Origin of the sequence: Mesorhizobium sp. M1027 (genome assembly GCF_040318745.1) — a bacterium.
Taxonomy (GTDB): domain Bacteria; phylum Pseudomonadota; class Alphaproteobacteria; order Rhizobiales; family Rhizobiaceae; genus Mesorhizobium.
This window is the reverse complement of the sequence record NZ_JAMYMW010000002.1, coordinates 391,429-502,479: the sequence shown is the minus strand read 5'-3', so window position 1 is coordinate 502,479 and position 111,051 is coordinate 391,429. Positions and strand designations below refer to the sequence as shown.

Below are 111,051 nucleotides of genomic sequence, written 5' to 3'. Positions count from 1 at the left end.
CATAGTCGAACATCTTACCGCCATTGATGTGGCTGAAGCGGTAGCCGACATCGAGTTTGACGCGGTCGGTCAGGCAGTAGGATGCGCCCGCCATGGCAGCATAGGCAAAACGCCAGCCCTTGCCACCGCTATGATCAAATGAACCGTCGCTGTCCACGTTGTGCAGTTCATCCCACTTGACCCAGGCACCGCCGATGCCGGCGCCGACATAAGGCGTGATCCCATGCCAGGTGCCGATGTCGACATAGGCGTTGGCCAAGAGCAGCAGCGCCGAATAGGACGAGGTATCGACGGACGTGCAAGGCGTTTGCTGCGGGCCGCAGAAGCCGTTGGTCGAGCCGCGGAATTTGGACTTGCTCATCCAGTCCAAGGTGAGATCGGTGCGGAAATGCTCGTCGATCTGGTAACCAACACCGCCGCCGGCCGAGAAGGCGCCGTCCAGCTTGCCTGTATCGAACTTGCCGGGATTCTGGGGCGCTACACCGTAGGTGATGTAGTCGCCACCACGAAACTTCGACCAGTGATAGTCGATGTCGCCACGGATATACCAGCCGCCGAATTCGGCCGGCTGCTCGTAGGCAACCGGTGGTGGCGCCTCTTCGACTACGGGCTGCTCGACGAAATCGGCGGCGAATGCCGGCCCGGCGCCGGCAAACAGCGCGGCCAGGAGGGCCATTCTTGCTGTGTTGAACATGCTTATCACCCCTGAGAACCCTCGAACGGCGAACGCGCCCGAAATATGATTGACCTCAGTTGTGGATAATGAATCGGAAAGGTTAAAAGGCGTTTAACCGTATTGATTAACCACGAATCTCTAAAAGTCGAGCAATCGGCCGTTGCTGCAGGCGGAATTGGCGACTCAATAAAAAGCCCGCCGGCAAGGCGGGCTTTGAACCGGTGTTGGAGGGGATCAGGCGGCGCTGCGCGTTTCCGAAATGACCTCGACGATGTCGTTGACGACGGACTCGACAAGTTGTGGGTCGTCGCCTTCCGCCATGACGCGGATGAGCGGCTCCGTGCCGGATGGCCGGATGACCAGGCGCCCGGCCTTGCCGAGGCGATTGCGCGCATCTTCGATCGCTGCCTTGACCGGCGCCTCCTCGAGCGGCTTGCCGCCGGAAATATGCACATTCTTCAACAGCTGCGGCACCGGCTCGAACTTCTTCGACAGTTCGCTCACCGGTCGGTTCTGCCGCTTGATGCAGGCGAGCACCTGCAGCGCCGAGACAAGGCCGTCGCCGGTGGTCGAAAAGTCGGACAGCACGATGTGACCCGACTGTTCGCCGCCGACATTGAGCCCATGGGCACGCATGTGCTCGACGACATAGCGGTCGCCGACCTTGGTGCGATGCAACTGCAGGTTCATGTCGCCGAGGAAGCGTTCGAGGCCGAGATTGGACATTACCGTCGAGACGACACCGCCGCCGGCCAGCCGCCCGCTCTGGTGCCAGGACTCGGCAATCAGCGCCATGATCTGGTCGCCATCGACGATCGCGCCGTTCTCGTCGACGATGACGACGCGGTCGGCATCGCCGTCGAGCGCAATGCCGATATCGGCGCGCACTTCGTGCACCTTCTTTTGCAAGCCGGCTGGATGAGTCGAGCCGCATTCCTTGTTGATGTTGAAGCCGTTGGGCTCGACATTGATGGCAACGACCTCGGCGCCGAGTTCCCATAGCGCGTCGGGCGCCACCTTGTAGGCGGCGCCATTGGCACAATCGACGACGATGCGCAGGCCCGACAGCGACATCGAGCGCGGCAGCGTGCGCTTGGCGAATTCGATATAACGGTCATGCACGCCGTCCACGCGTTTGGCGCGGCCGAGCCCATCGGAATCGGCGAGCGCCAATTCGATATCCTTGTCGAGCATCCCCTCGATACGCTCCTCGATCTCATCGGACAGCTTGTAGCCATCGGGGCCGAACAGCTTGATGCCGTTGTCGTAATAGGGGTTGTGCGAGGCAGAAATCATCACCCCGATATCGGCGCGCAGCGAGCGCACCAGCATGGCAACAGCGGGCGTCGGGATAGGGCCGAGCAGGAAGACATCCATGCCGGCGGCGCACAGGCCGGATACCATCGCGTTCTCGATCATGTAGCCGGAAAGCCTGGTATCCTTGCCGAGCACGACGCGGTGGCGGTGGCTGCCGCGCTGGAAGGAGAGGCCGGCGGCCATGCCGACCCGCATGGCGACCTCCGCCGTCATTGGAAACTTGTTGGCTCGCCCACGAATGCCATCCGTACCGAAATAATGTCCTGCCATGTTCGCCAGCTTCCCGATGGTTCTTTCCGAGCATCTCATGCCATAAAATGGCCCAAGCCCCGTCATCACATTGTATGATTATGGACGACCAATCCTTAGAAAATTGTTGTTTTGTGTGTTTTGCGTCACGCTAGTGTGTTGATTTTCAAGTTCCGAGCCCTTGTTGCGGCAGCAGCATCAGAAATGTCAACTCAAACTCATCTGGATCCTTTGGTCTGTGGCAGTGTGGCCTTGAACCCGAGTCCGCATCGTGCGGCTCCAGACAGCGGTAGGCTCAGGTCCTCCGCACCCGCCGATTTGACTGTCCGTCATGTGACGCAGTGGCCTCGCTGGGAACCAGCCATATGCGCGCTCTCCGTGCAATGCACCCGGACGAATTTGGCTGGGAGACGGTCCCGGCAACGAATTCATCACCTTAAAGAAAAGAATGCACCTCTAAATTTGTCTCTACGCTACTTAGCATCTGGCGCAACCAGCCGTTGAGCGCTATTGCTGCACTGGGACATATCATGAACTGCCACAGGGAGAAAACGCATGCTCATCCACCGACTTGCCACTTTGACGGGTCTTGCCGTCGCGACCTTGTTCCTGGCGGCGCCTGCCAATGCGCTGACCATGGCCGAGTGCAGCACCAAGTATAACGCGGCGAAGGATGCGGGAACGCTTGGCGGGCAGAACTGGAACCAGTTCCGCAAGGCGCAATGCGGCACCGATGCCACCGCCGCTACGACCGACACCGCCCCGGCCAAGGCCACTGACACCACCAAGGCAGCCGCCGGCGACGATGCGGCCCCGGGCCTGACGGCGAAGGAGTGCAGCACCAAGTACCAGGCGGCAAAAGCCGCCGGCACGCTGAACGGCATGAAGTGGAACGATTTCCGCAAGACACAGTGCGCCGCCGACGCGACGGCAGCCGCACAACCCGCCGCCACGACCAAGGCTGCGGCAGCCGCCGACGACGCTGCGCCGGGCCTGACGGCCAAGGAATGCAGCACCAAATACCAGGCCGCCAAGGCTGCCGGCACGCTCAACGGCATGAAATGGAACGACTTCCGCAAGAGTGAATGCGCCGCCGGCGCAACTGCAGCGGCACAGCCTGCCGCGGCACCTGCCGAGGCGGCGACAGCCGCCGCGACCGATTCCGGCAAAGGCCTCAGTATGGCGGATTGCAGCGCCAAATATCAGGCTGCCAAGGCCGGCAACACGCTGAACGGCATGAAGTGGAACGACTTCCGCAAGAGCCAATGCGGCGCCGGCGCAGCCGACGACGACACCCTGCCGGCTCCCGATGCCAAGTATACCGGCGATCCGCAGCCGCCGACCATCACCGCCCCCCAGGGCGTGAAATTCCCGACGGCGATCTCCAAGAAGTATGCAACCGAGACCCCGGCCAAGGGCCGCATGCACACCTGCCTCGACCTCTATTACGCGAACAAGGACGCCAACACGCTGGGCGGCCTCAGGTGGATCCAGAAGGGCGGCGGCTTCTACAGCCTCTGCAACGCCAAGCTGAAGAGCTGACCGGCGCCATCATCATCCGACGATAGGAACCCGCGAGCCGCAAGGTTCGCGGGCTTTTTTGTTATTGCCGAACAAGTGAGAGGGCCTTCCGAGGTCGGACCAACTGTCAGGTCGCGTTCCTTCGCTCCCTCTGTCCGCCGCCGGAAGCAAAAACCCGCCTCGGAGGGCGGGTCGTCGGCGCCGTTGAGCCCTTGCGCCGAACGGCAGGCAATTTGCCCAGGGTCGGCGCCAAGTCTCCCTCATCGTAGGGCGAAAGCCTCGGCTTTCCACCTGCGATAGCCCTGCCCACAAGTAGGGAGACCGGCAGCTTTTGCGCCTCGCGAACATCAAAAGGAAACGCCGCGGTTGGAGCCCGCGGCGTTTCGAAGTCGATCTGTCCTGGGCCGGGGCCTAGCTTGACGGCTGGGGTTCCATGCCACCTTCGGGCTCGGGACCCTTCTTGCGGCGGCCGGACTTTGGTACGGCCGAGCCACGGCTCGGCGGCGTGTCGTCGCCGAGGTCGCGTGCGGGCTTATTGCCGGCGATCAGCTGCTTGATCTCCTCGCCCGACAGCGTCTCGTATTCGAGCAGGCCTTGCGCCAGCGCGATCCATTCCTTCTTTTTCTTAGTCAGGATTGACCTTGCCGTCGAATAGGCCTCGTCGATCAGCCGGCGCACTTCGGCGTCGATGATCTGCGCCGTCTCTTCCGAGATGTTCTGCGTGCGCGCCACCGAATGGCCGAGGAACACCTCCTCCTGGTTGTCGCCATAGGCGACATGGCCGAGCTTGTCGGAGAAGCCCCAGCGCGTCACCATGGCGCGCGCAAGCTTGGTCGCCTGCTCGATATCGGAGGAGGCGCCCGAGGTGATGTTCTCCTTGCCGAACTTGAACTCCTCGGCGACACGGCCGCCCATCATAATGGCAAGGCGCGAGATCATGTATTTGTAGCTCATCGAATAGCGGTCGCCTTCCGGCAGCTGCATGACCATGCCGAGTGCCCGGCCTCGCGGAATGATGGTCGCCTTGTGCAGCGGATCGGCCGACGGCACGTTGAGCGCCAGGATGGCGTGGCCGGCCTCGTGATAGGCGGTCAACTCCTTCTCGGCCTGCGTCATCGCCGACGAGCGGCGCTCGGCGCCCATCATGATCTTGTCCTTGGCGTCCTCGAATTCGGCCATGGTGACGAGGCGCTTGTTACGCCGCGCCGCCATCAGGGCGGACTCGTTGACCAGGTTCATCAGGTCGGCGCCGGAAAAGCCCGGCGTGCCGCGCGCGATCACCTTGAGGTCGACATTGGGCGCCAGCGGCACGTTGCGCACATGCACCTTCAGGATCTTCTCGCGGCCGACGATGTCGGGGTTCGGCACCACCACCTGGCGATCGAAGCGGCCCGGCCTGAGCAGCGCCGGATCGAGCACGTCGGGCCGGTTGGTGGCGGCGATCAGGATGATGCTTTCGTTGGATTCGAAGCCATCCATCTCGACCAGCAGCTGGTTCAGCGTCTGCTCACGTTCGTCATTGCCGCCGCCGAGGCCGGCACCGCGATGGCGGCCGACCGCGTCGATTTCGTCGATGAAGATGATGCAGGGCGCATTCTTCTTGGCCTGGTCGAACATGTCGCGGACGCGGCTTGCGCCGACGCCGACGAACATCTCGACAAAGTCCGAGCCCGAAATGGTGAAGAACGGCACGTTGGCTTCACCGGCGACCGAGCGGGCGAGCAGCGTCTTGCCGGTTCCGGGAGGACCGACGAGCAGCACGCCGCGCGGAATCTTGCCGCCAAGCCGCTGGAATTTCTGCGGGTCGCGCAGGAACTCGACGATCTCTTCCAGATCCTGCTTGGCTTCGTCGACGCCGGCGACGTCCTGGAAGGTGACGCGGCCATGCGCTTCGGTCAAAAGCTTGGCCTTCGATTTACCGAAGCCCATGGCACGGCCGGAACCGGACTGCATCTGGCGCATGAAGAATATCCAGACGCCGAGGATGAGGATCATCGGCAGCCAGGAGATCAGGGTGCCGAACAGCGAATTGGAGCCGTCGGATTCAGGACGCGCATTGATGGTGACGTTCTTGTCCTGCAGACGCGAAACCAGTGACGGGTCCCCAGGCGAATAGGTCTGGAAGCCGTTGGAACTGTCCGTGTAATTGCCGGAGATACGGGCGCCGGCGATGGTCACCGACTTGATCCGTCCCGCCGCGACTTCCTGCAGGAACTGCGAATAGGGGACATCGCTTGAGGCCCCACGCGTCTGCGGCGTCTGGAAAAGATTGAAGAGAGCGATGAGCAGGACCGCTATGATCGCCCAGAGCGCGAGATTGCGATAATTCGGATTCATCAATTGTCCCGTTGGCGCCGCTGGGCGGACACACGTCGTGAGAGGAAACTTGGCCCTAACATAGGGAGAGCGTCTCCCCTTGCCAAGCATAACAGCAGGTCTCGGTTAAGCTTTCGCCCGTGGTAGGCCGGCACTGTGGCCGCCGAATGGCGAGGCTGGAACCGGCGCCGCGCCAAGCAAGGCGGCGACGGCATCGGCCGGCGCCAGATCGAAGGACGGCAGGAAACGGGCGAAGGGCGCGACTGCCGGATATGCGGCGACAGCAGCCGGCATCGGGCCTTCCCCGGGCAAACCCGGGCCTTCCCCAGGCAGACCAAGGCATTCGCCATCCCGCCATAGCGCCGGCTCGGCGGCCAGGGCCGCGCGTACAAGGCTTGCCGGCGTGCCATGCCCGGCAATTGCCCGCTTTGCGGCAAGAGCCGCCCCGAGCGGTGCTACCAACAGCGGCGCGATCAACAATGCACCTGAACTGTCGCCCAATGTGATCCGTCTGCGGCCGTCCCAAAGCGCATTGTCGGAAACCTCGACAGCGGGCGGCAGATCGCGCAATTCGCGATGCAGAAAGATACCGGTACGCCGGGCATCGATCACGGTCCGCGACAATGTGGCACAAAGCGGCCCGGTGCGGAGCCGGCCGAAAAGGGCTTCGCTGCGGGCCTGGTCGGGAAGGAAGGCTGTGCCGCCGGTCGCCGCCAGCAGAATGCGCAGCGCATAAATGGCCGCCCCGCTGTCGCTTTCCGTCGCAAAATCCCGGTTGAGGCGGACTAGGCCGGCGGCTGGCCTGGAGGCCAAGCTGCGGATCAGCATGGCCGCGCGGCGTCCCAGTTGCTCACGCTCGGCCGCCACCTTTCTGGCCAGCGCTATCGCTTCAGCCACGCGTGGCGCACCATCGCCTTCGGCAAGTGCTGCGCGGACGCGCGGCCGCTCGAAAGCGGTGTCGGCATTGGTCGGATCTTCGATCCAGGCAACCTGTTCACGCCGCAGGAATTCGCGCAGTGCCTCACGCCTTACGCCGAGCAGTGGCCGCACGATCCAGTGCCGCCAGTCGTAGAGGGTTGCCGGCGCCATGCCGGCAAGACCCCGCCCTTCCTCGCGCCGCCCGTCGTCGCTTTGCCCTCCGTCACTTGGCCGCTCGTCACTTGGCCGCTCGTCACGTGCCCACTCGTCACGCGCCCACTCGTCCCGCGCCCACTCGTCCCGCGCTTGCCGCATCAGCACGGTCTCGGCCTGGTCGTCGGCGGTGTGGCCAGTCAGGATCAGGCCGATGCCTGCCGCTTCGGCGGCCTCGGCGAGCAGCCGGTATCGGGCTCCGCGCGCGGCGGCGGGCAGGCCGGTCGATGGTTTGTGCCCCGACCAAGCGAGGACGCGATGGGCAATGCCGCGCGCCGCGCACAGCCTGGCCACGGCTTGCGCTTCCGCTGCCGCTTGCGGCCGCAATCGATGATCGATCGTTACCGCCAGCAATTTCGTTGCCGGGGCGTTACGGTCGAGATGGGCTTTGAGGAGGAGGAGAAGGGCGGTCGAGTCGCTGCCGCCGGACACGGCCGCAACAGCGCCGTTGGAAAAGTCGATCCGCGAAAAATCCGAAAGGTCAGGCTCGGTGTCGAGCGTCATGCATGTCGCCCAAGCGTGGGCCCGGTTTTGCGGCAACGACACGCAACGGAAAAACTAGCACGCCGCGAGTGCCCTTTCCTGCTTGACCCGCTCCTTGAGCGCGCCGGAAATATCAGGGTAGCGCTTGCCGATCTCGCTGAAAGTGGCACAGGCCACGTCGCGCTGTTTCAGCCCGACCAGTGAAACGCCGAGCTTCAGCAGCATGTCGGGCGCCTTCTTGGCCTTGGGATAGTCCTTGCTGGCAGCGAGGAAAATCTCGGCCGCATCGCGGTATTTCTGCTGGCCGAGCAGCGATTCACCAAGCCAGTAATGCGCATCCGCCGCTTTGGCGTCCCGGGGAAAACGGGCGATGTGATCGCGGAAACCCTGTTCGGCCGTGCTGTAGTCGCCCGACAGGATGAACTGGTAAGAGTTGCGGTAAAGCTCCTCCGGGTCGTTGGTCGATGGGAGTGCCGCGACCACCGTGTCGTCGGATTTACCGGCCTTGTTGCCGGCCGCGCTGGCGCCGTTGGCTGGGGCCGTATTCTGCGACGGCGCGTTCGCCTGCGCATTGCCATCGGCTTCGACGACATTGCCGTTTTTGTCGACGGTGATGGTGCCGAACGTCTTGGGCGGCGCGCCGGGGATCAGCTTGCCGGGATCGCCGTTGGGCGATTCGATGATGACGTCCTCGACGCTTTTGCCGCCGTCTGCTGCCTTGCCCGCGTCGGCCGGAGCCTGCGTTGCCGGCGCCTCCGCCATGTTACCGTCGCCGTTGGGGCTGTCGCTGCTAGGCGCGGCCTCGGACTTCTTCTGCCCGGCCGGCTGCTGCGCGCCTTGCGGACCGCCTTCCAACTGCTGGAAACGGAATTCGTTGTCTTCCTGCTGCTTGCGGATCTGCTCCTGCATCTGCAGAACCTGGAAATTGAGTTCCTCGATCTTGCCGTTCATCTGCCGGAGCTGTTCCTCCAGCGCCGGCGTGCCGGTGCCATCCTGTTGCGCGAATTGAACCTGATCCGGCTTTTTCTTTTCGCCGAAAATGGCGGGCAGTTTGATCGTCGGCAGATGGAATGAAAAACCGCTTTGCGATGACTGCCCGGTGCCGTTTGCCCCGATACCGTCAGCAAGTGCCGCGATACTTGATACGAGCAGCAGCGCAAGCGTGCCGCTCAAGACCGATCTGAAATGCATGTGCCTCTCGCCGTGAAACCATTGTTGCGCGCCTCTCACTCGAAGTAGACCAGCCAACTGGGGACTGGCCAGACGCTCTCGGCTCTTAACAGGACGTGAGACTTCGGCCAAATTTTGTTTGGAGCGAGCAGATACGAAAAAGGCGGCCCTGCGGCCGCCTTTCGCACCAAGTGTTGCATTTTTGCCGATCAGGAGCCGGCGCCGCTCAGTGTGGTCACGGCGCGGCGGTTCTGCGACCAGCAGGAGATGTCGTCGCAAACCGCGACCGGACGCTCCTTGCCGTAGGAAATAGTCTTCAGGCGCTGTGCCGAAACCCCTTTGGCAACCAGGAAGTCGCGGGTGGCGGCAGCACGGCGGGCTCCGAGCGCCAGATTGTATTCGCGCGTGCCGCGCTCGTCGGCATGGCCTTCGATGACGATGGCATACTGCTTGTACTGGTTCAGCCACTGCGCCTGGCGCGACAGCGTCGTCTGCGCGTCGGCGCGGATCGATGACGAATCGGTGTCGAAGAAGATGCGGTCGCCGATATTGACGGTAAAGTCCTGGGCCGACCCGGGCGTTGCCGCGCCGGCGCCGTTGAGTCCGAGATCGGCGGCGCTGTTCGGCGTCTTCTTCGAGGCGCAACCGGTGATCGCGAGCATCGCGACGAGCGCGATCATGACCGGGTTTGTGGTAAGTGCTGCGATACGGCCCATGCCGCCTCTCCTTCGCAATTCGAGTGATTTCATTGATCGTCCAGTAACCACGTTTGGGTTAACCGACGCTCAAGAAACACGGTTAAAATTTGGTTTCGGCTGCCGTCCGCAACCGTTCTGCCGAGGGCTACTCAAGGGCGACAATGAGCGCGGACCGTAGGCGGAAATGCGGCCAAAACATGAAAAGAGGGAATTGAGGAGTTGAGGAATTGAGGAATTGAGGAAGAGATCACCTCAGCTTCTCTCTGAGATTGACCAGCATTCCATAGACGCGGGCATAGGATTGCAACCAATCGTCGCGTTGCGCCTGTGTGATGTACTCGAGGTCGAACGCATACGAAATCCAGGTCTCCACTTCACTGCACGATCCTATGGCCATCGAAGTGAACCGTGCGAATTCGGGCTTGGAGTGGGTCTGTTTGGCAAAGCCTTCGGCCAAATTGGCGCAGATCGCCTTGCTGGAACGACGTAGTTGATCGGCGAGCGCGTATTGCTCCATTTTCGGAAAGGCAAGCGTGGCTCTGTGTACCCCAAGGGAAACCGCATAGGCACGCTTATAGACTTCTAAATCCCTCGCGTGCTCGATGTGACCTCTGCCTTCTCCATTCTTCAGTTCTTCAACTCTTCAGTTCTTCAACTCGTCAGTTCGTCAGTTCTTCAATTCCTCAATTCCTCTTCCCGCCTATTCCAGCAGCGGCGACCAGGCCGGATCCGAGGCGAAGTTCGCCGTCGGGATCGGCTGTTCGTTGCGGCCGGTGAGATCGACCGAAACAAGTTTTGGTCCGCCATTGGAATCACGGAAGAACATCAGCACCCGGCCGTTGGGTGCCCAGGTCGGCCCTTCCTGCTGAAAGCCGGTAGACAGGATGCGCTCACCCGAACCGTCGGTGCGCATGACGCCGATCTGGAATTCGCCGCCGGTCTGCTTGGTGAAGGCGATGAGATCGCCGCGCGGCGACCATACCGGCGTCGAATAGACGCCGTCGCCGAACGAGATGCGGGTCTGGCCCGAGCCGTCGGCGCCCATCACATAGATCTGCGCGCGGCCGCCGCGATCCGAGGTGAACACCACCTTGCTGCCGTCAGGCGAGTAGGACGGTGAGGTGTCGATGGCGGTCGAGTTGGTAAGCCTGGTCGTCGAGCGGCTTCTCAGGTCCATGGCGAAGATGTTGGAATTGCCGTCATCGCGCAGCAGGCTCATGATCACCTTCTGGCCGTCGGGCGAAAAGCGCGGCGCAAACGTCATGCCGGGGAAATTGCCGACCAGCTCGCGCTGCCCCGTCTCGATCTGCAGCAGGTACACCCGCGGCTGACCGCTTTCATAGGACATGTAGGTGATTTCCTGCCGGTTCGGCGAGAAGCGCGGCGTCAGCACGATCGATTTGCCGTTCGAGAGATAGCGGACGTTGGCGCCGTCCTGGTCCATGATGGCAAGCCGCTTCTTGCGCGCATTCTTGGCACCGGACTCGTCGATGAAGACAACGCGCGTGTCGAAATAGCCCTTCTCGCCGGTCAGCCGCTCGTAGATCGCATCGGCGATGATATGGGCGACGCGCCTGGTATTGGCGTCGTTGGCGAAGAACTGCTCGCCCGACATCTGCTGGCCGGCAAAGGTGTCCCACAGCCGGTACTGGGCGCGGATGCGGCCGTCAGCCTCCTTGCCGACGCTGCCGGTGACCAGCGCCTGCGCATTGATCACCTTCCAGTCTTCGAAGCGCGGCGTGGCATCCGGGCTCGAGATCTTTTCAATGAAAGCGCTTTTGTCGATCGGCGCGAACAGGCCGGAGCGTTTCAGGTCGGCACTGACGATGCCGGAAATCTCGGCGCCGAGCGCATCGCCGCCCTGGAAGTCCGTGATGGCGATCGGCAACGGCTCGACATTGCCCTTATTGACGTTGAGCTCAACGAGCGCCCGCGCCGGCAGGGTGACGGCAACGGTCATACCCAGCGCCATCGCTGCGATCGTCAGGAGCGGCTTGAGGATGGATTTCATGTCTTCTCGCTTCTTTCGCTGATTCTGTGAGCGCCGGGCCTAAAGACCGAGCATCTCCCTGGGGTCGAAAGTGACCCGAACGTCGGACCAGATGTCTTGCTTGCCCGCCGGAACCTGCAGGCCGGCCATGTCGCATTTCTGAACCGCCCGCACTGCACTTTCGTCAAACGGGCGGTTTCCGCTCGATTTTTCGACAGTAGGCCGGCCATCCAGCTTGCCGGAGGCGTCCAGGTTGAACTGGATCACAGCCACGAAATTCTCCGAACCCTCGACCCCTACCGGCAGGGTCCAGCAATTACTAAGCTGGGCCTCCAATGCCCCCTGCTCCGATTTCGAAAGCTTCTGGCCCTGATCCTTGTCGCCGCCGAGCGATGCTTGCTGGGTCGAGCGCTTGGCGCCGCCGCCGGACGGCTTCCGCTTGTCGAGCAGAGCCGAAATCTCGTCGGCGTTGAACTGCTTGTCTTCAGATTTCGGCCTGGACGAGGCTTCCTTGACCGGCTTGTCGGCATCCTTGCGCTCGGGCGCCTTGGCGCTTTCGGCCTGGGCCGGCTGCGGCTTCGGCCGAGCCTCGGGTGCTGGCGCCGAGTCCGGAAGCTGCGCCTCCTCGGTCGGCGGTTGCTTGGCAATCGCCTCGGCGACGGCATCCGGCTTGACCTCGGGCTGCGGATCGATCGCGGCAGTCTTGTCCTGCGGCGGCGTGGGCGTCGGCTCCTTCGCCGGCGTCGGCTTGGGCTCGGTCTGCTTGACCGGTTCGGGCTTGACCTCTTCCTTCGGCTGCGGCACCGGCGCCACCTCCGTAGCGGGAATAGGCTTCGGCTCTTCCTTCGGCTTCGGCACGTCCTCGGGTTTGGGCTTTTCGACCGGCGTCGGCGCTGGTGGCGGAGCCGCCGTCATGTCGACTGGCTGAGGCTTGGGCTCAGGTGTCGGCGGCTTTTCGGTGTCGACGCTATTATCGCCGACTTTCTGGGCATCGGGAACGATGTCGGGACGCTGTGTCGGCAGCGGCGCCGGCTTGTCATGCATCACAGACTTCTTGTCGCCTTGCAGGACCTGTGCCGTCGCTTCCATCGGCACGATCTCGACCGACACCGATTCCGCATCGGACGCAGGCATCGCGGGCGGCGAGGACAAGGTGAACAGCCCGAAGGCAATCGCCACCGCATGCAAGATCACCGATGTGGTGAGGCCGGTCCTCATCTTGCGTCTACTGATCCTGTTCCTGCAGTGAAACCAGGCCGATATTCTTGTAGCCGGCAGCCGAGATGCGGGCCATCACCTTCATGGCCGTGCCGTAATCCGTCGCCTTGTCACCTCTGATGAAAATGCGCTCGTCATAGCCCGTCTTCGAGATCGCCTGCAGCTTCGCCACCAGCTCCTCGATAGGGATCTCGGTTTCCTGGAGGTAAATCTGACCGGCCGGGTTGATGGACACGGTTATAGGCTGCGTATCGGCGTTCATCGCCTTGGCCTGCGTATCCGGCAGGTCGATCGGCACGCCGACCGTCAGCAGCGGCGCCGCGACCATGAAGATGATCAGCAGCACCAGCATCACGTCGACCATCGGCGTGACGTTGATCTCCGATATCAAGGCGTGATGGCGGCCGCGCCGCCGGTGGCCGCGCCCACCGCGTCCTCCGCCACCTGCGCTTACGGACATTCCCATGATCGTTCCTCAGGCCTTCTGCGCGACTTTTTCATCGATTTGGCGCGAGAGTATGGCGGAGAACTCATCCGCGAAGCCTTCCATGCGCACCGCGATCTTGCTCGCGTCCGACGACAGCTTGTTGTAGGCGATGACGGCCGGGATGGCGGCGAGCAGGCCGATGGCTGTCGCCAGCAGCGCTTCGGCGATGCCGGGCGCGACCACCGACAGGCTGGTGTTCTTCGAGGCGGCGATCGCCTGGAACGAGGTCATGATGCCGATCACGGTGCCGAACAGGCCGATGAAGGGCGCCGCCGAGCCGGTGGTGGCGAGAAACCCGAGCCGCCCTTCCAGCTTTTCCATTTCGCGGGTCAACGCCAGATCCATTGCCTTGTCGATGCGGGTCTGCAGGCCGAGCGGCGATTTCGCGCCCTTCTCGAAGCTTTTCTTCCATTCGCGCATGGCGGCGACGAAGATCGCGCTCATGCCGGTCGTCTTGCGGTCGGCGAGCGTGCGGTAAAGCTCTTCCAGCGACTGTCCCGACCAGAACACCTGCTCGAAGCGGTTGAGCGCCAGCCGCATGCGGGCATAGGCGACGAGCTTGTCGACGATGATCGCCCAGGTCCAGATCGAGGCGCAGAGCAAGCCGATCATGACCAGCTTGACCACCCAACCGGCCTGCATGAACAAGGCCCAAATCGATAAATGCGCGCCCGGGTCGGCGAGAGCGATGTTTTCCATGTTACGTCCTTAAAGATTTTCCGGGCGTGGCTGGCGGCTGGCCCATGGGCATCCCTTGTGATCCGTTCGCGTTAAGCTTGCGGAATAACCCCAAATGCACCGTTGGCGGCCTTTTCGGGGCAAATATTGGTGAAAGGAAGGCGCTTGGATTCTCCCAATCTTAACCAATCCCTTCATGGACCGTTATGGTTAAGGATGGGTTATGACGTACAGCGCGGCGCATTGCCGCGCCCCGACGAGCCGCCCGGCGATCCTCGCCCCGATCAGGAGTTCCGGATCGTCCGCCTCTGAGCCCTTATTTGCGCGTTCTGGGCGTGAAGGCTGCGATCCAGTCCTTGGGAAAGCGCCGCGGCCGCCCGTTCTCGCCTACAATCGCCGCTTCGACACGCGCCTCGACCAGCACTTCGCTGCCGCGCTTCAACTGTTGCGCCATGACGATGCGGGCGCCGGAAATCTCGTCGGTGCGCGTATCGATGGTCAGGATGTCGTCCATGCGGGCCGAACCGCGGAAGTCAATCTCCATGCGCCGCACTACCCAGACTATTCTCTCGCCATGCTTGCCGTCGGCAAGCTCGGTGTGGTGGACGCCGGCCAGCCGCAGATAGTCGGAACGGCCGCGCTCGAAGAATTCGAGATAGCGCGCGTGGTAGACGACGCCGGAAAAATCGGTGTCTGCATAATAGACCCGCGCCATCAATCGATGGCCGAATTCCGTCAGCGCGCCGGAAAGCCCGGCGGACAATGCCGATTCACCGTGATCGTCCATTGCGCTGTCCTTTTGGTCCCGACGAGCATCTGTTTTGGCACCACCTGTTTTGCGCATAGACCGGCGATGATCAAGACCTGGAGGGCGGAGCTGTTCTCGCTGGCAGTGTTGCTGTTTCCGGGACTATCGGCAACGAAGCCGCAAGCTAGGGCTCTTCCTGGAACAGGCTGATCTGCTGCTGCGCCAGGTCCTTCGGCGCGTCGAGGCCGAGATGCCGCCAGGCATTGGCCGCCAGCACGCGGCCGCGCGGGGTACGCATGATGAAGCCTTGCTGGATCAGAAAGGGTTCGATGATGTCCTCGATGGCATCGCGTGGCTCGGAAAGCCCGGCTGCGATGGTCTCGATGCCGACCGGCCCGCCGCCGAAATTCCGGGCGATCATCGACAGATAACGGCGGTCGAGCGCGTCGAGGCCGAGCCCGTCGACCTCCAGCCGCGTCAGCGCCTCGTCGGCGACCTTGCGGTCGACATGACCGTCACCGGCAACGCTGGCGAAGTCGCGCACCCGGCGCAACAGCCGGCCGGCGATGCGCGGCGTGCCGCGCGCGCGCCGGGCGATCTCCAAGGCACCGTCGTCGCCGAGCGGCATGGCAAGGATGCGGGCGCCGCGCCGCACGATCTGCTCGAGTTCCTCGACCGAATAGAAATTGAGCCGCACCGGAATCCCGAAACGGTCGCGCAGCGGGTTGGTCAACAGGCCGAGCCGGGTGGTGGCGGCGACGAGCGTGAAGCGGGCCAAGTCGATCTTGACCGAACGCGCCGCTGGTCCCTCGCCGATGATCAGGTCGAGCTGGAAATCCTCCATCGCCGGATAGAGGATTTCCTCGACCGCCGGGTTGAGCCGGTGGATCTCGTCGATGAACAGCACGTCGCGGTCTTCGAGATTGGTGAGCAACGCCGCCAGATCGCCGGCCTTGGCGATGACCGGACCCGAGGTCGAGCGGAAATTGACGCCGAGCTCGCGCGCCATGATCTGCGCCAGCGTCGTCTTGCCGAGGCCGGGCGGGCCGACGAACAGCACATGGTCGAGCGCTTCGCTGCGGCCCTTGGCGGCCTCGATGAAGACTTTGAGATTGGCCCGCACCGCAGCCTGGCCGACGAAGTCGCCGAGCGTCTGCGGCCGCAAGGTCTGCTCGGCGTCCTCGCCGCGTCTGTCGGGAGCAATTAGGCGTGGCGAAAGGCTCATGCGAGCAGTTCCATACCGGGAATGGCCTTGGCAGCGCGCTGATCGAAGGTGACCGTGTGCGAGCAACCTAATTTTCGATTGTGTTCCGCAATCAACGCGTCGGCAAAGTCGACCTGCACTGAATTCGATCGCTCGAGCGCGATGACGATGGCATCGAAGTCTTCGAACTCCAGCGTCTTGATCTTGAGCAGCCTCTGGATCGCGGCCAATACTTGTTCCTTTGGCTGCCTGTAGCGCGAAGCCAACGACCAGCTGAATTCGACCAGCACCATCAAACTCACGAAGCCGGGCATTTTCAAACTAAGGCCGCTGCCGAACGCAAGCGCCTTTGCCCGCTGCTCCGGATCATCATTGAGCACCATGCGAAGCAGAACGTTGGTATCGATGCCGATCGACGTCAAGCGGGACCCTCTTGTCCGTCATTTGATCTATCCCCGACAACATGCCGGCCGACTGCATCCCGCACAGCGGCGTCGATTTCCTCCAGCGTAGCGGGACCGCCAGGCGGATCTCCCAAGAATCCGGCGAGGTCGGCAAATCCGAGGTTGCGCGGCGTTCCGATCAGGTAACCATCCATGACCGTCCAGGCGATCGTATCGCCCGTCTTGAGCGACAAGGCGTCGCGGACGTCCTTTGGAATCGTGAGCTGTCCCTTGGAGGTCAGACTGGCATATGCGCCCATATTCTTACTCCTGGAGAAAATTCTTACCGATCACATAGTAGTTGGAATTTCACTTTCCAGCAACGTCTCACCGTGCGAGCTCCTTCAGCCCGAAGCGGATCAGCTTCGATGCGTCCGCCTCCTCACCTGCCGCCTTCAGCGCCGCTGCGACTGCATTGGCGGCGGTGTCGCGCGAATAGCCGAGATTGACCAGCGCCGAGACGGCGTCGGTGATCGGCGCCGAGGCAACGCCCTCACCGAGCTCCTGCTTCAGGCCGATGGTGCCGGAGGCAGTGCCTGCATAGGCCGGCGCCTTGTTCTTCAACTCGGTGACGATGCGCTCGGCGACCTTCTTGCCGACGCCGGGCGCACGGCTGACCATGGCGATATCGCGCAACGCAATCGCATTGGCGAGATCGGCCGGCGCCAGCGTCGACAGGATTGCCAGCGCCACCTTGGCGCCGACGCCCTGCACATTGTTCATCAACAGCCGGAACCACTCGCGCTCCAGCACCGACTGGAACCCATAGAGCCGCAGCATGTCCTCGCGCACATAGGTCTCGATGAACAGCACGACCGCCTCGCCCGGCCGCGGCAACCCGGCAAGCGTGCGCGCCGAGCAATAGGCGACGTAGCCGACGCCATGCACGTCGACGATGCAGAAATCCTCGTCGATCTCGTCCAGCGTGCCTTTTAGCTTGCCGATCATTTGAGCTTGCCGATCATGCCGGGTGGGTTTCCGGAGAGATGATATCGAGGTCCGGGAAGTAGCCGCGATAGCGCGCGGCATCGCGCGTCAGCAGCCGATGCCCGGCGACAACTGCATGGGCGCCGATAAAGAAATCCGGCGAGGTTCGTTCGCGAATGCCGCCGGCGCGGCGATAGCGCGAGTGCGTGACACCAGCGAGGAAGGCTGCTTCCCACGGCAGGAATTCGCGATCCATCTTGAGCATGTCGGCTGCTTGGCCAAGGGCCTGTTCGGTCGCAATCAACGGCGCGAGTTCGGACCAGACGATTGCATTGATTACGAGTGCGCCGTCGCGCCGGCATGCGGTAATCGCGGATGCCGACCATTTCGTCTCCCGTCCGGCAGGACCCCAAACGTCGATCAGGACATTTGTGTCAATCAATGTCGAGATCTTCACGTGGGCCCCTCAGCCATTCCATATATTCGTCCGCCGTCATGTCTCCCAGATCCAGCGTACCGGCCATACGATCGAGCATCTGGCTGAATCTGCGCGAGGCTTCCTCCTCCGACATGTTTTCGTCGACGGCTATGACACGAGCCCCGTCCTCGGTGGGGACGAACTCCACCTCCGAGCCCGGGCCGATACCCAGATGATCCCGTATTTCCTTCGGGATGGTCACTTGGCCCTTGGTGGTAACGCGCATGGTAATACCTCGTTGGTATTACTTATAGCCCTCTGGAGAACAAGTCAAGAACATACTTATCCGGCCAGCGCCGCCATCCTGTAGGCGATGCTCTGCCGGTGATGCGCGTGACAGATGGCGATAGCCAGCGCGTCGGCGGCGTCATCGCTGTCGAAAGTCGCCTTCGGCATCAGCACCTTGACCATCATGTGGATCTGCTTCTTGTCGCCATGGCCGACGCCGATTACCGCCTTTTTGACGGCGTTTGGCGCATATTCGGCAACGACAAGGCCGGCACGCGCCGGCACCAGCATGGCGATGCCGCGCGCCTGGCCGAGTTTGAGCGTGGCTGCGGCGTCCTTGTTGACGAAAGTTTGCTCGACCGCCGCCTCGTGCGGCATCCCGGCATGCAGGATCTCGGCGAGCCCGTCATGCAATTGGCAAAGACGCAGCGCCAGGGCGGCCTTGTCGTCGGACCGCACCGTGCCGGAAGCGACGAAGCGCAGCGAATTGCCGAGGCTTTCGACGATGCCCCAGCCGGTGCGCCTCAGCCCCGGATCGATGCCGATGATGCGAATCGCTTCCCCCATCCGCCAACTTTACCCCTGGTAGACAGCGATGCCAGCGAAATGTGAACAAACCAGAAACGAGGGCTCGTCATGTCCAGAGAGCCTCTGAAACCGTTTTCGAAAGTCGCCCGGCGAGTCATATCGTGGTGGTTTCGAGAACCGGAGCGCAGCGGACATTTTGGGTCCGTGAGCCCACGCGTGATCCCGAGGGATCATCCGCAATTAAAGTGCTGCAGCGTCCTTTGCGTGTCCAAAAGGACGCGCGGCGCTGCAGGTAAGCGGAGAAGACGCCGCCAGATGGCCGCTGGAGTAGAGTTTCCAAACGGTCTCTCAGCCGCGGGCGAAAGCCGTGTTGAGCAGCGTGATCTGGTCGGACACCGGATTGACGCGACGGCTCGACGGCGGCACCTCGGCGAGGCTGCCATAGATCTCCTCGTCCATGCGGCGCACCAGCGCCTGCAGGCGCAGCGAGCGGTTGACGAGGTCGGTGAAATCGTTCGGCAGTTCGGCCCAGCCGGGCGCCTCCTCATGCGCCGAGGCGGTGTCGAGACGCACCTTGGATTTTTCTGAGGCCACCTGATCGCGGGTCATCTCGCCGGAATTCGCCGCCCGCTGCAAAAGCAGCCACGAGGCGACCTGCATCAGCCTGGTGGTCAGCCGCATCGATTCGGCCGCATAAAGCGTCGCCGCCGGCCTTGACAGCTTCTTGGCCTCGGCGCGGCCCTTGCCGTCGAGATACTCGGCCGCCTGCTCGACCAGGCCCATGCCTTCCTGATAGAGCGGCTTGAAGGATTGGGAGAAAACCCGGCGCTCCGCCAGTTTGATGGTTTTCGCGCCAGCCTTCGAAGGCTCGTTCATTGCTACGCCCCTGCACTTGCCTCAAAGCCGGCCGATTCGGCTCTTGGTCTGCCACATCCGGCAGCCTAAACGACTGAAGCTTGAAAATGCGCTTCGCTGCCGGCGAAGGCAAGCACATGTTTAACAAACGGTTAACGGCCGCATTTAGCCGCTAGACGTCCATTCCTGCGAACAAAAAAAGAGCCGCGGATAAGGCGGCTCTCAGGAGTTTAACAGGGAGGCGTCAAACAAAGTGGCTCCAACCACTCGGTAAGAATCCAGATCACTGGATGGACATAGTAAACGCCTGTAAAGCTTAACGAAGCCTTAACGCAGCGCATAATTTTCGATCAAGGGCCCGGCATCTGTGCCGTAACAGCACAGCTGACCGGCCAGGGCGGCGTTCACACCACTGGCTGGAAGCGGGGGCGACCCGCTTGCGCCATGGTTCTTCCAGATCGTGACCGACATACCGAAACAAAGCGGCACTGCGCGCGACATCGTTCCGAAACAGGCGACGCGCTAAACGCCGCGCTCCTCGCAACGAGGCGGAGCAAACCTTGCGCTCTGGCAATCATGAAAATCTCTCAAGGAGCGAACAATGGACTGGTACTCGGTCGTCAAATTTCTGCACATCGTCTCGGCGATCCTCTGGGTCGGCGGCGGCTTCACGCTGATGCTGCTTGCGGTACGCGCCGACCGTGCCGGAAACGTCGAAGGCATGCTGCAGGCGATGCGCGCCACCGGCGAGCTCGGTAACCGGTTCTTCGCGCCGATGTCGATGCTGACATTGCTCTTCGGCCTCATCATGTGCGGCTTCTGGGTCGGCTTTTCCGATCTGTGGGTGCTGATCGGCCTTGCCGGTTATGCGACGACCTTCTGCATCGGAATGTTCGTCTTCAAGCCGACTGCCGACCGCATGGCAGGCATGATCGCCAAGGATGGCGTGACGCCGGCAGTGCTTGCCCAGGGCCAGCGCGTCCTCAATGCCGCGCGCTTCGACTATTCGGTGATGCTGGTGATCATCGCAGACATGGTGCTGAAGCCGACGCTGCACGACATCACCATTCTGGGCTGCATGGCGTTCGTGCTGGCAACTGGCGTTGCCCTGGCGCTTGGCAGGACGCGGCCGCTGCTGCCGAGTGCCGCCTGAGGTTTAAGGAATCCGGCGGCGGCCGACTGGGGCCGCCGTCTTACAGAAGGCCGGCGATGCCGTCCCACAGAAGCTTGACCGCGACGACCGCTACGGTCGCATAGGTAAAGGGATAGAACAGTTCCGGCTGCATCCGCCGCACCAGCCAGGCGCCGGCGATTGTCGACAGCGGCGCCAGCGGCATCAGCACCGCCGACGCGGTCAAATTGGTGGTGTCGAACTGGCCGAGCGCGAAATAGGGGATGAGCTTCAGCGCATTGGTGACGGCGAAGAAGATCGCCGCGGTGCCCGACAGCACCTTCGGATCGAGCCTGATCGGCAGTGCATAGACCTGAAAAGGCGGGCCGCCGACATGGGCGACGAAGCTGGTGAACCCGGCAACGGTACCCCAGAAGCCGGCGGCGACGCGGTTGGGCTCCGCTGCGTGGCCGGCACCGTGGCGGAGTTGCAAATAGAGCCAGCGCAGCACGAAGATCAAGGCAACCGCGCCGACGATCAGCCGCACCATCTCTTCGGTTACAAGTGCCGCCGTCAGCCAGCCGAGGGCGATGCCGATCACGGCGCCCGGCATCATGTCGGCCAGCATCTTGCGGTCGAAGATGCCCCACCATGTCCACACCGAGACAATGTCCATCAGGCACAGAATTGGCAGAAGGATTGCGGCAGCCTGAACCGGCGGCATGGTCAGCGCCATTAACGGCACGCCGACAAAACCGACGGCGCCGCCGAAGCCGCCTTTCGACAGGCCGACGAGGATGACGGCCGGAATGGCCGCGGCATAGAACCAGGGATCGACGAGCAGGCCTGACATGAGGGAAAGGAGGCTGGAGGGAAAGTGACCTCTGGAATAGACCAGAAATGATCGGACCGCGACCGCAAATATGTGGACCACGGCACCGAAACCCGTCACATGTTTGGCATGTCGAGCGGCGGCGGGCGTCTCCGGATCGGCTGCGCCTTGATGATGGCGGTGCTGGTTTCGGCCTTGTCGGCGATGCGGTCGAGAATCCCGTCGAGCTCGCCGATCGAGCGGACGAACAGCCGGGCAACGAAGCAGTCATCGCCCGTCACCTTGTCGCATTCGCCGAATTCCGGGATTTCCCCGATCAGCTTCTGGACGATGTGCAGCTTGCCCGGCAATGGCCGGATGCGAACGATCGCCTGCAAGGCGTAGCCGAGCGCCTGCGGATCGACGTCGATGGTGAACGCGCGGATAACGCCGCGATCCTCAAGCCGCCGAAGCCGCTCCGAAACGCTTGGCGACGACAACCCGACCTGCAGCGCCAGTTCCTTCAGCGAGGTCCGTGAATCCTTGACCAGGATATCGAGGAGCTTTCTGTCGAGATCGTCCAGCATTTTGCAATTCCAGGGAAAGAGCGATGTTTGCCTAATTTAATGAGGCTTGCCCTGCATATCACCAGCTGCAAGTCATGGAAAGACCCGATCCGCCGTGGGATTATCAAATCGCAACGGGTTTCAGGAGCATCCATGGACAACACGGTACGCGGCACGATCGAAATGACGGCGGCGATGGCGATCCTCGGCACGATCGGCTGGTTCGTCGTCCTTTCCGGCCAGCCCATCATGGACGTGGTGTTCTGGCGCTGTGCTTTCGGGGCGGTAACGCTGCTGATCATCTGCGCGGCGCTGGGACTGCTGCGCGGCAGGCTGTCGCTTCGCATTGTCGCGATCGCGGCTCTCGGCGGTGCTGCCATCGTTATCAACTGGCTGTTGCTGTTCAGCGCGTTTTCCCGCGCGTCGATCTCGATCGCCACGGCTGTCTACAACACGCAGCCCTTCATGCTGGTCGGTTTTGGCGCGCTCTTCTTCTCCGAACGGCTGACGGTGACCAAGCTGACCTGGCTCGGCATCGCCTTTGCCGGCATGCTGCTGATCGTGCAGGCCGCGCCCGATGCAGGCAATCATGGCACGGACTACTTTACCGGCATTGCGATGGCGCTGGCCGCGGCTTTCTTCTGGGCCGTTGCGGCTATCGTCACCAAGAAGCTCAAAGGCACGCCGCCGCACCTGATCGCCCTGATCCAGGTCTGCGTCGGCGTTCTCATGCTGGCACCCTTCGCCGATCTCACCCACCTTCCCGCCGATGCGCGGAGTTGGGTCATGCTGGCGACACTCGGCATCGTCCATACCGGCCTGATGTACATCCTCATGTACGGCGCCATCCAGAAGCTGCCGACGCATCTGCAGGGATCGCTGTCCTTCATCTATCCCGTCGTCGCCATCCTCGTCGACGTGGTCGCTTTCGGCCATCGTCTGCAGCCGGCGCAGATCGTCGGCGCCGCCGCCATCCTGGTCGCCGCCGCCGGCATGAACCTCGGCTGGTCGCTGTGGAAATCGAAAGTGCCAGCCTAGAGCTCGCAAGCGACCCCCTGCCGCCTGTTCAACTCCCGCACTTTGCTCTATGCCGCAATGCAACCATCTTCGCCCGGCATAGGCGATAACCGGGACCGAACACCAATGAATGACGCAACGCCGCCCAACCGCTGCCGTATCGTGCTGATCGCGCCGCCGAACGTGCCCGCCGAGCGCATCGCCGCGGCCTTCGCCGGCGGTGACGTCGCCTCGCTTATCCTGCCGGAAAACGGTATGGACGAGGCCGCCTTCCAGGCCTTTGCCGAGCAGATCGTGCCGGTGGCGCAAGCGGCCGGCATTGCCGTCATCATTGCCGGCGACACCCGCATCGCCGGCCGTGTCCAGGCCGACGGCATCCATGTCGAGGTCGGCAAGGACGAGCTCGCCGAAACGATCGAACACTTCCAGGCCAGGATGATGGTCGGCACCGGCGGCGCCAAGACCCGCGACGATGCGCTGGAACTCGGCGAGGTCAGGCCTGATTACATTTTCTTCGGCCGCTTCGGCTACGACAACAAGCCTGAGCCGCACCCGCGCAACCTGTCGCTCGGGCAATGGTGGGCGGACGTGATCCAGATCCCTTGCATCGTCATGGCCGGATCGGATCTTGCCTCGGTGGAAGCGGTCGCCGCCACCGGCGCTGAATTCGTGGCGCTGTCCAGCGCCGTCTTCGCCGAGGACGTCGATCCGAAGATGGCGGTCGCCGCCGCCAACGCGCTGCTCGACGAAACCGCGCCGCGCTTCGAGGACTGACGTGCTCTCGCGGAAAATCCTTTTCAGCGCCTTTCTCACAACGGCCGTGACGCAGGCGATAGCGGCGGAACCCGTTCCGCTGCCGCAGCCCAGGCCGGATTCCAGAGAACCTGCCGACAAGCCCATCGCCGCACAATTGCCGCAGCCCGCCACCACCACCCCGTTGCCGTCGGCCGACACCATCAACCCCGACCGCTTCGGCGCAAAGCCGTCCGACGCTGCCTACGGCGCCTTTCAACGCGGACTCTACAAGACGGCCTACAACCTTGCGCTCTCCCGTGCTCAAAACGGCGATCCGGCGGCACAGACGCTGGTGGCCGAGATATTGTCGCGCGGCCTCGGCGTGCCGGTCGACGCGGCTGGGGCGGCGAAGTGGTATGCGCTTGCCGCCGAGCAGGGCGTGCCGGAATCGCAATTCCAGTATGCCCTGATGCTGCTCGACGGCCGCTACGTCAAAAAGGACGAGAAGGAAGCCTATGCGCTGATGCAGGCCGCCGCCGAGGCCGGCAACCGCCTGGCGCAGTTCAATTTTGCGCAGCTGATGGTCGAACAGGAGCCCGGCGATGCCGGTATTGCCAAAGCGGTATCCTATTACGAGCGCGCTGCCGCGACCGGGCTTGCCGACGCACAATATGCGATGGCACAGGTCTACGCCAATGGCGCCGGCGGCAAGCCGCGCGACGACGTCCGCGCCCGCGGCCTGCTGGCACAGGCCGCGCGGCAGAACTACGACACCGCACAGATCGATCTCGCCACCTGGATGATCGAGGGGCGCGGCGGTGCCCGCGACCTGAAATCCGGCTTCAACTGGATGAAGCAGGCCGCAGAAGGCGGCAATGTCGCCGCCCAGAACCGTCTCGCCAAGCTCTACATGAACGGCATCGGCACCGATCCGGATCTGATCCTAGCCGGCGCCTGGTATGTTGTCGCCCGCCGCGCCGGGCTCATCGACCAAGAGATGGACGATTTCCTGCAGGGCCTGACCGACGAGCAGACGCAGCAGGCGCTGCAACGGGCCAACCGCCTGCCCTGACCGCGGTCTCGCGACTCATCGCACCGGGCTCGTCAGGCGGGCTCATTGCGTATGATCGAGCACGACCTTGCCGAAGGGCGAGCCGTGTTCAAGGTACCGAAAGGCTTCGGCGGCCCGGCTCCATGGCACGACCCGGTCGATCACCGGTCTCAACCGGTTGACGACAATGGCGCGGTTCATCGCCTCGAAGGATTCGCGTGAGCCCACCGGTATGCCTCGCGCCCGGACCTGCCGGCGGAAGATGTCGAGCGGGTTGATGGCGCCGTCACTGCCACCGAGATAGCCGATGACGTTGATCTGGGCGCCGCGCGCCGCTGCCCTCAGCGATTGTGCAAAACTCTGCGGTCCGCCAACCTCGATGATATGGTCGGCGCCGCGGCCATCCGTCAATCCCAGCACGGCCGATGCCCAGTCGGGGACGCTGCGATAGTTCACGCCATCCTGCGCGCCAAGTTGCTTTGCCCGCGCAAGCTTCTCGTCGCTGCTCGACGTCACGATGACGCGCGCCCCGGCAGCGGCGGCGAACTGCACCGCAAACAGCGAAACGCCGCCGGTGCCGAGGCAAAGCACGGTGTCGCCGGGTTTGACGCTGCCCTCCGTAAACAGCGCGTGCCATGCCGTCACGCCGGCGCATGGCAGCGTCGCTGCTTCGAGTTCGCTCAGATCGGCCGGCGCCAGCACCGCCGCCTGTTCGTCGAGCCGGGCAAATTCGCTGAGCAGCCCGTCGATCGGGCCGCCACGTTGATAGGATGGCTCGGCCATGGCGAAACTGCCGCCGACCCAGCGCTGCCAGAACGTGCCGCAGACCCGGTCGCAGATCTTGAACCGGCTGACCTCGGCGCCGATGGCAACGACTTCGCCGACGCCGTCCGACAGCGGCACCAGCGGCAATGCAAACTTCGTGTGATAGCTGCCGCGAACGATCTCGGCATCGCGGTAGTTCAGCGCCGTCGCCTTGACCTTCACAATCATCTCCTGGCGCCCTGGCTCAGGCATCGGCCGCTCGACCATTTTGAAGTTCTCGAGGCCGCCCGGGCTCTGCAATTCGATCGCCTTCATCGTCGTTCCTTTCCAGCTGGGTCCTGCCAGAGGAAAATCGCTTGCCATCCATCGGATTTCAAATTCATAATGTTCAGGATAATTATGCTTCTCTGACATGTTCGGGTGTGTCGTGCTTGAAGAACTGAAAACACTGGCCCTCTTTGCCGAGGAGGGTTCGATTCAGAAGGTGGCGCAACGCCTGCCATTGACGCAGCCGGCCGTCACCCGCCAGATCCAGCGGCTGGAGGAGATGCTCGGCACGGAATTGCTCGACCGCCGGCTAAAGCCGTCGCGACTGACCCCGGCCGGCGTAGAGGTGCTGGCACGCGGCAAGGAAATTCTCGCCGCCGTCGACGCGCTGAGATCATTCGCCAAGGGCAACGAGCCGGAGGGCCTGCTGCGGCTCGGCCTCGCGCATGGACTTTGCGACAAAGCCGTGGCCGCCGCTATTGCTGATGCCGTGGCGCGGTTTCCGAAGGTTTCGCTGCGTCTGAAGAGCGGCTGGAGTCTTGAGCTGGCCGACCAGCACAAGCGCGGACAGCTCGACCTCGCCTTCATCCTGGACGGCAGCAATTCCAAAGCTGGCGACGGCGTTGTCGGAACCGAGCCCCTCGGCATCATCGCTGCCGAAAACACCAGCCGGCAAGCCGACGTCAAGACCATGCCCTGGGTCCTCAGCCCTGAACCCTGCGACGCGCGCCGGCGGCTGGCGGCTGCCCTGGCCGAGGGCGGCCACACGTTGATGGTCGGCGCCGAGATTCAGGACGGCGCGCTGCAGATCGACTGGGTTCGTCGAGGCCAAGGCCTTGGCCTGCTGCCCAGGCGGCTGCTGCGGGAAAAGCTGCCGCAGGGCATTGCCCTGGTCGACGCTCCCGGCCTCGAGCTGTCGCTGCGAATTGTCGTGCTGCGTTCGCCGCACCTGCATCTTTTGAGAGAGGTCGCCGACGCAGTGACCGAGGCCGTCACCGCGACTGTCAGGGCGGACTGAGGCCGCCACGCCGCACTGCCGGGCCAGCTTCGTTCCCGCTTCACCTGAAAGGCGCTCCTTGCCTCTGCTGGCGATTTGTGGTCTTGGAGGCGCCAAATTGCCCTTTGCGGCGATCATCTCATTTCCGGATCACCTCACCATGGCCAAGATCAATGGCAACGAAATCCGTCCCGGCAACGTCATCGAGCATGATGGCGGACTTTGGGTGGCGGTCAGGACCAACACCGTCAAGCCCGGCAAGGGCGGCGCCTACAACCAGGTCGAGCTCAAGAACCTGATCAACGGCACCAAGCTCAACGAGCGCTTCCGTTCGGCCGAAACGGTCGAGCAGATCCGGCTCGATCTGAAGGATTTTTCTTTCCTCTACGAGCAGGGCGACGCGCTGGTGTTCATGGACACCGAAAGCTATGAGCAGCTCGAACTGCAAAAGGAGTTCGTCGGCGATCGCGCCGCCTTCCTGCAGGACGGCATGATGGTGACGGTCCAGCTCTATGACGAAAGGCCGATCGGCATTTCGCTGCCCGACTATGTCACGTTGACCATCACCGAGGCCGACCCGGTGGTGAAGGGCCAGACGGCAGCCTCGTCCTACAAGCCGGCGATACTCGAAAACGGCATCCGCGTGCTGGTGCCGCCGTTCATCGGCTCGGGCGAGCGCATCATCGTCGATACCAACGAAATCACTTACGTGCGCCGCGCCGACTAAAGCGCGGGCAGCAGGAAGAAACACAATGGCGCGTTCCGCGATCCTCAATGTCATGGTCCAGGCCGCAATGAAGGCCGGCCGCTCCCTGTCGCGTGACTTCGGCGAAGTGCAGAACCTGCAGGTCTCGATGAAGGGGCCAGGCGACTATGTCAGCCAGGCCGACCGCAAGGCCGAAGACATCGTCTTTGCCGAACTGTCGAAGGCGCGGCCCGGCTACGCCTTCCTGATGGAGGAACGCGGCGTGATCGAGGGCGACGACGGCCAGCACCGCTGGATCGTCGACCCGCTCGACGGCACCACCAATTTCCTGCACGGCATTCCGCTCTTTGCCGTTTCGATCGCGCTGGAGCGCCAGGGCCAGATCGTCGCCGGGGTCGTCTACAATCCGGCCATGGATGAACTCTATACCGCCGAGCGCGGCGGCGGCGCTTTCATGAACGACCGCCGGCTGCGCGTCGCCGGCCGCACCAAGCTGGTCGATGCGGTGATCGGCTGCGGCATGCCACATCTCGGGCGTGGCCAGCACGGCAATTTCCTCATCGAGCTCCGCAATGTCATGGCCGAGGTTTCTGGCGTCCGCCGTCTCGGCTCCGCCTCGCTCGATCTCGCCTACGTCGCCGCCGGCCGCATGGACGGGTTCTGGGAAACCGGCCTGTCGGCCTGGGATGTCGCCGCCGGCATCTTGCTGATCCGCGAGGCGGGCGGTTTCGTCTCCGATTTCGCCGGGGGACAGGACGTGCTGAACGCCGGTTCGCTGGTTGCCGGCAACGAACTCATCCAGCGCGCGCTGTTGAAGACCATCAAAAGGCCACTCTCAGCCAACTGATAGAGGCGCGCCGCGCTGAAGCGCCGCAGTCGCAAAACCGCAACCAAAGCTTGAAATACTCGCCCGCGGCCGCCCAGATAAGGCGACGCAGGATCATCGATGACGAACAGCCGGCCCAAATCCCAGAGCGAATTCTCCCAGCTCGACATTCCTTTTATGGGGCGCTGGCATTACTCGCGCGCCGAGATCATCGCCGACGGCGTTGTCCACGCCGTGGGCATCGTGCTGGCGATCGCTGCCGGCTCGACGCTGCTGGCACTGGCCGCCTATCGAACCGGCCCCGGCGAATATGTCGCCGCCGCATTCTATGTGGTCTCGCTGCTCACCGTGCTGTCGATTTCGCTGGCCTATAATGTCTGGCCGGTGTCGTCGCCGGCAAAATGGATATTGCGGCGCTTCGACCATGCCGCGATCTACCTGCTGATCGCTGCCACCTACACGCCTTTCCTGGCCCAGCTCGGCGGCTCGCCGCTGGCCGTTTCGATGATCGTCCTGGTCTGGACCGCCGCGGCGGTCGGCATCGCCATCAAGGTCTTTCTTCCCGGCCGTTTCGACCGGCTGGCGATCGTCTTCTATCTAGCCATCGGCTGGAGCGGTCTCGTTCTGGTGGAGCCGCTCGTGCGGACGCTGCCGGCGACATCGATCGCGCTCATCGTTGCCGGCGGCATCGTCTACTCCTGCGGCGTGATCTTCTTCGCCTGGAGGGGCCTGCGCTTCCACAATGCGCTGTGGCATGGCTTTGTCGTCACCGGCGCCGGCCTGCATCTGGCCGCCATGGTCGACTGCCTGGTCATCAACCGGCTTTGACCTCCGGTCGCGGACAGTGGCAATATTGCCAAGCGCCATTCAATTTCGTCACAATTCCGTTTAGAGTCGCAAACACAAATTGATCGGCGGCGACGGCATCGGAAACGGGGAACGGATGACTCTTCTCAGATCCTTCGGCATGGGCAGGCGCTCCGACGTTCTGATCTACGATCCGCACAAATTGTCGAGCCCGCAGGTGTTTCTGCTGACCATGGTGATCTTTCTGTTCATCGTGGCCTTTATCGCCGCCATCCTGACGCGCCAGATCTCGACCGCCTTCGTCACCAATCCCGGTCTCAACGGCCTGATCATCGGCGTGCTTGCGGTCGGCATCCTGCTAGCCTTCGTCCAGGTCGGCCGGCTGTTCCGCGAGGTGCGCTGGGTCAACTCGTTCCGCGCCGGTTCCGAGACCACCGAACCGGTGCTGCTGGCGCCGATGAAGGCGATGATCGGCCGCTCCTCGACGATTGCCTTCTCGACCAGTTCGATGCGCACCATGCTGGATTCGATCGCCACCCGCCTCGACGAAAGCCGCGACACGTCGCGCTACCTTGTCGGACTGCTGGTGTTCCTCGGCCTGCTCGGCACCTTCTGGGGCCTGCTCAACACGATCGGCTCGATCCGCGAAACCATCGAGTCGCTCGATCCCGGCACCGGCGATGCCGCCGCCGTGCTCGAATCCCTGAAGCAGGGGCTTTCCGCGCCGTTGGCCGGCATGGGCACCGCCTTCTCGTCCTCGCTGTTTGGCCTCTCCGGCTCGCTGGTGCTCGGCTTCCTCGACCTGCAGGCCGGCCGCGCCCAGACGCGCTTCTATACCGAACTCGAAAACTGGCTGTCCTCGGTCACCGACCTGTCCTCCGACATCGTCGTTGCCGACGCGGCGAGGACCGAACCCTCCGAGGAAATCCGGCTGTTGTCGGAAAAACTGCGCACTCTGCAGGAAAATGGCGGCGGCTCCAATCCGCGCGTGGCCACTGCCATGGCCAATCTCGCCGACGGCATTTCCGGCCTGGTCAAGAACATGCGCTCGGAACAGCAGATCATGCGCGACTGGGTCGAGGCCCAGTCCGACGAGCAGAAGGCGATGCGCAACACCCTGGAGAAGATCGCCGACGCCTTGAAGAAGCCCGGAGTGCATTGACGTGGCGTTGGCGCGAGGCCGGCGCTCCGACCGCCGCATCGATTACTGGCCGGGCTTCGTCGATGCGCTGTCGACGCTGCTGTTGGCGATCATGTTCCTGCTCACGGTTTTCGTTTTGGCGCAATTCCTGCTCGGCCGCGAGATCTCCGGCAAGGACACGGTGCTCAACCGCCTCAACTCGCAGATCAATGAGTTGACCCAGCTTCTGGCGCTGGAGCGCTCGACGACACAGGACAAGGAAGACACCCTTGCCAATTTGCAGGCATCGCTATCCGCATCGGAGGCCGAAAAAAGCCGGCTCGAGCAATTGCTGGCGCAAGGCGCCGGTGCCGGCGATGCCGCCAACCAGCGCGCAACGGCCCTTTCCGGCGAACTCGACAGCCAGCGCCAGATCAGCCAGCAGGCGCTAAGCCAGGTCGAGATCCTCAACCAGCAGATTTCGGCGCTGCGCAAGCAGATCGCAGCGCTCGAACAAGCGCTCGACGTGTCCGAAACGCGCGACCGCGAATCCAACACCAAGATCGCCGATCTCGGCCGCCGCCTCAACGTCGCACTGGCGCAACGCGTGCAGGAGCTGAACCGCTACCGGTCCGATTTCTTCGGCCGCTTGCGTGAAATTCTCGCCGATCGCGAGAACATCCGTATCGTCGGCGACCGCTTCGTCTTCCAGTCGGAAGTGCTTTTCCCGACCGGCTCTGAAGTGATCAACGATGCTGGCAAGGTCGAGATGAAGAAGCTTGCCGATGCCATCATCGAATTGCAAAAGGAAATCCCGCCGGAGATCAACTGGGTGCTGCGCGTCGATGGCCACACCGACAACAAGCCGCTCTCCGGCACCGGCCGCTACCGCGACAATTGGGAATTGTCGACGGCGCGCTCGACCTCGGTGGTCAAGTTCCTGATCGAGAACGGCGTGCCGGCCAACCGGCTGGTCGCGGCCGGCTTCGGCGAATTCCAGCCGCTCGACCCCGCCGATACCGAAGAGGCGCGCAACAAGAACCGCCGTATCGAGTTGAAGCTGACCGAGCGGTGATCTGCAAGCCTTTGGCTTATATCATGCGCCAGGGCGAGCCGGCTCAAGTCGGCGGCATTTAGGGCACTGGTGCGGCAGCGGCAAGAGCTGAAAAAATTACCTTTTTTTAATTACATTTTGCCGCCGTGGCCTTTTTGGCCTTGGTCATGGGCCTAGAGCCGCCGGCGTGGAACCGCTGATCGCGACGCGACGGAACCTGACGGCCCGCGGCCGGAAGGCAGCGCCCCCTCCCAACCACCGCCTTCCCCAGTAAAGGAGATGCAACCATGCGCTTCTTCGCTCCCAGGAATCTTGGGACCGCTGCGCTCGCCACACTTCTCCTCGTTCCGTTTGCCGGCGCTTACGCCGGCCCACGCGAGACGGCCTTGATCAATCAGATCCAGAGCGTGGAGACAGCTATCCAGGGCGCCATCCAGGCGAACAAGCTCGAGCCGGGCGAGGCGCGTGACTTGCGCACGCAGGTCGCTCAACTCGACCAGGCCGCCGAGAGGGCCGCACGCGAGGGAACGATGCCGAGCACGCAAGATCAGCAGTTGCTGGCGCAGCTCGACGATGTCAGCCAAAAGCTGCGCGCTGATACCGGCAGTGCCTTCCTCATCGGCAACGGCGCCGATGGCGGATACTATCCGAACGGCTATGGCCCAATCTATCCAGGCGGCTGAAACCGGCCGCAATGCCCGGCGCTGTGGCAATTGATTTTGCGCATGATCCTTGTCCAGCTTTCGGTTCAGGGATCATGCGCTAGCCCAACGCCTGCGCAATCAGCGCCAGCACTGCCGGCACTGTTCGGATGAACAGGATTTTACGGCCCGCCGTTGCCGCGCCGTAAAGGCCGGCGACGGCGACGCAGACCAGGACGAAGGCTTTGAACTGAAAACCGGCCGTTGCGGCCGGCATTCAATGCGTCGGTCGCGGGCGGCTTTCGGGGTTGCCAACAGTTTTGCATTGATATCTTTTCTCGCCGTCAAATCAGCGGAACCCACAATGTCCTTTCAAAAACTCGACGACCTCGGCCACAAACTCGAAGCACTGGAACACGCCCTCGCCATCCTCGGCGCCGATGAAGCGACCCATATGGCGGTCGGCGGCGGCGAGAAGCGCGCGGAGGCAATGTCGGCGCTTGCCGGCATGCACCATGCCCGGGCGACTGCGCCGGAGATTGCCGACTGGATCGCGGCGGCCGAGCAGGAAGCGCTGAACGAAGAGCAGCAGGCCGCGGTCAGGGAATTTCGCCGGCAATACACCAACCTGACCTGCCTGCCGGTCGAATTCGTCGAGCGCCAGACGACAGCGCGCATGCGCTCCGAGCAGCTCTGGCGCGACCTGCGCGCCAAGAACGACTGGGCCGGCTTCCTGCCGGCGCTGGAAGGCGTCGTGGCGCTGGTCCGCGAGGAGGCGGCACTTCGCGCCGCGGTGCTCGGGCTCGAGCCTTACGACGCGCTGATGGAGCAATATGACCCGGGCAATCGCACCGCCGACATCACGCCTGTGTTTGCCGAGTTGAAGGCCTTCCTGAAAGGCTTCGTACCGGAGGCACTGGCCGTGCAGGAAGAGCGGCTGGCGAAACATCCGCTGAAGCCACTTTCCGGCAGCTACCCCTTGGACAAGCAGCGCGAGCTCGGCCTCGCCATGATGACGGCAGTCGGCTTCGACCTCACCCACGGCTCGCTGTCGGTTTCGCACCATCCGTTTTGCGGCGGCGTGCCGAGCGACGTGCGCATCACCACCCGCTACAAGACCTCGGATTTCCTGTCGGCGCTGATGGGCGTGCTGCACGAGACCGGCCATGCGCTGTACGAGCAGAGCCTGCCGAAGGCATGGGCGCACTGGCCGCTCGGCAAAGCGCGCGGCATGGCGGTGCATGAAAGCCAGAGCCTGTTCGTCGAAAAGCAGATCGGCCGCAATCCAGAATTCTGGCGCTGGGCGCTGCCGGTGGTCGAAAGACACCTTGGCGAGAGCTGGACGATCGATGACATCCTGCCGCATGTGCACCGGGTCGAGCGCGGCCTGATCCGTGTCGATGCCGACGAGGTCACCTATCCGCTGCACGTCATCCTGCGCTACGAGCTGGAGCAGGAGCTTGTCTCGGGACGGCTGGAAGCAGCCGACCTGCCCGAGGCCTGGGATGCCAAGATGCGCGATTATCTCGGGCTGTCGACATCAGACAATCCGGCTGATGGTCCGATGCAGGACGTCCACTGGCCGGGTGCCGCCTTTGGCTATTTCCCCTCCTACACGCTCGGCGCCATGATGGCGGCGCAGCAATGGGCGGCGCTGACAAGGGATCATCCTTCAGCCGACGAAGACCTCGCCAAGGGAGATTTCGCCGCGATCAACGACTGGCGCCGCAAAAGGATCTGGTCGCAAGGCTCGCGCTGGTCGACGCCGGAACTGCTCGAACGCGCCACCGGCGAAAAGCTCAATGCCGTACATTTCACCGATCACTTGAAGAAGCGGTACGGGAAGTGAGCCGTTCCGTCTATTCCCGGCTCTTGCCGCGGTGACCGCAGAAATCCGCGAAACTGGCCTTTACTTTGGTGGGAAAGCCTCTGAAAAAGGAGTTCTTCCAAGTTGGGCGAGCGTAGATGTCTGCTTGTTACAGTTTTCATAGGATGAAGTCTTTCTGGCCCTGCTTGGTAATTTTCATCTTATTGGTCGGTCTGAGTTCTCCGGCCATGTCCGACGACATGGTTTTCAAGGGTCCGGCAGAAAGCTGGGTAGAGCAGCTTGAAATTCCGGCTGCCGATCCCGCCCGATCGGATCAAATCAAGAATGGCGTTTCATGGCTGCTCTCGGACGACCAGATTAAGCATCGCGCCGGCGGCTATGTCGAATACTCGCGCACCGTCTATAAAATCGTCGACCGTCCCGGCCTGGACGTGGCGCGAGTATCGATCTGCAGTTCGATCCGTCCCGGCACAAGGTCACGCTCAACCATCTTCACATCATCCGCGATGGCGCCGTTCTGGACCGGCTGGAAGGCGTCGAATTCGACATCTTCCGCAGGGAAAGAGACGCCGAGAAAGGCGTCTTCGACGGCTGGCTGACTGCACATGTCAACATCGATGACGTGCGTGCCGGCGACATCGTCGATTACGGGTCGACCTACGAAGTAACACCGCTGGTCGGCCAGGACCTTTTCTTCAAGAATTTCGCCACCGAATGGGAAGAGCCGGTAGCGCTTATCCGCACAAGCATCATTTGGCCTTCGGGCCAGCCGCTCCAGATCAAGACAAGGGGAACCCGACTTAAGCCCTCAATCTCCCGACTGGGCCGGACACCACTTATCTATGGGAAATTCCAAACCCGAAACCGGTCAATGTCGAGGATAACCTTCCCGTGACCTATCCAGGCTGGGGCTCCGTCGATGTCGCGTCTACCGCGAATTGGCAAAGTGTGGTCGATGCCGTTGCGCCCTATTACAAGCCGGCGACCGTTTTCCCCCCGGCTTTTGCCGCAAAGCTCGACGACATCGCTCTGCGACATCCGGTGCCGGAGGACCGAATGGTCGAGGCAATGCGGTTGGTGCAGGACCAGATCCGCTATGTAAGCCTGTCGATGGGTGCCGGTTCCTACGTTCCGCGTGATCCCGCGACGGTCATCTTGAGCGGGTTCGGTGACTGCAAGGACAAGGCCCTGCTGCTGGTCTCGTCGCTTGTGCGGCTTGGCATTGCTGCCGAGGTCGCCTTGGCCGATCTCGACGAGGGACGGGCCCTGGACCAGCATCTGCCGGCGCTCCGCGATTTCGACCATGCCATAGTCAAGGCAAGGATCGGAACAAAGACATATTGGCTGGACGCCACGAACTATCTTCAGGGCGGCAGGGCGCACAATCTCGCACAGCCGGACTACGGCTTCGCGCTGCCGCTTTCCAGCACCGGCGGGTTGGAGAAGATGCCGAGCCCTGTGCTCACCAGCCCATCGATCCAGATCGCCGAGGAATTCGACTTTCCGCGCAAACCGGGCGATCCTCTGGTACTGACGGTCTTCTCGACATATGAGGACGCCGATGCCGATTGGATGCGCGGCAATTTCGCCAGCCGGTCGCTGAGCGAGGTGTCGGACGCCTACCTGAAATACTACAACAAGCAATATCCGGGCATCCAAACCATCGCCAAGCCGGAAATCGTGGATCGCCGCGACGGCAACATAGTGAGCGTGAAGGAAAGTTATCGCTTGCCGGCGGAGGCGCTGGCGGCCAACGATCTGGCAAAGAATTTCCCGATCCGCGCGGCCGATCTCGGCAACAACTCTCTTCCAACCCCGACAATCGTCGACCGAACCGGGCCCGTCTCCCTCGGCTCCCAGTTCTACCGCCGCCACAAGGTGACCGTGCGCAACCTCAAGGCGAGGTTTTCCGGCGAATCGATGAAAAACGTCGTGACGCCCTACCTGTCTCTCAAGGCGTCCTGGTCCAACACGCCCACCGAATTTCAAGTTGAATGGAACTTTCAGACGCTGGCAAGTGAAGTGCCGGCCAAGGCGATTGCCGATTATCTGAAAACCGTCGATGACGTCGCAGACCAAATTCGCTGGCAGTACGATTTTACCTATGAAGAGCCGCCTGCCGATGTGCAGCTCAGCGATCCGGCAAAGGAGCAGCGACAGACCGTCGCCAGCATGCTTTTGTTGTCGTTGCTTGTCGGCGTTCCCCTGTTCATCGCCTATCGACGCGGCAAACGCCGAGCTTTCGGTAGCTGAAGAATCCCGGCCGTCGCGGGCAGACCTACTCGGCCGCGCCCCTGAAAGCATTCGCACCGGTATCGAACTGCAGCTTGGCCAGCCGCGCATAGATGCCGCCCTTGGCGACCAGGCTCTGATGCGTGCCTTCCTCGACGATGCGGCCGCCGTCCATGACCAGGATGCGATCGGCCTTCAGCACGGTTGCCAGCCGATGGGCGATGACGATCGTGGTGCGGCCCTGCATCAGCCGGTCCAGCGCCGTCTGCACCAGCGTCTCGCTTTCGGCATCGAGTGCCGAGGTCGCCTCGTCGAGCAGAAGGATCGGCGCATCGCGCAGAATGGCGCGGGCGATCGCCACGCGCTGGCGCTGGCCGCCCGACAGCGTCACGCCGCGCTCGCCGACCTGGCTGTCATAGCCTTTTTCGAGCTTCAGGATGAACTCGTCGGCAAGCGCGTCCTTCGCCGCCGCCTCGATCTCGGCCTGGCTAGCACCGGGCCGGCCAAAGCCGATATTGTCGCGCGCGCTCGCCGCAAAAATGGTGACGTCCTGCGGCACGATGGCGATGCGCGCGCGGATCGCGGCCGGATCGGCCTCGCGCAGATCGACCCCGTCGATGACGATCCTGCCGGCCTCCGGATCGTAGAAGCGCAGAAGCAGCGAAAACACCGTGCTCTTGCCGGCGCCGGATGGCCCGACGATCGCCACCGTCTCACCGGGTTTGACCTGAAAGCTCAGGCCATGGACGGCGGCGCGGTCGGGCCGGGCCGGATAGGAGAAGGAGACATCGTCGAAGCTGACCGCGCCTCTCGCCTTTGCCGGCAGCGGCTTCGGATCGGCGGGCGCCTGGATCGCGGGTTTCTCGGCCAGGATCTCGGTCAGCCGTTCGGCGGCGCCCGCTGCCTGGGACAGTTCGCCCCAGACTTCCGACAGGGCGCCGAGCGCGCCGGCGGCGAACACCGAATAGAGCAGGAATTGGCCAAGCGTGCCCGGCGACAGCGTGCCGTCGAGCACGTCGCGCGAACCGAACCACAGCACCGCCACGACCGACGAAAAGATCATGAAGATGGCGAAGAAGGTGAGAAAGGAGCGGGCAAAGATCGAGGCCCGCGCCGCTTCGAACGCTGCTTCCACGGCGGATGAAAAATACCCGGTTACAAGCTTCTCGTTGGTGAAGGCCTGCAGGGTGCGCACCGCGCCGATCTGCTCGCTGGCGTAGGCGGTGGCATTGGCCAGAGTATCCTGCGCCAGCCGTGACTTGCGCCGCACCGAGCGGCCGAAGGCGACCAGCGGCAGCACGATTAGCGGAATGGCCGCGATAACCAGGCCGGACAGTTTTGGGCTGGTGAAGACCATCATCGCCACGGCGCCGAGGCCAAGGATGACGTTGCGCAAAGCCACCGAGGCGGTGGCACCGACGGCCGATTTGACCTGTGTCGTGTCGGCGGCGAGCCGCGAGACGATCTCGCCCGACTGGGCCGTATCGAAGAAGGAGGGCGACAGCGTAGTGACGTGGGCAAAGACATCGCGGCGGATATCGGCAACGACGCGCTCGCCAAGCGTGATGACGAAATAGTAGCGGCTGGCAGACGCCGCCGCCAGCACGGCGGCCATCACCACCAGCATGGCGAAATATTCGGCAATGAAGCTGGAATCGGAAGCGGAAAAGCCGTGATCTATCATCCGCCGCACGGCCAGCGGCAGCGCCAGTGTCGTCGCCGCCGCGACGGCCAGCGAGGCGATCGCGCCGATGACCATTTTGCGGTAATGCATGATATAGGGAAACAGGCGCTGCAGCGGCCTCAGCGAGCGCCTGCGCTCGTCTGCATCGCCACTGATGTTCGCCATGACCCGTTTCCTTTGGCCCTTTGAGGTTTGCGCCATCAATATGCGCTTGCCGCGGCCTTGTGATTCAATTCCGGCTGATGTATAGGCTCGCCGACCGTTTTAGAAGCCGTGGCTCCTCAATAGCTGCGGCTTCGAGTTTTAAAAAGGGGCGCATCGACGCAGGCTTCAGCCCGTCGGCAGCACCCGGCAGCCAGGAACAGAACCATGAAGACCGACATCCATCCCGACTATCACACCATCAAGGTCGTCATGACCGACGGTACCGAATACATGACCCGTTCGACCTGGGGCAAGGAAGGCGATACGATGAACCTCGATATCGACCCGACCACTCATCCGGCCTGGACCGGCGGCCAGCAGACCCTGCTCGACCGCGGTGGCCGCCTGTCGAAGTTCAAGAAGCGTTTCGAAGGTTTCGGCCTCTAAGCACTGGCGTTTCGCTGATCGAGAAACCCGCCCTCGTGGCGGGTTTTTTATTGATTGGGCCTCAGCGGCAATCATCTCAGGTTTGGCGCTGCCCCTCACCCTTACCCTCTCCTCGTGAAGAACGGGGCGAGGGGTCGCCGGCGCTGGAGTTCCCCCTTCTTCCCGTCTCTAACGAGGAGAAGGTGCCGGCAGGCAGATGAGGGCCAGCGCCCCGCTTCCGCAGTTGATCGCCACCACCTAACGGCCTGTCCCTACGAGCACGGCGGCCTACCCGTCCACCAGCTCGCGCAGCGCCATTCGCTTGTAAGCGGCAACCAGCCTGTCGCCTTCTTCTCGCCCGACCGAGATCGCCAGCCGCATGGCGGCTTCGCCCAGCTGCCAGATGAGAAATGCCGTCGCTTCCAGCGCCGCCGGATCGGCAGACGGCCGCAGCCTTTTCAGCACCGCAGTGAGGAATTCGGCGTTGGCCCGGCTGTCGGCAAGCTCAAGCTCGCGCAGCGCCTTGTCGGCCTGCGTGCCCGACCAGATATCGCGCATCACCGGCTCCGCCAGGAACATTCCGTAGTAGGTATCCACCAGTTCCGAAAACGCCTTCCACAGGCCTTCGGCGTCCCTGACCTCCGCCAATGCCGTGGCAATGCAGGCCTGGCTTTCCGCGGTGTAGCGCTCGGCCAGCGCCCAGATGATTGCCCGCTTGTCCGGGAAGAACTGGTAGAGCGAGCCGATCGACACGCCAGCCCTCTCGGCCACCACTCCCATGCGCATGGCGTCGCTGCCTTGCTCGGCGATCAGCGCCGAGGCGGCGGCCAGCATGCGCTCGACCCGCTCGCGGCTGCGCTGCTGGCTCGGTGCCCGGCGCGGCGATGCGATCTGGCCGTCCTGTGAATCCGATACGGCAGAGCCTTCCATCACTGTCTCCCGACGAACAATCAACAAATTGGCTTGACTCGCAAAATACGAGGGTTTATCACGTTTTGCAAATGTGAGGATTACTCACATTTCAAACTGAGGAAAATCGACATGAACCCTACTGTAACGAGACCAACTTTGATCCTCGGCGGCACCGGCAAGACCGGCCGTCGCCTCGCCGAGCGGCTGACGGCGCGGGGCCTACCGGTACGGATAGGCTCGCGCTCGGGCACGCCACCCTTCGACTGGGAAAACAAAGCCACTTGGGAACCCGCCCTTGATGGTGTCGGCGCCGTCTACATCAGCTACTATCCTGATCTTGCGGTGCCCGGCGCGGCCGACACGGTCGGCGTCTTCTCTCGCCTTGCCGTGCAGTGTGGTGTGCGCCGGCTGGTGCTGCTGTCGGGGCGCGGCGAAACGGAAGCGCAACGTGCCGAAGAGATGCTGAAAGCCTAGGCGCCGATTGGACGATCCTGCGCTGCGCCTGGTTTTCCCAGAACTTCAGTGAGGGGTTTCTCGTGGATGCCCTGCGCGAGGGCGAGGTGGCGTTGCCGGTCGGCAATGTCGGTGAGCCATTCGTCGATGCCGACGATATCGCGGACGCCGCCTTTGCCGTACTAACCCGGCAGGGCCATATCGGCCAGCTCTACGAGTTGGCCGGGCCGCGGCTGCTGAGCTTCGCCGACGCGGTCGCCGAAATCGGCAGGGCCGTCGGCCGCGACATTCGTTTCAAGCGGATTTCACACGCCGAGTTCACCGCCGCCATCGCCGAGCATGAGTTGCCGGCCGAGTTCGCGTGGCTGCTCAACGAGCTGTTCACCGAAGTCCTCGACGGCCGCAACGAGTCGCTGACAGACGGCGTCGAGCGCGTGCTCGGCCGCGCCCCAAAGGACTTTTCCGCCTACGCAACCGAAACCGCCTCAACCGGCATCTGGAGCAACTGACATGATCATGAAACTGCTTCCCACCCTCACTTTCGTCGCTGCCATTGGCTCAGGCGTTGTCGGCGGCGTTTTCTTCGCCTTCTCCAACTTTATCATGCCGGCGCTCGGCCGCTTGCCTGCCGGAGGCGGCATCGCCGCCATGAATTCGATCAACATCACCGTGATTACGCCGGCATTCATGACCGCGCTTTTCGGCACCGGGCTGGTCTGTCTTGTCCTTGCCGCCGGCGCTCTTATCGGCTGGAGCCAACCGGGTGCATTCTGGCTCCTCGCCGGCGCCCTGATCTACCTCGTCGGCAACCCGATCGTGACGATGATGTTCAACGTGCCGCTCAACAACGCCCTGGCCGCCGTCGATCCGACAAGCGCCAACGGCGCTGCAGTATGGGCCACTTATCTCAGGGACTGGGTGATGTGGAACCATGTCCGCACCATCACCGCCATCGTGGCGCTGGGCTGCTTCATCTTCGCCTGGCGGTGAATGCAGGACGGAAGTGTAAAAGGCCTCAGGCAGGGTCTTTTGACTTATCGCCCTTGCGGTCGGCATGGCCCAGATCGCGATCCGGATCGATGACGTCGCGAACCAGTTGCTTGAGCTTTGCGGCGTCGGGGAAACCGCCGTCCCGCTTGCGGTCCCAGACCAGCGTGTCATTGCAGGAAATGGTGAAGATGCCGCCGGTGCCGGGCACCAGCGTCACTTCGCCCAGATCGGTGCCGAAGGTCGACAGCAGCTCCTGCGCCATCCAGCTGGCCCTGAGCAGCCACAGGCACTGGGTGCAATAGGTGATGCGGACGCGGGCTCTGTCTGACACGTTCATGTCTCGGTCTCATCTGCGCGAACTGTGGTTACGGCAAATCGATCGTGTATCGGGTCGTTGCCAAGAGCTATGGATATTGCGATCCAGATCGGCCAGACCATAACCAAGACCAACGCGGCGTATGCACCGACAATCTCCAGCCGGGAGAAGTCCTGCGCGACCCCAGGAGCGCTGCCCCAAGCCTGAACAGTGTACCACCCTCCCATGAACATTATGGGCAAAGCGCCGAGAAATTTCATTCCCTGGCGCCGAACAGCCTTTCGTACGGGTAGTCCGATTCTATTTTTGTCATCCTGGTCATGCACTATGAGCGCCGCGAACCGCTTGCCGATTGGCTGGCCAGAGGTCAACTCCATGACAAGGAGATAAGACGCGAGAACGACCAGTTCGAGGAAACCCAGATCCAATGCTGCCGGTCGGATATTGCCCTGCGAATCCAAATCAAATGAGATGGAGGGATTTCCTTCAGACTGTGAGCCCGAAGCCGTTCCCAGGGCCCATTCGGCGACCGTCAAACCGAACAGCGACGTTCTGCATATCTGCCAATCGTAACGGGCAAATGATGGATCACTTGCTCCGTTTAACGTAGCCGCCTGACATAGTCTCCAGTTCAACCAAAAGCTGCCTTTGACTCCGCCGTCAGTTAGCAGAAACAAACCCGCTACAAGTCCGTAAAGAGGTATCAGGACGATAAGATAGTCGATGATCGAAGCGAACAGCCGGCGCCATATGCCACCCCGGCGAGGCCAGGACATCGCGTCAGAAAAACGAGCCTCGTCAGTGTCAGTCATCCGTCCCCCATCAGTAACTGACAGCTCTAGAAGAAAGATACGTGGTCGATGCGCGGCGTTCTCAACTTACGCCGCGCTGAGCTTCGCCAAGGTCTCCTCGTCGACCTCGAAATTGGCGTAGACGCTCTGCACGTCGTCGTCGTCTTCGAGCGTCGCGACCAGCTTCATCAGCGATTGTGCCCGCTCCTCGTCGACCGCGATATTGGTCTGCGGCCTCCAGATCGGCTTCACTGATTCAGCCTCGCCGAGTGCGCCTTCCAGCGCCTTCGACACTTCGCCGAGATTCTCGAAGGCGCAATAGATCGTGTGGCCTTCCTCGTCCGACTGGACATCGTCGGCGCCGGCCTCGATCGCTGCGTCCATCACCTTCTCGGCGCTGCCGGCCGATGCCGGATAGTAGATCTCGCCGACGCGGTCCCACATGAACGAAACCGAGCCGGTCTCGCCCATCGCCCCGCCGGCTTTGGTGAAGGCAGCGCGCACATTCGACGCCGAGCGGTTGCGGTTGTCGGTCAGCACCTCGACGATCAGCGCGACGCCGCCTGGCCCGTAACCCTCGTAGCGAACGGCTTCGTAGGTCTCGGCATCGCCCATCGACGCCTTGTTGATGGCGCGCTGGATGTTGTCCTTCGGCATCGACACCGCCTTGGCGTTCTGCACCGCAAGGCGCAGGCGCGGGTTCATCGATGGATCAGGCGTGCCGCTCTTGGCGGCGACGGTGATTTCGCGCGCCAGCTTGGAAAACATTTTCGATCGCACCGCATCCTGGCGGCCCTTTCGATGCATGATGTTCTTGAACTGTGAATGGCCAGCCATGGCACCCCTCTCGTTTTCTCGGCTAGAGCATCTGCGGCCTGGTGAACCACCCGGCGCCTTGCAAAATGCTCGAATTCAAAACTTCAGAACGTCCTGCTGCGTCCGGACGGACGTACGGCGCTCTCTGTCGGAATGGCCGGCTTATAGATAAATCGGCTCAATTCGTCCAGCCGCGCCATTGCGTCGGACACGCAAGGGTCTCAAGGCCCGAAAGTGGCAGGCTTCGGCAACCTTTCATCCCTCAAGATCGGATTTCAGCCGGTCGAGGATGCTGATCGCGTGCGTGGCATATTGACTGATCCAGCGGTCGTGGATGTGCTTGATCGGCAGCGCGTTGAGATGGTTCCAGCGTTCGCGCCCCTCGCGGCGCACCACGACCAGGTCGGCCTCCTCCAGCACCTTCAGATGCAGCATGACCGTGCAGCGGTCCATGTCTGGGAAGGCATCGCACAGCATGCCGGTGGTCTGCGGCGCATCCTTCAGCCGGTCCAGCAACGCACGCCGGCGCGGATGCGCCAGCGCCTTGAAAACATCGTCGTCCTGCGCCGTGCTTGACATGTTATGTTTTTATAACATAATGCCGTTGCATTTCAAGGAAGGAGCTGTGGATATGTCTCTTGGATTCAGGGTTTCTGGCCGCATCGGCAAACCCGTCGCCGAAGTCTTCGATGCGGTCGTCAATCCGAAGAAGCTCAGCGGCTACTTCACCACGATCGGCGGCGCCAGCGCACCGCTGCTGGCGGGCGCCACCGTCATCTGGTGGGGCAAGGTTCCCGTGGAGGTCGACCAGGTGGAGAAAGACAGCCGCATCGTGCTGCGCTGGGATGCGACCGACGCCGACGGCGAGCCCGCCTACAAGACCCGCATCGAGATGAATTTCGAGCCGCTCGACGACGGCGGCACCTTCGTCACCATCGCCGAAACCGGCTGGCAAGAGGACGCGGTCGGCCTGAAGAAATCTTACCTCAATTGCGAGGGCTGGTCGCAGATGCTGGCCTGCATGAAGGCCTATGTCGAATACGGCATCAATCTGCGCGACGGCTATTACCGCAGCGAGATGAAGGGCGAGCCGGCCAACGAGAACAACATCTGAGAGCAAATGGAGTAAGAATGACCGCGAAGATCACCGGCGGCATCAACATCGCGATGAAAGTCCCGCCGCATCAATACCAGGCAACGATCGCCTTCTATCGCGACGTCATCGGCCTGAAGCCATTCACGGCCAAACCGCCGGCCGTCGGCTTCGAACTCGGTCCCAATCGACTGTGGATCGACGAGGCGCCGATGATGAACCAGGCCGAGATATGGCTGGAACTGTTCACCGATGATTTTCCGGCCGCAGCGGAGCATCTCGCCAAGGCCGGTGTCGTGCGCTGCGACGCCATCGAGGCACTGGGTGAAGGCTTTCGCGGCGGCTGGATCACCAACCCGGCCGACATCATTCACCTGGTGCGCGAACCCGATGCCTGGTGAACAGGCGGCACCGTGGAAAGGAGGACGATATGGAAATCCGCGAAACACCGACCGCCGAAGCCGGCATGCTGATAAGGCGGCCGGTCGCCGACGTATTCGAGGCCTTCGTCGATCCGGCGATCACGACGAAGTTCTGGTTCACCCATGGCAGCGACAGGTTGGACAGCGGCAAGGAAATCCATTGGGAATGGCGCATGTATGGCGTCTCGACGACGGTCAATATCCGTGAGATCGTCGAAAACAAGAAGATCGTCATGCAATGGAGCGATCCGCCGACCACGGTGGTGTGGACCTTTACCGAGATGCCGGGCGCCACGACCTTTGTCGAGGTCCGCAATTTTGGCTTTGTCGGCAGCCGCGATGAGCAGGTCACGCAGGCGATCGACTCGACCGGCGGTTTTGCGCTGGTGCTCGCCGGCGCCAAGGCGTGGCTGGAGCAAGGCGTGATGCTAGGCCTGATCGGCGACCGCCATCCGAAAGGCGTGCCGGGGCATTAGGTCAGCCGCGGTGGGTCATCCTCAGTGCCCGCCGCCCTTTGCCTTTTTCCGCCGCCGCGCCAGCATGTTGAGCCCTTCGACCAGGGCCGAAAAACCCATGGCGGCGTAGATATAGCCTTTCGGCACATGGTAACCCATGCCGTCGGCGATCAGCGTCATGCCGATCATCAGCAGGAAGCCCAGCGCCAGCATGACGATGCTGGGGTTCTTGGCGATGAAATCGGCCAGCGGCCCGGCCGCCAGCATCATCACGCTCACCGCCACGATCACCGCGATGTACATGATCGCGATTTCGTCGGTCATGCCGACGGCGGTGATGATCGAGTCAATCGAGAAGACGAGGTCGAGCAGCAATATCTGGAAAATCGCGCCGGCCAGCGAAAGCTGCAGCGTCTCGCCCATCATCGTGTCCTGGTGATCATCGAGATCGACCGTGTGGTGGATCTCCTTCGTCGCCTTCCAGACGAGAAACAGGCCGCCGGCGATCAGGATCAGGTCGCGCCATGAAAACCCGTGGCCGAAGGCGGTGAATATAGGCGTCGTCAGTTGGACGATGATCGAGATGGTGGCCAGCAGGATCAGCCGCATCACCAGCGCGGCGGAGATGCCGAGCCGCCGGGCGCGGGCTCGCTGCGCTACCGGCAATTTGTTGGTCAGGATCGAGATGAAGATCAGATTGTCGATGCCGAGCACGACCTCCAGCACGATCAGCGTCAGCAGCGCGACCCACGCAGTCGGGTCGGAGACAAAGGCGAAATGCGGCGCCAGGAATTCGACTAGCTGCATGGAGGTCGTCCCCTCTACGATCTAGAGCAGTTTCGCCGGCAATTGGGTATTGCAAGCGTCTATATCAATGTCACGACCAGAAGGATGGAGCCGTTTCCTCGAGCCGCGGGCCGCGGCGAAACGGCGCGATCCGTTCGGTCAGGCCGCTACGGTCGGAAATGTCGACGCCGACGCCGCACAATGTCGCCGGTCCGGTCGACGCCTCGAAGCGGCCTTTCGGCACCTTGGACAAGAACCGGTTGAGCGGCTCCTCCTTGTCCATGCCGAGCGAGGAATCGTAATCACCGCACATACCGGCATCGGAAATATAACCGGTGCCGCCATTGAGAATCTGGTGATCGCCGGTCGGCTGATGCGTGTGGGTGCCGACAACAAGACTGGCACGGCCGTCGACGAAATGAGCGAAGCACATTTTTTCCGAGGTCGCCTCGGCATGGAAATCGATGACGATTGCATCGGCCTGCTCGCCAAGCGGACAAGCGGCAAGTTCGCGCTCGCCGGCCTGGAACGGATCGTCGAGCTCGGGATGCATGAACACCCGACCCATGATGTTGGCGACCAGCACGCGCGCGCCGTTCCTGGCGATATAGACGCCTGAGCCGCGCCCCGGCGTACCCTTAGGGAAATTGGACGGGCGCAGGAAGCGCTCTTCGCGCGGCGCGAAAATCAGCGCATCGCGCTGGTCCCAGACATGGTTGCCGGTGGTGACGACATCGGCGCCGGCCGAGATCGTCTCGCGAAAAATCTCCTCGGTGATGCCGAAGCCTCCGGCGGCGTTCTCGCCATTGACGATGACGAAGTCGAGTTTGAAATCCGAGATCAGGCCGGGCAGTTGTTCCCATACCGCCGTACGTCCTGTCTTGCCGACCATGTCGCCGAGGAAGAGAAGTCTCATATAAGCGCGATCCCGAACCGAAGGTCAGCGAAGCAAAAAGCTGCATGACTTTCGGAAAAGACCATGCGTCCAGGAACTTATCTACAATTTCGGCGCGAACCGGCGCAACCCGCTCTCGGTGAGTATTTCGGGAATGATCACGTCATGCGGCTCGTCCGGCACCAGGGCCACCTCCTGGCAGTCGAAGGCAATGCCGATCAGCCGCGGCTGCTGGCCCTTGTCGGCCAGCCGCCCGATCGCCCGATCGTAATAGCCTGCGCCGTACCCGATTCGGTGCCCGCGCGCATCGAAGGCGGCAAGCGGCACCAGCATAAGCTGCGGATCGAGCACCTCGGCTTCCTCATGCGGCCCGACTGTGCCGAAACCCATGTCGATCATCGGCGCGCCGCGCACCAGTTCGCGAAAAACGATGGTGGTCTTGTCGAGGATGGCCGGCAGGCAGAGCCTTGCGCCCTTCTCGCGCAGGGCAAACATCAGCGGCCGGACGTCGACTTCCGAGCGCATCGGCCAGAAACCGGAGACGATTTGGCCCGGCTCGACCGTGATCCGGTCGCGCGCCGTCTCGGCCATTTCGAGTGCTGCCTCCACACGCCAGAAAGGATCGAGCGCATCGCGGCGCCCGAGGGCTTGGTTGCGGAGATTTTTTTTCAGGTCTTTTGGGGATGTCATGCGCCGACGGTAGCAAAGGTCCGATTTGGATGGAGAAGAGCGGGGCGAACTTGTCGTTCGAGAGCACCGCAAAAAGCGGCGCGACGACAAGATCCGCCAGATGGCCTTTTCGATAGGTGACGATCCACACAACCGGTGGAGAGAGCGATCCCGGGAACCTACAAAGTAGGTGGGCGCCGTATGAGAAAACCCACGGGTCTTCCCAGGGACAGCTCCCTAGGGATCATTAAGGCCCCGGGGAAAATGTTCTCCTGCCGGGAAGCGCAGACCGTCATGCCCAATATAGGCTGACGCCAGACCAAGCGCCAGAGAGGCGACATGTTTCGACGCGTAATTCGACGCAGAACCCCCGACGAGGGCCGCGCCGGCAAGATCCCCGCTTCGCCAGCGGCGCCTTGCACAGCGAAGGCCGCGTCCTTAGGGTCGCGCGATGGACCCGGGAGCAAAAATGCGTTTCGAAGGCACGGCCGCCTATGTTGCCGACAAGGATCTGATGGTGGCGGTCAACGCGGCGATCGCGCTTGAGCGGCCATTGCTGGTCAAGGGCGAGCCCGGCACCGGCAAGACCGAACTTGCCCGTCAGGTGGCGGCAGCGCTCGGCCTGGATCTCATCGAATGGCACGTCAAATCGACCACGCGGGCGCAGCAGGGCCTCTATGAATATGATGCCGTCTCGCGGCTGCGCGACAGTCAGCTCGGCGACGAGCGCTTCAACGACATCCGCAATTACATCAAGCGCGGCAAGCTGTGGGACGCCTTCGCCGCCGGCAAGAAGGTGGTGCTTCTGATCGATGAGATCGACAAGGCCGATATCGAATTCCCCAACGATCTGTTGCAGGAACTGGATAGGATGGAGTTCTTTGTCTACGAGACCGGCGAGACCATCCGCGCCACCGTCCGGCCGATCGTCATCATCACCTCCAACAACGAAAAAGAGCTGCCGGACGCCTTCCTGCGCCGCTGCTTCTTCCACTACATCCGCTTTCCCGACGTCGAGACGCTGCACAGAATTATCGACGTGCACTATCCCGGCATCAAGCAGAACCTGGTGCGCGCCGCACTCACGCAATTCTATGAAATCCGCGATGTGCCGGGCCTCAAGAAGAAGCCGTCGACCTCCGAGGCACTCGACTGGATCCGCCTGCTGGTTGCCGACGACATCGCGCCCGAAGACCTGCGCGCCGACGCGAGGAACGCGCTGCCCAAGCTGCACGACGCCTTGTTGAAGAACGAACAGGACGTGCATCTGTTCGAGCGCCTGGCCTTCATGGCGAGACGGCAAGGGTGAGGGCGGTCGACGAAAGCCGCCGGACAGCGCTTTCCCGTCGTTGGACCGTTGCCGCCAGCGAGGCGTGAAGGCAGCTTCGTGTTGCCGAATTCAGAGGAAATGAAATGACCGAGATCACCGTCCGCCCGCTTGCGCAATCCGACCATGCCGACTGGCGGCGTCTGTGGACTGCCTATCTCACCTTCTACGAAACCAAACTGCCGGAAGACGTTTACGCCGTCACCTGGAAGCGGCTGTTCACGGCGGGCGAGTTCGAGCCAAAGGGTTTTATCGCCACCCTCGACGGCAAGGCCGTTGGCCTGACGCACTATCTCTACCATCGCTCCTGCTGGTCGCAGATAAATAACTGTTACCTGCAGGACCTGTTCGCCGACCCAGATGTGCGCGGCAAGGGCGTCGGCGCCGCCCTGATCGAAGCGGTCAAGCAGGAAGCCGGCAAGATCGGCGTCAAGAACGTCTACTGGATGACGCACGAAACCAACACCACCGCACGCAAGCTCTACGACCACGTGGCGCGCAGGACCGGCTTTATCGAATATGATCTGCTCTGATGAAGCCAACGATTGAAATAATCACCTGTGCGCAATATATTGCGCATGATCAGGGGCGACAGTGCCGCTGATCGAGACCAACACGCGCAAGATTGTCATGAGGCTTTGACCGCTGGGTGAACGTAGGCGGCGGCAAACACGAGAAGTACGAGCATTCGGAAAGGCCGGAGATCATGATTATCGTGCCGCGGCATCGCGAACAATCTCTGGGTGTTGCGCGGTCGATCGCCCGGCTTGCTGGATGGATTTAAGGACGAATCATGACGCACTATGTCGGAATTCTTGACGGCGCAGATGAAGTCTGGGGAGTGCGGGTGCCTGATCTTCCCGGATGTCACGGCGGTGGCGCAAGTCCCGAAGAGGCGATAGCCGATGCGACTTCTGCCGTTCGCGAATGGGCAGAGACACGAATGGCGAAGAACTTGCCCTTGCCCGCCGCGCGCACTGTGGCAGATCTGCTCCGACTGGGCGAAGTCGATAGCGCTGCCGGTGAATCCGCCGTGATGATCCCTGTGCTGATCGATTCCGGACGGCCTGTCCGGGCCAATCTGTCGCTCGACGCAGGTCTTTTGGCGGCAATCGACGAAGAAGCGGGTCGGCGTGGTCTGACGCGTTCCGCCTTTATCGCCAGCGCCGCACGGGAGAAGATCGAGGGACACAGATAAAGTCGGACCATGTTCATCCCCTTCTTCCTCGAACTGAAGGCAGCGCGGGTTCCGGTCTCGCTCCGCGAATATCTGTCGCTGCTGGAGGGGTTGGAAGCCGGGCTGGTCGACTATGATGTCGAGGGCTTTTACTATCTCGCCCGCGCCGCGCTGGTGAAGGACGAGCGCCACATCGACCGCTTCGACCAGGTCTTTTCGCACATCTTCAAAGGTGTCGAGACGCTGGCTGGCGAAAACGCGGTCGATGTCGAAAACATCCCTGAGGAATGGCTGCGGAGGCTCGCTGAAAAGCACCTGTCGGACGAGGAGAAAAAACTGGTCGAGGCGCTGGGTGGCTTCGAAAAGCTGATGGAGACGCTGAAGAAGCGGCTGGAGGAACAAAAGAGCCGGCATCAGGGCGGTTCGAAATGGATCGGCACCGGCGGCACCTCGCCCTTCGGCGCCTATGGCTACAATCCCGAAGGCGTGCGCATCGGCCAGCACGAAAGCCGCAACCGCCGCGCGGTAAAAGTCTGGGACAGGCGCGAGTTCAGGAATTTCGACGATGCCGTCGAGCTCGGCACCCGCAACATCAAGGTCGCGCTGAAGCGGTTGCGCCGCTGGGTGCGCGAAGGCGCCGAAGAGGAATTCGACCTGCCTGGCACCATCCACGCCACCGCCGAGCGCGGCTATCTTGACATCAAGACACAACCCGAACGTCGCAATGCCGTGAAGCTGCTGATGTTCTTCGATGTCGGCGGCTCGATGGACGACCATGTCAGCAGTGTCGAGGAGCTATTCTCGGCCGCCCGCGCCGAATTCCGCCAGCTCGAATATTTCTACTTCCACAACTGCCTCTACGAAGGGGTATGGAGGGACAATCGCCGCCGCCATGCCGAGGTGATTCCGACCTTCGACCTCATCCATAAATATGGCCCCGACTACAAGGTGATCGTCGTCGGCGACGCCTCGATGAGCCCCTATGAGATCGGCCAACCCGGCGGCTCGGTCGAGCACTGGAACCAGGAGGCCGGTGCCGTGTGGCTCGGCAGGCTGCTGCAGCAATGGCCGAACGCCATTTGGCTCAATCCGGAAGACGCGAAGAACTGGGGCTATACCCATTCTATTGCCATGATCCGCGATATCTTTGGCGGCCGCATGTTTCCGCTGACGCTCGCCGGCCTCGAAGCCGCGACGAAGCAACTTTCAAGGAAGCACTGAATGGACCCACGCAAAACAGGACGGTCGACCTGTTTCCTTTGCCTGCAATGCGGTGTCCAGTTCGCGGCGACAGCGACGCCGCGGCAACATTGCCCGATCTGCGAAGACGAGCGGCAATATGTGCGCTGGGAGGGCCAGGCCTGGACCACGCCGGAAGAGCTCGCAGGCGGGCACCGGGTCGTGATCAAGGATGATGCCGGCGTGCTCGCCTTCGGCATAGAGCCGCGCTTCGGCATCGGCCAGCGGGCGTTGCTGGCGCAAACGCCGCACGGCAATGTGCTGTGGGACTGCATCTCGATGGTCAGCGACGACGCGGTGGCCGAGATCAACCGCCGGGGCGGCCTGGCCGCCATCGCCATTTCGCACTGCCATTATTATTCGGCAATGGTCGAGTGGAGCGAGGCGTTTGGCGGCGTGCCGATTTATCTGCACGCCGATGATCGTCAGTGGATCATGCGGCCGCATCCGGCGATCATCAGCTGGGAAGGCGAAACGCGCGCCATTAACCCGTCGCTGACGCTCATCCGCTGCGGCGGCCACTTTGCCGGTGGCCAGGTGCTGCACTGGAAGCGCGACAGCGGCAATGCCATGCTGGCCGGCGACATCCTGCAGGTGACGCCTACGCGCCGTCATGTCAGCTTCATGTACAGCTACCCGAACTATATCCCGCTCAACGCGACGAAAGTGCTCGGCATCAAGGCCGCGCTGGAGCCTTTCACGTTCGACCATATCTACGGCGCATGGTGGAACCAGAATGTCATCGGAGACGCAAAGGCGGCATTTTCAGCATCGGTTGCGCGCTATCTCGCGGCCCTCGCCTGAGGAATTCGTCGCAGCAGGATAGGAAATACGAGCAAACGCCGTAACAAATGCCTATTTCAAGCGAAGTTGGGAAGGCAACCCAAATAGCGACATAAGCTAAGAGGAAAAAATGGACAGCCACACCTACCCCGTTACCCGCACCGATGCCGAATGGCGCGCCCGGCTGACGCCCGAGCAATATGCGGTGATGCGCAACCATGGCACCGAGCGGCCGGGAAGCTGCGCCCTGCTGCACGAGAAGCGCGCCGGCACCTTCTCCTGCGTCGGCTGCGACCAGCCCTTGTTTGAATCCAACCTGAAATTCGAGAGCGGCACCGGCTGGCCGAGCTTCAACGATCCCGTGCCGGGCTCGGTCGAGACCACCGTCGACCGCAGCTACGGCATGGTCCGTACCGAGTGCCATTGCGCCCGCTGCGGCAGCCATCTCGGCCATGTCTTCGAGGACGGCCCGCCGCCGACCGGCCTGCGCTATTGCATCAACGGCGTGGCGCTCAAATTCGAGCCGGCCGCCTGATCGTCAGGCCACGACCACCAGGATCAGCCACAACGTCGCGCCAAGCGTCATCAGCGAGGCCTTGGCGCCACTCGATTTTCCGGCAGTTCGCCAAACGGCAAAGGTCAGGAAGATATTATAGGGCACCGGCGCGAAATGCACCGCCAGGACTAGCGCAAGCGGCAGCTTCAGCCCAAGCAGAATGAGTGCCGCCACCGACAACGCGACGTTGATCGCTGTGCCGACAACGACCATGTCGCGCCAGAACAGCCGATCGAGCGGCACGCCGCCCAGCCAGCGTGAGCGGAAGAAGGCGGCAACGCGCGACATGATCGTCATCGATCGACCGGCTCCCTCGCTCTGCTCACCAGAGCGGTTCTAAGGATTGCGTCTGGAAATCCTGCTTTATTCCTGACCCAGAACTTCGGCAATCGCGCGCTCGAAACGTGAGGCTTCCGTAACCAGCCAGTCGGTCATCGCCGGCCAATTGTCTTCGGCAAAACAATTCACCCGCCACATCGAATTGATGCCGAGGCCGTCGCAACTTTGTTCTGGCCTGAGCTTCAGCCTGTCTTCGATGGCCGGCTGGAACGGCTTCAACCGTGACCAGGCTTGCGTGGCACCGAGTTTCTCGTTGCGGCCGAAGAAGACGCCGACATGATTGTGCGCAGGCGCGACATACATGGAAATGACCAATGCGAAGTCGGGCAGCCCACGCTGCCAGAACCACGGTCCGCGCCTCGCCAGCAGAGCCCTTTCATCCGGATGCCGTTCCGCGAACAGCGTCCAGAAGCTGCGTTGGCGGAATTCAGAGGCGCGGCGGGCGCCAAAATCGAATTCGCTCATGGTTCGATGCCCGCTCCAGCATCAGGCCAAGACTGTTTCGAAATTCGCTCTGGCGAGTCATATGGCGGTGGTTTCGAAAACCGGAGCGCGGCGGACTTTAGGTCCGTGAGCGCTGGAAGCGCAGAAAACACCATCGGATTGCCGCCGGAGTAGAATTTCCAGACAGTCTCTACACCATTCCAAGCGCGGCCTTGTAGAGGTCGAGAATGGATTCCTCTTCCTGCCGCTCGGCCTGGTCTTTCTTGCGCAGCCGGATGATCGACCGCATCGCCTTGGTGTCGAAGCCGGTGCCCTTGGCCTCTGCAAACACTTCCTTGATGTCGTCGGCAATCGTCTTCTTCTCTTCCTCGAGCCGCTCGATGCGTTCGATAAAGGCGCGCAGCTGGCCGGCGGCAACAGTCTGGCTGGTCTCGGTGATGTCGTCGGCCATATTCTTCTCTCCGCGTCGTTTCTCGCCGCGACTCGGGGTAACCCGAGCGGCGAATTGCAGCGGTTCGATGCCCGACCGGGCGCGGCGGGTCAAGGTGCTATCGATGCGGCATGAAGGGGTTGGGCACGCCTTAAGGTGTGTTGAGATTCAGGTCAGGCCGAGCCGAAAACGATGGCTGCCGAGAACCGGAGCGGAGCGTACCCGAGTACGTGAGCACCGGAAGCGCAGGAAGCCGGCGTTTGCAGGCCGGCATCACCTGAATATCAGCACACCTTACCCGAATGCGATCAGCAGATCCTTTGCATCGATCTGGTCGCCGGCCTTGACCAGCACCTCGGCTATGGTGCCGTCGCGTTCGGCATGCAACGCCGTTTCCATTTTCATCGCTTCGATCGACAGCAGCACGTCGCCGGCCTTTACCGCCTGGCCGGCAACGACCGCAAGCGCCGAGACGACGCCAGGCATCGGCGCGCCGACATGCGCCTCATTGCCCGGCTCCGCCTTGCGCCGTACCTTGGCAGCGGAGGCGCCATGCGCCCGGTCCGGCACCTTCACCCGGCGCGGCTGCCCGTTGAGTTCGAAGAACACGGTGACCATGCCCTTTTCGTCGACATCGCCCATGGCAAGGCAGCGCACCACCAGCGTTTTGCCTTTTTCGATATCGACGAAAATCTCGTCTTCCGGCTTCATGCCGTAGAAATAGGTCGGCGTTGGCAGCACGCTGACCGGCCCGTAGGTCTCCTGCGCGGCGGCAAAATCGGAAAACACCTTCGGATACATCAGCCACGACGCGAACTCGAACTCACTGAGCTTGCGCTCGAGTTTTTCCTCGACCTCCGTGCGACTGGCCTTGAGGTCCGCCGGTTTGAGCAGCGAACCTGGCCGCACCGTGATCGGCTTTTCGCTCTTTAGCACCTTCTTCTGCAATGACTTTGGCCAGCCGCCCGGCGACTGGCCGAGATCGCCGCGCAACATCGACACCACCGAATCCGGGAAGGCGATGTCCCGCGCCGGATTCTCGACGTCGGCGACGGTCAAGTCCTGGCTCACCATCATCAGCGCCATGTCGCCGACGACCTTGGACGACGGGGTCACCTTGACGATGTCGCCGAACATCAGATTGACGTCGTGATAGGTCTGCGCCACTTCATGCCAACGTGTCTCCAGCCCGAGCGAGCGCGCCTGTTCCTTGAGGTTGGTGAACTGCCCGCCCGGCATTTCATGCAGATAGACCTCCGATGCCGGCCCCTTCAGGTCGCTTTCAAAGGCGGCGTACTGGTTGCGCACCGCCTCCCAGTAGAACGAGATGTTCCTGATCCATTGCGGGTCGAGGCCCGGGTCGCGCTCGGTGCCTTTCAGCGCCTCGACGATCGAACCCAGGCACGGCTGCGAGGTGTTGCCCGATAGCGAATCCATCGCCGCGTCGATGGCGTCGACGCCGCTCTCCACCGCCGCCAGCACGGTTGCCGCCGACAGGCCGGATGTGTCGTGGGTGTGGAAGTGGATCGGCAGGTCCGTCGCCTCACGCAGCGCCTTGAACAGCACGCGGGCCGCCGCCGGTTTCAAAAGCCCGGCCATATCCTTGACGGCGATGATATGGGCGCCTGCCGACTGCAGTTCCCTGGCCAGGCCGACATAATATTTCAGATCGTATTTGGCCCGCGCCGGATCGAGTATGTCGCCGGTATAACAGATCGCCGCTTCGATCAGCTTGCCCTCGGCGCCGACCGCATCCATGGCGACGCGCATGTTCTCGACCCAGTTCAGGCAGTCGAAGACGCGAAACAGGTCGATGCCGCCGGCAGCGGCCTGGCGGACGAAATGCTGGACGACGTTGTCGGGATAGTTGGTATAGCCAACGCCATTGGCGCCGCGCAGAAGCATCTGCAGAAGAAGGTTGGGTGCCGCCTCGCGCACTTTGCTCAGCCGCTCCCATGGGTCCTCGGTGAGAAAGCGCATGGCGACGTCGAATGTGGCGCCGCCCCAGCATTCGAGCGACAACAGCTGCGGCAGAGCACGCGCATAGGTGCCGGCAATTCCGGCGATGTCATAGGTGCGCACACGCGTCGCGAGCAAGGATTGATGCCCGTCGCGCATTGTCGTGTCGGTGACCAGCACCTCTTTTTGCTCGCGCATCCAGGCGGCGAATTTCTCCGGCCCGAGCACGTCGAACTTCTGCTTGCTGCCTTGAGGCACATTGCCGTTGAGATATGGCACCACCGGCGGCGCCGCATCGGCCTTTGGCTGCGGCCGGCCGCGCGTCTCGGGATGGCCATTGACCGAAACATCGGCAAGATAGTTGAGCAGCTTGGTCGCGCGGTCCTGCCGCTTCACACTGGCGAACAGTTCCGGCGTCGTGTCGATGAACTTGGTGGTATAGGAATTGTCGGCGAAGCTCCGGTGATTGATGATCGCCTCGAGGAAGGTGAGATTGGTCGCCACGCCGCGGATACGGAATTCGCGCAGCGCCCGGTTCATGCGGGCAATGGTCTCGGCCGGCGTCGGCGCCCACGCCGTCACCTTTTCCAGCAGCGGATCGTAGAAGCGGGTGATCACCGCGCCCGAATAGGCGGTGCCCCCATCAAGGCGGATGCCGAAGCCGGTGGCACCGCGATAGGCGGTGATGCGGCCATAATCGGGGATGAAATTATGTTCGGGATCTTCCGTGGTGATGCGGCACTGCAGGGCGTGACCGTTGAGCCTGATGTCCTTTTGCGCCGGCACGCCCGATTCCGCCGTGCCGATGGCAAAGCCGTCGAGGATATGGATCTGCGCCTTGACGATGTCGATGCCGGTCACCTGTTCGGTGACGGTGTGCTCGACCTGGATGCGCGGATTGACCTCGATGAAATAGAATTTTCCGGTGTCGGCATCCTGCAGGAACTCGACCGTGCCGGCGCCGATATAGCTGGTTTGGCGCGCAATTCTCAGCGCGTAGCCGCAAAGCTCTTCGCGTTGTGACATTTCGAGATACGGCGCCGGCGCCCGCTCGACGACCTTCTGGTTGCGGCGCTGGATCGAACAGTCGCGCTCGAACAGGTGCACGGCGTTGCCTTGGCGGTCGCCCAGCACCTGCACCTCGACATGGCGGGCGCGCTCGATCAGCTTCTCGAGATAGACCTCGTCCTTGCCGAAAGCCGCCTTCGCCTCACGCTTGCCCTCCATGACCTCGCGGGCGAGATCGGCCTCGGAGCGGATGGCGCGCATGCCGCGGCCGCCGCCGCCCCAGGATGCCTTGAGCATCACCGGGTAGCCGATCGTCCTGGCGAGTTCCCTTACCGCCGCCATGTCGTCCGGCAAGGGATCGGTAGCGGGAATTACCGGCACGCCGACTTCGATCGCGAGATTGCGCGCGGCGACCTTGTTGCCCAGCCTGCGCATCGTATCGGGCTTTGGCCCGATGAAGATGATGCCGGCCTTGGCGCAGGCCTCGGCGAATTCCGGGCTCTCCGACAGCAGCCCGTAACCCGGATGGATGGCGTCGGCGCCCGAAAGCCTGGCGACGCGGATAACCTCCTCGATCGAAAGATAGCTTTCGATCGGCCCCATATCCCTGGCCAGATGCGGCCCGCGCCCGACCTGGTAACTTTCGTCGGCCTTGAAGCGATGCAGGGAATATTTGTCCTCCTCTGCCCAGATCGCCACGGTTTTAAGGCCGAGCTCATTGGCCGCGCGGAAGACGCGGATGGCTATTTCGGAGCGGTTGGCGACAAGGATCTTCGAGATTGCCAAGGACAGGGCTCCGGACGCCGGGAAGGGAACTGCCGGACATGATTAGCGCGAAAATGCTGCAGTGCAAACAAAATCGAAAAGAGGGATTAAACCGATTTAGTATGATCTATCGCGTTGACGCATTGCGTGTCGACCCGGACAACGCCTGGGGCACTCCGGGTCCAGGCATTTGGGAAACCCCCATGAAAAATGCCCGGCGCGAGGCGCCGGGCATTTTTCATATAGCAACGTCCGGTTATTTGCCGGGTTCGTTCTCGACATAGGTGTACTTGCCGTCGTCACCCTTCTTCCAGGTGTACATGACGTAGTCCGGACGGGTGATATCGCCCTTTGCGTCGTAGCCGATCTCGCCGATCGCAGTCTTCCAGGGGCCGGCCGACTTGATGGTCTCGGCTACCTTCTGAGCGTCATCGGCTGAGCCGGTCTTGGTGATGGCGGCCGCGATGATTTCCATCGCTGCGTAGGAGTAGAGCGTATAAGCCTCAGGCTCGAAGCCGGCCGCACGGAACTTCTCGACGAGTTCCTTGGCGTTCGGATTCTTGCGCGGATCCGGAGCGAACGTCATCAGCGTGCCCTCGACGGCGTCGCCGGCGATGGAGGCCAATTCGTTCGACACGATGCCGTCGCCGGACATGAAGGTTGCCTTGAGGCCCTGGTCGGCGAGCTGGCGTATGATCAGGCCGGCTTCGGTGTGCAGGCCGCCATAGTAGACGACCGAGACGCCCGCATCCTTCATCTTGGCGATGAGGGCCGAGAAATCCTTGTCGCCGACATTGATGCCTTCATACATGGCCTCAGTCACGCCGTTGGCTGCGAGCGCCTTCTTGGTTTCGTCGGCGAGGCCCTGGCCATAAGGCGTCTTGTCATGGATGACAGCGATCTTGGCATCCTTGAAGTTCGCCGCGAGATAGTCGCCAGCGACCTTGCCCTGCTGATCGTCGCGTCCGCAGGTGCGGAAGGTGTTCCACATGCCACGTTCGGTGAACTTCGGATTGGTCGCGGCCGGCGTGATCTCGAGGATGCCGTTCTCGGCGTAGACTTCCGACGCCGGGATCGAGACGCCGGAGTTGAAGTGGCCATCGACGTACTTGACGCCGTCGGCGACGAACTTGTTGGCGACCGAGATGCCTTGCTTGGGATCGGAGACGTCGTCGCCGACTTCAAGCTTGAGCTGCTGGCCAAGAACGCCGCCCGCCGCATTGATATCGGCGACCGCCTGTTCGGCACCCTTCTGAAGCTGGGCACCGAACGCTGCGTTCGGACCGGTGATCGGACCGGCAACGCCGATCAGGATGTCAGCCCACGCGTTGCCACTGAACGCGACAAGCGCGGTCAGTGCGACGGCGGACAAAAGTGACTTTTTCATTGAAACGCTCCCATTTACCGAGTGGGCGTGGATGTTGCTTTCATGCGATGCCCACTCTTGCTCGCAGAAAGAGTACTTTGCCGATTTTCAGGCACTTGTCACGCCGATTCATCCCTGAAACGCCGTTAATGATAAATGTCAACCTTTCGGTTTCCAGCTCAAAAGAGAGGCTCTTTCGTAAAGCCAATTATACTGCGTTACCATCTGGTTCGTGCGCGTGTATTGGTAGCCAATGAAGCCCAATATCATCAGCACGATGGTATCGACCACGTAGTAATGCAGCGAAAACATCGTTCCGCCGAACAGCGCATGATGGATGAATCTTACGCCAATGCCGAGCCCCAGCATATAGGCGAATAGCTGGGCGAAGCTGCGCCATGTCTGGGCACACGCCTTGCCCGTCATCCAGGCCGCCCAGCCGCCGAGCAGGCAGGTGACGAAAAAGAACTGCCAAATCGAGGGTTCCTCATAAAGAATGCCCTGCATGATGAAGACTCCTGAAACTCAGTGATGGCCGCCCTCGAGATAGGCGGCGCGCACTTCCGGATTGGCGAGCAGTTCCTTGCCGGTGCCGCTCATCGTCACATTGCCGTTGACCATGACATAGCCGCGCGTGGCGAGCTTCAGTGCGCCGAAGGCGTTCTGCTCGACCAGGAACACGGTCAGTCCTTGCGTGCGGTTCAGCTCGCGAATGGCGTCGAATATCTGCTTGACGATCAGCGGCGCTAGGCCTAGCGACGGCTCATCCAGCAAGAGCAGCTTCGGCCTTGCCATCAGCGCGCGGCCGATCGATAGCATCTGCTGCTCGCCGCCCGAAAGCGTGCCGCCACGTTGGCCGACGCGTTCCTTGAGCCGCGGGAACAGCGTAAAGACCCTTTCGACGTCCTCGTCGTAATGCTTGAGACCGTCGAGGCTGGCGCCCATCTGCAGGTTTTCCATCACCGTCATGCGCGGAAAGATGCGCCGGCCCTCCGGCGACTGCGCGATACGCATGCGTGCGATCTCGTGGGTTGGCATCTGAGTGATATCGGTGCCGGCGAAGGTGATGGTGCCGGCACGAGCGCGCGGAGCACCGAAGATAGTCATCATCAGTGTCGATTTGCCGGCGCCGTTGGCGCCGATCAGCGCCACGATCTCGCCCTGTTTGACGGTGACGTCGACGCCGTTCAGCGCCCTGATGTTGCCGTAGTAGGTCTGGACGCCCTTGATATCGAGCAGCGTTGTGCCGGCCATTATTTCCGCCCTCCACGCCGATTAGAGGTGCCGGGAGTTTTCGACTTCGCCGGAGCCTTGCCCGGCTTTGCCGTGGAAGATTTCGCGGCCGATTTGGCTTTGGCCGGCGATCCGGACTTTGCAGCAGCAGCGCTCGACCTTGCATCGATCTGCCCGGCCTTCGAAGCGCCCTTTGACACTGTGACGCGTTCGCCCTCGCTATGGCCGACGGTATCGGCCACCGGTCCGGCGAGATAGGAAGACGATGTGCCCGGTCCATGCGCGGCATCCGGACCCGTATCCAGTTGCTCGATGACGTCCTCGTCGCCGACTTCGGTCAGTACCGTCTCGACGTCCTCGTCTTCGACACCGAGATAGGCGGCGATGACGCGCGGGTCGGTTCGCACCGATTGCGGGTTGCCGTCGGAGATCTTGCGCCCGTATTCGAGCACGACGACATGGTCTGAAATCTGCATGACCACCGCCATGTCGTGCTCGATCAAAAGGATCGAGGTGCCGGTGTTGTCCTTGATGTCCATCAGCAGCGCATTGAGCGCCGCCGATTCCTTCGGATTAAGGCCGGCGGCCGGCTCGTCGAGGCACAAAAGCTCAGGGCCGGTGCACATGGCGCGAGCAATTTCGAGCCGTCGCTGCGCGCCATATGGCAGATCGCCGGCAGGATCGTCGGCGCGGTCGACGAGATCGGCCTTCTCCAGCCAGTGCTCGGCGAGTTCAACCGATTCCGCCGAAGCCTGTCTGTATCCGCTATAGCCGAACAGGCCGAGAACGGTATAGCCGGACGCCTTCATCAGCTTGTTGTGCTGGGCCACCAGCAGGTTCTCCAGCAGCGTCATACCCGAGAACAGGCGGATGTTCTGGAAGGTGCGCGCCACTTTGGCCCGCGCCGGGATCTCATGGTTCGGCAGGCGTTCGAGCAGGAAGGTCGAGCCGTCGCGCCGGTTGAGCGTGATCATGCCTTCCGACGGCTTGTAGAAACCGGTGATGCAATTGAACACGGTGGTCTTGCCGGCGCCGTTGGGGCCGATCAGCGCAGTGATCTCGCCACGTTTGGCCTGGAATGACAAATCGCCGATGGCGATGAGACCGCCGAACTTCATCGACAGATGCTCGACCTGCAGGATGGCATCGTTCACGGAGGGGCTCGCGTTCATCAGCCGTGTCCCTCCTTGGTGAAGGACCCGGACACCGCCCTGCGCACCTTGAGGAAGGCTGTCGGCTCGCGGCTGCCGACGAAGCCACGCGGCTTCCACAGCATGACGATGACCATGGCCATGCCGAACAACAGCATGCGATAAAGCTCCGGCGTGAAGTCGGGGCCGAACCCGGGTATGACCTTGATGTTGCCCCAACTCAGGCCGGTCTTGAGGAAATCCAGTTCGCGCAGGATTTCGGTGCCGCCGATCATCACCATGGCGGCGACGGCAATACCGACCAGCGAGCCCATGCCGCCAAGCACGACGATGGCAAGGATGATCGCCGATTCCAGGAAGACGAAGGATTCCGGGCTGACGAAGCCTTGCCGCGCGGCGAAGAACGAGCCGGCAAAGCCGCCGAACATCGCCCCCGTGGCAAAGGCCGTGAGCTTGGTGGTGGTGGTGTTGATGCCGAGCGAGCGGCAGGCGATCTCGTCCTCGCGCAGCGCTTCCCAGGCGCGGCCGACCGGCAGGCGCCTGAGCCTCACCGTGACGAAGGCGGTCAGCAGGCAGAGTCCAAGGATCAGGTAGTAGAGGAAGATCTTGTAGTAGGCACCGGACTGCGCGATGCCGAGCACCTTGGAGATATAGTTCGGGTCGGAGACGTTGAACGACATCAGGCCGAAGAACGAGACCTTCGGGATGCCGGAAATCCCGGCCGAGCCGTTGGTCACTTCGCGCCAGTTGATGATCACCAGCCGTATGATCTCGCCGAAAGCGAGCGTCACGATCGCCAGATAGTCACCGCGCAGGCGCAGCACAGGGAAGCCCAGCATCACGCCCCAGAATGCAGCCATCAGGCCGGCGGCGGGCAGCAGGATCCAGAAGGAAAGGCCGTAATGCGTGCCGAGCAGCGCATAGGCATAGGCACCGACGGCGTAGAAGGCGACATAGCCTAGGTCCAGCAGGCCGGCCAAGCCAATAACGATATTCAACCCCCAGGCCAGCATCACGTAGATCAGGATCTGGATGCCGAAATTGTCGACATACTTCAGCGAACCCTGGAAACCGGCCGCCATGGACCCGGCATATAGCGCCAGCACCAACACCACGATAATCGGGTAGAGCGCCAGTGCGGTTATGCCCAATGCCGAGAAATGAGAATGAATGAAGGCCCGGAACCGATATATCAGCCAGGCTAGCGCATAGATGATTGCAAGTGCCCGCAGGAACCGCACAAAATCGGAAAGTTCCGGCCCTAAAGCCTCGGTCAGGAAGCCCCTGAGCGCGAGCAGAATAACGGCGACGGCGAGCGCCACGATGAACGCGGGAAGGCGGAAGAATCGCGAAGCCAGGCTGACCGGCAGCAGGCCGGTAGCGACGTCGACGATCTTCTGGTTCGCCAGGAAGGGCTGGCCATAGGCGACATAAAGGAAGCGTCCGGCCATGGTGGCGATCACGACGCCGGCGAGCAAGCCCCAGCGCTGCACCAGGATCAGTTCGTTGGAGATGTTCTGGTCGGTCTTCAGGCCGATGAACAGCACGAACAGGCCAAGCGAGATGGCGCCGGCATAGAGCGCTTCGCGAAAAGCGCGCTGGACCGGGGTGGCGACGACGGTGCTTTCCGGAGACACGGTAACCGCCATGATCTCAGACCTTTTCGACTTCTGGCCGGCCGAGAATGCCGGAAGGCAGGAAGATCAGCACGATCGCCAGGATGGAGAAGGCGGCGACGTCCTTGTAGTCGATCGAGAAATAAGCCGACCACATGCTTTCGATGAAGCCAATCATCAGGCCGCCGAGCACGGCGCCGGGCAGTGAGCCGATACCGCCGAGCACCGCGGCAGTAAACGCCTTCACACCCGGCGTAAAACCGTCGGAAAACACCACCACGCCGTAATACATCAGGAACAACGTGCCGGCGACGGCGGCGAGGGCGGCGCCCATGATGAAGGTGATCGAGATGGTGCGATCGACGTCGACGCCGAGCAGTGCGGCCATCTTGCGATCCTGCTCGCAGGCGCGCTGCGCCCGGCCGAGCGAGGTCTTGTTGACCAGGTACCAGAACACCGCGAGCAGGACTATGGTGACCAGGACGATGATGATCTGCTTCAGCGAGACGCTGATGCCTTCGATGTTGTAGACCGTGGACACCATTGGCGGGACCGGCTTGTTGCGCGGCCCTTGTGTCACCTGGACGAAATTGGACAGCGCAATCGACATGCCGATCGCAGTGATCAGCGGCGCCAGCCGGAATGAACCACGCAAAGGCCGGTAGGCCACCTTCTCGATCGTCCAATTATACAGGCTGGTCAGCAGCATCGCGACGATCATCATGATCAGCAGCGCAACGACGATCGGCAGCGAATAGAACAACGCACCGAGGATAAGGAAAACGATGAGTGCGGTGAAAGCGCCGATCATGAAAATGTCGCCATGGGCGAAATTGATCATGCCGATGATGCCGTAGACCATCGTATAGCCGATCGCTATCAGCCCATAGATCGATCCCAGCGTCAGCCCGTTGATAAGCTGCTGGACAAAATACTGCATGCTGTCGTGGCTCCCCTGGAATGTCGCCCATGCAGACGCATTCCTTTTCGTATTTTCCCTAGTCGTAAAGTTTCGAGCCCGGATTGCAACGTGATTTTTCGATCATTACGCGTGTTTTCGCCGCACGCCGTCCGATTGCCCGTTTTGTTCCCGTCCGCCCCCTGGACCATCGCGGACCCTACCATTGGCCTAACGCAATGTCTTTGACGATTCAATCGCTCTATGCGCCCCATGTCGAAGAAATCGCCGTCAAAATAAGTTGATGGGCGGGATCGTTGCGCCGTCAAAGGCAATCCGTTTGCGCTCTCTGTCTTTCCCTAACGTCAGCGTTTTCTCTATTTGACGACGAAGCCGTGTGCAAACGGGTCGCGGTCGTCGATGAAGATCGTGTTCAATCCAGTCATCCGCGCCCACCCGCCGATCGACGGAATGATTGCCGGCTTGCCGGCGACGGTGACCTCTTTCTCCACCCTGCCCTTGAACAGCGACCCGATGATCGATTCATGGACGAAGTCGTCGCCGACCCCAAGCTTGCCCTTGGCGTGAAGCTGCGCCATCCGCGCCGAGGTGCCGGTGCCGCAGGGCGAGCGGTCGATTGCCTTGTCGCCGTAGAAGACGGCGTTGCGGGCATCGGCTTGCGGGTTGGCCGGCGCGCCGGTCCACAATATGTGCGACAGCTTGTCGATGCCGGGATTCTCCGGGTGGACGAAGGAATATTTCTCGTTGAGCCGCTGCCGCACCACCGGGCTCCAGGCGATCAGCTCGCCGGCCGAATGGTCGGCCATGTCGCGATAGTTCTTTTGCGGTTCGACGATGGCGTAGAAATTGCCGCCGTAGGCGACATCGACGCTGACCTCGCCGAGCCCGGGGCATTCGACCGTCAGTCCCTCGGCATAGAGGAAGGAAGGCACATTGGTGATGCGCACCTCCTCGACATAATCGCCGACTTGGCTGTACTCGGCGACGACCACGCCCGCCGGCGTATCCAGCCTGAGCACGCCCGGCGTCTTCGGCTTGATCAATCCATTTTCGACGGCAAAGGTCACCGTGCCGATGGTGCCGTGGCCGCACATCGGCAGGCAGCCCGAGGTTTCGATGAACAGGATGGCGATGTCGCAATCCTCGCGCGTCGGTGGATAGAGGATCGAGCCGGACATCACGTCATGGCCGCGCGGCTCGAACATCAGGCCGGTGCGGATCCAGTCGTATTCGGCCAGGAAATGCGCTCGCCGCTCCATCATCGTCGAGCCGTTGAGCAGCGGTCCGCCGCCGGCAACCAGCCGCACCGGATTGCCGCAGGTGTGGCCGTCTATGCAGAAGAAGGAATGCTTGGCCATGCCGGCTCCCAACTGAATGTCTTCGATCTCAAAATCGTTGCGGGCTGAACGGACCGAGATCAAGCGATGGACTCTGCCCGAGAACGAGCTCGCGGATCAAGCGTCCGGTCGCCGCGGCCTGGGTCAGGCCGAGGTGACCATGGCCGAAACCGTACACCACCGACGGCGTTTTTTGCGATTGCCCGATCACCGGCAGCGAATCCGGCAGCGACGGCCGGAACCCTATCCATTCGCGCCCATTGGCCGGATCCAGTCCCGGCAGGAATTTCTGGGCCTTTTCGAGCAGCGCTTTCGAGCGCGCATAATTGGGCGGCCTCTCAAGGCCGCCGAGTTCGACCGCACCACCGACGCGCAGGCCCGTCTCGAGCGGCGTGATGACGAAGCCATGCCCGGAAAAGATCAATTGCCGCCTTACGTCGAAGGCAGTCTTCGGCAGCGTCGTGTTGTAGCCACGCTCGGTCTCCAGCGGGATTCTGTCGCCGAGATGTCTCGCCAACAGGTGCGACCAGGCCCCGGCAGCGATGACGAGATGCTTCGCCCGTCGCCTCGTGCCGTCGGCCATGGTCAGGATCGCGCCGTCCTGTCCTGCCTCGACACGCTCGATCCGGGCCCTTTCGAACCCGGCGCCCAACCTCTCGGCATAGGCCCATAACGCCTTTCCAAGCCGCTTGGGGTCGGCGACGGTTTTCCACCCCGGAACGAAAGTTCCCTTGACGAAGCGCGGCGACAGACCGGGCTGCAAGGCGGCGAGAGCGCTCCCCTCGACATGGCTGAAGCCGATGCCGAAGCGCTGCCTTGCCGCCCAGCCGGGCAGTGAGGCCTTGAACTCGGCTTCGCTTTCGTAGAGTTCGAGCGAGCCGTCCTCGTGCAGCATCGGCCGTGTGCCGGAACGGTCGAGCAAACCCATCCATTCCGCCTCGGCGAGCTTCATCATCCCGGCCTGTGCGGCAAGGCCGGCTTCATAGCGGTCGCTTCGGCCGGCGCGCCAGAAGCGGACCAGCCAGGGCAGCAGCTTCAGCAGATAGGCTGGTGGGATGCTGAGCGGGCCGAGCGGGTCGGCGAGCCATTTCGGCAGCTGCCTGATCATGCCCTTGTGGGCGAGCGGCAGCACGTCGGAGAAGGCAAAGGCGGCGGCATTGCCGGAACTGGTCTCCTCGCAGATCCCCGTCCGATCGAAGATCGTGACGTTTCGCCCCGCCTCGGCCAGAAATGCGGCAGCGCAGATGCCGATAATGCCGCCACCAATGATGGCGACATCGAGCGTAGCATTGTCATTCATTGGCATGCGCCGCGCTGCACATCTGCAAACACCCTCGAAGGCACTAGATCAGAATGCCGGCAGTTGCGGCCGCACGGCCAGCGCATCCCTGACGACCTTTTCGACTGCCTTGCGCCGCTCGCCCGACAATGGCTGGCGCGGCATGCGCACGCGGTCGTTGGTGTTGATCGCCAAAACTTCGGCGAGCTTGATGTTCTGCACCAGATAGGTCGAGACGTCGAGGTCGAGCAGCGGCCGGAACCAGCGGTAGATCTTCAACGCCTCCTCGCGGCGGCCCTGTCTCATCAGCTGGTAGATGGCGACGGTCTCGCGCGGGAACGCGGTGACCAAGCCCGCCACCCAGCCGATGGCGCCGACCGACAGCGCCTCAAAGGCGAGATTGTCGACGCCAGTGAACAGGTCGTAGCGGTCGCCGAGGCGGTTGATAATCTCGGTCGAGCGGCGGATGTCGTCCGAGGACTCTTTTATGGCGACGAAGCGCTGGTCCTTGGCCAACTCCTCCATCTGGTCGACGGTGACGTCGACGCGATAGGCAAGCCGGTTGGAGTAGATCATCACCGGCAGGTCGCCGGCCGCGGCGACGGCGCTGAGTGCCGCGACCGTCTCCTCGGCATTGGTATGGTAGATCGGGCTCGGCACCACCATCAAACCGTTGGCGCCTTCCTTGGCGGCGCGGCGTGCGATCGCCGCCGCCTCGCGTGTACCGGCCTCGTTGACCGTCAACAGCACCGGTTTTTTGCCGGCGATCTTCTGGGCGGTCTTCAGCACCGCGATCTTCTCGTCATGCGACAGCATCGGGCCTTCGCCGAGCGACCCGCAGACGATGATGCCGTCACAGCCGGCCTCCATCTGCAGCGCAAAGCAGCGCTCCATCTCGGCATGGTCGAGGCCGTCGTCCTCGGTGAATTTGGTCGTAACGGCGGGGAAGACTCCGGCCCACATATCGATCGCTCCATCTGATATATCAGTCGTATATTTCTTAAGAAGCCGACTGTCAACGTTGAATCTGATATGATATATCAACAATATATCAGGAGAAGCCGCATTGGTATATGACAGGCCGGGCTCCGAGCCGGCAACTGCGAAGGCCTACCGCAGGCTCGAGCACATGATCGTAACTCTCGAGCTGGCGCCGGCGAGCTTCATCACCGAGGGGGCGCTGATCGACAGGCTCGGCCTCGGCCGCACCCCGGTTCGCGAAGCGATCCAGCGGCTGGCTTGGGAGGGGCTGCTCGAGGTCCGGCCGCGCGCCGGCATTGCCATTGCCCCGCTGCACCCCGGCGACTGGCTGCGTGTCCTCGACGCCCGCCGTGGCGTCGAGGTGGTGCTTGCCCGCTCGGCCGCTCGCTTCGTCACCCGCGAGGCCGCCGACCTGTTCCATGACGCTGCCCTTGCCATGCAAAAGGCGGTGATTTCGGAAAATGTGTTTTACTTCATCCAGGCCGACAAGGCGCTCGACGAGGCGCTGGCGCTGGCTGCCGACAACCCGTTCGCCGCGCGCCTGGCGGCGCCCTTGCAAACCCACAGCCGCCGTTTCTGGTTCCGCTACAAGGCCGATACCGGCTTGGCCGAATCCGCCGAGCATCATGTCGCGCTGATCCGCTCGATCCTAGCCGGCGACGAGGAGGCCGCGGCCAAGGACGCCAAGCGCCTGATGGCACTTTTGCGCGGCCATGCTGAGGCAGCTGCCACACGCTGAGCCTGTCATTTCGTCATGCGCCCTGGCCGGGCAGGGCCATCACGTTTTCCCAATTGTCGCCGGCCGCGACGATGCAGCTTCTGCCGGCGATATCGGTGACGACGATACTCCAGGTTCCGGTCTCGGCGACAAAGACTTCCATGACCGCCTCATGACCGATCAGCCCTAAAGCAAACTGCCTTTCCTGGAACTTCTCGCTCAAATGGGCGACGAGCTCGCCATGTTCAACGCAGTATTGATATTGCGCGCTTGCAGTGTTCGTACCCACCGCCAATGCGCCAGCAAGAACCAGGGTTTTCACCCATCCCAACAGTGATTTGTGTGCCATAGGGCACCTCCTTTGCCATCACGTTCCGGCAAAGGAGGGGTTTGACAGCCTCACTTTGCCGGAGCGATCCAGGCCGGTTCCGACGTCATCATCATCGCGTCGTTCCTTTCTGTGTTCCGGTCTGCCATCGGTGGGAACGATTCTAGATGTTCCCATTATGTTCCCGATATATGGTATCGGCAACGGAAAAGCGCAAGCAGGCGCCCAAGCGGGCGCCTACAGATCCGTTTTACGGTTGTCGCCGAAAGAATGGGCCACCAGGCTGCGCGGCCATGCGAGGCCGCTGCTACGCGCGAGCGTGGAACCTCATCAGGTGCCTGGCAGCGCCGCTGTCGTCATCGCGCTCTCCCAGCCTTCGCCGACTGAAATCACGCAGCTTTGGCCTTTTGTGTCGCTGGCGAGGATGGTCCATGTGCCCTTGTCGGAAACGAAGACTTCAAGCACCACATTCGGATTGACGACGCCGACCGCGCTCGGGTTTTCATGAAACTTCTCGCCGAGCGCCTTCACCATATCGGCGCGTGCCGCACATTGCTCGGCAGCCATTGCCGGGACGGCGGAAAGGGCCATCGCAGCGCAAGCTGCAGTCGCCATGAGACGTGTCATCTGACACCTCCTTTGCGCCGGACGATATCCCCGGAGCCGTCACCAGCGCCGTTGGTTGATCTGCCAGCGTCTGCTTCGCGGCAGGACTGCAACCTAAGAAGATTGCTGCCTTCTTGGTTCCATCACATTAGTGTTCATGCCGATGAAGACCGCGACGAAAAAAAGGCCCGGGTCGAGCCCAGGCCTTCTTTTTCCGCGATCTGGATCAGTTCATCGTCGGAATGATGAACTCGGCGCCATCCTTCACGCCGGCCGGCGCGCCCGAAACCGAAGGCGAGGACGCGCAGACAGAAAACCGTCCGGCTAATTCATCGTCGGAATGACGAACTCGGCGCCATCCTTCACGCCGGCCCGCGCCCCCGAAGCCGAAGGCGAGGACGCGCAGACAGAAAACCGTCCGGCTAATTCATCGTCGGAATGACGAATTCGGCGCCGTTCTTCACGCCGGCCCGCGCGCCCGAAGCCGAAGGCGAGGACGCGCAGACAGAAAACCGTCCGGCTAATTCATCGTCGGAATGACGAATTCGGCGCCATCCTTCACGCCGGACGGCCAGCGCGACGTCACCGTCTTGGTCTTGGTGTAGAAGCGGAACGCGTCCGGCCCGTGCTGGTTGAGGTCGCCAAAGGAGGACGCCTTCCAGCCGCCAAACGTATAGTAGGCGATCGGCACCGGGATCGGCACGTTGATGCCGACCATGCCGACCTGGACTCGCGAGGCGAAGTCGCGCGCCGCGTCGCCGTCGCGGGTGAAGATAGCGACGCCATTGCCCATCTCGTGCTCGTTGGCGAGCTTGATGGCGTTCTCGTAGGTCGGCGTGCGCACCACCGAGAGCACCGGCCCAAAGATCTCTTCCTTGTAGATGCGCATATCGGCGGTCACGTTGTCGAACAGGCAGCCGCCCATATAGTAGCCGTTCTCGTAGCCTTGCATGGAAAAGCCGCGTCCGTCGACGACCAGCTTGGCGCCTTCCTTGACGCCGGTGTCGACATAGGACTTGACCCGCTCCAGCGCCTGTGCCGTGACCAGCGGGCCGAAATCGGCGGAAGAATCGGTCGACGGACCGACCTTCAGACTCTCGACCCGCGGCACCAGTCTTTCCATCAGCCGGTTGGCGGTGTCGTTGCCGACCGGAACGGCCACCGATATCGCCATGCAGCGCTCGCCGGCCGAGCCGTAGCCGGCGCCGATCAGCGCGTCGACGGTCTGGTCCATGTCGGCATCCGGCATGATGATCATGTGGTTCTTGGCGCCGCCGAAGCACTGCACGCGCTTGCCGGCCGCGCAGCCGCGCGAGTAGATGTACTGGGCGATCGGCGTCGAGCCGACGAAACCGATGGCCTTGATGTCGGGATCGTCGAGGATGGCGTCGACCACTTCCTTGTCGCCGTTGACGACATTGAGGATGCCCGCCGGCAGGCCGGCCTCGATGAACAGTTCGGCAATGCGCATCGGCACACCCGGGTCGCGCTCGGACGGCTTGAGGATGAAGGCATTGCCGCAGGCAATGGCCGGCGCGATCTTCCACAGCGGGATCATCGCCGGAAAATTGAACGGCGTGATGCCGGCAACGACGCCGAGCGGCTGGCGCATCGAATAGACATCGATGCCAGGGCCTGCGCCATCGGTGAACTCGCCCTTCATCATGTGCGGCGCACCGATGCAGACCTCGACCACTTCGAGGCCGCGCTGGATGTCGCCCTTGGCGTCGGCGATGGTCTTGCCGTGTTCGCGCGCCAATATCTCGGCCAGCGCGTCATACTCCTTGGCGATCAGCTCGAGGAACCGCATCAGGACGCGCACGCGCCGCTGCGGGTTGGTCGCCGCCCAGCCGGGCTGTGCCGCCTTGGCGTTTTCGACCGCCGCGCGCAATTCCGCCTGCGAAGCCAGCGCCACCGTGCCGCGCACCGTGCCGTCCATCGGCTGCATGACGTCCTGCTTGCGGCCGCTGGTTCCGGCGACGCGCTTGCCGCCGATGAAATGACCGTATTCGATCATGGTCTCTCTCCCTGGTTCGTGATGAGGCATTGTCCGCCTTTGCGCGAGCGATGGCAACGCGAGCGAAAACGCAACCGTTGTGCAGAAAATAGATAGCGGTTGACGGCAGAGCATCAATTCTCGCAAATAGCAGGGTGCGATTGCCACCATACGGATTGAGATTGAGTTCCTTCACCGCCCCCCTCTGTCCTGCCGGACATCTCCCCCTCAAGAGGGGAGATTGGCTGTCACGCTCGCCTTCGCAAATCCTCATCGCAGCAAGAGAGACGCCTACGGCGAAACTGCCAATCTCCCCCCTTGAGGGGGAGATGTCCGGCAGGACAGAGGGGGGCGCGAAAGAACACGGCTTTGACCATCATCATCCGGACCATTCCGATGAACTGGGATGACGCCCGTATCTTCCTTGCCGTGGCGCGGGCCGGCCAGATCCTCGGCGCCGCCAGGCGGCTGGAGCTTAATCACGCGACCGTCTCGCGCCGCATCGCCGCCCTCGAGGATGCGCTCAGGACAAAACTGTTTCGCCGGCTTACCACCGGCAGTGAGCTGACGCCGGCGGGCGAGCGTTTCCTCGAGATCGCCGAACGCATGGAGGGCGACATGATCGCCGCGCGCTCGACTGTTTCAGGCGAAGGCGACGACGTGTCGGGCACCGTGCGGATCGGCGCGCCGGACGGTTTTGGCGTCGCCTTCCTGGCCAGGCGCCTCGGCGTGCTGACCGCTCTGCACCGTGAACTCACCATCCAGTTGGTGCCGGTACCACGCTCCTTCTCTTTGTCACGCCGCGAGGCCGACATTGCCATCACCGTCGAGCGGCCGACGGAAGGCCGCCTGGTGGCGGGAAAGCTGGTCGACTACACGCTCGGCCTGTTCGCGTCGCGTGCCTACGCCGACACCCATGGCTTGCCCGGAAGCGCCGCCGAGCTAGGTCAGCATACGCTGATCGGCTACGTGCCGGATCTGATCGTCAGTCCCTCGCTCGACTACGCGGCCGAATTCAGCGCCGACTGGCGCACCAGCTTCGCCATTTCCTCCGCGCTCGGCCAGGCCGAAGCGGTGCGTTCCGGCGCCGGAATCGGCATACTGCACACCTTCGTTGCCCGCTCGATGCCGGAGTTGGTGCCCCTCGATATCGTCGCACCCATCCGCCGCGCCTACTGGCTGGTCTATCACGAATCGGTCAGGCCGCTGCGCCGCGTCCAGGTCGTCTCGAGCTTCATCACCAAGGCCGTCGAACGGGACAGGAGTTTGTTCGCGTGAAGCCTATCGGCCGGCGGCTGTCTTGAGCTGCCGGGGGTCTTACTTGGTGTATCGTCCCGGCCCGAGATCGCCGACGTCGATGTCCGGCACCCGGCTGGAGATGATGTCGGCTAGAACCTTAGCCGAGCCGCAGGCCATGGTCCAACCGAGTGTGCCATGGCCGGTATTGAGATAGAGATTGGAGAAATCGGTGCGGCCGATCAGCGGCGGCCCGTCCGGTGTCATCGGCCGCAGCCCGCACCAGAAGGTCGCCGATCGCATGTCGCCGCTGCCCGGAAACAGGTCGCCGACCGAATGTTCGAGCGTGCGGCGCCGCGATTCGTGCAGCCGCAGATCGAAGCCGGAAATCTCCGCCGTGCCGCCGACCCGGATACGGTCGCCGAGCCGGGTGATCGCTACTTTGTAGCTCTCGTCCATCACGGTCGAGACCGGTGCGGCGGTGGCGTCCTTGATCGGCAGGGTGATCGAATAGCCCTTGACCGGGTAGACCGGGATGGGCCGCTTCAGCATGCGCATGAACCGCGCCGAATAGCTGCCCATCGCCATCACATAGGCATCAGCGACCATCCAGCCCTTGCTGGTGCTGATGTTGGTGATGCGATCGCGCTTCTTGACGACGCGTCGTATCTCCGTGTCGTATTCGAAGGTGACGCCGCGTGCCGCGCAAAGCTCGGCAAGCCTGTCGGTAAACATCTTGCAGTCGCCGGTTTCGTCGCCGGGCAACCGCAGGCCACCGACGAATTTTTCGCGCACGCCAGCCAGCGCGGGTTCGGCCGCAATGCAGCCGTCGGGGTCGAGGACCTCGTAGGGGACGCCATAGGTCTTCAGCACCTCGACATCGCCGCCGACGCCGTCGAGCTGCTTTTGCGTTCGGAAAAGCTGCAGCGTGCCCTTGGCGCGCTCGTCATAGGCGATGCCGGTCGCCTCGCGCAGCGCCTTCAGCGTGTCGCGGCTGTACTCGGCCAGCGGCACCATGCGCGCCTTGCTCAGCGCGTAGCGTTCAGCCGTGCAATTGCGCAGCATCTTGACCAGCCATATCCACATATGCGGATCGAGGGCCGGTCGCACCACCAGTGGGCCGTGCTTCATCAAAAGCCATTTGATGGCCTTCAGCGGAACGCCGGGCCCGGCCCAGGGCGAGGCATAGCCGGGCGAGATCTCGCCGGCATTGGCAAAGCTGGTTTCCAGCGCCGGGCCTTTCTGGCGATCGATCACAGTCACCTGATGGCCGGCCTCGGCAAGAAAATAGGCGGTGGTGACCCCGATCACGCCGCCGCCCAGCACGAAGATCTTCATCGTTTGGTTCTCCGCGGCGGCATCTCGTCGGGATTCGAGACCGGGATCATCGCCGCCTTCTGTCTGCCGGATTCTGTGGCGTCAGCCAAGTGCCGATGCTCAGGGAAAAGACATGCGTGAGGACAACAAGCTTGCGTCCTAGCGATTCACATAGCGCCAGTGGAAACGGTGGCCGAGGCTGGTCAAGACCTCGTAGCCGATAGTGCCGGCCTGGCCGGCTACCTGGTCCACCGTCTGCGACGACGGCCCGATCAGTTCAACGAGGTCGCCGGCCTTCAGCTTGCCGGGCTGCAGTGCGGAAATGTCGAGGATGATCGTATCCATCGAAATCCGGCCGACGAAGGGCAGCCGCACATTTTCGAACCAGGCAGCGGAAGCGGCGCGACGATGCCAGCCATCGCCGTAGCCGAGCGAAATCGTCGCCGCGGCAAGCGGGGCCTTGGCATGAAAAGTGTGGCCGTAGCCGACACCGGCGCCGGCCTCCAATATCCGCGTCTGGATGACCTTGGCCTGCAATCGCACCACCGGCAGCATCGGATTGTCCTTCGCCGGCGTCGGATTGATGCCATAGAGAGCGGCACCCGGACGAACGAGGTCGTAGTGATAGCGCTGCCCGAGAAAAATGCCCGATGAATTGGCAAGCGAAGCCGACGCTTCCGGCAGCATCCGGCGCAGCCGTTCGAATTCCAGCCGTTGCTGTTCGTTGGCCGGTTGCTCGGGTTCGTCGGCGCAGGCGAGATGGCTCATCACGAAGGTCAGTTCGACACCGTCGAAGGCCTGTGGATCCCGCGCGACTGCCTTCACCTCGGACGGCGTCATGCCGAGCCGCGACATGCCGCTGTCAACCTGGAGGGCGGCCGGCAGCTTACGGCCCACCCGTCCGGCCATTTCGCGCCATGCCGCGAGTTGGCTGGCGCTGTTGAGTACGGTGCAAAGCCCTGCTGCAACCGCTTCCCTTTCCGCACCCGGCGGAATGCCGTTCAGCACATAAATGGCCGGGTCTGAGCCGAGCGCCTTGCGCAGCAAGATGCCGCCGGCCAAATGCGCAACAAAGAAGGTATTACAGCCCTCAGCCATCAGTGCCGCCGCCACCGGCGCCGCGCCAATCCCGTAACCGTCGGCCTTGACCACTCCAGCACAGCTGACGCCGCCCAGCCGCGCCTTCAGCCGCCGGTAATTCTCACGGATGGCGCCGAGATCGATGGTCAGGATTGCCCCCGCCGCCGCTTCGCTGATCGGCTCGCTCGGGGCGCCAGCCTGCCGTGGAGCAACGGCCTGCGGAAGAGATTTGCTGGAGATGTCGTTCATGCCGACCTGTTTTAGCGGAAGGCCAGTGGCTACGCCACCAAATGCCGGAACGCTGCCACCACGTCTTCGTAGACCTTGCGCTTGAACGGCACGATCAGGCTCGGCAATTCCAGCATCGGCCGCCACGCCCACCGGTCGAACTCGGCCTTGTGGCCACCCGGTGGCGGATTGATCGCGATCTCGCTTTCGTCACCGTGGAAGCGGAAGGCAAACCATTTCTGCGTCTGGCCGCGATACCGTCCCTTGAAGGCGACGCCGACCAGATGCGCCGGCAGGTCGTAGTTGATCCAGTGCGGCGCCTCGGCCAGCAGCGACACCGAGCGCATGCCGGTCTCTTCGTAGAGTTCGCGCGCCGCCGCGGGCAGCGGCTCCTCGCCATCGTCGATGCCGCCCTGCGGCATCTGCCAGAGCTGCGTCGTTCCAGCGAATTCGCTGTCCGGCTCGGCAATGCGACGGCCGACCCAGACCAGGCCGTCGCCATTGAGGACCATCACCCCTACGCAGGGCCGGTAGGGCAGTGTCTCGGCGTCAACGAGCTTGTTCTTTGCCATCTCAGCCTTTTTCCGGATCTATGGCCACCGCCGAAATCGGCACGATCTCGATGCCGCGCTTCTTGGCCTCGGTCACCCAGGAAGACACGGTATCCACCGTCAGGTCGAAAGCCGAGCCGATGCCGACGGCAAACCCTTTCGCCCGCGCCGTCGCTTCCAGCCCATCCAGTTTCTTCAATATGGCGCCGCGGTCCTGCACCGCGTCGATCGCCGTATCGCCGCCGACGAACGGCACGCCGTCCTTCAGCGCCAATTCGGGTGCCAGGCTGCGCGCTGAGGAACCGTCATCGACATAGGCGAGGCCACGCTTGCCAAGCTCGGCCATTAATGGCCCCATTGCCGTCGCGTCGGCCGAAAAGCGGGCGCCCATATAGTTCATGACGCCGGTGTAGTTGGTCGTTCGCGACAGCGCCCAGCGTAAATTCTTCAAATTCTCGTCCGGCGTCGCAGCCACGGTCAGCGTGTTGCGGCCGGGATTGACGTTCGGATAGTCGAACGGCTCGAGCGGCACCTGCATGATGACCTCATGGCCGCCCTGCCGCGCCACCTGCATCCAGCGGCCGATGCTGTTGCCTTGCGGCGCGAAGGCCAGCGTCACCTCCGGCGGCAGCTTGGCGATGGCTGCCTGCGTGCCGGTCTGCGACACGGCAAGACCGCCGATGACGAGCGCCACGCGTGCACCGCGTGCGCCGGACCACGGCCGCGCATAGACATCGAACGGGCGCCGGCCGTCGGCGGCGCGGATCGGCAGCGGACCGGTCTCGCTGGCCTCGATCAGTGCCTTGTCGGGAATGTGCGCGATCCTGAGGTTCTGGCCGATCGTCGAAGGGTCGCGGATGACGATGGTCGCCTCGGGTGGACCATCGCCCTCTTCGGTCTGGACATGGATGATCTGCGGACCGCCCGTCTTCGGCCCGCTTATGTTGGCCCCGCTTGCGTTGCTTGGCGCTGCCGTTTCGGGCGTCGCCTTGGCGGGCGCCGCGGCGGTATCCGCCGCCGCCGGCGTCTTCGGCGTCGAAACGGCTACTTCCTGCAGCTTCCGGAACGGCTTGTCGCGCAAGGCGATCGCGCTGGAGACGCCGACCACCGACAGCACGACAAGCGCGGCCGCGACCGCACCGGCGCTGATCCCGCTGCCCGAGCGCGACGGCCGGATCGCCTGTCCGAGAGGTCGTTCTATGTCCTTGCCGATATCAGCCAAGCCCGCACCCCCGGCGTGCGCCCCCGAAGTAAAACCTTCTCCGGAGGCGCAAGATCCAAAATGTCGGCGCGTCTCCTTGCTTCACTGGACGCGCAGCATGCCGGAAGCAGCCCCGAATCAAACTGCCGGAACCTCGCGGCCCCGGCAGCATTGCATCGCTTCGCTCAGGCAGCCAGACCTGTTTGGCCCGGCTTGCCCGCCCTTACTGGTTCAATACGGCCTTTTGCGGATTCGGCGGGAACGCCGGATCGGTCTTCTGGCCGCGCAGCAGCTGCTCGGCATAGATGAGCTGCAAATCGTCCTTCGGCTCAGGCGGCACATAGGCTGCCGAACCCGAACCGGTCGTGCCTTCGTCGGCGCCCTTGATATGGCCCTTGAGGTCGGATTCGCCGCGCGTCAGATCCCTGCCCTGCAGTTCCGCCGGCAGCGGCTGGTCGACCTTGATGTCGGGCGTGATGCCCTTGCCCTGGATCGACTTGCCGGACGGCGTGTAATAGAGCGCCGTCGTCAGCCGCAGCGCCCCGTTTTCGCCAAGCGGAATGATGGTCTGCACCGAACCCTTGCCGAAGGACTGCGTGCCGACCACCGTGGCGCGGCGCAGATCCTGCAGCGCGCCGGCAACGATTTCCGATGCGCTGGCCGAGCCGCCATTGACGAGCACGATCAGCGGCTTGCCGCCGATGTCGTCGCCGGCCCGCGCGTCGAAGCGGGTGACGTCCTTCGGATCGCGACCGCGCGTCGAGACGATCTCGCCACGGTCGAGGAAGGCATCCGACACGCTCACCGCCTGGTCGAGCAAACCGCCCGGATTGAGGCGCAGGTCGAGCACGTAGCCCTTGAGCTTGTCGTTCGGCACCTGCTTCTTGATGGTGTCGATGGCATTCTCGAGGTCGTCATAGGTCTTTTCGGTAAAGGAGGTGATCTTCATGTAGCCGATGTCGTTTTCGACCCGGAACTTGACCGCCTTGACCTTGATGATGTCGCGCACGACGGTCAGTTCGATCGGCTTGTCGGCGCCCTGGCGCAGGATGGTGAGCTTGATCGGAGTATTGACCAGCCCGCGCATCTTCTCGACGGCGTCGTTGAGCGTCAGGCCGCGAACCTCCTCGCCGTCGATCTTGGCGATATAGTCGCCGGCGAGCACACCAGCCTTGGCGGCCGGAGTATCGTCGATCGGCGTGATCACCTTGACCAGGTCGTTCTCCATGGTGACCTCGATGCCGAGGCCGCCGAACTCGCCCTTGGTTTGAACGCGCATGTCCTGCGCTTCTTCGGCGTTCATGTATGAGGAGTGCGGGTCGAGCGACGACAGCATACCGTTGATGGCATTTTCAACCAGCGACTTGTCGTCGGGCGGCGTCACATAATTCGCCCGCACCCGTTCGAAGATATCGCCGAAGATCGCCAGTTGCTTATAGGTCTCGGAGCCCGCAGCCTTCGCCGTCGAGCCGGGCGCGCCATAGACCAGGCTCATCGCCGATGCACCCATCAGCGCACCGGCAAACAGAAGCGACAGTTTCCGCATCATTCACGTCCTTCCAGAAAAACGGTCCGCCCACCATGGGGCCGGATCGACGGGTTTTCCATCCTTGCGGAACTCGACATAGAGCTCCGGCGTGGCATTTCCATTCTTCGATGCCGAGGTGCTCGCCACCCGGGCCTCTCCCATCGCGCCGACCGGCTCACCTGCGAGCACCGACTGGCCAGACGCGACGCTGATTCTGCTCATCCCCGCCAGGACGACATGATAGCCGTCACCCGCATTCAGGATCAAGAGTTGACCGTAAGAGCGGAAAGGCCCCGCATAAAGCACATTTCCATCCGCCGGTGCTGTGACGATGGCTCCGGATTGTGTCGCAACCATGTCACCGAGCATCACCGCGCCGTTACCGTCCTCGGCGCCGAAGCGCCGCTTGATCCTGCCGGTGACCGGCAGCGCGATCTGCCCTTGCAGCGCGGAAAACGGCGCGGCAGCGGTGAGCCTGTTGCTCTCCGGCACCGGCAGCGAGGCCAATTCCGTCGACGCCGCAGCCGATGCCGGGCCCTTGTCGGCGTCGGCCGTCTTTTGCTCGGCTGCCTTGGCCGCATCCGCCGCCTTGCGGGCCCTATCGGCCTCGAGCGAGGCGATCAGTTCTTTCAGGCTGCCGGCCTTGGCCGCCAACGTCGCGGACCGCTGCTTTTCGGCGGCCAGCGCGGTTTGCGTATCGGCGGCGAGCTTCTGCTTGGCTTCGAGCAGCATGCCGAGCCGCTTTTTTTCCGCCGCCTGCTCGCCGATCGCTGCCGTCAGCCGCGCCCGCTCGGCCTCGATCGAGGCCGTCACCCGCGACTGCTCCTTGAGGTCGGTCAGCAACATGTCGGTCTGCTGGCGCAGTTCCGGCACCACGGCACCGAGCAGGATGGCGCTGCGCACCGACGACAATGCGTCCTCCGGCTTGACCAGGATCGCCGGGGGCGGGTTGAGCCCCATGCGCTGCAGCGCGCCGAGCACTTCGGCCAGAACGTCGCGTCTGGCGGCCAGTGAGGCGCGGATCTTCTGCTCCTGCGCCTTAAGCCCTTCCAGCTTGCCGCCAATGTCCTCGATGTCCTGGCCGAGCTTCTGCTCGGTCATCGCTGACTGGATCAGCGCCGCGGTGATCGAGGCGTGGTCCTTCTTGACCGCCGCGATGTCGGCGGCGAGCTTGGCCAGCCGCTCGGACGACAGCGTGATCTCTTTCGATACTTTTTCGTATTCGGCGCGGCTCTGGTCCGGGTCGGGCGCCAGGTCGAGCGTGTTCTCAGCCCGCGCGACGCCGAGCGAAAGCGCGATCGCCGCCACGGCGATGCCGTAGCGCACGCGCCAGGAGCCCGTTCGTGATTTCCAGTCTTCAGACATTGAAGCCTAACTCTATGCGCGGCTTCGTTAACGAACCATCAACCATGTTCGAGCCCCGGCCGCCATCCGCAAACCCCATGAGCCCAAACTGTCGATGAGCATTGGGGCAAAAATCCGGGCGGCTGGCATCAATTCGCCGACCGAGCCGACTTCATGAACGATGGTAGGGGTGGCCGGAAAGGATCGTGGCCGCCCGGTAAAGCTGCTCGCCCAGCATTACGCGGACCAGCTGATGCGGCCAGGTCAACGCACCGAGCGACACCGTCAGATCAGCCAGGTCGCGCAGCGACTGGTCATGGCCGTCGGCGCCGCCAATGGCGATCACCAGCGCCTTGCGCCCGCCATCGCGCAGCGAGCCTATGCGGCCGGCGAAATCCTCGGAGGAAAGGTTCTTGCCGCGCTCATCCAGCAGCACCAGCGCCGTGCCCGGTTGCAAGTGCGTCTGCAGCTTCTGGCCTTCCTCGCGCCGGCGCTCATTGGCCGTCTGCGCGCGGCCTTCAGCAATCTCGACGATCCCGGCGAATTCGAGGCCTACGGCAGGACCGCTCTTGGCAAAACGCTCGAAATAGCGATCGGCCAACTGCTTCTCGGGGCCGGCTTTCATTCGGCCCACGGCATGAACGGTAATCTTCATCCTTGCCTCGACGAGCCGCTGATGCATGTCGGACAACGACATACATCACGACGAGTACGGCTCAGTGGAGGGTCTCCTCCTCGAGATCGGGCGCCTGCCACATCTTTTCGAGATTGTAGAAGTCGCGGACCTCGGGACGGAAGACATGGACGATGATGTCGCCCGAATCGATCAGGACCCAGTCGGCGCCAGCCAGCCCCTCGACGCGCGCCGTGCCGAGCCCGGCATCCTTGAGCGCCTTGAGGAGGTGATCGGCGACAGCCGAGACATGACGGTGCGATCGGCCCGATGCGACGACCATGTAGTCGCCGAGGCTCGATTTTCCCTGAATGTCGATTGAGACGATGTTTTCGGCCTTGGAGTCTTCCAGACTGGCAAGGACTGTCTTGATGGCGCGGGACACGGCGTCGTGTACGCTGATCCCGGCCGGCGAAGGCACGATGTCGGCCTTCTTCCGAAGTGCTGTTCTCAGTGTATTTCCTTTCGCAGCAAGAACAACCAAATCACCTCTAAAATCAGGTGACATTGCTTAGATAGGCAGAGTTAGGTTGCAGTTTCAAGACATGGTTCGCAAGCAGGCGCCCGGCAGCGGCCGAATATGAGGCTTTCGAGCGAGAAAATCGGAACCGCCTCGCCCCGCAGCGGTTATCGGCTCATCCACGAACCGGAATCCCGACATGCCGATCGATCCCCAGAACGCCCTCCTCACCGTGCAATCCGGCCTGGCGCAACTCAGCACGCTGATCGTCTCCTACTCGCTTTCGGCGGTCGGCGCCGTCATCCTGCTGGTCATCGGCTACATCGTCGCCGGCCTCGCCGAGCGTTCGATCTATGCCGGCCTCGGCCATATCCATGGCTTCGACGAAACGCTCCGCCATTTCTTCTCGCAGGTCGTCCGCTACGCCATCCTCGGCCTGGTCGTGATCATGGTTCTCGGCCAGTTCGGCGTGCAGACCGCTTCGATCATTGCCGCCATCGGTGCCGCCGGCCTGGCCATCGGCTTGGCGCTGCAAGGCACGCTGCAGAACATCGCCGCCGGCATCATGCTGCTGGCGCTGCGGCCGTTCCGCATCGGCGAATATGTCGAGGTCGGCGCCATATCCGGCACCGTCGAGGAGATCGGGCTGTTCGCTACAACGCTGAGGACGGTCGAAGGCGTCTACGTGCTTGCACCCAACTCGACCCTATGGAACCAGCCGGTCCGCAACTTCACCCGCAACGGTGTGCGTCGCGGCGACATCACGCTCGGCATCGGCTCGTGGAACGACATCGACTTCGCGCAAAAGACCATGCTTGGCGTTGCCGCCGCCGACCGGCGTGTCAGGCGGCAGCCTGCGCCGATCGCCTTTGTCGCGACCGTCGGCGACAGCACCGTCGCCATCACCTTGCGCTACTGGACGGCGGCTGCCGACTTCTTCGCCACCCAGATCGACCTCACCAAGAGTGTCAAGCAGGCGTTCGATGCCGAGGGCCTTTCGGTCCCGGCGCCGGCACCGAAAGCGCCGCAGGCGGATGCCTCAGCCACACGGCAATAGAGCATTTGAAGCCAGCTGGAGGGTGTTCAAATTTCTTCGCGCCCGCGTTGACCTTCGGGCGCGAAGGCGAGATCGACGGGCAACGGCGCCTGCGCCGTCATCGGCGCGAAACTGCCGGTCTCGGTGGCGGGCACGGGCCGCACCATGACGACTCGCCAAAGAACGAACAGGCAGTAAGCGGCGGCAATGACGATTGCCACATAGATGAAGGCCTGCGTGCCGTAGACGGCGGAAAGCCCGGTCACGATGCCGGGCACGACGAAGCCGGACAGCGACCAGGCGAACAAAAGCGAGCTCGACAGCGCCACCATGTCGTCCTTGCCGGCGCGATCGCCGGCATGGGCGCTGGCCAGAGAGTAGATCGATTCCGAGGCGCCGTCCCAGACCACGTAGATGACGAGCAGCGCCACCAGCGCGCCGCCATCGAAACCGAGGGCAAACAGGCCCGCCGCGGCGGCAAGCGCCGACGCCGCGATCAGCACGAAGCGCCGGTCGGTGCGGTCGGAAATCCAGCCGAGCGGGATCTGCAGGATCAGCGTGCCGACCGGCATTGCCGAAAGCAGCAAGGCGACGTCGGCCTGGCTGTAGCCCTTGGCCGTGGCATGGATCGGCGCAAAGCCCGAGATCGTCATCGACAGGCCGCCGACGGCAAGCATGCCGGCAACGCCGACCGGCGAGATCCGCCAGGCGCGGCCGAGCGCCACGGACGCCGCTTGCGGCGCCGGCGGCTGCGCAAGCCGCGTCAACCCGACGGGAAGGATCGACAGCGCGGTGAAGGCAATGCCGATCAGCGGCGCGTCGGCCGCGCGGATATCGATCAACGCCAGCGTCGAATAGCCGACGCCGAGTCCGGCGACATAGGCAACGTAGAAGATAGCCATGACCCGGCCGCGGATGGCGTTGGCAACGACATCGTTCAGCCAGCTCTGCGCGACGATGAACAGGCCGCAAATGGCAAAGCCGTAGAGCGCCCGTGCAGCGATCCACGGCAAGGGATGCGGCCCGGCGCCGACGGCGGCGTTGGACAGCACGATGAGTGCCGACAGCACCATGAACACGCGGGCATGGCCGACACGCCGCACCAGCGGCCCGGTCAGGATGCAGCCGGCGAGGCCGCCAGCCGAAAGGCCGGTGACGATCAGCCCCGCCCAAGTCGGATCGAAGCCTGCGGCGCCAAGCCGGACTGGGATATAGGCGAACATGAGCCCATTGCCGACGGCGATCAGCGCCATCGACAAGAGGATACTGACAATGGCGATCGACGGGGCCGGCTGCCCTAGACCGTTCTTGTCCTGGTCGCGCTCGAGAATCGTCATGACCGAGGATCGCCCATCAAGCAGGTCAAGGCAGCGGCAAAAGCGACATCAGCGGTCTTGCCTTCCGTGTTGGCTCAACCCCTTGCCACCTTGCGGATCGCGCTCGACGACAGCGACGAACGAGGGCCGTGGATGAAGGTCCAGGCCGGCGCGTCCATGCGGGCGAGCCGCGGCGCGTCGCCCTCGTCGACGCGGGCATAGTCGAACGTCTTGGCGACCACCGACGACAGGAACGACAGTGTCGCGCCCGGCCGGTCGACCACCGCGATCGGGAACGTCATGACGATGCGGCGCCAGCGCTGCCAGCGGTGGAAGTCGCGAAGCGAGTCGGCCCCCATGATCCAGACGAAATCGACGCCGGGGTTACGCGCCTTGACCAGCGCCAGCGTATCGGCGGTGAAGCGGACGCGGTGGGCCGCCTCGAAGGCGGTGACCTTGATCTTCGGGTTCTTGGCGATCTTTTCGGATAGCTCCAGCCGCTCGGCCAGCGGTGCCAGGTCACCGGCATTCTTGAGCGGGTTGCCGGGCGTCACCATCCACCACAGCTGATCGAGCGCAAGGCGTCTGAGCGCGATCTCGGCGACCAGCGCATGGCCGGCGTGCGGCGGGTTGAACGAACCGCCGAACAGCCCGACCGCCACGCCTTTCCCGGCATGCGGCATCTTGAGGTAGCGCGGAGGGACGGGATGCTCGGAAGGGGATAGCATCGTGCTAAGCACCCCCCTTGCGGAGGAGATGTCCGGCAGGACAGAGGGGGGTGGCTGGGCGCAAACTTCAAGCCCTAGCGGCGAAAAAGGTCAAGGCCTCACCTGTCCCGACCCGCGTACGCGGTATTTGAACGACGTCAGTTGCTCGACGCCGACCGGCCCGCGCGCATGCATCTTGCCGGTGGCAATGCCGATTTCGGCGCCCATACCGAACTCGCCGCCATCGGCAAACTGGGTCGAGGCATTGTGCAGAAGGATCGCCGAATCGATCTCGCTGAAGAACCGTTCGACGGCCTTTGCCTCCTCCGCGATGATCGCCTCAGTATGATGCGATGAAAAATTCTCGATATGCTCGATCGCGCCGGCAACGCCGTCGACCAGCTTCACCGCAATGATGGCATCGAGATATTCGGTCACCCAGTCTGCATCGGTCGCGGGCTGGGCATCGGCATAAAGCCTTAGCACCTCGGCATCGGCGTGGATCTCGCAGCCTGCCGCCCGCAAAGCCTCGAGGATCGGCACCAGGTGCGTGCCGGCGACGGCACGGTCGACCAGCAGCGTCTCGGCAGCACCGCACACCCCGGTGCGCCGCATCTTGGCATTGACCGCGATCTTGACCGCCATGTCGAGATCGGCCGATCGGTCGATATAGAGATGGCAGACGCCCTCGAGATGCGCGAAGACCGGCACCCGTGCCTCGTCCTGCACACGCTCGACCAGGCTGCGGCCGCCGCGCGGAATGATGACTTCGAGATTGCCGGAAAGCCCTTTCAGCATTTCGCCGACGGCGGCGCGATCGGTGGTCGGCACCAATTGTATGGCATCCTCCGGCAGCCCGGCTGTCTTCAGCCCCTCGATCAGGCAGGCATGGATCGCGGCGGAAGAATTCGCCGAATCCGAGCCGCCGCGCAGGATCACCGGATTGCCGGCCTTGAGGCAGAGCGCGCCGGCATCGGCGGTCACGTTCGGCCGGCTCTCATAGATGACGCCGACGACGCCGAGCGGCGTGCGCACCCGTTCGATATGCAACCCGTTCGGCCGCTCCCAAGCGGCAATGACATCGCCGACCGGATCGCGCAACCCGGCGATTTCATTGATACCGTCTGCCATGGCGCGGATGCGGGCGGGATCGAGCTTCAGCCGATCCATGAAGGAGGCGGAAAGCCCGGATTCGTGACCATTCGAAACATCGATGGCGTTAGCATCGAGAATGTCCTGCTCACGGGCGATGATGGCGTCGGCCATGGCGAGGAGCGCGGCATTCTTGGCAGCAGTGTTCGAAATGGCCAGCGGTCGGGCGGCAGCGCGCGCCTTGCGGCCTATCCGTGTCATCAAACTGGCTACATCATCGCCTTGGTGTTTGTTCAGCATTTGACCGATCCAGTGAAGCTGGTGGATTTACACGCGGGCAGCCTTCGCGGCAATGGCCGCAAATTTGAGGAAGGAGAATGATGACAGTTATCCTCGTTGCTCTCGGCGCGATGCTCATACCGACAAGCCTCCGTGCCGCGGACTACTGCGACGACAAATTTGAACCTGGAGAGAGCCCCGACGGCAAGGCCATGCTTATGGTAAGCTCGATGATGTCCCTCGCACTCGCTGAGCGCTATTGCGGCGCGCCACCGACACCGCTTTCCCAGATCAACGTCGTTGTTGAAGAGTTGCATGGATGTGGGCCGCGCGCTCGGCTTGAGGCGGAATTCAAAAAAAGGATGGAAGAGGAAAAAGGGGCAGAAGCAATGACGACTGACGCGCTCATCCGCGATCTCGTCGTCGAAGACGACAAGGATGTTCCCCAAGCCGAAGTGGATCGACGTGCCAAGGCTGGCATCGAAGCGGAGTTGGGAGGTTGCAGCGAACTTCTGAAGATATACCAGGACTTTCAGGATCGATATCGCAACCCACCCCCAAATGGCCGCATGAGCCTGACCAGTAGCGCGCCGTCAATGGCGGGCTGCATCTCCGTCGGCCGCGCCGCTCACCACGAGGTCGTCGCGGTGGATCATGGCCGAACGCGCCTCGTAGCCGAGCACGGTTTCGATCTCGGTCGTCTTCAGGCCAGCGATCCTTACGGCATCGGCGGCATCATAGGCAACCAGCCCGCGCGCTATCTCGCGGCCCTCGGGCGACAGGATGGCCACCGTATCGCCACGCGCAAAATTGCCGCTGACCAATTTGACGCCGGCCGGCAGCAGCGACTTGCCGGAGAGCAGCGCGCCGATGGCGCCGGCATCGACGGTCAGCCGTCCTGCAGGTTCGAGCTGCCCGGCGATCCAGGTCTTGTAACCCTTGACCGGATTGGCGCTCGGCCGGAAGAAGGTGGCGCGCTCGCCGCGCTCGATTGCCAGTAGCGGCGACAGCCGCGTGCCCGATGTGATGATCATGGCGGCGCCGGCGGCGGTGGCGATCTTGCCGGCGTCGATCTTGGTGCGCATGCCGCCGCGCGACAATTCCGAAGCGGCAGCACCCGCCATTGCCTCGATGTCGGGAGTGATGCGGTCGACGACGGGAATGAACCGAGCTTGCGGGTCACGCGCAGGCGGTGCCGTGTAGAGCCCGTCAATGTCGGAAAGCAGCACCAAAAGGTCGGCGCCCATCATAGTGGCGACGCGCGCCGCCAGCCGGTCGTTGTCGCCATAGCGGATTTCCGATGTCGCCACCGTGTCGTTCTCGTTGATGACCGGCACTGCCGTCATCTTGAGCAGCGTCGAGATCGTCGCCCGCGCGTTGAGGTAGCGGCGGCGCTCTTCGGTGTCGCCGAGCGTCAGCAGGATCTGGCCCGATTTCAAGCCATTCTTGCCGAGCGCATCCGACCAGGCGCCGGCCAAGGCGATCTGCCCGACGGCAGCAGCGGCCTGGCTCTCCTCGAGCTTCAGCGCTCGCTTGCCGAGGCCGAGGATGGTGCGGCCGAGCGCAATCGCCCCGGACGACACGACGAGAATTTCGGCGCCGCCGTTGGCCAGCACGGTGATGTCGTCGGCAAGCGAGGCCAGCCAGTCGCGCTTCAGGCCCGTCGTGCGGTCGACAAGCAGCGCCGAGCCGATCTTGACGGCAATGCGCCGATAATTTTTCAGCGATTGCGCGGCCATGGCTATGTGTTCCAGCGCGTCTCGACCGGCGCAGCGACAGCTTCGCGGGCCTCCGCCACCACAGCCATCAGCGCGCGCAACACCGCCTCGACGCCTTCGCCGGTGACAGCAGAAAGCAGCATCGGCGCGCGGCCGGCGGCACGTTTCAGCGAGGCGGTCTTTTTCTTGCGTGCGTCGGCATCGAGTATGTCGACCTGGGAAAGCGCGACGATTTCGACCTTGTCGGTCAGCCCGTTGCCGTAGGCGTCGAGTTCGGCGCGCACGGTCTTGTAGGCCTGGGCCGGATTTTCTTCCTGTGCCGAGACAAGATGCAGAAGGACGCGCGTGCGTTCGACATGGCCCAGGAAGCGGTCGCCGATGCCGACCCCTTCATGCGCGCCTTCGATCAGGCCGGGAATGTCGGCGATGACGAATTCGCGCCCGTCGATGCGGGCCACGCCAAGGCCCGGATGCAGGGTGGTGAAGGGATAGTCGGCGATCTTCGGCTTGGCCGCGGTGACCGCCGCCAGGAAGGTCGACTTGCCGGCGTTGGGCAGCCCGACAAGGCCGGCATCGGCGATCAGCTTCAGCCTGAGCCAGATGTTGAGCTCTTCGCCTGGCAGTCCGGGATTGGCGCGGCGCGGCGCCTGGTTGGTCGAAGTCTTGAAGTGCTGGTTGCCGAAACCGCCATTGCCGCCCTTGGCCAACAGAAAGCGCTGGCCGACGACCGTCAGATCGCAGATCAGCGTCTCATTGTCCTCGGCAAAGACCTGTGTTCCGGCCGGCACTTTCAGCGTTACGTCGGCACCCTTGGCGCCGGTCATGTTGCGGCCCATACCGTGCGTCCCGGTCTTGGCCTTGAAATGCTGCTGATAGCGATAGTCGATCAGCGTGTTTAGCCCGTCGACCGCCTCCACCCAGACATCGCCGCCGCGGCCACCGTCGCCGCCGTCCGGACCGCCGAACTCGATAAACTTTTCGCGCCGGAACGACACCGAACCGGCGCCGCCGTCGCCGGAGCGGATGTAGACCTTGGCTTGATCGAGAAATTTCATCGGATTGTATGGTTTCTGTTATTGGCTTTGCGGGATTGCTCTAAACCAAGGCGGGTCGAAGGGCGAGGGCCGTTTTTACTACTGTAACGTCGCGCGTATCTCTGGACGCGTAGCCTTTGGTTGACCCTTGCCGAAAATCGATCTTCGGCTTTCCAAGCGCGAGATGTCGGAATGAAGCTGGTAACTTACAATATCCATTACGGCGTCGGTCTCGACGGCCGGTACGATGTCGGCCGTATCGCCGATGCCGTCCGCGGCGCCGACGTGATCGCGCTGCAGAGGTCACCCGCGCCAACCCGAAGAATGGCGGCCGCGACATGGTGGCCGAACTCGGCGAGGCGCTGCCCGACTATTTTGCCGTCTACGGCAGCAATTTCGAAGCCGACGCTGGCTCGCGCTTGGAGAACGGCCGCGCCATCACGACCACCTTCCAGCTCGGCAACATGGTGCTGTCGAGGACGCCGATCCATCTGTCGCGCAATCTCCTTTTGCCGCGCAGCCGCAGTTTCGAAGCAATGAACTTCCAGCGCGGCGCGCTGGAGGCGCTGATTGAAACGACGCTTGGTCCAATCCGCTTCTATTCCACCCATCTCGACCACCGCAGCCCGGTTGAACGCCTGAGCCAAATCCGCTTTCTGCGCGAACGCCTATTAAACTACCCGCTCGAGGGCGGCGGGCTCTCCGGCGTCGCCGAGATCGGCTTGCCGGACCTGCCTTGTCCTGAAGCCTTCGTCGTCATGGGCGACTTCAACATGCTCGCCGGATCGCCGGAGCACGTCGAACTCGCCGGCCAACCCGACCATGAATTCGGCATGCCGGTGACCGCCGACCTCGCCGTCGATGCCGCCGCGCGCCTCGGCGCTGCCGGCGCCGATCTCGTCACCTGGGTCGACCCCAAGCGGCCAGGCGATGCCAGCCGCTACAAGCGCATCGACTACATCTTCACCAGCGCTTCGCTTGCCAAATCGCTCAGGCGCCTGTGGGTCGACCGGCAAGCGGCCGGTTCGGACCAGTTGCCGGTCTGGGTCGAGATGGCGTGATGTCAACGTTGGTCCGCAATCTTTCGCGCCGAGGTGTGTCGAGATTCAGGTCAGGCCGTGCCGAGAGTGGTGGCTTCCGAGAACCGGAGCGGAGCGTACTTAAAGTACGTGAGCACCGGAAGCGCAGGAAGCCGCCATTCGCAGGCTGGCATCACCTGAATATCGACATGCCTCAAAAATGCACCCAGTTCCGCAGGCTGGTCCAGGTCTTGCGATCGAGGCGGTAGCGTTCGACCGGCACCTGACCGGCAACGATCGAATTCAGCATGCCCTGGCCGGCATACTGGAAGCCGCATTTGTGGATGACGCGGCGCGAGGCCGGATTGATAACCCGCGTCGAGGCGTGCAGCACCTGGATCGTGGTTCTCTGGAAGGCAAGGTCGACCAGTGCGTGCGCTGCCTCCGTCGCGTAGCCGCGTTTCCAGTACGGCTCGCCGATCCAGTAGCCGAGCTCCAGCCCGCGATCCGTTGTGTTGAGTCCGGCACAGCCGACGAAGGTCTCGGTGCCGGCCAGCGTCAACGCATAGGCGATTCCAGCCCGGCGCGATGCCGTCATAGCCAGGAAAGCGCGTGCCTCCGCCTCGCCATAGGGATGCGGCATGCGAGCCAGCATTTCCGCGACATGGCGGTTGTCGGCGAGCGCCACCAATTGCTCGATGTCGCTTTCACGCGGGGCACGCATGACCAGCCGCTCGGTCGCGAGCACCGGGCAATCTATCGTGTAACTTTCGTCGTCTGAGTCTTCCGCTTCGGCAACCATGTCAGTCCTCCAGGCAAGAAAAAAGGGAGATGGAAACCCATCTCCCCTGATCCTTTTCCTGGCTTGGCCAGACACCGGTCCCGAGATGGGTGCCGGTGTTCTCGTGCGGAACCGGCTACTCCGCTGCCTTCGTCATCGGGTTCACCGATACGTAGGTTCGGCCATTGGCTTTTTTGTTGAAGGTGACTGCGCCAGCTTCGAGCGCAAACAGCGTGTGGTCCGTGCCAATGCCGACATTGGTGCCGGGATGCCACGTCGTGCCACGCTGACGAATGATGATGTTGCCCGGAATCACGGCTTCGCCGCCGAACTTCTTCACGCCGAGCCGCTTGGAATGGGAGTCGCGACCATTGCGCGACGATCCGCCAGCTTTCTTGTGTGCCATCTAACTACTCCGATGCGCCGTGAGACGCCTAAACGATCTTATGAACGCGTTCGCGTTCCGTTTCAAGTCCGATCCGGCGACGATTGCGCCGGTTCGTTCTACTTTTTCGCCAATTCCTTGGCCTGCTCGCGCCAGTCCTTGATCTGGTCGGCGCTGAACGGCATGTGCTCGTCGATCTTGGCGACATCCTTGTCGGACAGTTTGGCGATCTGTGCGAAGGTCGTGATGCCCTGTTCGTTGAGCTGGCCGGCTGCAACCGGGCCGATGCCCTTGATCACGGTCAGATCGTCGGGTTCGCCCTTCGGTGCCTTGAACAGCGGAGCGGCGGTTTCGGTTGCCTTGGCCTCGGTTTCCTTCGGCGCAGCCTCTGCGTTGGCTTCCTTCTTGGGAGCAGCCTTTACCTCAGTCTTGGCGGCGGCCTTCTTCGACGGCTTGGCGCCACCCAGCAGGATCTCGGCGATCCTGACGGTGGTCAAAAGCTGGCGATGGCCGATCTTGCGGCGCGAATTCTGCCGGCGGCGCTTCTTGAAGGCGATGACCGTGCGGTTCTTGCCCTGTTCGACGACTTCGGCGGTGACCAAGGCGCCGTCGACGAATGGCGCACCGAACGTGACGTTCTCGCCCTCGCCATGCGCGAGCACCTGGCCGATCTCGACGATATCGCCGACATTGGCTTCGAGTTTTTCGATCTTCAGGAGATCGTTGGCGGCAACGCGATACTGCTTGCCGCCCGTTTTGATGACTGCGAACATTTTTTGCCTTTCGCTGTTCGGTCGGCCTTGATGAACCGCCTAAGGCGGTTCGGCCGTCTTTTTGTCAGTCTGCGGGTTCAAAAAACAAGCGGCGCGGAAGATCCCTCCACGCCGATTGCGCGCTGTCCCTAACCGAACGTTCGGCTTGAGTCAAGGCAAGCGCCGCGGGCAAGCTGCAAACGGGTTGAGCCCAGTCCTTGCAAATATCGAGCAGCGGCTGTCGGAGGCTCGAACAGAAGCTGCGGCGACGGGGCAGATTGGCCCTTGTAACCTGCCTGTCCAGCCGTTATCTAGTGCGCCGCGCCGGCAACGGCGGACCATGACCGCGGAGAGGTGGCAGAGTGGTCGAATGCACCGCACTCGAAATGCGGCATGGGTGCAAGCCCATCGGGGGTTCGAATCCCTCCCTCTCCGCCACTTCGGAATGGTACGACCCGAGCCATAGATAACTGCATCTCTCATCGCGCCGGTAATGGCTTAAGATCGCGGCCTATGCAGCCTTCCGCCGCAATTGGCTCACACTTAGCCACACCGCCGAAACCAGAAAGTAGAGGGCGCCTACTGCGGCATAGCCGGCCACGTTGGTGATCGATGGCGGCATCGGCATCCGCGCCTGCACGATGAAAAAGGTGCCTGCCAGCGCTGATTGCCCTCCGCTCAGGATCATCGCCCACTGCGCACCAGAGCTCTTCCAACGGCGGACAGCGGTACCGAGTTGAAGCAGGCCGGACAGGATCGCCCATAGGCCGAACACGCCCAGCACCCAGTTCATGCTCATCTTCTGCGCAACAACGACCGCGAACGTTGTCGCCACACTGACCACGACGTTGATGGCCTGGGTGCGATTATGTCCCAATCCTCCGCTGCGCGATGCGTCGACAAAATTGGCCAGGGCATCCCATGCAGGATAAGCCACGAGCAAAACCGCCGCGACCACCCCGGAATGCTGTCCCACCGTAAAGGCAGCCGCCACCCAGACAGCCGAGAACGTCGTCCGAGCGAAGTAATAGAGCTTGAGCCATTGTTCCTGGCTGGCGCGGGAGAGATCGCCACTGTGAACCGTCATTGGATTGTCCTTTCGACTAGTAGGTAGGGTCTCTCGACGAACGTCGCGGAGTGATCGCTAGTATGGTTAGTTGAGATCTAGGCTGGTATCCGGGGGGAAGCGCGGAGCCGCTCCAGGAGCGGGCCGGTCACGACGGCGAATGCCTTCGGATCGCCATAGGCCCGTGCTGAAAGCATCGCGCCATGAACGGTCGCCATGAACGCTTCAGCCTCGGCACGAGGGGTACTCATCAGTCGAAATTGGCCGTGCCGCGCACCGCGCTCCATCACGGATGTCAGCCAAGCCGACAGCGAGCGGAAATGCGCCCGGACCTCAAGGCCAACTTCCTCGGGCAGCACGGGGAGCTCGCTTGCCAACAGCGCGCAGATACAAAACGGGGCGCTGGCGTTCGCGATGCAGGCTTCCCAATACCCGGCATAGATCCGCAACTGTTCGAGCGGATCGGATTCGTGAAGTTCGACATTTGCCATCCCCGCTTCAGTTTCTTCGCGATACCGCGCAACCAGCGTCCGAACCAGATCGACCTTGCTTGGGAAATGGTGATGGATGCTCGCCTTACGGATCCCGACCACATCAGCAACGTCGGCATAACTGAAACCGTTGTAGCCGCCAGCCACGATCAGCGAACGCGCACAAGCCAGGATGTCGTCAGCGGTGGTAGACAAGTTGCTCATGCTTTTACCTACCTTCTGGTAGGATGGCTGTCAAGCCTTATTGCAACGCGAGCGACAAACAGAGAGCAGTAGCGTGGAACTAGGTAGCTATGGCGTAGACGTAGGTCCCATCTTCGTCGTTCACGGCCCTCCATCCATTCAGAAAGCTCCGGGTGTTTGTCGATCGAGGTAGCCATCCCGCTTCGAGGACGAGGCAACACCCTCCGGCCGACCGGACCACCGCCAATCGCCGTGCGGCACTAGGCGTTTGCACCGACTGCGCTATCTCCCCATCGTCAGCTTGTTCTATCGCTGGTTGAAGACTGGGAGGTTTCCATGGATCGGCGACTATTTTTGACAGGAATGTTTGGCATTGCCGGGGCCGCGGCCCTTGCAAGCACGGTTCGGCCAATCAATGCGGTGGCCGGCGTTCCAACTGCCAGAAGGGGCATTCTCGATGAACTCGAGGCGCCGGATGTCGAGACCTTCGACGACGACGAAACTCAAGCAGAGTTGCAACCAGTCTATCATCGCCGGTGGCACATGCCGCGCCGGCGCCGCCGGCGCGCCTGGAGAAGGGTCTGTCGCGTTTACTGGCGAAACGGCTATCGGCGCAGGCGGTGCTTCCGCAGGCGCGTTTGGGTCTGGTTTCGATTCTAGCAACTGGCCGGCTTGAACCCTGGCCATCGCGGCCGGGGTTTTCGCCTCAGGCGGCCGTTAGCGCCCTTAGGGAGCTTTCCTAAGGGCGCGGAGGAGGCTGACGGTGTTTGCAGGTTTCAGAGCCACCAGCCTACGACTGGACGATACGACGATTTTCGCAAGGGTCGGAGGCACCGGTCCGCCGTTGCTGCTTCTTCACGGTTTTCCAGAAACGCATCTGATGTGGAGGGATATCGCCGCAGCCTTGGCGCCCCGCTTCACGGTCGTCGCCGCCGACCTTCGAGGCTATGGGCAAAGCGGATGCCCGTTTTCCTCTGCCGATCATAGCCCATACGCCAAGCGCGCCATGGCCGGCGACATGGTTCAGGCCATGAAGCAAGTGGGGTTTGAGCGGTTCATGGTTGCCGGGCATGATCGTGGCGGGCGGGTTGCCTATCGCCTGGCGCTGGACCATTCCGACAAAGTGCTCAAAATCGCCGTCCTCGACATCATCCCCACCGCCGCAACATGGGATCGGGCGGATGCCAGACTGGCGCTTGGCTTCTGGCCCTGGAGCCTTCTTGCCCAGCCGGAGCCCCTGCCGGAGCGTCTGATCGGAGCGGCTCCCGATGCTGTCGTCGACGATGCAATAACGCAGTGGGGATCGTCAGCGAAAATGGTCTCCAAAGAGGTCAGGAACGCCTATGTTGATGCGCTTCGCGATCCCGCGCATATTCATGCCATCTGCGAAGAGTATCGCGCCGCTGCGACGATCGATCGTGAACATGACGCGTTGGACCGCGCAAACGGTCGTCGCATCGACTGTCCGCTACTGGCGCTATGGAGTGGCGAAGGCGCCCTGGAGAACTGGTATGCGCAAGAAGGCGGGCCGCTGGCCATCTGGAGGAAATGGGCCGACAGAGTGGCAGGACGCGCTGTCCAAGGCGGGCACTTTTTCCCGGAAGAGCACCCCGACAAGACGGCAGCGGCTCTCTCGGAATTCTTTGACGACAAACAGGTCGGTCAGCACAGAGTATTGTAGAGGTCACATGCTTCAGTTACGCGGAACCTCGGGAGCGCTTCGCGGCCTGAGATCGAGAACCCTCCGAAAATCCGCCCGTCCGGCATCAACGTGCTTGATAAGGGAATGAAGGCGATCTCCACGGCCACGCCTCTGATATGCAGCCTCATGTTTGTCGGAAGTTGCGCATCGCCTTTGCCGGCATCCTTTGATGCTGCGAAATACGACAAGATGAGTTGCGTCGAGCTCAACGTGGCGATAGGCGCGGTCGCCGACGAAATGTCGGCGACAGCCATCGCTCGTGGCAAAGTCGTCCACACCAACATTCCGGGCTGGCTGTTGGGAGGGCAGCGTGTCGCCTCGACCGTGGCTGCCCGCCAGAGTGCGAAGATCGAGCGCTTGCGGCAGCAGGAGGCTGCGATTGCCGCGGCGAGACGAAGCCGGTGCTGATTGCGTCACTGAAGTGGGTCTTCAGCCCGCCACCCCGGATTGATGCGCAGCGATCGCGCCGAGGAATATCTCGCCGAAATCCTTGAGCTTGGCGGCGCCGACGCCGTTGACCGCGGCGAAGGCGTCCAGATCACGCGGGCAGCGTTCGGCCATATCGATCAGTGTACGATCCGAAAAGATCACGAAGGCCGGCACCTGGCGTTCCCGGGCAAGACGCAGCCGTACAGCCTTGAGCGCCGCCAGCAGCGCCGAATCCAGACCTTCCGTGCTTTCACAGTCGCGAGAATCTCTTTAGATCGACGATCGGAGAGTTGAATTGCAACAGACCGCAGAATAGCTTCTGCGCGTTGGGGGGAACGAATGGTAAGATGGCCGCGTGTAGCAAAGTCGCTTGCAGTGATACGCACGACGCGAGACGAAAATCGTGACCTAATCCTGTTTGTTCACGGGCTTTTTGGAAGTCCGCGAACAACTTGGGGAGCGCTTTTTGAACTCGTTAAAAGTGACATCCAGCTAGACAATTGGGACATTGACGCTTTCGAATTTCCGTCAACGTTTTTTCGTCGTTTTTTGAGGCGCACCGCAAATATCACTGAACTAGCCGCGGGCCTAAGTACGGCCATTCGAGCAAGCCACGCAGATCGCCGTCGTATCAAGATTATCGCACATAGCCTTGGCGGTATCGTTGTTCGTAAATATATCGTAGATCAAGTTAAGGCAGGCAATGCACTAACTGGCATTGAAGCCCTCCTATTGGCATCGCCATCGACTGGTTCGGACATGGCCAGCCTGGGTCAACGCCTTATCCCTCACAATCGCCACTTAAAACAACTACATCCCCACGCCGATGCGCTACATTCGCTAAATGAGGATTGGAAGGCTCTGAAGATCGAAGACCGCGTCGAGGTTCACTATGCAGCCGGCGGGGCCGATGCTGTAGTCTACCCCGAGAGCGCTTTGCCAACTCTGACAGGTCCGAAGCACAGCCTGATTCCTTCATGTGACCATTCATCGATAGTTCGCCCATCGAGCTACGATGATATTTCTTACAAAATAATCCGAAAATTCGTCCTTTCAAAGGCTTCAGTCCATGAGGCAGCCGGTAATTTATCAAATAATGGAATAAAAGTTCCCGACCCACTATTTGATATATACCACGCCGGCGACGAAGCTTACTATCTATCGCGTCCAGATGATGACAATATATTGCGATCGGTTCTTAGCGGTCCCCTGTGGATTTCGGGAGATAGTGGTGTAGGGAAGACATCCTTAGCGAGGCGCGTGGTCATTCGTTCTGGCTGGAAGCTACAACATATTATGTTGGGTGGCTATTCTGCACTGGACGTAAACCCAACATCCGCTTTTCTCCGTGAAGCTATCGGGTTGGAGACCGGGAGCTACGCCACCTCGAATGATGTTCCGGCTTTAACCTGGGAGTTGAAAACGGCGATAAGCAGCTCGCAAATCCCTGTGAGATGTTTCCTGGTCGAGGAGATACCAGTTTCGGGCCAGCAACTATTGGATTTCATATCTTCAATAGTAAACATAACGTCCCAATTTGATTCAGACTCGAAGCTTCGGGATCAAGTGAGATTCGTTTTCACGTCAATCGCTGATCCTGACACAATCATTCCCACGGGGCAGACAAAGACACGCGAGCGAATAAGCTTCACCAGAGCTATTCGGTGGAAGGTGGAGCACATCCGTGGTTTGCTTAACTTGATAAAACCTCCAACTGGAATTTCGCTCAGCACGGAGGATGACGAATCCGTCATCCGGTCGGCGGATGGCATGCCGAGATTTGTTAAGCATGTGCTACGTGACATACGTGATCGTAGAACCACAGGCGAGGGTCTAGCTGATCGAGTTAAGCGGCTAGATGCGGAGGGCAAGCTTTGAAGAAGCTCCGGCCGTCAGCAATTATTCCGGCACATTTGTACGTGGACCGCGAGGCGGACCGTCAATTGGAGTCCACCGTCCTCGCAATGGCGCGCCCGCCATACGTGCTTGAAGCACGACAGATGGGCAAGACTAACCTACTTCTGCACATTAAGAAAAAGAGAGAGGCCGAAGGAGACATCGTTCCGTATTTTGACCTCTCTGTCAGAATTGACGATGTATCATCATTTTTCCGATACCTGATAGATTCCATTATTAATGGAACTGAACAATGGCAGTCCGTAGCTCGAACGTCGATCAAACCAATAAGATATTCTGGCATAGCAGAGCCCCACAGGGAGTACGAGCTTAGTATCATAGAAATACTACGAATTATTTCCCCAAAGAGACTAGTTGTCATATTTGATGAAATCGATTCCGTAGTCGCCACTAATTATTCGGACAGACTTTTTTCCCAGATTCGTAGCATGTATTTTTCTAGGGTAAATTACTCTGAATATGACAGGCTTACGTACATCCTGGCAGGAGTGGCCGAACCGTCTGAGTTAATAAAAGATAGAAATATCTCTCCGTTTAATATTGGCGAAAAGATCTATCTGAAGGATTTTACAAGGGGAGAGTTGTGTTCGTTTATGGGAAACGCTGGCTTCACTTTTTCGGATAAAGTGAAGGATGAGGTATTCCTTTTTACTGGCGGGAATCCGCGAATGACTTGGGACGTCACTTCGGAGCTGGAGGACATAGGCCTAAGTAATAAACATGTTAGTGTTGGCGATGTTCGGAACGTGGTGGAAAAACTGTACTTGCAGCAGTTTGACAGAGCTCCTGTAGATCACATCAGAGTCCTTGCTGAATCTGACAGTGACGTGAGGGCTGCAATTAGCTCTATCCGCTGGGGTCACGGCGATGAAATACACGCTAGAACGAAATCTTCCCTCTACTTGGCTGGCATCACCAAATATGATACGAATGGGTTGCCTGTCATAAAAAATCCGATCATTGACGCCGCGCTGTCCGATGAGTGGTTATCCACAATCGCCGAGCGCGAAAGAGGTCCTCTCAGGGTCGCCACCGATCAATTCCGCCTGGGTGCATATTCCGAAACTATCAGGATTATCTCTTCTTTTAAGAGCGACGACCGGGGTGCCCTCCCTTATGACAGCCAGTATCAGCTAGCGCTCTCGCTCTTGTACCTGAATAAGAATGTAGAGGCTGTCTTGGAATTTCGGAGTCTGATCGATCGGCCATCCGAAGCCGAACGGATGATGGCGGCGAAGTACCACTATGCTACCGCCCTGGCACGGTCAGGGGACCACATTTCTGCCATCCCGGTGTTCCGCGAAGTCGCCGGCACTGAAACGAAGTCCTCGAATGTAGCTAAGGCTGGACTTATAGCCGCGCTCGCTGCTGCTGACACTGCTGAGAGTCGAGAGGAAGGGCGGAAAGTTGGCCACGATGTCACCCGCGTAGCTCCGTCAGACGATCTCGATGCCAGACAGATTGTGGCAGCAAGCCTATACTCGCTTGCATCGATCGAGGCTCGTGAGGGTGATAGCGGGGCCGCATTGGCTCACTTAAACACAGCGCTATCGCTGGCACCTCGCGACCAGCACCCCGCAATCTTGAGCCGCATTTTCAGACTGGCGCCGGAAGCGAAAAATGCCTCCCTGCTTGAGACGGCTTCTGAAATTCTCTTGGCGCCAAAGGGAAAGTCGAAGACGACATTTTCTGACCTGGACCCAGGCGATAGGAGGATCGCAGAAATCCTGTCTCTGCTAGCAAGTATTGGGCGTGATGATCTTATTGAAGACATTATAAATTCAAGATTTGGGGGTCAACCGCAGGACACGGTTAGAATTTGTTTGGACTTGCTACGGGATCTGTCGGACGACTTTCATTCTGGAATCACAACATATGTGTGGCGAAAGATTCATATACAGGGCGAAACAGTCCCATTGAATGACCATCTAGAATCTCTTCGAATAATTTCTCATTCTGGGCCAGCCAATTTCCGCTCACGAGCGTTAAGGGACTACATGACGCTCGCGTTTAGGGTTGCGCATTCAGACCAACCGTTGCCGGATGAGGACCTTCTTTTTCTTTTGACGCAATCGCAGGCGCTGATCAACCGGAACAAACTTGCGAAAGCATTTGAGATTATGGACGCGATCCGCGCCGGTGTAGGTCCGATGACGCCTGATCGGGCGGTCGTCGCTTTTTTCACTGCGTATCAAGACTTGAATGCAGCTCGTAAAATGGGGGACAGACTACGATCTCGACGCGCTGCTCAGTATCTGACTTCGATGATAGCTGAATACAGCGAAATGCTGGACGAAAGTGCGGCTCAATTCGGCAACATTATCAAAGCTGGAAAGGAGTTGGCACAGGAGGTTTTACGAGAGACGGTGATGCAAATCCCTCGTGCGATAACACTGCAACAGGACAACCCCGGAAAGTTTGGAAGGAACAGTCGAATTTCTGTGCGGGACCTCCAATCTGGCGAGGAATTTACCGCCAAATACAAGGCTGTCAGGGATAGGATTTTGGCAGGCGAACTAGTGATTGTGGATGAGAAAAAATAGGAAACGCTCATACATTGCCGGGGCAGTCGCTCACAACGGAACTTACATTCCCTGGCCTTGGGCACACATCAGGTAGGTCACGGTTTCAACGCGATAGATTGTGCACGCCAGCGGATCATACCATCCGTGCATCTTTATTGCCTTCCCCCAGCTGATCGTCCGGATCACATGTAGTCACCAGTTTAATGATCACAACGTGCGCATCGATCGGGACAAACGAGCAGTGGCTCACTTGCTTCGGGCGCATTTGTTGGTCTCTCGCACCAAAGATATCGAGGAACGAACACACCGTCTGCCGCAGCGTCAATACCAACCATCCCACGATGGCAAAGGAGCCGCTCACACGCCGCAGCACTTTGATCTCGCGCATGATCATTCCCGAATGGGCCGATTTTGATGGAACCTTCAGCCCGCCACACCGGGCTGATGCGCAGCGATCGCGCCGAGGAATATCTCGCCGAAATCCTTGAGCTTGGCGGCGCCGACACCGTTGACCGCGGCGAGGGCGTCCAGATCACGCGGGCAGCGTTCGGCCATATCGATCAGTGTACGATCCGAAAAGATCACGAAGGCCGGCACCTGGCGTTCCCGGGCAAGACGCAGCCGTACAGCCTTGAGCGCGGCCAGCAGCACCGAATCCAGACCTTCCGTGCCTGCTGCGGTATCCTGTGCGGTCCGTATCTTGCCTCGCGATGGCTGGCGCGCGTCCACGCGATACCGGAACGATGCCTCGCCCCGAGCCAGCGCACGGCCCTTCTCGGCAATGGCGAGGCCGCCATGGCCGGTTGAGTCCAATGTCAGAAACCCTCCCGCGACGAGCTGGCGGACCAGCGACAGCCACACATTTTTCTTGTGCACGACACCGGTGCCGAAGCTGGCAAGCCTGTGGTGGTTCCTGTCCAGGACCTTCTCGGTTTCATGGCCGAGCAGAACATCGACGACATGGGCGGCGCCAAAGCGCTGGCCGGTCTGTGCGATCGCCGCCAGGATGATCCGCGCCTCCGCCTCGCCATCCGCATGCGGCCCCTGGTCGAGGCAGTTGTCGCAATTGCCGCAAGGCGAAGCACTCTCGCCGAAATAGCCAAGCAGGATCTGACGGCGGCACTGCGTCGTCTCGCAATAACCGATCAGCGTATCGAGTCGGCCATGCGCGCGCCTTTTGTGCTCAGCCGGCGCGTCCTCGTCTTCGATGAAAAGCCGGCGCATGCGGATATCGCCGAGACCGAAGAGCATATGTGCCTCGGCCGCCCGCCCGTCGCGGCCCGCCCGCCCGATTTCCTGATAATAGGCCTCCAAGCTGCCCGGCAGGTCGGTGTGGAAGACATAGGCGACGTCCGGCTTGTCGATCCCCATGCCGAAGGCGATGGTCGCCACCATCACCACACCGGACAAGGTCATGAAAGCGTTTTGATTCGCTTCACGCGCGTCCTTGCTCATTCCGGCATGATAGGCGAGCGCGCGTACGCCGTTCCGCTCGAGGAACGCCGCCATCTCTTCGGTCTTTTTGCGCGACAGGCAATAGACGATCCCGCTGCGGCCCGCATGGCGCTGCACGAAGCCGAGCAGTTGGCGCTTGCTGTCCTGCTTGGGCTCAATGCCTAGCTTGATGTTCGGTCGGTCGAAGCCGAGCACCACCGTATCGACGCGCCCGTCGAACAGTTGCGCGGCAATGTCGGTGCGCGTCGTCTCATCCGCCGTCGCCGTCAGCGCAATGATCGGCACTTTCGGGAAGATATCACGTAGTCTCGACAATTCTTCGTATTCGCGCCGGAACGCCGGTCCCCATTGGGAGATGCAATGTGCCTCGTCGATGCCGATCAGCCGGACATCGAGCTTGGTCAACGCCTCGAGCATTCGCACGGTCATCAACCGCTCCGGTGCAAGATAGAGCAGGCGCGTCTGGCCTGCCGCGACACGGCGCCATGCAGCGACATTGGCATCGCGGTCGAGCGAGGAATTGATCGTATCGGCCGCCACGCCGGCAAGCCGCAATGCGGCGACCTGATCCTGCATCAGGGCCACCAGCGGCGAAACGACAATGGTGAGCCCGCCCAGCACCAGCGCCGGGACCTGGTAGCAGAGCGACTTGCCGGCGCCGGTCGGCATGACAGCCAGCACATGATGCCCGGCCAGAAGCGCCTCCATCACGGCCGATTGGCCGAGACGAAAATCATCGAAGCCGAATACATCCCTGAGGACGCGCCGCTTGGAATCCTCTGTCGGGATGCTCGCTGCTGCCTGCATTACAGAACTTTCGGGGATACGACCTGCCGAAATTCGCCGGCGAATCGCCAGGTGATTGCCTGGACAGCAGATTCGAACATTTATCGACCCCTCTGGTCCTGTCCGCGGCACCGTCTGAGGCGAACTTCTCTCTCATTGGCCGATATCAGACCGTCGTTCCAGCCCCTATTCGCTTTGGCTGTGAATATCGCACCGCCTCGGAGCGGTTAATCCTATCTTCACCATCATTCGGCAGGTTCAGGTTCTGCGGTGATGTTTTGAGTACCGCGGCGCCACAAGCGCCCAGGCAACACGCCCGCGTCTCTCCGGAGGCGCGGGTTTTTTCGTTCTGAGAACCGGCTGCCTGATCTTCGGGCCCGCAGCTCAGTCGAGGAAATCGGCGCGGTGCGGCGTAAAGCTGTCGACCAGTCGTCCCGCCTGCAGCGCCCTGACACCATGGACCAGATTGGACGGAACGATCAAACTGCTTCCCGTCTCCAGGATTTCGGTCCTGCCGTCGATGGTGACTTCGAAGCGGCCTTCGGCGACGTAGCTTGCCTGGACATGCGGGTGCGAGTGCAGCGCGCCGACGCCGCCCTTGTCGAAACCGAACTCGACCATCATCAGTTCGTCGGTGTGCAGGAGCACGCGCCGGCGGTTGCCGTCGGGCGTCGGCGTCCACGCACCCTCGCCGGCATGCGAGAAGATTTTGGTTCCGGTCATCGTCAGACTCTCACCTTTTGTTGTTCATCGCGCCAGCCAGCCGCCGTCCACCGGCACCACCGCGCCGTGCATGTAGTTGGACGCTGGCGCCAGCAGGAAGACGGCTGCGTCGCCGATGTCTTCCGGCGCGCCCCAGCGCCCGGCCGGAATGCGCGCCAGGATCGACGCGCTGCGGTCGGGATCGGCGCGCAGCGCCTCGGTGTTGTTGGTCTCGATATAGCCCGGCGCAATGCCGTTGACATTGATGCCTTTTGCCGCCCATTCGCATGCCAGCAGCCGGGTGATGCCGAGCACGCCGTGTTTGGAGGCGGTGTAGGAGGCGACACGAATGCCGCCCTGAAAGCTCAGTACCGAGGCGATGTTGACGATCTTGCCACGCCGCCCCGGCTCGGCAAGGACGCGCCTGGCAAAGCGCTGGCCGAGGAAGAACACCGTCTTGAGATTGACGCCGATGACGTCGTCCCAGTCGGCTTTGGTCAAGTCGACCGCATCGGCACGCCGGATGATGCCGGCATTGTTGACCAAGCCATCGAGCGGCCCCGTATCATCCCAGACGCGGTCGAGCATCGCCTGGGCAGCGGCATCGTCGCCAAGGTCGCAGCGGACTGCCTCGAAGCGGCCGCCGGCCGCCGCAATCTTCTCCGCCGTCTCGTCCATCGCCGACCGGCCAACGCCGACCACCGCGCCACCGGCGCGCGCGATCGACACGGCGATGCCCTGGCCGATGCCGGTATTGGCGCCGGTAACAAGGATGCGCTTGCCGGCAAGGCTGAACGCAGAGAGGTCGCTCACCTGAGCTCCTCCATCATTACCAGGTCAACGTCGGTATAGTCGACATTGTCGCCGGCCATCGCCCAGATGAATGCGTAGTTCGAGGTGCCGGCGCCCGAATGGATCGACCATCCCGGCGACAGCACCGCCTCCTCGTTTCGCATGACGAGATGGCGCGTTTCGTCCGGCTCGCCCATGAAATGAAACACCCGCGCCGCCTCCGGCAGATCGAAATAGAGATAGGCTTCCATGCGCCGATCATGCACATGGCATGGCATGGTGTTCCAGACCGAACCGGAGGCAAGCTGCGTCATGCCGACGACAAGCTGACAGGTCTTTACCCCATCGGCATGGATGAACTGGAAGATCGAGCGCTCGTTGGAGGTTGCCTGGCTGCCGAGATCGAGCCGCTTGGCATCGCCGATGCGGATCAGCCGGTTGGGATGGCCCTGATGCGCCGGCGCGCTGAGCAGGTAGAATTTAGCCGGCGCTGCCGGATTGGTCGCAGCGAACGATACCTCATCCGTGCCCATGCCGAGATAGAGCATGTCGCGCGCCTGCAGCTCGTAGGATTGACCGCCGGCCTTCACGATGCCGGCACCGGCGATGTTGACAATGATCATCTCACGGCGGTCGAGAAAATTCTTGGTCCCGGTCGGCTTGATCGCCTGCAGCGGCAGCGGCGTACCGGCGGGCATGGCGCCGCCGACGATCATGCGGTCGTAGTGGGTGTAGGTCAGGCCGATGCGGCCGGGCCGGAACAAGTCCTCGATCAGGAAATTGTGTCGCAGCTCGTCCGTTCCCATGGCAGCGGCAGAAACGGGATCGATGGCGAAGCGGGAGGTGAAATCCGTATGATTGTCAGTGTGATTCATTGCTGTCCCATGGGGCTGCCTCAATTGCTTATTCAGTTCCCGCGGCCTTGACCGAGTCGGCATAAAAAACCTGGCGCGCGTGCAGGCGCTCGCGATAGCGCTGCTGGCTGGCACCGAGATGCGCGCGCATCGCCTCCCGGGCCGCCTCCGCATCGCCTGCCGAGATGGCCTTGAGGATCACCAGATGCTCACGTTGCAGGCCGCGCTGGTAGGCGTCCGACTGGGCGATCTCGGTCGACCATGGCGAGGTGACGTCGCAAGGAATGGCGCGCCGGCCGAGCACGTCGAGCATCTCGACATAGAACGGATTGTTGGTGGCGCTGGCGATTGCGCGGTGGAAAGCAAGGTCGGCCGGTCCCGTCGGCTCGCTGTTGAGGAGCAGCCGTTCGAATTCGAAGAAGGCTTCCTGGATCGCCGCTTCCTGCGCGGCGTTGCGGCGGATGGCAGCGAGCCCGGCGGATTCGATCTCGATCGCCAACCTGACTTCGAGCACGTTGAGGGCGATCGAATCCTTGCTGCCCATCTCCGCCGCAAGAGCACCGAATGCTGTCGAGATATGCTCGGTGACGAAGACCCCGGCGCCTTGGCGCGGCTCGACCAGGCCGTCCGCGGCAAGTTTGGCCAGCGCTTCACGTATCACCGTGCGGCTGACCCCGAAGGTCTCGGTCAACTGGCCCTCGGTCGGCAGCTTCTGCCCTGGCTGGATCTCGCCCGCCTGCAGTTGCTTGCGGATCGCCGCAACGACGGTTTCCGAAAGTTTCGGTCTTCGTTCGACGCGGAGGCCGGCTGCGGTGTCTGAGGCCATGTCGCACCTCCTATTTGAAGACGCTCGGCAGCCACAGCGAAATGGCCGGAATGTAAGTGACGAGCCCCAGCACCACGAGGCCTGCGCCATAGAACGGCCAGATCGAGCGCATCGATTCCCAGACGGATATCTTGCCCACTGCGCACGCGACGAACTGCACCGCGCCCACCGGCGGCGTGTTCAGCCCGATGCCGAAATTGAGGATCATGATGACGCCGAAATGCACCGGATCGACGCCGTAGGCCTGCGCCACGGGCAGGAAGATCGGCGTGCAAATGATGATGGTCGGCCCCATGTCCATGAAGGTGCCGAGGAACAGCATCAGGAGGTTGAGCAGGAGAAGCACGACCAGCGGATCGTCCGAGATCGCGTTCATGGAGGCGATCAGCGCTGCCGGCACTTTCAGGAAGGCCATCAACCAGGAGAACGCCGCCGCCATGCCGATGATGAGCAGCACCATGGCCGTGGTGCGCACGGCGCCGTAGGTGGCATGAACGAAACCTTCCCAGGTCATCTGCCGGTAAACGAAGACGGTTACGAACAACGCATAGATGACGGCGATACAGGAACTCTCGGTAGCCGTGAACACGCCCGATCGTACGCCGCCGAAGATGATCGCGATCAGCAGCAGGCCGGGCACCGCGACGGCGAAGAGATGCGCAACGGCGGTGAAGCCCGGAAACGGCTCGGTCGGGTAGCCGCGGGAGCGCGCCACGAAATAGGCGGTGATCATCAGTGACAGGGCCAACAGCAGGCCCGGGATGATGCCGGCCGTGAACAGATCGGCGATGGAGATCTTTCCGCCTGCCGAGATCGAATAGATGATCATGTTGTGCGACGGCGGCAGCAGCAGCGCGATCAGCGCCGCCATCGATGTAACGTTGACGGCGTAGTCCGCTCCATAGCCGCGCGCCTTCATCTGCGGGATCATCAGGCCGCCTACCGCCGCTGCCTCCGCCACCGCGGAGCCCGAAATGCCGCCGAACAGTGTAGCGGTGGCGATGTTGACCTGCCCGAGGCCGCCGCGCAAATGACCGACGAGCGAGCCGGCGAAGGCAACGATCTTGCTGGCGATGCCGCCGCGCACCATCAAGTCGCCGGCGTAGATGAAAAACGGAATGGCCAGCAGCGAAAAGACGCTCATGCCGGAATTCAGTCGCTGGAATACGATGAGCGGGGGCAGACCCATATAGAGGACGGTGGCAAGGCTTGCGACGCCGAGGCAGAAAGCGATCGGCGTGCCGATAAGCATCAGCAGGGTGAAGACGCCGAACAGAATCCACAGTTCCATGGCGTCAGACCTTCACGTTCGCGGTGTCGAGTTCGGCCGCGACTTCGGCCGGCGGCAGTTCATCGAGGGTATCGTCGATCGGTGCGCCGGAGAGGCGAAGCACGATGCGCTCCAGCGTGAAGAGCACGATGAGCGCTCCTCCCGCGACAAGCGGGACGTAATCCCAGCCCCCCGATATGCCGAGTGACGGCAAGGTAGAGCCCCAGGTCAATGCGACCAGCTGGCTGCCATACCAGATCATGCCGATGCCGAAGGCGAGCGCGACGAGGTCCGAAATCATCCGCAGCCAACGCTTGCCGCCTTTCGGCAGCACGTAGAGCAGGACGTCGAAGCCAAGATGGTAGTTCTCGCGCACACCGACGGCAGCGCCGAGGAAAATGAACCAGCTCATCAGCATCACCGAGCCCGGCTCGGTCCAGCTGGGCGAGCGGTTCAGAACATAGCGGCCGAACACCTGCCATGCGACGAAGGCGGTCATCAGCACCAGCCCGATGCCGGCGATCGACAGCGCCGCCGTGCTGACGCGCGACATCACTTGCGCGACGCCGGACAGAAGCGGTCTTGGTTTTGGGCTGGAAGTCACCGGTTTTCTCCGCAAGAGGATGGCGGCGCGGAATGTCCGCGCCGCCGCTTGATCACTGCACGGCCTTGATGGCTTCGACCATGGCCTTCAGCTTGTCGTCCTTGACGTGCTTCTCGTAGACCGGCCCCATCGCGTCGATGAAGGGCTGCTTGTCCGGCGTCGTGATCTGCGAACCTGCCGCCTCGACCTTGGCGCGCGATTCCTTGACCTTGGCGGTCCACAGCTCGCGCTGCTTGGCGACGCTTTCTTTGGCGGCCGCCTTGAATATCGCCTGGTCTTCCGGCGTCAGCTTGTCCCAGCTCGACTTCGCCATGACGAAGGCTTCCGGCACCATCGTGTGCTCGTCGAGCGAATAATATTTGGCGACTTCCGCGTGCTTGGCAGTGTCGTAGCTCGGAAAATTATTCTCCGCGCCGTCGATGACCCCGGTCTCGATCGCCGAATACACTTCGCCATAAGGCATCGGTGTCGCGTTGGCGCCGAGTGCCGCCACCATGTCGACGAAGATGTCGGACTGGATGACGCGGAACTTCATGCCGGCCATATCGGCTACAGTGTTGATCGGCTTCTTCGAATTGTAGAAGGAGCGCGCACCGCCGTCGTAAAAGGCGAGCAACACCAGCCCGACCTGGTCGAACGCCGCCGCGATCTGGTCGCCGATCGCCCCGTCCATGACCTTGTGCATATGCTCTTCCGAACGGAAGATGTAGGGCAGCGAGGGCACGGTGGTCTCGGGGATGAGCCCGTTGAACGGCGCCATCGAAACACGATTGAGATCGATCACGCCGGTGCGCACCTGCTCGATCGTGTCCTTTTCCTCGCCAAGTTGCGCGGAAGGATAGATCTCGACCACATAGCGGCCGGCCGTGCGCTCCTTCACCAGCTCGCCGAAATATTTGACCGCCTCGACCGTCGGATAGCCATCCGGGTGGGTGTCGGACGAGCGCAGGACCGTCTGGGCGCTTGCCGATCCGGCCAGCAGTGCGGCGGCAACTAGCGTAGCTCCCGCCAGTCTAGAAAAATGCAGCATTGGTTTCCTCCCGTTTTTGAAACGATGGCGGCAAGCGCCGTTAGAGCCGGTACGCCTTTTTCGCGAGCGTATAGGCAAGTTCCTGCGCCAGCTCGTGCGCCTCGTCTTCGCCGAGCCGATGCTCGGTGACGAGACGCGCCAGAAAAGCGCAATCGACCCGGCGCGCCACATCATGGCGAGCCGGTATGGATGGGAAGGCGCGGGTGTCGTCGTTGAAACCGACGGTGTTGTAGAAACCGGCGGTTTCGGTGGTCATCTCACGGAACCTGCGTATGCCTTCGGGGCTGTCGTGGAACCACCAAGCCGGCCCGAGCTTCAATGCCGGGTAGACGCCGGCGAGCGGCGCCAGCTCGCGCGCATAGCTGGTCTCGTCGAGGGTGAAGAGGATGACGGTGAGGTCGCGCTCCAGCCCGACGCAGTCGAGCAGCGGCTTCAGCGCCGTCACATAATCGGTTCGGGTCGGGATGTCGAAGCCTTTGTCCCTGCCGAACTTCTGAAAGATAGAAGGCGAATGATTGCGCCAGGAGCCGGGATGTATCTGCAGGACCAGCCCGTCGTCGCGGCTCATCTTGGCCATCTCGGTCAGCATCTGGGCGCGAAACAGTTTTCGCTCGCGCTCGTCGTCCGAGCCCCGGCGGATACGGTTGAACAGCTCCGCGGCGGCGGCATCCGAAAGATTGGCGGTGTCGGCCGTCGGATGGCCGTGATCGGAGGACGTCGCACCGAAACTCTTGAAGAAGGCGCGCCGCTGGCGATGCGCATCGAGATAGCCGGTCCAAGTACCGGTGTCGCGGCCGGTGATCTCGCCAAGCCGGTCGAGATTGGCTGAGAAGCCTTCGAAATCGGGATCGACGACCGCATCGGGCCGGTAGGCGGTGACGACGCGGCCCTGCCAGCCGCTCTCGCGGATCATCTGGTGCCATCTGAGATCGTCGAGCGCACCTTCGGTCGTCGCGATGACCTCGATGTTGAAGCGCTCGAACAGCGCCCGAGGGCGATAGTCTTCACGCTGCAGCAGCGTCGCGATCGTGTCGTAGTGGCGGTCGGCTGTCCTGGCATTCAGCGGCTCGCCGATGCCGAACAGATGGGCGAGCACATGGTCGAACCACAGCCGGGTCGGCGTACCCCGAAACAGGTAATAATGCTCGGCGAAGCGCCGCCAGATCGTTCTGCCGTCGGTCTCCACTGGCGAGCCGTCAAGCGTCGGCACCCCAAGCTCCTCAAGCCGAACGCCCTGGCTGAACAGCATGCGGAAAATGTAGTGGTCCGGCACGATCAGCAATTGCGCCGGATCGGGAAACGCCTCGTTGAGCGCATACCAGCGCGGATCGGTGTGGCCGTGCGGGCTGACGATCGGCAGATCCTTGACCGCGGCGTAGAGATCGCGGGCCAGCGAAAGCGGGCGCGCCTCGGCGGCAAACAGCAAATCCGGATCCGTCAATGCGGCCACGTAATCCTCCCAACTCGGACATCGGTAGGGTTGGAAAGAAATAATGTCAACATACAAAAACTGGGTTGTTGTATGATGACTTTTCGTCGGCCATTGCCCATTGTGCGTGACGGCATCGGGTGTTACGCCGCCTGCCAGCAGGACCCAACAATCTCGATCAGACACGTGGCGCAATGACCAATAGACGCCTTTCCAACAGCACGCTGAAGGCACTGCCGGCTTCGGTCGCGGTTCCGCGCTACGCCCGCGGCGGCGTCGCACCGGGCATCGTCCATCTCGGCGTCGGTGCGTTCCATCGCGCCCATCAGGCGGCCTATGTCGACCACTGCCTGGCGGCGGGAGAGGCGGACTGGGGCATTGTCGGCGTGTCCTTGCGCAGTCCAGACACACGCGACGCACTAGCGCCGCAGGATGGCCTCTACACGCTGGCGATCAGGAGCAGCATCGGCGAAGAGCTGCGCGTCGTCGGTTCGATCCTGTCGATGCTGGTGGCGCCGGAAGATCCGGCTGCGGTGCTCGCCGCTCTGACGGATCAGCGCACCCGCATCGTTACGCTCACGATCACCGAAAAGGCTTATCTGAGAGCAGCCGGCGGCGGTCTGGACAGCACCCATCCGGACATCGTCCATGATTTGGCTAACCCGCAAATGCCACGGACGGCGCATGGTTTTCTCACCGAAGCGCTGTCGCGCCGCCGTTTCGCCGGCATCAAGCCCTTCGCCGTGCTCTGCTGCGACAACCTTCCGGCCAATGGCGCCACGCTGCACCGCCTGCTGGTCGAATTCGCGGCACTGCGCGATCCCGGCCTTGCCGGGCACATCGCCGACGGCGTCGCCTTCCCGTCGAGCATGGTCGACCGCATCGTGCCGGCGACCACCGATGCGGACCGGGCGCGTATCGCCGTCGAGCTCGGCGTCGAGGATGCCTGGCCGGTGATGACCGAGCCGTTCTGCCAATGGGTGGTCGAGGATGATTTCCCGGCAGGCAGGCCGGTCTGGGAAAAGTTCGGCGTCACCATGGTCGGCGACGTCGGGCCCTTCGAGGACATGAAGCTGCGGCTGCTCAACGGTTCGCATTCGGCAATCGCCTATCTCGGCCTGCTCAGCGGCTACGACACGGTCGACCGCGCCTTTGCCGATCCGGCGATCCGGCAATTCGTCGACGGACTATGGGCCGAAGCCATCCCGACGCTGCCGCAGGACGCCGGGCTCGATACGGCCGGCTACACGGCCCAGCTCGCCGAACGCTATTCGAACACCGCCCTCGCCCATCGCACGGCGCAGATCGCCAATGACGGCAGCCAGAAACTGCCGCAGCGCATCGTCGCCTCGGCCGTCGATCGGCTGGGTGCCGGTGACCCGCCCGCGCATCTCATGCTGGTGGTGGCGGCCTGGATCGCCGCTTGCGAGGCGCGCGGCAAAACTTTGCCGGAAGCCCATTTTACCGACCCGATCGACACTCGGCTTACTGTGCTCGGCAGCCGGCCAGCTATCGAAACGGTGACAGCGATGTTCGATCTCGCCGGCTTCGCCAAAGACCATTCCCACCGCATGACACTGATCGATCTGACGGCAGCCCATCTCGAGCGCCTGCGGCGAGGCGGACCTGCCGCTGCCTTCGTGGCGCTTGGCATAGGGAGTGAGAAGCCATGAGACAAACCTGGCGCTGGTTCGGGCCAGACGATCCGGTGACGCTTGCCCATGTCCGTCAAGCCGGCGCCGTCGGCATCGTCAGCGCGCTGCATCACCTCAATGACGGCCGCGCCTGGCCGGCGGACGAGATCGCCAGGCGCAAGGCCGACATCGAGGCAGCGGGCCTGACCTGGGATGTGGTAGAAAGCATTGTCGTCCATGAGGACATCAAGACCCGCAGCGGCAACTGGCGCACCCTGATCGACAATTACAAGGCGTCGGTCCGCTCCGTCGCCGCCGCCGGGATCAATACCGTCTGCTATAATTTCATGGCGATCACCGACTGGACGCGCACAGATCTCGATTATCCCATGCCGCATGGCGGCACGGCGCTGCGCTTCGATGTCGTCGAGCTCTGCGCCTATGACGTCTTCATCCTTGAGCGAGAAGGGGCGGAGGCCGATCACCCGCCGGCCCGCGTCGAGGCCGCGCGTGTGCGACTGCAAGGGATGAGCGACAGCGACAAGGCAAGGCTGGAGCGCAACCTGATCGGCTGGGTTCCGGCGCGCGAATTCATCTTCGATCGGGCAAGCTTCCGCCGTGCCCTCGACCTCTACAAGGACGTCTCAACCGAAGGTCTGCGCGAAAACCTGTTTGCCTTCCTGCGCGAGATCGTGCCGGTGGCCGAAGAGGCCGGCGTCAGGATGGCGATCCATACCGACGATCCACCTTTTTCGCTGTTCGGCCTGCCGCGCATCGTTTCCAACGCCAATGATGCCCGCGCGCTGCTCGACGCCGTCGCTTCGCCGGCCAACGGGTTGACGCTGTGCACCGGCTCCTACGGGGCGGGCGCGCAGAACGATCTGCCGACGATGGCCAAGGCCTTCGCCGAAAACATCCATTTCGCCCATCTGCGCAACGTCACCAAGGAGCCAGACGGCTCCTTCCACGAAGCCGAGCACCTCGACGGCGACACCGACATGGTGGCGGTCGTGTCGGCGCTGATTGGCGAAGAGCGCCGGCGCAAGGCGGCAGGCAGGGCGGACTGGCAGATTCCGATGCGCCCCGACCATGGCCACGCCATCGTCGACGACATCGGCAAGAAGGTGAACCCCGGCTATTCCTGCATCGGCCGCCTGAAGGGCCTCGCCGAACTGCGCGGCGTCATGCGCGCAGTGGAGGCGCTGACAGTTTGAGCTATTTGCCTGAAGGATCCAATATTTGTCGGGAAGAATAGTCGACGCCCTTGGAATTCCAGAACAGCCGCACGGCCTTGCCGACCAGATTTTCATAGGGGACAAAACCCACCAGGA

General features: G+C 62.3%; 113 protein-coding genes, 1 tRNA gene, 1 other RNA gene and 4 pseudogenes (2 of these 119 cut by a window edge). 39 read left to right on the top strand and 80 right to left on the bottom strand.

Annotated features, from left to right (window positions below; translation table 11 throughout):
- Together NKH50_RS07010 and glmM are read right to left on the bottom strand one after the other, a co-directional pair.
- On the bottom strand, nt 1-694 hold the 5' portion of the coding sequence (locus tag NKH50_RS07010) for an outer membrane protein (protein ID WP_352877515.1). Its footprint begins 146 nt before the window's first position; only the first 694 of its 840 coding nucleotides appear in the window; its start codon is at nt 692-694; its stop codon lies off the left edge, out of view.
- Between the two features lie 216 nt (nt 695-910).
- On the bottom strand, nt 911-2,263 hold the full coding sequence (glmM, locus tag NKH50_RS07005) for a phosphoglucosamine mutase (RefSeq protein ID WP_292664754.1): 1,353 nt from the start codon (nt 2,261-2,263) through the stop codon (nt 911-913).
- Nucleotides 2,264-2,797: 534 nt separating this feature from the next.
- Here glmM and NKH50_RS07000 point away from each other — a divergent pair.
- Nucleotides 2,798-3,784 carry a hypothetical protein gene (locus NKH50_RS07000; protein ID WP_352504957.1) on the top strand — a complete coding sequence of 329 codons (987 nt, stop codon included), beginning with the start codon at nt 2,798-2,800 and terminating at the stop codon, nt 3,782-3,784.
- Nucleotides 3,785-4,174: 390 nt separating this feature from the next.
- On the opposite strand, the gene ftsH is transcribed toward NKH50_RS07000, so the two are convergent.
- From ftsH to rcdA, 18 genes are all read right to left on the bottom strand, one after another.
- Complete coding sequence (gene ftsH, locus NKH50_RS06995; protein WP_352476109.1) at nt 4,175-6,100, bottom strand: ATP-dependent zinc metalloprotease FtsH; 1,926 nt, start codon at nt 6,098-6,100, stop codon at nt 4,175-4,177.
- Nucleotides 6,101-6,205: 105 nt separating this feature from the next.
- On the bottom strand, nt 6,206-7,714 hold the full coding sequence (gene tilS, locus NKH50_RS06990) for a tRNA lysidine(34) synthetase TilS (RefSeq protein ID WP_352877510.1): 1,509 nt from the start codon (nt 7,712-7,714) through the stop codon (nt 6,206-6,208).
- Nucleotides 7,715-7,768: 54 nt separating this feature from the next.
- Nucleotides 7,769-8,884, bottom strand: a complete 1,116-nt coding sequence (ybgF, locus tag NKH50_RS06985; protein ID WP_352877507.1) for a tol-pal system protein YbgF — start codon at nt 8,882-8,884, stop codon at nt 7,769-7,771.
- A gap of 188 nt (nt 8,885-9,072) precedes the next feature.
- Nucleotides 9,073-9,579 carry a peptidoglycan-associated lipoprotein Pal gene (gene pal, locus NKH50_RS06980; RefSeq protein ID WP_352504953.1) on the bottom strand — a complete coding sequence of 169 codons (507 nt, stop codon included), beginning with the start codon at nt 9,577-9,579 and terminating at the stop codon, nt 9,073-9,075.
- A gap of 229 nt (nt 9,580-9,808) precedes the next feature.
- Nucleotides 9,809-10,165, bottom strand: a complete 357-nt coding sequence (locus NKH50_RS06975; RefSeq protein ID WP_352505151.1) for a four helix bundle protein — start codon at nt 10,163-10,165, stop codon at nt 9,809-9,811.
- Between the two features lie 96 nt (nt 10,166-10,261).
- Nucleotides 10,262-11,533 carry a Tol-Pal system beta propeller repeat protein TolB gene (tolB, locus tag NKH50_RS06970; protein WP_502896067.1) on the bottom strand — a complete coding sequence of 424 codons (1,272 nt, stop codon included), beginning with the start codon at nt 11,531-11,533 and terminating at the stop codon, nt 10,262-10,264.
- A gap of 78 nt (nt 11,534-11,611) precedes the next feature.
- Nucleotides 11,612-12,769: a cell envelope integrity protein TolA gene (gene tolA, locus NKH50_RS06965; protein WP_352701361.1), complete on the bottom strand. Its 1,158-nt coding sequence runs from the start codon at nt 12,767-12,769 to the stop codon at nt 11,612-11,614.
- Between the two features lie 7 nt (nt 12,770-12,776).
- Complete coding sequence (gene tolR / locus NKH50_RS06960) at nt 12,777-13,235, bottom strand: protein TolR (protein ID WP_254816466.1); 459 nt, start codon at nt 13,233-13,235, stop codon at nt 12,777-12,779.
- 9 nt (nt 13,236-13,244) lie between these two features.
- Nucleotides 13,245-13,955, bottom strand: coding sequence for a protein TolQ (tolQ, locus tag NKH50_RS06955; protein WP_352489260.1), 711 nt, complete (start codon nt 13,953-13,955; stop codon nt 13,245-13,247).
- A 295-nt stretch (nt 13,956-14,250) separates the two neighbouring features.
- The gene (gene ybgC / locus NKH50_RS06950) at nt 14,251-14,721 is read right to left on the bottom strand and encodes a tol-pal system-associated acyl-CoA thioesterase (protein ID WP_352877502.1); all 471 of its coding nucleotides are present in this window, start codon (nt 14,719-14,721) and stop codon (nt 14,251-14,253) included.
- Between the two features lie 145 nt (nt 14,722-14,866).
- Nucleotides 14,867-15,907, bottom strand: coding sequence for a Holliday junction branch migration DNA helicase RuvB (gene ruvB, locus NKH50_RS06945; protein WP_023677999.1), 1,041 nt, complete (start codon nt 15,905-15,907; stop codon nt 14,867-14,869).
- Nucleotides 15,904-16,308, bottom strand: a complete 405-nt coding sequence (locus NKH50_RS06940; RefSeq protein ID WP_352877498.1) for a type II toxin-antitoxin system VapC family toxin — start codon at nt 16,306-16,308, stop codon at nt 15,904-15,906. The genes ruvB and NKH50_RS06940 overlap by 4 nt, the downstream gene beginning before the upstream one ends.
- Entirely contained in the window at nt 16,305-16,589 is a 285-nt protein-coding gene (locus tag NKH50_RS06935; RefSeq protein ID WP_352476100.1) for an AbrB/MazE/SpoVT family DNA-binding domain-containing protein, read from the bottom strand. The genes NKH50_RS06940 and NKH50_RS06935 overlap by 4 nt, the downstream gene beginning before the upstream one ends.
- 67 nt (nt 16,590-16,656) lie before the next feature.
- Nucleotides 16,657-17,277 (bottom strand): Holliday junction branch migration protein RuvA, encoded by a 621-nt coding sequence (gene ruvA, locus NKH50_RS06930; protein WP_352877495.1) that lies wholly within the window; start codon nt 17,275-17,277, stop codon nt 16,657-16,659.
- Between the two features lie 13 nt (nt 17,278-17,290).
- Nucleotides 17,291-17,713, bottom strand: coding sequence for a type II toxin-antitoxin system VapC family toxin (locus tag NKH50_RS06925; RefSeq protein WP_352877492.1), 423 nt, complete (start codon nt 17,711-17,713; stop codon nt 17,291-17,293).
- Nucleotides 17,691-17,960: an AbrB/MazE/SpoVT family DNA-binding domain-containing protein gene (locus NKH50_RS06920; protein ID WP_352877489.1), complete on the bottom strand. Its 270-nt coding sequence runs from the start codon at nt 17,958-17,960 to the stop codon at nt 17,691-17,693. Before NKH50_RS06920 ends, NKH50_RS06925 begins: the two co-directional genes overlap by 23 nt.
- Nucleotides 17,961-18,016: 56 nt before the next feature.
- The gene (gene ruvC / locus NKH50_RS06915) at nt 18,017-18,529 is read right to left on the bottom strand and encodes a crossover junction endodeoxyribonuclease RuvC (RefSeq protein WP_352877486.1); all 513 of its coding nucleotides are present in this window, start codon (nt 18,527-18,529) and stop codon (nt 18,017-18,019) included.
- A gap of 309 nt (nt 18,530-18,838) precedes the next feature.
- Nucleotides 18,839-19,366, bottom strand: a complete 528-nt coding sequence (gene rcdA, locus NKH50_RS06910) for a protease adaptor protein RcdA (RefSeq protein ID WP_352649028.1) — start codon at nt 19,364-19,366, stop codon at nt 18,839-18,841.
- Between the two features lie 580 nt (nt 19,367-19,946).
- Between rcdA and NKH50_RS06905 the strand changes: the two genes are divergently transcribed.
- On the top strand, nt 19,947-20,498 hold the full coding sequence (locus NKH50_RS06905) for a DUF2269 family protein (protein WP_352476095.1): 552 nt from the start codon (nt 19,947-19,949) through the stop codon (nt 20,496-20,498).
- Nucleotides 20,499-20,538: 40 nt separating this feature from the next.
- Here NKH50_RS06905 and NKH50_RS06900 read toward each other — a convergent pair whose 3' ends face one another.
- Together NKH50_RS06900 and NKH50_RS06895 are read right to left on the bottom strand one after the other, a co-directional pair.
- Nucleotides 20,539-21,309, bottom strand: coding sequence for a sulfite exporter TauE/SafE family protein (locus tag NKH50_RS06900; protein WP_254816456.1), 771 nt, complete (start codon nt 21,307-21,309; stop codon nt 20,539-20,541).
- A gap of 95 nt (nt 21,310-21,404) precedes the next feature.
- On the bottom strand, nt 21,405-21,854 hold the full coding sequence (locus tag NKH50_RS06895) for an Lrp/AsnC family transcriptional regulator (protein WP_352877483.1): 450 nt from the start codon (nt 21,852-21,854) through the stop codon (nt 21,405-21,407).
- A 132-nt stretch (nt 21,855-21,986) separates the two neighbouring features.
- Between NKH50_RS06895 and NKH50_RS06890 the strand changes: the two genes are divergently transcribed.
- From NKH50_RS06890 to NKH50_RS06880, 3 genes are all read left to right on the top strand, one after another.
- Nucleotides 21,987-22,871 carry a DMT family transporter gene (locus NKH50_RS06890; protein WP_352877480.1) on the top strand — a complete coding sequence of 295 codons (885 nt, stop codon included), beginning with the start codon at nt 21,987-21,989 and terminating at the stop codon, nt 22,869-22,871.
- Nucleotides 22,872-22,976: 105 nt separating this feature from the next.
- On the top strand, nt 22,977-23,624 hold the full coding sequence (locus NKH50_RS06885) for a thiamine phosphate synthase (RefSeq protein ID WP_352877478.1): 648 nt from the start codon (nt 22,977-22,979) through the stop codon (nt 23,622-23,624).
- A gap of 1 nt (nt 23,625) precedes the next feature.
- Complete coding sequence (locus NKH50_RS06880) at nt 23,626-24,657, top strand: tetratricopeptide repeat protein (RefSeq protein WP_352877475.1); 1,032 nt, start codon at nt 23,626-23,628, stop codon at nt 24,655-24,657.
- A 42-nt stretch (nt 24,658-24,699) separates the two neighbouring features.
- Here the strand turns inward: NKH50_RS06880 and NKH50_RS06875 are convergent, their stop codons facing one another.
- Nucleotides 24,700-25,716: a zinc-dependent alcohol dehydrogenase family protein gene (locus tag NKH50_RS06875; protein WP_352877473.1), complete on the bottom strand. Its 1,017-nt coding sequence runs from the start codon at nt 25,714-25,716 to the stop codon at nt 24,700-24,702.
- A 112-nt stretch (nt 25,717-25,828) separates the two neighbouring features.
- On the opposite strand from NKH50_RS06875, the gene NKH50_RS06870 reads away from it, so the two are divergent.
- From NKH50_RS06870 to NKH50_RS06840, 7 genes are all read left to right on the top strand, one after another.
- Entirely contained in the window at nt 25,829-26,686 is an 858-nt protein-coding gene (locus NKH50_RS06870; RefSeq protein ID WP_352877471.1) for a LysR family transcriptional regulator, read from the top strand.
- A 139-nt stretch (nt 26,687-26,825) separates the two neighbouring features.
- On the top strand, nt 26,826-27,392 hold the full coding sequence (gene efp, locus NKH50_RS06865) for an elongation factor P (RefSeq protein ID WP_254816449.1): 567 nt from the start codon (nt 26,826-26,828) through the stop codon (nt 27,390-27,392).
- Between the two features lie 25 nt (nt 27,393-27,417).
- Nucleotides 27,418-28,218 (top strand): inositol monophosphatase family protein, encoded by an 801-nt coding sequence (locus NKH50_RS06860; protein ID WP_352737796.1) that lies wholly within the window; start codon nt 27,418-27,420, stop codon nt 28,216-28,218.
- Between the two features lie 99 nt (nt 28,219-28,317).
- Complete coding sequence (trhA, locus tag NKH50_RS06855; protein WP_352737797.1) at nt 28,318-29,025, top strand: PAQR family membrane homeostasis protein TrhA; 708 nt, start codon at nt 28,318-28,320, stop codon at nt 29,023-29,025.
- A gap of 115 nt (nt 29,026-29,140) precedes the next feature.
- Nucleotides 29,141-30,166: a MotA/TolQ/ExbB proton channel family protein gene (locus NKH50_RS06850; RefSeq protein WP_352476085.1), complete on the top strand. Its 1,026-nt coding sequence runs from the start codon at nt 29,141-29,143 to the stop codon at nt 30,164-30,166.
- A 1-nt stretch (nt 30,167) separates the two neighbouring features.
- On the top strand, nt 30,168-31,199 hold the full coding sequence (locus NKH50_RS06845) for a peptidoglycan -binding protein (protein WP_352465687.1): 1,032 nt from the start codon (nt 30,168-30,170) through the stop codon (nt 31,197-31,199).
- A 266-nt stretch (nt 31,200-31,465) separates the two neighbouring features.
- Nucleotides 31,466-31,861, top strand: a complete 396-nt coding sequence (locus tag NKH50_RS06840; protein WP_352877467.1) for a hypothetical protein — start codon at nt 31,466-31,468, stop codon at nt 31,859-31,861.
- A 79-nt stretch (nt 31,862-31,940) separates the two neighbouring features.
- Here the strand turns inward: NKH50_RS06840 and NKH50_RS06835 are convergent.
- Nucleotides 31,941-32,081: pseudogene (locus NKH50_RS06835) on the bottom strand (DUF1304 family protein); the annotation flags it as partial.
- 102 nt (nt 32,082-32,183) lie between these two features.
- Between NKH50_RS06835 and NKH50_RS06830 the strand changes: the two are divergent.
- The 4 genes from NKH50_RS06830 to NKH50_RS06815 all read left to right on the top strand — a co-directional run bounded on the left by NKH50_RS06830 (nt 32,184) and on the right by NKH50_RS06815 (nt 35,900).
- Nucleotides 32,184-33,668 (top strand): carboxypeptidase M32, encoded by a 1,485-nt coding sequence (locus NKH50_RS06830; protein WP_352877465.1) that lies wholly within the window; start codon nt 32,184-32,186, stop codon nt 33,666-33,668.
- Between the two features lie 206 nt (nt 33,669-33,874).
- Nucleotides 33,875-34,246: a hypothetical protein gene (locus tag NKH50_RS06825; RefSeq protein ID WP_352877462.1), complete on the top strand. Its 372-nt coding sequence runs from the start codon at nt 33,875-33,877 to the stop codon at nt 34,244-34,246.
- Complete coding sequence (locus NKH50_RS06820; RefSeq protein ID WP_352877587.1) at nt 34,144-34,542, top strand: DUF3857 domain-containing protein; 399 nt, start codon at nt 34,144-34,146, stop codon at nt 34,540-34,542. Before NKH50_RS06825 ends, NKH50_RS06820 begins: the two co-directional genes overlap by 103 nt.
- Nucleotides 34,539-35,900, top strand: coding sequence for a transglutaminase-like domain-containing protein (locus NKH50_RS06815; RefSeq protein ID WP_352877460.1), 1,362 nt, complete (start codon nt 34,539-34,541; stop codon nt 35,898-35,900). The genes NKH50_RS06820 and NKH50_RS06815 overlap by 4 nt, the downstream gene beginning before the upstream one ends.
- A 25-nt stretch (nt 35,901-35,925) precedes the next feature.
- Here NKH50_RS06815 and NKH50_RS06810 read toward each other — a convergent pair whose 3' ends face one another.
- Nucleotides 35,926-37,728, bottom strand: a complete 1,803-nt coding sequence (locus NKH50_RS06810; protein ID WP_352737802.1) for an ABC transporter transmembrane domain-containing protein — start codon at nt 37,726-37,728, stop codon at nt 35,926-35,928.
- 204 nt (nt 37,729-37,932) lie between these two features.
- On the opposite strand from NKH50_RS06810, the gene rpmE reads away from it, so the two are divergent.
- The gene (gene rpmE, locus NKH50_RS06805) at nt 37,933-38,154 is read left to right on the top strand and encodes a 50S ribosomal protein L31 (RefSeq protein ID WP_006327661.1); all 222 of its coding nucleotides are present in this window, start codon (nt 37,933-37,935) and stop codon (nt 38,152-38,154) included.
- 267 nt (nt 38,155-38,421) lie between these two features.
- Here rpmE and NKH50_RS06800 read toward each other — a convergent pair whose 3' ends face one another.
- Nucleotides 38,422-39,063 carry a TetR/AcrR family transcriptional regulator gene (locus NKH50_RS06800; RefSeq protein WP_352504930.1) on the bottom strand — a complete coding sequence of 214 codons (642 nt, stop codon included), beginning with the start codon at nt 39,061-39,063 and terminating at the stop codon, nt 38,422-38,424.
- 111 nt (nt 39,064-39,174) lie between these two features.
- Here NKH50_RS06800 and NKH50_RS06795 point away from each other — a divergent pair.
- Nucleotides 39,175-40,007: pseudogene (locus NKH50_RS06795) on the top strand (NAD(P)H-binding protein).
- A 1-nt stretch (nt 40,008) separates the two neighbouring features.
- Nucleotides 40,009-40,488, top strand: coding sequence for an anthrone oxygenase family protein (locus NKH50_RS06790; RefSeq protein ID WP_254816440.1), 480 nt, complete (start codon nt 40,009-40,011; stop codon nt 40,486-40,488).
- Between the two features lie 25 nt (nt 40,489-40,513).
- Here NKH50_RS06790 and NKH50_RS06785 read toward each other — a convergent pair whose 3' ends face one another.
- From NKH50_RS06785 to NKH50_RS06770, 4 genes are all read right to left on the bottom strand, one after another.
- Nucleotides 40,514-40,825, bottom strand: a complete 312-nt coding sequence (locus NKH50_RS06785) for an Rdx family protein (protein WP_352479629.1) — start codon at nt 40,823-40,825, stop codon at nt 40,514-40,516.
- Nucleotides 40,822-41,616 (bottom strand): RDD family protein, encoded by a 795-nt coding sequence (locus NKH50_RS06780; protein ID WP_352504928.1) that lies wholly within the window; start codon nt 41,614-41,616, stop codon nt 40,822-40,824. The genes NKH50_RS06785 and NKH50_RS06780 overlap by 4 nt, the downstream gene beginning before the upstream one ends.
- A gap of 66 nt (nt 41,617-41,682) precedes the next feature.
- On the bottom strand, nt 41,683-42,432 hold the full coding sequence (locus tag NKH50_RS06775) for a YebC/PmpR family DNA-binding transcriptional regulator (RefSeq protein ID WP_352737805.1): 750 nt from the start codon (nt 42,430-42,432) through the stop codon (nt 41,683-41,685).
- A 234-nt stretch (nt 42,433-42,666) separates the two neighbouring features.
- Complete coding sequence (locus tag NKH50_RS06770) at nt 42,667-42,990, bottom strand: ArsR/SmtB family transcription factor (protein ID WP_352737806.1); 324 nt, start codon at nt 42,988-42,990, stop codon at nt 42,667-42,669.
- A 52-nt stretch (nt 42,991-43,042) separates the two neighbouring features.
- Here NKH50_RS06770 and NKH50_RS06765 point away from each other — a divergent pair, with 52 nt between their 5' ends.
- From NKH50_RS06765 to NKH50_RS06755, 3 genes are read left to right on the top strand one after another with little or no spacing between them, the layout of a single operon-like run.
- Nucleotides 43,043-43,525: an SRPBCC domain-containing protein gene (locus NKH50_RS06765; RefSeq protein WP_352737807.1), complete on the top strand. Its 483-nt coding sequence runs from the start codon at nt 43,043-43,045 to the stop codon at nt 43,523-43,525.
- 17 nt (nt 43,526-43,542) lie between these two features.
- Nucleotides 43,543-43,905: a VOC family protein gene (locus tag NKH50_RS06760; RefSeq protein WP_352737808.1), complete on the top strand. Its 363-nt coding sequence runs from the start codon at nt 43,543-43,545 to the stop codon at nt 43,903-43,905.
- 29 nt (nt 43,906-43,934) lie between these two features.
- Complete coding sequence (locus NKH50_RS06755; RefSeq protein WP_352877454.1) at nt 43,935-44,402, top strand: SRPBCC family protein; 468 nt, start codon at nt 43,935-43,937, stop codon at nt 44,400-44,402.
- Between the two features lie 21 nt (nt 44,403-44,423).
- On the opposite strand, the gene NKH50_RS06750 is transcribed toward NKH50_RS06755, so the two are convergent.
- The 4 genes from NKH50_RS06750 to ssrS all read right to left on the bottom strand — a co-directional run bounded on the left by NKH50_RS06750 (nt 44,424) and on the right by ssrS (nt 47,025).
- Nucleotides 44,424-45,188, bottom strand: a complete 765-nt coding sequence (locus NKH50_RS06750; protein ID WP_254816433.1) for a TerC family protein — start codon at nt 45,186-45,188, stop codon at nt 44,424-44,426.
- A gap of 70 nt (nt 45,189-45,258) precedes the next feature.
- On the bottom strand, nt 45,259-46,083 hold the full coding sequence (locus NKH50_RS06745) for a TIGR00282 family metallophosphoesterase (RefSeq protein WP_023678036.1): 825 nt from the start codon (nt 46,081-46,083) through the stop codon (nt 45,259-45,261).
- An 81-nt stretch (nt 46,084-46,164) separates the two neighbouring features.
- A complete protein-coding gene (locus NKH50_RS06740; protein ID WP_352504926.1) occupies nt 46,165-46,752 on the bottom strand; it encodes a 5-formyltetrahydrofolate cyclo-ligase in 588 nt (195 codons plus the stop codon).
- A 117-nt stretch (nt 46,753-46,869) separates the two neighbouring features.
- Nucleotides 46,870-47,025, bottom strand: a non-coding RNA gene (gene ssrS / locus NKH50_RS06735) — 6S RNA.
- Between the two features lie 175 nt (nt 47,026-47,200).
- Here ssrS and NKH50_RS06730 point away from each other — a divergent pair.
- The 6 genes from NKH50_RS06730 to msrB all read left to right on the top strand — a co-directional run bounded on the left by NKH50_RS06730 (nt 47,201) and on the right by msrB (nt 51,792).
- Nucleotides 47,201-48,040: an AAA family ATPase gene (locus NKH50_RS06730; RefSeq protein WP_352877452.1), complete on the top strand. Its 840-nt coding sequence runs from the start codon at nt 47,201-47,203 to the stop codon at nt 48,038-48,040.
- A gap of 104 nt (nt 48,041-48,144) precedes the next feature.
- Entirely contained in the window at nt 48,145-48,591 is a 447-nt protein-coding gene (locus NKH50_RS06725; RefSeq protein ID WP_254816430.1) for a GNAT family N-acetyltransferase, read from the top strand.
- 260 nt (nt 48,592-48,851) lie between these two features.
- A complete protein-coding gene (locus NKH50_RS06720; protein ID WP_254816428.1) occupies nt 48,852-49,256 on the top strand; it encodes a type II toxin-antitoxin system HicB family antitoxin in 405 nt (134 codons plus the stop codon).
- 9 nt (nt 49,257-49,265) lie between these two features.
- Nucleotides 49,266-50,456, top strand: a complete 1,191-nt coding sequence (locus NKH50_RS06715; protein ID WP_352751232.1) for a vWA domain-containing protein — start codon at nt 49,266-49,268, stop codon at nt 50,454-50,456.
- Nucleotides 50,457-51,278: an MBL fold metallo-hydrolase gene (locus NKH50_RS06710; RefSeq protein WP_352737812.1), complete on the top strand. Its 822-nt coding sequence runs from the start codon at nt 50,457-50,459 to the stop codon at nt 51,276-51,278.
- Nucleotides 51,279-51,387: 109 nt separating this feature from the next.
- Nucleotides 51,388-51,792, top strand: a complete 405-nt coding sequence (gene msrB, locus NKH50_RS06705) for a peptide-methionine (R)-S-oxide reductase MsrB (RefSeq protein WP_352737813.1) — start codon at nt 51,388-51,390, stop codon at nt 51,790-51,792.
- 3 nt (nt 51,793-51,795) lie between these two features.
- Here msrB and NKH50_RS06700 read toward each other — a convergent pair whose 3' ends face one another.
- The 13 genes from NKH50_RS06700 to NKH50_RS06640 all read right to left on the bottom strand — a co-directional run bounded on the left by NKH50_RS06700 (nt 51,796) and on the right by NKH50_RS06640 (nt 66,622).
- Complete coding sequence (locus tag NKH50_RS06700; RefSeq protein ID WP_254816425.1) at nt 51,796-52,110, bottom strand: hypothetical protein; 315 nt, start codon at nt 52,108-52,110, stop codon at nt 51,796-51,798.
- Nucleotides 52,111-52,176: 66 nt separating this feature from the next.
- Nucleotides 52,177-52,617, bottom strand: coding sequence for a DUF4268 domain-containing protein (locus tag NKH50_RS06695; RefSeq protein WP_254816424.1), 441 nt, complete (start codon nt 52,615-52,617; stop codon nt 52,177-52,179).
- A 169-nt stretch (nt 52,618-52,786) separates the two neighbouring features.
- A complete protein-coding gene (locus tag NKH50_RS06690; RefSeq protein ID WP_023719653.1) occupies nt 52,787-53,047 on the bottom strand; it encodes a DUF2312 domain-containing protein in 261 nt (86 codons plus the stop codon).
- Nucleotides 53,048-53,320: 273 nt separating this feature from the next.
- A complete protein-coding gene (gene pyc / locus NKH50_RS06685) occupies nt 53,321-56,779 on the bottom strand; it encodes a pyruvate carboxylase (protein WP_352504921.1) in 3,459 nt (1,152 codons plus the stop codon).
- A 235-nt stretch (nt 56,780-57,014) separates the two neighbouring features.
- Nucleotides 57,015-58,145: a branched-chain amino acid ABC transporter substrate-binding protein gene (locus NKH50_RS06680; RefSeq protein ID WP_254816422.1), complete on the bottom strand. Its 1,131-nt coding sequence runs from the start codon at nt 58,143-58,145 to the stop codon at nt 57,015-57,017.
- Between the two features lie 138 nt (nt 58,146-58,283).
- The gene (locus tag NKH50_RS06675) at nt 58,284-58,631 is read right to left on the bottom strand and encodes a DUF6867 family protein (RefSeq protein WP_254816421.1); all 348 of its coding nucleotides are present in this window, start codon (nt 58,629-58,631) and stop codon (nt 58,284-58,286) included.
- An 18-nt stretch (nt 58,632-58,649) separates the two neighbouring features.
- Entirely contained in the window at nt 58,650-59,378 is a 729-nt protein-coding gene (locus NKH50_RS06670; protein ID WP_254816420.1) for an ABC transporter ATP-binding protein, read from the bottom strand.
- A complete protein-coding gene (locus tag NKH50_RS06665; RefSeq protein ID WP_352504919.1) occupies nt 59,378-60,529 on the bottom strand; it encodes an ABC transporter ATP-binding protein in 1,152 nt (383 codons plus the stop codon). The genes NKH50_RS06670 and NKH50_RS06665 overlap by 1 nt, the downstream gene beginning before the upstream one ends.
- Nucleotides 60,529-62,157 (bottom strand): high-affinity branched-chain amino acid ABC transporter permease LivM, encoded by a 1,629-nt coding sequence (gene livM / locus NKH50_RS06660; protein WP_352504918.1) that lies wholly within the window; start codon nt 62,155-62,157, stop codon nt 60,529-60,531. The genes NKH50_RS06665 and livM overlap by 1 nt, the downstream gene beginning before the upstream one ends.
- Nucleotides 62,158-62,161: 4 nt before the next feature.
- Nucleotides 62,162-63,064 carry a branched-chain amino acid ABC transporter permease gene (locus NKH50_RS06655; RefSeq protein ID WP_254816418.1) on the bottom strand — a complete coding sequence of 301 codons (903 nt, stop codon included), beginning with the start codon at nt 63,062-63,064 and terminating at the stop codon, nt 62,162-62,164.
- A 335-nt stretch (nt 63,065-63,399) separates the two neighbouring features.
- A complete protein-coding gene (locus NKH50_RS06650) occupies nt 63,400-64,401 on the bottom strand; it encodes a 4-hydroxyproline epimerase (protein WP_352687140.1) in 1,002 nt (333 codons plus the stop codon).
- Nucleotides 64,402-64,429: 28 nt separating this feature from the next.
- The gene (locus NKH50_RS06645; protein ID WP_352687137.1) at nt 64,430-65,680 is read right to left on the bottom strand and encodes an NAD(P)/FAD-dependent oxidoreductase; all 1,251 of its coding nucleotides are present in this window, start codon (nt 65,678-65,680) and stop codon (nt 64,430-64,432) included.
- A 48-nt stretch (nt 65,681-65,728) separates the two neighbouring features.
- Nucleotides 65,729-66,622 (bottom strand): dihydrodipicolinate synthase family protein, encoded by an 894-nt coding sequence (locus NKH50_RS06640; protein ID WP_352504915.1) that lies wholly within the window; start codon nt 66,620-66,622, stop codon nt 65,729-65,731.
- A 166-nt stretch (nt 66,623-66,788) separates the two neighbouring features.
- On the opposite strand from NKH50_RS06640, the gene NKH50_RS06635 reads away from it, so the two are divergent.
- Nucleotides 66,789-67,379, top strand: coding sequence for a GntR family transcriptional regulator (locus tag NKH50_RS06635; RefSeq protein WP_502895519.1), 591 nt, complete (start codon nt 66,789-66,791; stop codon nt 67,377-67,379).
- Between the two features lie 13 nt (nt 67,380-67,392).
- On the opposite strand, the gene NKH50_RS06630 is transcribed toward NKH50_RS06635, so the two are convergent.
- The 3 genes from NKH50_RS06630 to NKH50_RS06620 form a co-directional block, all read right to left on the bottom strand.
- The gene (locus NKH50_RS06630) at nt 67,393-67,707 is read right to left on the bottom strand and encodes a hypothetical protein (RefSeq protein ID WP_352877443.1); all 315 of its coding nucleotides are present in this window, start codon (nt 67,705-67,707) and stop codon (nt 67,393-67,395) included.
- A gap of 309 nt (nt 67,708-68,016) precedes the next feature.
- Nucleotides 68,017-68,313: a hypothetical protein gene (locus NKH50_RS06625; RefSeq protein WP_352648973.1), complete on the bottom strand. Its 297-nt coding sequence runs from the start codon at nt 68,311-68,313 to the stop codon at nt 68,017-68,019.
- A 499-nt stretch (nt 68,314-68,812) separates the two neighbouring features.
- Complete coding sequence (locus tag NKH50_RS06620) at nt 68,813-70,309, bottom strand: CoA-acylating methylmalonate-semialdehyde dehydrogenase (protein ID WP_352701343.1); 1,497 nt, start codon at nt 70,307-70,309, stop codon at nt 68,813-68,815.
- 375 nt (nt 70,310-70,684) lie between these two features.
- On the opposite strand from NKH50_RS06620, the gene NKH50_RS06615 reads away from it, so the two are divergent.
- The gene (locus NKH50_RS06615; RefSeq protein WP_352701430.1) at nt 70,685-71,566 is read left to right on the top strand and encodes a LysR family transcriptional regulator; all 882 of its coding nucleotides are present in this window, start codon (nt 70,685-70,687) and stop codon (nt 71,564-71,566) included.
- Nucleotides 71,567-71,605: 39 nt separating this feature from the next.
- On the opposite strand, the gene NKH50_RS06610 is transcribed toward NKH50_RS06615, so the two are convergent.
- The 8 genes from NKH50_RS06610 to rsfS all read right to left on the bottom strand — a co-directional run bounded on the left by NKH50_RS06610 (nt 71,606) and on the right by rsfS (nt 79,867).
- Nucleotides 71,606-72,934: a D-amino acid dehydrogenase gene (locus tag NKH50_RS06610; protein ID WP_352701429.1), complete on the bottom strand. Its 1,329-nt coding sequence runs from the start codon at nt 72,932-72,934 to the stop codon at nt 71,606-71,608.
- Nucleotides 72,935-73,000: 66 nt separating this feature from the next.
- A complete protein-coding gene (alr, locus tag NKH50_RS06605; protein ID WP_352877440.1) occupies nt 73,001-74,170 on the bottom strand; it encodes an alanine racemase in 1,170 nt (389 codons plus the stop codon).
- Between the two features lie 29 nt (nt 74,171-74,199).
- Nucleotides 74,200-74,721, bottom strand: a complete 522-nt coding sequence (locus tag NKH50_RS06600; RefSeq protein WP_352701341.1) for an RNA pyrophosphohydrolase — start codon at nt 74,719-74,721, stop codon at nt 74,200-74,202.
- A 1-nt stretch (nt 74,722) separates the two neighbouring features.
- Nucleotides 74,723-75,922, bottom strand: coding sequence for a divergent polysaccharide deacetylase family protein (locus tag NKH50_RS06595; RefSeq protein ID WP_352877438.1), 1,200 nt, complete (start codon nt 75,920-75,922; stop codon nt 74,723-74,725).
- A 202-nt stretch (nt 75,923-76,124) separates the two neighbouring features.
- Nucleotides 76,125-77,450 carry a S41 family peptidase gene (locus tag NKH50_RS06590; RefSeq protein WP_023719673.1) on the bottom strand — a complete coding sequence of 442 codons (1,326 nt, stop codon included), beginning with the start codon at nt 77,448-77,450 and terminating at the stop codon, nt 76,125-76,127.
- Complete coding sequence (locus NKH50_RS06585; RefSeq protein ID WP_352701339.1) at nt 77,451-78,794, bottom strand: murein hydrolase activator EnvC family protein; 1,344 nt, start codon at nt 78,792-78,794, stop codon at nt 77,451-77,453.
- Nucleotides 78,795-78,945: 151 nt separating this feature from the next.
- Entirely contained in the window at nt 78,946-79,428 is a 483-nt protein-coding gene (gene rlmH / locus NKH50_RS06580; protein WP_352701338.1) for a 23S rRNA (pseudouridine(1915)-N(3))-methyltransferase RlmH, read from the bottom strand.
- A 61-nt stretch (nt 79,429-79,489) separates the two neighbouring features.
- On the bottom strand, nt 79,490-79,867 hold the full coding sequence (rsfS, locus tag NKH50_RS06575) for a ribosome silencing factor (protein ID WP_352701337.1): 378 nt from the start codon (nt 79,865-79,867) through the stop codon (nt 79,490-79,492).
- A 238-nt stretch (nt 79,868-80,105) separates the two neighbouring features.
- Here rsfS and NKH50_RS06570 point away from each other — a divergent pair, with 238 nt between their 5' ends.
- A complete protein-coding gene (locus NKH50_RS06570) occupies nt 80,106-80,963 on the top strand; it encodes a mechanosensitive ion channel family protein (protein ID WP_254816404.1) in 858 nt (285 codons plus the stop codon).
- A gap of 26 nt (nt 80,964-80,989) precedes the next feature.
- Here the strand turns inward: NKH50_RS06570 and NKH50_RS06565 are convergent, their stop codons facing one another.
- The 5 genes from NKH50_RS06565 to obgE form a co-directional block, all read right to left on the bottom strand.
- A complete protein-coding gene (locus NKH50_RS06565; RefSeq protein WP_352877435.1) occupies nt 80,990-82,279 on the bottom strand; it encodes an MFS transporter in 1,290 nt (429 codons plus the stop codon).
- Between the two features lie 74 nt (nt 82,280-82,353).
- Nucleotides 82,354-82,941: a nicotinate-nucleotide adenylyltransferase gene (locus tag NKH50_RS06560; RefSeq protein WP_352701428.1), complete on the bottom strand. Its 588-nt coding sequence runs from the start codon at nt 82,939-82,941 to the stop codon at nt 82,354-82,356.
- Nucleotides 82,942-83,076: 135 nt separating this feature from the next.
- Nucleotides 83,077-84,357 carry a glutamate-5-semialdehyde dehydrogenase gene (locus tag NKH50_RS06555; protein WP_352877433.1) on the bottom strand — a complete coding sequence of 427 codons (1,281 nt, stop codon included), beginning with the start codon at nt 84,355-84,357 and terminating at the stop codon, nt 83,077-83,079.
- Nucleotides 84,358-84,929: 572 nt separating this feature from the next.
- Nucleotides 84,930-86,075 carry a glutamate 5-kinase gene (gene proB / locus NKH50_RS06550; RefSeq protein WP_352877430.1) on the bottom strand — a complete coding sequence of 382 codons (1,146 nt, stop codon included), beginning with the start codon at nt 86,073-86,075 and terminating at the stop codon, nt 84,930-84,932.
- 2 nt (nt 86,076-86,077) lie between these two features.
- Nucleotides 86,078-87,109, bottom strand: coding sequence for a GTPase ObgE (gene obgE, locus NKH50_RS06545; RefSeq protein ID WP_352479598.1), 1,032 nt, complete (start codon nt 87,107-87,109; stop codon nt 86,078-86,080).
- A gap of 171 nt (nt 87,110-87,280) precedes the next feature.
- On the opposite strand from obgE, the pseudogene NKH50_RS06540 reads away from it, so the two are divergent.
- Nucleotides 87,281-88,149, top strand: a pseudogene (locus NKH50_RS06540) (endonuclease/exonuclease/phosphatase family protein).
- A 172-nt stretch (nt 88,150-88,321) separates the two neighbouring features.
- On the opposite strand, the gene NKH50_RS06535 reads toward NKH50_RS06540, so the two are convergent.
- The 3 genes from NKH50_RS06535 to NKH50_RS06525 form a co-directional block, all read right to left on the bottom strand.
- A complete protein-coding gene (locus NKH50_RS06535; protein ID WP_254820471.1) occupies nt 88,322-88,909 on the bottom strand; it encodes a GNAT family N-acetyltransferase in 588 nt (195 codons plus the stop codon).
- A gap of 115 nt (nt 88,910-89,024) precedes the next feature.
- Nucleotides 89,025-89,294, bottom strand: coding sequence for a 50S ribosomal protein L27 (gene rpmA, locus NKH50_RS06530; RefSeq protein WP_023678077.1), 270 nt, complete (start codon nt 89,292-89,294; stop codon nt 89,025-89,027).
- Between the two features lie 98 nt (nt 89,295-89,392).
- Nucleotides 89,393-90,046, bottom strand: a complete 654-nt coding sequence (locus NKH50_RS06525; protein WP_352877426.1) for a 50S ribosomal protein L21 — start codon at nt 90,044-90,046, stop codon at nt 89,393-89,395.
- Nucleotides 90,047-90,373: 327 nt separating this feature from the next.
- Here NKH50_RS06525 and NKH50_RS06520 point away from each other — a divergent pair.
- Nucleotides 90,374-90,463: transfer RNA gene (locus tag NKH50_RS06520), tRNA-Ser, on the top strand.
- A gap of 73 nt (nt 90,464-90,536) precedes the next feature.
- Here NKH50_RS06520 and NKH50_RS06515 read toward each other — a convergent pair.
- Nucleotides 90,537-91,112 carry a DUF308 domain-containing protein gene (locus NKH50_RS06515; RefSeq protein ID WP_352877424.1) on the bottom strand — a complete coding sequence of 192 codons (576 nt, stop codon included), beginning with the start codon at nt 91,110-91,112 and terminating at the stop codon, nt 90,537-90,539.
- A gap of 77 nt (nt 91,113-91,189) precedes the next feature.
- Nucleotides 91,190-91,786, bottom strand: coding sequence for a TetR/AcrR family transcriptional regulator (locus NKH50_RS06510; RefSeq protein WP_352877422.1), 597 nt, complete (start codon nt 91,784-91,786; stop codon nt 91,190-91,192).
- A gap of 742 nt (nt 91,787-92,528) precedes the next feature.
- Between NKH50_RS06510 and NKH50_RS06505 the strand changes: the two genes are divergently transcribed.
- On the top strand, nt 92,529-93,446 hold the full coding sequence (locus tag NKH50_RS06505) for an alpha/beta fold hydrolase (protein ID WP_352877419.1): 918 nt from the start codon (nt 92,529-92,531) through the stop codon (nt 93,444-93,446).
- A 210-nt stretch (nt 93,447-93,656) separates the two neighbouring features.
- Entirely contained in the window at nt 93,657-93,875 is a 219-nt protein-coding gene (locus NKH50_RS06500; protein WP_352450887.1) for a hypothetical protein, read from the top strand.
- A 21-nt stretch (nt 93,876-93,896) separates the two neighbouring features.
- Here the strand turns inward: NKH50_RS06500 and NKH50_RS06495 are convergent.
- Nucleotides 93,897-94,139: pseudogene (locus NKH50_RS06495) on the bottom strand (HRDC domain-containing protein); the annotation flags it as partial.
- A 132-nt stretch (nt 94,140-94,271) separates the two neighbouring features.
- On the opposite strand from NKH50_RS06495, the gene NKH50_RS06490 reads away from it, so the two are divergent.
- The gene (locus tag NKH50_RS06490; protein WP_352877417.1) at nt 94,272-95,774 is read left to right on the top strand and encodes a lipase family alpha/beta hydrolase; all 1,503 of its coding nucleotides are present in this window, start codon (nt 94,272-94,274) and stop codon (nt 95,772-95,774) included.
- Nucleotides 95,775-95,815: 41 nt separating this feature from the next.
- The gene (locus NKH50_RS06485; protein ID WP_352877583.1) at nt 95,816-98,356 is read left to right on the top strand and encodes a tetratricopeptide repeat protein; all 2,541 of its coding nucleotides are present in this window, start codon (nt 95,816-95,818) and stop codon (nt 98,354-98,356) included.
- Between the two features lie 115 nt (nt 98,357-98,471).
- Here NKH50_RS06485 and NKH50_RS06480 read toward each other — a convergent pair whose 3' ends face one another.
- From NKH50_RS06480 to uxaC, 10 genes are all read right to left on the bottom strand, one after another.
- Nucleotides 98,472-98,726 carry a hypothetical protein gene (locus tag NKH50_RS06480; protein WP_352877414.1) on the bottom strand — a complete coding sequence of 85 codons (255 nt, stop codon included), beginning with the start codon at nt 98,724-98,726 and terminating at the stop codon, nt 98,472-98,474.
- Between the two features lie 35 nt (nt 98,727-98,761).
- Entirely contained in the window at nt 98,762-100,600 is a 1,839-nt protein-coding gene (gene recQ / locus NKH50_RS06475) for a DNA helicase RecQ (RefSeq protein ID WP_352877412.1), read from the bottom strand.
- Nucleotides 100,601-100,963: 363 nt separating this feature from the next.
- The gene (locus tag NKH50_RS06470; RefSeq protein WP_352877409.1) at nt 100,964-101,302 is read right to left on the bottom strand and encodes a cupin domain-containing protein; all 339 of its coding nucleotides are present in this window, start codon (nt 101,300-101,302) and stop codon (nt 100,964-100,966) included.
- 24 nt (nt 101,303-101,326) lie between these two features.
- Entirely contained in the window at nt 101,327-102,094 is a 768-nt protein-coding gene (gene kduD, locus NKH50_RS06465) for a 2-dehydro-3-deoxy-D-gluconate 5-dehydrogenase KduD (protein ID WP_352877407.1), read from the bottom strand.
- Entirely contained in the window at nt 102,091-102,948 is an 858-nt protein-coding gene (gene kduI / locus NKH50_RS06460) for a 5-dehydro-4-deoxy-D-glucuronate isomerase (protein WP_352504894.1), read from the bottom strand. The genes kduD and kduI overlap by 4 nt, the downstream gene beginning before the upstream one ends.
- A 28-nt stretch (nt 102,949-102,976) precedes the next feature.
- The gene (locus NKH50_RS06455; RefSeq protein WP_254820462.1) at nt 102,977-103,753 is read right to left on the bottom strand and encodes a FadR/GntR family transcriptional regulator; all 777 of its coding nucleotides are present in this window, start codon (nt 103,751-103,753) and stop codon (nt 102,977-102,979) included.
- Between the two features lie 10 nt (nt 103,754-103,763).
- Entirely contained in the window at nt 103,764-105,044 is a 1,281-nt protein-coding gene (locus NKH50_RS06450) for a TRAP transporter large permease (protein WP_254820461.1), read from the bottom strand.
- Nucleotides 105,045-105,048: 4 nt separating this feature from the next.
- The gene (locus NKH50_RS06445; RefSeq protein ID WP_352505148.1) at nt 105,049-105,576 is read right to left on the bottom strand and encodes a TRAP transporter small permease; all 528 of its coding nucleotides are present in this window, start codon (nt 105,574-105,576) and stop codon (nt 105,049-105,051) included.
- A 103-nt stretch (nt 105,577-105,679) separates the two neighbouring features.
- Entirely contained in the window at nt 105,680-106,657 is a 978-nt protein-coding gene (locus NKH50_RS06440; RefSeq protein WP_352479586.1) for a TRAP transporter substrate-binding protein, read from the bottom strand.
- Nucleotides 106,658-106,697: 40 nt separating this feature from the next.
- The gene (gene uxaC / locus NKH50_RS06435; RefSeq protein WP_352504893.1) at nt 106,698-108,107 is read right to left on the bottom strand and encodes a glucuronate isomerase; all 1,410 of its coding nucleotides are present in this window, start codon (nt 108,105-108,107) and stop codon (nt 106,698-106,700) included.
- Nucleotides 108,108-108,280: 173 nt separating this feature from the next.
- Here uxaC and NKH50_RS06430 point away from each other — a divergent pair, with 173 nt between their 5' ends.
- Both NKH50_RS06430 and uxuA read left to right on the top strand, forming a co-directional pair.
- The gene (locus tag NKH50_RS06430; protein WP_352877403.1) at nt 108,281-109,759 is read left to right on the top strand and encodes a mannitol dehydrogenase family protein; all 1,479 of its coding nucleotides are present in this window, start codon (nt 108,281-108,283) and stop codon (nt 109,757-109,759) included.
- Entirely contained in the window at nt 109,756-110,934 is a 1,179-nt protein-coding gene (gene uxuA, locus NKH50_RS06425) for a mannonate dehydratase (RefSeq protein WP_352877401.1), read from the top strand. Before NKH50_RS06430 ends, uxuA begins: the two co-directional genes overlap by 4 nt.
- A gap of 1 nt (nt 110,935) precedes the next feature.
- On the opposite strand, the gene lepB is transcribed toward uxuA, so the two are convergent.
- Nucleotides 110,936-111,051, bottom strand: partial view of a signal peptidase I gene (lepB, locus tag NKH50_RS06420; RefSeq protein ID WP_352877399.1) — the end only. It continues 544 nt past the right edge of the window; only the last 116 of its 660 coding nucleotides appear in the window; its start codon lies off the right edge, out of view; it ends in the stop codon at nt 110,936-110,938.

Excerpts from the sequence above, each read along its gene's own strand:
- NKH50_RS06890 (WP_352877480.1), top strand. The coding sequence starts at position 21,987 with ATGGACAACACGGTACGCGGCACGATCGAAATGACGGCGGCGATGGCG.
- NKH50_RS06470 (WP_352877409.1), bottom strand. The coding sequence starts at position 101,302 with ATGACCGGAACCAAAATCTTCTCGCATGCCGGCGAGGGTGCGTGGACG.
- rpmE (WP_006327661.1), top strand. The coding sequence starts at position 37,933 with ATGAAGACCGACATCCATCCCGACTATCACACCATCAAGGTCGTCATG.
- trhA (WP_352737797.1), top strand. The coding sequence starts at position 28,318 with ATGACGAACAGCCGGCCCAAATCCCAGAGCGAATTCTCCCAGCTCGAC.
- NKH50_RS06620 (WP_352701343.1), bottom strand. The coding sequence starts at position 70,309 with ATGATCGAATACGGTCATTTCATCGGCGGCAAGCGCGTCGCCGGAACC.
- tolA (WP_352701361.1), bottom strand. The coding sequence starts at position 12,769 with ATGAGGACCGGCCTCACCACATCGGTGATCTTGCATGCGGTGGCGATT.
- livM (WP_352504918.1), bottom strand. The coding sequence starts at position 62,157 with ATGGCGGTTACCGTGTCTCCGGAAAGCACCGTCGTCGCCACCCCGGTC.
- NKH50_RS06715 (WP_352751232.1), top strand. The coding sequence starts at position 49,266 with ATGTTCATCCCCTTCTTCCTCGAACTGAAGGCAGCGCGGGTTCCGGTC.
- NKH50_RS06645 (WP_352687137.1), bottom strand. The coding sequence starts at position 65,680 with ATGAATGACAATGCTACGCTCGATGTCGCCATCATTGGTGGCGGCATT.
- tolB (WP_502896067.1), bottom strand. The coding sequence starts at position 11,533 with ATGGCGCTGGGTATGACCGTTGCCGTCACCCTGCCGGCGCGGGCGCTC.
- tilS (WP_352877510.1), bottom strand. The coding sequence starts at position 7,714 with ATGACGCTCGACACCGAGCCTGACCTTTCGGATTTTTCGCGGATCGAC.
- NKH50_RS06840 (WP_352877467.1), top strand. The coding sequence starts at position 31,466 with ATGCGCTTCTTCGCTCCCAGGAATCTTGGGACCGCTGCGCTCGCCACA.
- NKH50_RS06450 (WP_254820461.1), bottom strand. The coding sequence starts at position 105,044 with ATGGAACTGTGGATTCTGTTCGGCGTCTTCACCCTGCTGATGCTTATC.
- NKH50_RS06560 (WP_352701428.1), bottom strand. The coding sequence starts at position 82,941 with ATGCCGCATGCCGGGAAAGGCGTGGCGGTCGGGCTGTTCGGCGGTTCG.
- tolQ (WP_352489260.1), bottom strand. The coding sequence starts at position 13,955 with ATGGAAAACATCGCTCTCGCCGACCCGGGCGCGCATTTATCGATTTGG.
- obgE (WP_352479598.1), bottom strand. The coding sequence starts at position 87,109 with ATGAAATTTCTCGATCAAGCCAAGGTCTACATCCGCTCCGGCGACGGC.
- rpmA (WP_023678077.1), bottom strand. The coding sequence starts at position 89,294 with ATGGCACACAAGAAAGCTGGCGGATCGTCGCGCAATGGTCGCGACTCC.
- uxuA (WP_352877401.1), top strand. The coding sequence starts at position 109,756 with ATGAGACAAACCTGGCGCTGGTTCGGGCCAGACGATCCGGTGACGCTT.
- NKH50_RS06665 (WP_352504919.1), bottom strand. The coding sequence starts at position 60,529 with ATGAACGCGAGCCCCTCCGTGAACGATGCCATCCTGCAGGTCGAGCAT.
- NKH50_RS06775 (WP_352737805.1), bottom strand. The coding sequence starts at position 42,432 with ATGGCTGGCCATTCACAGTTCAAGAACATCATGCATCGAAAGGGCCGC.
- NKH50_RS06535 (WP_254820471.1), bottom strand. The coding sequence starts at position 88,909 with ATGGTTGCCGAAGCGGAAGACTCAGACGACGAAAGTTACACGATAGAT.
- NKH50_RS06680 (WP_254816422.1), bottom strand. The coding sequence starts at position 58,145 with ATGAAAAAGTCACTTTTGTCCGCCGTCGCACTGACCGCGCTTGTCGCG.
- NKH50_RS06690 (WP_023719653.1), bottom strand. The coding sequence starts at position 53,047 with ATGGCCGACGACATCACCGAGACCAGCCAGACTGTTGCCGCCGGCCAG.
- NKH50_RS06440 (WP_352479586.1), bottom strand. The coding sequence starts at position 106,657 with ATGCTGCATTTTTCTAGACTGGCGGGAGCTACGCTAGTTGCCGCCGCA.
- NKH50_RS06640 (WP_352504915.1), bottom strand. The coding sequence starts at position 66,622 with ATGTGGGCCGGAGTCTTCCCCGCCGTTACGACCAAATTCACCGAGGAC.
- NKH50_RS07000 (WP_352504957.1), top strand. The coding sequence starts at position 2,798 with ATGCTCATCCACCGACTTGCCACTTTGACGGGTCTTGCCGTCGCGACC.
- NKH50_RS06600 (WP_352701341.1), bottom strand. The coding sequence starts at position 74,721 with ATGGCAAAGAACAAGCTCGTTGACGCCGAGACACTGCCCTACCGGCCC.
- ruvB (WP_023677999.1), bottom strand. The coding sequence starts at position 15,907 with ATGAGCCTTTCGCCACGCCTAATTGCTCCCGACAGACGCGGCGAGGAC.
- ruvC (WP_352877486.1), bottom strand. The coding sequence starts at position 18,529 with ATGGGGGAAGCGATTCGCATCATCGGCATCGATCCGGGGCTGAGGCGC.
- NKH50_RS06510 (WP_352877422.1), bottom strand. The coding sequence starts at position 91,786 with ATGAGCAACTTGTCTACCACCGCTGACGACATCCTGGCTTGTGCGCGT.
- proB (WP_352877430.1), bottom strand. The coding sequence starts at position 86,075 with ATGGCCGCGCAATCGCTGAAAAATTATCGGCGCATTGCCGTCAAGATC.
- NKH50_RS06585 (WP_352701339.1), bottom strand. The coding sequence starts at position 78,794 with ATGTCTGAAGACTGGAAATCACGAACGGGCTCCTGGCGCGTGCGCTAC.
- ruvA (WP_352877495.1), bottom strand. The coding sequence starts at position 17,277 with ATGATCGGCAAGCTAAAAGGCACGCTGGACGAGATCGACGAGGATTTC.
- NKH50_RS06430 (WP_352877403.1), top strand. The coding sequence starts at position 108,281 with ATGACCAATAGACGCCTTTCCAACAGCACGCTGAAGGCACTGCCGGCT.
- NKH50_RS06935 (WP_352476100.1), bottom strand. The coding sequence starts at position 16,589 with ATGGGCGCATATGCCAGTCTGACCTCCAAGGGACAGCTCACGATTCCA.
- NKH50_RS06635 (WP_502895519.1), top strand. The coding sequence starts at position 66,789 with ATGATCGTAACTCTCGAGCTGGCGCCGGCGAGCTTCATCACCGAGGGG.
- NKH50_RS06740 (WP_352504926.1), bottom strand. The coding sequence starts at position 46,752 with ATGACATCCCCAAAAGACCTGAAAAAAAATCTCCGCAACCAAGCCCTC.
- NKH50_RS06700 (WP_254816425.1), bottom strand. The coding sequence starts at position 52,110 with ATGACGATCATGTCGCGCGTTGCCGCCTTCTTCCGCTCACGCTGGCTG.
- NKH50_RS06785 (WP_352479629.1), bottom strand. The coding sequence starts at position 40,825 with ATGAACGTGTCAGACAGAGCCCGCGTCCGCATCACCTATTGCACCCAG.
- NKH50_RS06670 (WP_254816420.1), bottom strand. The coding sequence starts at position 59,378 with ATGGCCGGCACAACGCTGCTCGATATCAAGGGCGTCCAGACCTACTAC.
- NKH50_RS06895 (WP_352877483.1), bottom strand. The coding sequence starts at position 21,854 with ATGCTGGACGATCTCGACAGAAAGCTCCTCGATATCCTGGTCAAGGAT.
- ybgC (WP_352877502.1), bottom strand. The coding sequence starts at position 14,721 with ATGGACGATCACGGTGAATCGGCATTGTCCGCCGGGCTTTCCGGCGCG.
- msrB (WP_352737813.1), top strand. The coding sequence starts at position 51,388 with ATGGACAGCCACACCTACCCCGTTACCCGCACCGATGCCGAATGGCGC.
- NKH50_RS06570 (WP_254816404.1), top strand. The coding sequence starts at position 80,106 with ATGCCGATCGATCCCCAGAACGCCCTCCTCACCGTGCAATCCGGCCTG.
- rcdA (WP_352649028.1), bottom strand. The coding sequence starts at position 19,366 with ATGAACGAGCCTTCGAAGGCTGGCGCGAAAACCATCAAACTGGCGGAG.
- NKH50_RS06750 (WP_254816433.1), bottom strand. The coding sequence starts at position 45,188 with ATGCAGCTAGTCGAATTCCTGGCGCCGCATTTCGCCTTTGTCTCCGAC.
- NKH50_RS06800 (WP_352504930.1), bottom strand. The coding sequence starts at position 39,063 with ATGGAAGGCTCTGCCGTATCGGATTCACAGGACGGCCAGATCGCATCG.
- NKH50_RS06780 (WP_352504928.1), bottom strand. The coding sequence starts at position 41,616 with ATGACTGACACTGACGAGGCTCGTTTTTCTGACGCGATGTCCTGGCCT.
- NKH50_RS06875 (WP_352877473.1), bottom strand. The coding sequence starts at position 25,716 with ATGAAGGCGATCGAATTGCAGAGCCCGGGCGGCCTCGAGAACTTCAAA.
- NKH50_RS06590 (WP_023719673.1), bottom strand. The coding sequence starts at position 77,450 with ATGATGCGGAAACTGTCGCTTCTGTTTGCCGGTGCGCTGATGGGTGCA.
- NKH50_RS06790 (WP_254816440.1), top strand. The coding sequence starts at position 40,009 with ATGATCATGAAACTGCTTCCCACCCTCACTTTCGTCGCTGCCATTGGC.
- NKH50_RS06625 (WP_352648973.1), bottom strand. The coding sequence starts at position 68,313 with ATGACACGTCTCATGGCGACTGCAGCTTGCGCTGCGATGGCCCTTTCC.
- NKH50_RS06900 (WP_254816456.1), bottom strand. The coding sequence starts at position 21,309 with ATGTCAGGCCTGCTCGTCGATCCCTGGTTCTATGCCGCGGCCATTCCG.
- NKH50_RS06455 (WP_254820462.1), bottom strand. The coding sequence starts at position 103,753 with ATGGCCTCAGACACCGCAGCCGGCCTCCGCGTCGAACGAAGACCGAAA.
- NKH50_RS06525 (WP_352877426.1), bottom strand. The coding sequence starts at position 90,046 with ATGTTCGCAGTCATCAAAACGGGCGGCAAGCAGTATCGCGTTGCCGCC.
- NKH50_RS06850 (WP_352476085.1), top strand. The coding sequence starts at position 29,141 with ATGACTCTTCTCAGATCCTTCGGCATGGGCAGGCGCTCCGACGTTCTG.
- ftsH (WP_352476109.1), bottom strand. The coding sequence starts at position 6,100 with ATGAATCCGAATTATCGCAATCTCGCGCTCTGGGCGATCATAGCGGTC.
- NKH50_RS06770 (WP_352737806.1), bottom strand. The coding sequence starts at position 42,990 with ATGTCAAGCACGGCGCAGGACGACGATGTTTTCAAGGCGCTGGCGCAT.
- pal (WP_352504953.1), bottom strand. The coding sequence starts at position 9,579 with ATGGGCCGTATCGCAGCACTTACCACAAACCCGGTCATGATCGCGCTC.
- recQ (WP_352877412.1), bottom strand. The coding sequence starts at position 100,600 with ATGCAGGCAGCAGCGAGCATCCCGACAGAGGATTCCAAGCGGCGCGTC.
- NKH50_RS06885 (WP_352877478.1), top strand. The coding sequence starts at position 22,977 with ATGAATGACGCAACGCCGCCCAACCGCTGCCGTATCGTGCTGATCGCG.
- efp (WP_254816449.1), top strand. The coding sequence starts at position 26,826 with ATGGCCAAGATCAATGGCAACGAAATCCGTCCCGGCAACGTCATCGAG.
- NKH50_RS06555 (WP_352877433.1), bottom strand. The coding sequence starts at position 84,357 with ATGCTGAACAAACACCAAGGCGATGATGTAGCCAGTTTGATGACACGG.
- NKH50_RS06860 (WP_352737796.1), top strand. The coding sequence starts at position 27,418 with ATGGCGCGTTCCGCGATCCTCAATGTCATGGTCCAGGCCGCAATGAAG.
- NKH50_RS06565 (WP_352877435.1), bottom strand. The coding sequence starts at position 82,279 with ATGACGATTCTCGAGCGCGACCAGGACAAGAACGGTCTAGGGCAGCCG.
- NKH50_RS06905 (WP_352476095.1), top strand. The coding sequence starts at position 19,947 with ATGGACTGGTACTCGGTCGTCAAATTTCTGCACATCGTCTCGGCGATC.
- NKH50_RS06720 (WP_254816428.1), top strand. The coding sequence starts at position 48,852 with ATGACGCACTATGTCGGAATTCTTGACGGCGCAGATGAAGTCTGGGGA.
- NKH50_RS06710 (WP_352737812.1), top strand. The coding sequence starts at position 50,457 with ATGGACCCACGCAAAACAGGACGGTCGACCTGTTTCCTTTGCCTGCAA.
- NKH50_RS06730 (WP_352877452.1), top strand. The coding sequence starts at position 47,201 with ATGCGTTTCGAAGGCACGGCCGCCTATGTTGCCGACAAGGATCTGATG.
- NKH50_RS06675 (WP_254816421.1), bottom strand. The coding sequence starts at position 58,631 with ATGCAGGGCATTCTTTATGAGGAACCCTCGATTTGGCAGTTCTTTTTC.
- NKH50_RS06920 (WP_352877489.1), bottom strand. The coding sequence starts at position 17,960 with ATGCGCGTTACCACCAAGGGCCAAGTGACCATCCCGAAGGAAATACGG.
- rlmH (WP_352701338.1), bottom strand. The coding sequence starts at position 79,428 with ATGAAGATTACCGTTCATGCCGTGGGCCGAATGAAAGCCGGCCCCGAG.
- glmM (WP_292664754.1), bottom strand. The coding sequence starts at position 2,263 with ATGGCAGGACATTATTTCGGTACGGATGGCATTCGTGGGCGAGCCAAC.
- NKH50_RS06480 (WP_352877414.1), bottom strand. The coding sequence starts at position 98,726 with ATGCGCGAGATCAAAGTGCTGCGGCGTGTGAGCGGCTCCTTTGCCATC.
- NKH50_RS06765 (WP_352737807.1), top strand. The coding sequence starts at position 43,043 with ATGTCTCTTGGATTCAGGGTTTCTGGCCGCATCGGCAAACCCGTCGCC.
- NKH50_RS06515 (WP_352877424.1), bottom strand. The coding sequence starts at position 91,112 with ATGACGGTTCACAGTGGCGATCTCTCCCGCGCCAGCCAGGAACAATGG.
- NKH50_RS06810 (WP_352737802.1), bottom strand. The coding sequence starts at position 37,728 with ATGGCGAACATCAGTGGCGATGCAGACGAGCGCAGGCGCTCGCTGAGG.
- ybgF (WP_352877507.1), bottom strand. The coding sequence starts at position 8,884 with ATGCATTTCAGATCGGTCTTGAGCGGCACGCTTGCGCTGCTGCTCGTA.
- NKH50_RS06825 (WP_352877462.1), top strand. The coding sequence starts at position 33,875 with ATGTCCGACGACATGGTTTTCAAGGGTCCGGCAGAAAGCTGGGTAGAG.
- NKH50_RS06830 (WP_352877465.1), top strand. The coding sequence starts at position 32,184 with ATGTCCTTTCAAAAACTCGACGACCTCGGCCACAAACTCGAAGCACTG.
- NKH50_RS06725 (WP_254816430.1), top strand. The coding sequence starts at position 48,145 with ATGACCGAGATCACCGTCCGCCCGCTTGCGCAATCCGACCATGCCGAC.
- NKH50_RS06745 (WP_023678036.1), bottom strand. The coding sequence starts at position 46,083 with ATGAGACTTCTCTTCCTCGGCGACATGGTCGGCAAGACAGGACGTACG.
- NKH50_RS06630 (WP_352877443.1), bottom strand. The coding sequence starts at position 67,707 with ATGGCACACAAATCACTGTTGGGATGGGTGAAAACCCTGGTTCTTGCT.
- NKH50_RS06755 (WP_352877454.1), top strand. The coding sequence starts at position 43,935 with ATGGAAATCCGCGAAACACCGACCGCCGAAGCCGGCATGCTGATAAGG.
- NKH50_RS06760 (WP_352737808.1), top strand. The coding sequence starts at position 43,543 with ATGACCGCGAAGATCACCGGCGGCATCAACATCGCGATGAAAGTCCCG.
- kduI (WP_352504894.1), bottom strand. The coding sequence starts at position 102,948 with ATGAATCACACTGACAATCATACGGATTTCACCTCCCGCTTCGCCATC.
- NKH50_RS06500 (WP_352450887.1), top strand. The coding sequence starts at position 93,657 with ATGAGTTGCGTCGAGCTCAACGTGGCGATAGGCGCGGTCGCCGACGAA.
- NKH50_RS06445 (WP_352505148.1), bottom strand. The coding sequence starts at position 105,576 with ATGTCGCGCGTCAGCACGGCGGCGCTGTCGATCGCCGGCATCGGGCTG.
- NKH50_RS06695 (WP_254816424.1), bottom strand. The coding sequence starts at position 52,617 with ATGAGCGAATTCGATTTTGGCGCCCGCCGCGCCTCTGAATTCCGCCAA.
- alr (WP_352877440.1), bottom strand. The coding sequence starts at position 74,170 with ATGAACGACATCTCCAGCAAATCTCTTCCGCAGGCCGTTGCTCCACGG.
- tolR (WP_254816466.1), bottom strand. The coding sequence starts at position 13,235 with ATGGGAATGTCCGTAAGCGCAGGTGGCGGAGGACGCGGTGGGCGCGGC.
- NKH50_RS06615 (WP_352701430.1), top strand. The coding sequence starts at position 70,685 with ATGAACTGGGATGACGCCCGTATCTTCCTTGCCGTGGCGCGGGCCGGC.
- NKH50_RS06655 (WP_254816418.1), bottom strand. The coding sequence starts at position 63,064 with ATGCAGTATTTTGTCCAGCAGCTTATCAACGGGCTGACGCTGGGATCG.
- NKH50_RS06650 (WP_352687140.1), bottom strand. The coding sequence starts at position 64,401 with ATGGCCAAGCATTCCTTCTTCTGCATAGACGGCCACACCTGCGGCAAT.